Source organism: Sphingobacterium sp. UBA5670 (assembly GCF_002420705.1).
Lineage (GTDB): Bacteria > Bacteroidota > Bacteroidia > Sphingobacteriales > Sphingobacteriaceae > Sphingobacterium.
Window position 1 is genome coordinate 57,672 of sequence record NZ_DIIM01000019.1, and the last position, 91,397, is coordinate 149,068.

Below are 91,397 nucleotides of genomic sequence, written 5' to 3' on the forward strand. Positions count from 1 at the left end.
TATGGTTTGTCTCTAAAACACGAAGTTGAAGTTTTCCGTCGTCAAGTAAAATGATTTCGTTGGCTTCAACATCGTTTGGAAAGTTTTCGTATGTAATGTAGATTCTGTTTTCGTCGCCGATCAGTTCGTGTGTTGTTATTTCTACTTTTGAACCGTTTACGAGGATAGCACCACCTTCTTTCATTTTTCCGATCCTGATTTTTGGACCTTGTAAATCTGCTAAGATGGCAACATTGAATCCTGTTTCATTATTAATTGCATTTATAGTTTCGATTACCTTAAGGTGATCTGCCTGGCTGCCATGAGAGAAATTCAACCGACACACATCAACCCCTTTAGCAATCATGTTGGTCAAAACTTGTTTGTCTGCCGAGGCAGGGCCTAATGTTGCGACAATTTTAGTCCTTTTTTGAACTTTTTCCATCTGTTATTTTGTATTTTAAATGTTCTTCATTAATCACAACAAATAGCGCGCTATATTGTTGTGTTTTGTCAAAACTAAATCGAATTAATTTAGATCTAAACCGGAGTGTATTTGCTACACTAACCTACAGTTCGCTAAAATATGAGATTTTCTTTAGATTTCAATATTTTTGGTGATATTTCTTTTGCAATGACGACTTCGGGTAATTTGCTGATCCTTTTGATAATATGCTCCACGTCATCTTCGCAGATGTAGTTTTTGATGATGATAAAAAAATCAAAGTGTGGGTTTTCGGGAATTAGATAAGTTCCTTCAATGCTCTTATTGTTAATCAGGAAATATTCTGTGTCTGCATCGGGGATAAGATAATGAAAAGCAGTGAAGTGATAGCTTATTTTTTTCTTTGCATCAAAGATAATGTGATATTCAAGCTCTTCTTCGGATTTGTTTTTTTGTCGGCCATCATGGTCATATTTGCTTTCTTTTCCCCTGGAAAAATTCAGATTAGTCTCCTTATTGATGAAATGGCAGAGTCGGTAATCTTTCAAGGAACAGGTAATGGCAAGTAGGGTGAAATCCAACTCTTCGTCCATGTCCATGTCTAATCTTGCTACTAACTTATTGACCACTTTAATGCTTAAATATATGTTCGTCTGCTAACGAAGGTACTAATAATTTTAAGGTAGGAATATACTTTTTGTGTAAAATTTGAGTTAATTAGCTGAGCGTTTGGAATACAAAATATTTTTTGTTATACTTGAACTAAGTTAATATAGAGTGGGTTAGCTAGTATAAGACGCGAATAAGTTCGGTCGCCTAATATGGTGACTTTCATCTAAATATCAATTTAGGTTTGAATTTTGATGAAATTTATTTTTCTTTGCACAGATTTATTAAACAATTAAACTATAAAATCATGTCAGATATCGCTTCAAGAGTAAAAGCAATTATCGTTGAAAAATTAGGTGTTGACGAAAACGAAGTAACACCAGAAGCTTCATTCACTAATGATTTAGGTGCTGATTCACTTGACACTGTTGAGTTGATCATGGAGTTTGAAAAAGAATTCAACGTTGCTATTCCTGATGATCAAGCAGAGACTATTGGTACTGTTGGTCAAGCAATCGCTTATTTAGAAAAAAACGTTAACTAACTAATTTAATTAGGCTAATCGTAATAAATGGAGCTTAAAAGAGTAGTAGTAACAGGATTAGGCGCCCTTACACCAATTGGTAATACCGTCTCGGCTTATTGGGAGGGGTTAATAAATGGTGTAAGCGGAGCTGCTCCTATTACGCATTTTGATGCGTCAAAATTCAAGACTCAGTTTGCGTGTGAGGTAAAGGGGTTTGATCCGCATGAATTTATGGATCGTAAGGAAGCTCGTAAAGTCGATCCTTTTGTACAGTATGCAATTGCGTCAACGGATGAGGCAATTAAAGATGCTGGCTTAGATTTTGAAAAATTAGATACGAATCGTATCGGAGTAATTTGGGGTTCAGGAATCGGAGGTTTAACAACCTTTACTGAAGAAGTTGCAAATTTTGCAAAGGGAGATGGGACACCTCGTTTCAATCCTTTCTTTATTCCTAAAATGCTCGTTGATATTGCTCCAGGACATATTTCAATGCGTCATGGCCTTCGTGGTCCTAACTTTTCTGCGGTATCGGCTTGCGCGTCAGCTACCAATGCAATGATAGATGCTTTCAACTATATTCGTATGGGTAAAGCAGACGTGATTGTTACGGGTGGATCGGAGGCGACAGTCAATGAAGCCGGAATAGGAGGGTTCAACGCTATGCATGCTTTGTCAACCAGAAATGATGATCCTAAAACAGCCTCGCGTCCTTTTGATAAAGATAGAGATGGTTTTGTTTCAGGTGAAGGTTCGGGTGCTTTGATTTTGGAAAGTTTGGAACATGCTTTAGCACGTGGAGCAAAAATCTATGCAGAGATTGCTGGTGGTGGCATGAGTGCTGATGCACATCATATCACGGCATCACATCCTGAAGGTTTGGGCGCAAAATTAGCCATGACAATGGCTGTTAATGACGCGGGCTTGAATTTCTCGGACATTGATTATATCAATGTTCATGGAACTTCTACACCAGTTGGTGATATTAGTGAAACTAAAGCCATTGTTGATTTATTTGGCGACCATGCTTATAAATTGAATATCAGTTCAACAAAATCAATGACTGGACACCTTTTGGGCGCCGCAGGTGCAATTGAAGCAATTGCTTCAATACTTGCTGTTCAAAATGATATTGTCCCTCCGACAATCAATCACTTTACAGACGATCCGGAAATTGATAATAACTTGAATTTTACATTCAACAAAGCGCAAAAACGTACTGTTAATGCTGCGTTGAGCAACACATTTGGTTTCGGTGGGCATAATGCTACCGTTATTGTGAAAAAATATAAAGCTTAATGTTTGATCCTTCAAACATGGTTTGATAATATGAGCTAGCGACAGGTTCTTTAACTAGGACTTGTCGCCTTATTTTTAGAAGAGATGCCTTTTGCAAGGATATATAAATTATATTTTTCGCCAGATCGGGAATACGTTAGAAAACTAAAAAACCTGCTTGGATTTGTTCCTGGAAATGTACATCTGTACAAAATGGCGTTTAGACATAAGTCTGTCGCCGTTACCATCAAAGAGGGGGCAAAAAATAGCAACGAACGTTTAGAATTCTTGGGTGATGCCGTTTTGGGTTCGGTTGTCGCTGAACTCTTATTTAAAAAGTATCCGTATAAAGACGAGGGGTTTTTGACTGAAATGCGTTCCAAGATTGTCAGTAGAGCAAACTTAAACCAGCTTTCCCGAAAATTGGGATTTAATGAGCTTATTCAGTTTGATGCGCGAATGATCAGTTTTCCCAATAAACAGGGATCGTTATTGGGCGATGCTTTCGAAGCATTAATAGGCGCAGTTTATCTCGATAAGGGGTATGTCTTTACAAAGAGCTTTTTACTTAACAGAATCATCAAACCACACGTCGACATTCATCTCCTGGAACAGACTGAAACGAACTTCAAAAGTAGGTTGATAGAATGGTGTCAGCATACGGGCAAAGAGATCGTATTTCAACAAACAGACAATCCGGAAGGGGAGTCTTCTAAAATGTTTAGTATTGAAGCGGTCGTTGATGGTGTCGTATGTGGGCTCGGACGTGATTTCAATAAAAAGTCTGCAGAGAAATCCGCAGCCGAAAAAGCCTGTGAATTCCTTAAAATTCTGGAAGTAGAATAAAGGATTTTATTAACTTTGCCAAATATGGCAGTAGTAAAACCTTCTTTGGCAAAAGGAACGCGTGATTTTTCGCCTTCCGAAATGATCAAACGCAATTATATTTTCGATACACTGAAAACGGTATTCAGAAAATATGGCTATAATGAAATACAGACCCCTTCATTTGAAAATTTAACAACTCTTACCGGTAAATACGGCGATGAGGGTGATAAATTGATCTTTAAGATCCTTAATTCGGGTGATTATTTGGCAAAAGCGCCAGATAGTCTGCTTCAGGATAAAAATTCGAATAAACTCATTCCGCATATATCAGAGAAAGCACTAAGGTATGACCTTACTGTGCCTTTTGCACGTTATGTTGTAATGCACCAAAATGATATTGCTTTACCATTTAAGCGTTTTCAGGTACAGCCGGTTTGGCGAGCTGATAAGCCGCAAAGAGGCCGTTACCGAGAATTTTACCAATGTGATGTTGATGTGGTTGGGTCTGAAAGTTTATTGAACGAAGCGGAGTTTATTCTGATTTATCAAGAGGCCTTCGAACGTTTTGGACTGAAAGATTTTAATATCAAAATCAACAACCGGAAGATTCTTTCGGGTATTGCTGAAATTATCGGAAAGCCAGAGCTTATAATTGATATGACAGTAGCGATTGATAAATTGGATAAAATTGGTTTGGACGGTGTCAACAAAGAATTGTTGCAAAGAGGCTTTACAGAAGCGGATCTTGCTATTTTGAAACCTATTATTTTATTGGAGGGATCAAATGATGTAAAACTCGCTGCATTAAAAACAATTTTATCAACTTCAGCTGTTGGTCTAAATGGTATTGCTGAGATCGAAGAGGTATTTGATTATGTGTCTAAGTTAGGTGCAGATGAAAAATTACTGAAGCAGATCATTGATCTTGATATTACTTTGGCTCGTGGCCTTAATTATTATACGGGTTGTATTTTTGAGGTTAAGACAAATGAAGTTGCCATGGGAAGTATCGGTGGCGGAGGCCGCTACGATGACCTTACAGGTATGTTTGGTCTGAAGGGGCTGACTGGTGTTGGTGTCTCTTTTGGTGCCGACCGTATTTATGATGTCTTAGAAGAGTTAAATCTGTTCCCTGTGGGTAAAGCAGATTCTACCAAACTCCTGATTATAAATTTTGATAAGCAACTGGAAGGTTATACCCTAAGTTTATTGAATAAGCTCCGGAAGGAAAATATCGCTTCTGAACTCTATGCTTCTCCTGTAAAGTTGAAAAAGCAGATGGGATATGCGGATGGTAAAGGGATTTCTTATGTATTGTTAGTGGGGGAAGAAGAGGCATCATCGGGACAATTATCTTTAAAGGACATGGAAAGTGGTGAACAGATTAAGGTGACTGAAAGTGAGTTGATCCAAAAACTTCGATAACAAACAGTTTGTATAAAATAGATTAAGCCAAATGATTATTAAGTCCTTTGGCTTTTTTATTTCATAAGTTTTTGATTTATTTGATTGTGCCGTTCATTTATTTGTAAACAAATGCTATATACTTTAAATCAAATGTCTTAGAAGTGTCTTAAAGTGTAAATAAAATTGATTTTTGGACAAGGAAATTCGTCCAAAATTATTAGATTTGTAGTCTAGAATAGTAAGAAAATCAAAACTTTGAAATGAGTTCAACACCTATAACAAAAGAGACATATTTGGAGTGGTATAAGTCGATGTTACTTATGCGTAAGTTTGAAGAAAAAGCAGGTCAACTTTACGGACAGCAAAAGATTCGTGGTTTCTGTCACTTGTACATAGGACAAGAGGCGGTTGTTGCTGGAACGATGTCGGTTATCAAACCTGAGGATTCTTTAATCACTGCTTATCGTGATCACGCCCACGCTTTGGCTAAAGGCGTTTCTGCAAATGCTTGTATGGCTGAATTATATGGAAAGATCACTGGTTGTTCAAAAGGTAAGGGGGGGTCTATGCACTTCTTCTCCAAAGAACATAAATTCATGGGTGGCCATGGTATTGTTGGTGGTCAAATTCCTTTAGGTGCTGGTATCGCATTTGCTGAAAAATATCTTGGTACAGATAATGTAAACATCTGTTATATGGGCGATGGAGCTGTTCGTCAAGGCGCATTCAATGAGACCCTTAACATGGCGATGTTGTGGAAGCTTCCTGTTATTTTTGTATGTGAAAACAACGGTTATGCAATGGGTACTTCTGTACAACGTACAACCAACATGCAGGATATATACAAAATGGGCTTAGGTTTTGATATGCCTTCTGCTCCAGTTGACGGAATGGATGTGGTTGCTGTACACAATGCAATGGACGAAGCTGTTCAACGTGCACGTGCGGGAGAGGGACCAACATTCCTTGAAATTCGTACTTACCGTTACAAAGGACACTCGATGTCTGACCCAGCTAAATACCGTACTAAAGAAGAATTAGAAGCATATAAAGACCGCGATCCATTGTTGTCAACTAAACATGCTATTTTAGAAAACAACTATGCGGATGACGCTTGGTTTGCAGAAGTTGAGGCTGATGTGAAAAAAGTAGTTGAGGAGTCGGTGAAGTTTGCAGAGGAGTCTCCTTATCCAACTGCAGATGAATTGTACAAAGATGTATATGTACAACAAGACTATCCATTTATTTTAGATTAATACTCTTTAACTTGATAATATAATAAAGAATGGCTGAAGTAGTAAGAATGCCCAAAATGAGCGATACAATGACCGAAGGGGTCATCGCAAAGTGGCACAAAAAAGTTGGTGATAAAGTAAATTCTGGTGATTTGGTAGCTGAGATTGAAACAGATAAAGCTACAATGGACTTTGAGTCTTACCAAGAAGGAACTCTTTTATATATTGGTCCTAAAGAAGGCGAAGCAGTGGCTATTGATGCTGTTATTGCTGTTTTAGGTGAACCGGGTGAAGATTTTCAAGCATTGTTGAGTGGCGACGCTCCTGCTGCTGAAAAAGCACCAGAGAAAACTGAAGAAAAGAAAGCAGAAGAAGTTTCTGGTTCAGAATCTTCGGCTAGTACTGTAACTCCTGAAGAATTGGGATGTACAGTGATTACTATGCCGTTGTTGAGTGATACCATGAAAGAAGGTGTCATTGCACAATGGAACTTCAAAGTTGGTGATACAATCAAATCTGACGATGCTATTGCCGATGTAGAAACGGATAAAGCGACAATGGAAGTTACAGCTTATGCTGACGGTACATTGTTATATGTTGGTCTTGAAGCTGGACAAGCTGCAAAAGTTAACGACATCATCGCGATCGTCGGTCCTGCTGGAACTGACATCACACCTTTGCTAAATCAAAAATCTGCACCGGCAAAGACAGAAACTGCTGAAGCTCCTAAAGCTGATTCAGCTGCTGCTGTCACTGCCGCACCGGTAGCATCGACTTCAAGCGATGATGCTCGCGTGAAAGCATCTCCTTTGGCGCGTAAAATTGCGCAAGAAAAAGGGATCAACTTAAGTGATATCAAAGGTTCTGCTGATGGTGGTCGTATTGTGAAGAAAGACGTTGAATCATTTGTTCCTGCTGCTGCACAACCTGCGGAGACAAAAGCTGCAGCTGCTCCTGCAACAGAAGCAAAAGCGATCACTTTACCTACATTTGTTGGTGAAGAGCGTTATACTGAAAAACCAGTTAACCAAATGCGTAAAACTATTGCACGTCGTCTAGCAGAGTCATTGTTTACAGCTCCACACTTCTATTTGACTGTATCTATTGACATGGACAATGCAATGGCTGCTCGTGCTCAAATCAATGAGGTTGCTCCGGTAAAAGTTTCTTTCAATGATATCGTTGTAAAAGCTGTCGCTGTTGCTTTGAAAAAGCATCCTGCAGTAAACTCTTCATGGCAAGGTGATAAAATCCGTTTCAATGAGCATACCAACATCGGTGTTGCAATGGCTGTTGAGGATGGTTTATTAGTTCCTGTTGTACGTTTTGCAGATGGTAAATCATTATCACACATCTCTGCGGAGGTGAAGGATTTCGCTCAGAAAGCGAAAGCTAAAAAATTACAGCCTGCAGATTGGGAAGGGTCTACATTTACAGTATCTAATTTAGGTATGTTTGGAATTGACGAATTTACATCCATTATCAACTCTCCGGATGGAGCTATCCTTTCTGTAGGAGCTATTCAGGCAGTTCCTGTTGTTAAAAATGGTGCTGTAGTTCCGGGTAATGTAATGAAAGTAACATTGGGCTGTGACCACCGTGTGGTGGATGGCGCAACTGGTGCTGCATTTTTACAGACTTTAAAATCTTTGGTTGAAAACCCAGTCAGATTATTAGCATAATCCTTTAAAGGAAAATTAAAAGCCACTTTAGCAATAAAGTGGCTTTTTTTGTGTTCTTAATTCTTTGAGTTCACAACGCTAAAAAAATTGGTCCTAATAGATACAGCCGTTATTAGTTGGTTTGACCCACGTGCGTTTTGTGTTTCTTACAGGGAAACCGAAATTATCAGTAGAAAAGGTAACATATACGATGAATATCAATTATTGTGGTGAAAAATTCGTTTTTTTATACTAAAATCTTCATTTTAGCATTATTATCAGTATGCTGGTCCTTCTATTACGAGCTTTAATAATTTGATATTATTTAGGGAAAAGAAAATAGGGGGTATTTATTGATATACAATACAGAAAACACAAAAATCCGGGAGACATAGCATAGTGAAATTATTTTTTTTAAAGGGAATGGTCGCTCTTTTGATGGTATCTACAGTGGCTTGTAGTTCAAAAGAGAAAAAACAGAAGGAAGCAGCAATAGCGCAGGCAAAAGTAGATAGCACAAGACTCGTCTATAATCCAAATAATGCAGATCAGAAAATCGATGCTTTTATGAAAAATCTTCATTCGAAAGCCGCATTCAATGGAAATGTTCTTGTTGCTAAAGATGGAAAAATCTTATATCAGAACACATTCGGTTGGGCCAATTACTTAAAGCGGGATAGCCTAAAAATAGATGACAAATTTGAACTTGCTTCGGTTTCTAAACCACTTACAGCTGTCGGTATTTTAAAATTAGTGGAGGCAGGAAAGCTACGCCTTGATCAAACGATCAATGACTTCTATCCAGATTTTCCTTATCCTGGTATTACCATAAAAATGTTATTGACACATCGTTCGGGATTACCCAATTACGTTTATTTTTCGGAGGCACATTGGCCCGATCGTAAGAAAGGAATGACGAATCAGGATGTGATGAAAATGCTGACTGAATTTAAGCCCAATCGGTATGGTGCGCCTGGAGGCCGTTTCTTTTACAATAACTCGAACTTTATGGTCCTGGGGGCCATTATTGAAAAGATATCCAAACAAGATTACGCTACTTATATGAAAGATAGTGTATTCAATGTTGCAGGGATGACAAACACCGCTGCACTCTCCAAGGCAGTCTATGATAAAATCCCGACTAACGTCATTGGGCATGATAAAGTATGGCGAAGATCAGTCGTACAAAATTTTCAGGATGGGCCACTTGGCGACAAAGGAATTTATAGTACTGTGCGTGACCTCTATCGTTTTGACTTGGCGCTGAGAGATGGACGATTGTTGAAACAGTCCACATTGGATTCCGCATATCGAGGATATCCTGATGCGAAAAAAGGAATTTTTAGCTATGGCTACGGCTGGCGAACATTTGAGCATGGCAACGATCATATCGTATACCATACCGGTTGGTGGCACGGTTTTAGACATATCTATGTGAGAGATTTAAAGAGAAACATTGTTATCGTTTTACTTTCTAATATGACAAACGGAAGCTTGGTTAAGCTGGACGAGCTTTATAAAATCATGGGAATGCCAGTATTACGTAAAAATGCGTATAGTAACCATGGTGATTTTATCATTGATGAATAGTTTCCGAGCGATACTTCTTTGAAAAAAACATTGTCACCTTTGTCCTTAGTTAAAATAGGGCGAAGGTGATAAAATAAATGCCGATAATAGACGGCAAAAGATGGATATAAAGGAATAAAAAGATGAAAAAAACATTGATTTTGGGAGCTAGTGCCAATCCTTCGCGTTATTCAAATAAAGCTGCAAATATGCTACATAAGCACGGGCATGAAATTGTCAATATTGGCTTGAGCGGTGGTGAAGCAGCTGGAGCCCCAATTGAAAAGAAAGCTGAGGTATACGCCAATATTGATACCGTGACGATGTATCTCAGTGAGCCTAATCAGAAGGAATATTACGATTACATATTAGCAACTAAGCCGAAAAGAATTATATTTAATCCTGGTGCGGAGAATGCTGAATTAGAACAACTCGCTACGGAACATGGTATTAAGACAGAAAGAGCCTGTACTCTTGTCTTGTTGAGTACAGGGCAATTTTAGATTTTGGATTTCCGAAGCAATTCGACTGACAGATACTTTGTGATAAAATAATTTGTCAGCCCCACAGTATTGCTGTCGAGATTTAAACTTGACACTTTTATGTCACAATGTTCCTTCAATATGGCCATGGTATAGGAATTTATGGCCTGCTGTATTGGAATGGTGATCAATTCATTTGCTTTCGCAATTTTTCCACCCAACACGATCAATTCGGGGTTGAGTAGCTGTATTAAAGATGCAAATGCTTTTCCTAGATTCGTGCCTAGTTTTGAAATCTGATTTATTGCAAACTGATCACCTTTATTTGCCGCTTCAATAATATGTGTCGGTGTTAAATGTTGTAATTCTTCTGGCTGCAATTCATTTAATTTAGTCAGCTCACCTTTTTGAATTTCCTGTTTGGCATTGTTGACCAAAGCTATTCCAGAAGCCACGGTTTCCAGGCAGCCTCTTTTGCCACAGTAGCAAAGTTCACCGTTGTCGATAAAGGGCATATGTCCTACTTCGCCAGAGTAACCATCACGACCGAGATACACTTCCCCATTGGACACGATTCCTAAACCTATCCCCCAATCCATCAGGATAATCAGGCTATTTTTTGTATTTTTTGCCAATCCAAACTTCAATTCAGCATAAGCAGCGCCTTTGACGTCATTCAGTATAAAGACCGGCTTTTTATATATGCGTTCGAAATAATTGGTTATGGATTGATTGTCATCATGTAAAAATGTCTCGTTGGTACCCTCCTCAGCGTTGATAAGCCCAGGCATGCCAATAATAAGCCCTGTTAGATTCTCGATATCAACTGATTTATCGAGAAGATATTGATCGATAATTTGTGTGATAGCGAATAGATTTTCCGCATCGCGAGATAATTCATTATCCAGTTCAACAGTTTCAGCAATAAGATGCTGGTTGTTGTCCATTATGCTCATTGTGATGGAGAAACGTTGGAGCTCGATCGACAGCACCTGAAACAGTCCATCACATAGTTTATATAAATTGGGTTTACGTCCACCAATAGATTCTCCTTTGTCAAACTGACGGATAAAATCATCCTCCAGCAGTTCCGCAATGAGGCTATTCACTGTAGGTAAGCTTAGATAGAGGTTTTTTACAATGTCATTTACCGATACAGATCCTAATTCGGCTATTAATTTTATAATGGAGATTTTATTGAATAGATTTTTCTTTTCAGGCTTACTCTCCAATTTTTTGTTAATCAGTAAGTTTACGGCTTTAGTCATAAAACATTATATTTTGAAATAGAATCCTTAGGGCTTTAATTTAGCAAAAGTTTTGGATCATTTGGTTATTTTTCTCACTTGGCAAGCAAATGGGCTATTTAGCAAAAAGGGGATAAGATCCCTTATCCCCTCGAAATCTATAATCTTAGACTATTTGAGTTTTTTGACTCGAATGTCTTTGAAGAATACTTCCGTACCGTGTCCCAGAAATCCGATATGGCCAGACGTACGTTTAAGTCCAGGATGTTGTTTTCCATCCAGGGTTCCGTTTTTGCTTGCCTCTGCGATATCTGCATCTACAATGACCGTACCATTGAGCGTAACTTTGATGCGATTTCCTTTCACGACTATTTCTTCGGAGTTCCACTCACCAACTGGTTTCAAATAGCCTTTTTTGGCAGGGACAACACCGTAAATTGAACCGTGATATTGATATTGTTTCAGGTCTTTATAGACATCTGCTCCATCATCCAGCACTTGGATTTCCATTGCCTCATATGCGGCATCTCCTTCCAAAGGTGCCCGTATTCCTACACCATTGTTGGCGCCGGGAGTTAATTTGAAGTCGAAACGATAAATGAAGTCAGCGTATTCTTCTTTTGTATAAAGATTTCCACCAAATTTAGCATTTGGGTATACCCAGATATAACCTTCGTCATTGATGACATAAGCTTGGTTTTCTGTCCATTTATCGAGATTTGTTCCATCAAAAAGCACCTCAAAACCTTCTTTTTTCTCTTGATCGCTCAATTTAAAGATTTGTTTTCTCGGGAATTCCTTGATAAAGAGATCTCTGTAATAGACGACTGAACCATGTGCTTGTAACTCAATTTGTTCGGTAGGAAAAATTGATTGGTTTCTATCCCAGTAGTTTTCAAGAGGGACATTATCGGTTACCAACTGTCCATTTAACCAAACGGTGACTTTATCGTCAACCATTTTAATTTTAAACGTATTCCATTCGCCAGTTGCATTGTCAGCAACTTTCGATGGTTTGCTTTCATTTTTCTGGTTGTTATATAATCCGCCAGAGCCAACTTGGGCACCGACTCTTGTATTGGCAATATCCCAAATTTGTACTTGTGGAGTACCTCTCAAGTAAATACCGGCATCACCCTCTATGCCACCATAGTTCTCCAATTTCCAGTCTACCAGCATTTCAAAATCACCATATTTCTTTATGGTAGCCAGATTATCTCCTTTACCGCTGAATACGATTTCACCATTGGATACTGTCCAACCTTTGCGCATGATATCGTCAGCTTTAGCTTGTTCTGCCGCTAAAGTTTTCTCGTTCATCTTACTGCGTTTGATTGGATCTGCTACCAAACCTTTCCAACCACTTAGATCTTTACCATTGAATAGCGAAACATAGCCCTCTTTGATAGGCATTTCAGCGAGATAGCGAACAACGGCTTCCTTAAGGTATCCACTTTCACTACCCGATAATTTGCCGATCACCTGTTCAAGAACTTCTCTAACCTTTTTGCCATAGAACTTGTTGTCCATTGCAATGTTCATCGCTACATTGGCAGCAGTTCCGCCGAGTTGCGCATCATTCATTAAATCAGCGGCGAAAACTAAAGATTGGTATGTTCCGGTCGGTTGTAAGGCCGATAATGCTGCTTTTTTCTGATCCGCTGTTTTGGCAACACTGAATGCATCTTTCAATAACAACGTTTTTTGTTCCGGTGTATTCGAAGAAGAAGAAATAGATTTAATCAATCCCCTGTATACCGTATTGAAAAGATTATCGTCTTTTTCTGTTCTGGAAAGAGATACCAATTCTGGCAATGCGTTGGAGGAAGACCAACCAGCCAAAGACTCAATTGCTGCTGATCTTAGGCTTGTATTATTGTTATTAAGGTATGCAGTTACAGCTTTCAATGACTGTGCGTCACCAAGCCCAGCGAAAATAGGGAAATATTTAGCGGTATTTGGCGCTGCAGACTTCGCTATATTAGCGGTCAGTTTTTCAGTTAATCCTTTTGAATTTGCACTTGACTGAACCACATTGACAATGGCACGTTGTAATAGCGCAGCGGATTTATTGTCTGTTGTATTGTTTAATCTATTGAAGAGTTCTTCTAGGTCTGATTCTTGAGCTACATTGGGGAGTGCTTTGTTGACCGCTTCTTCGACAGCCGGATTTGCACTTTTTATTGCTAATACGGCTTTGGAGGACGCATTGTTGGAACGTTTACTTAAAACATCCAGCAATTGAATCTTTTTATCATCGTCTACCGTAGCAAGTGCATTGTTGACATCAGTAACGACATTTGCATCTTTAGATGATAGAATCAAAGCTTTTACCGAGTTGTTAAACTGTTGATCGGCGTTGAGAGCCTGGATTAAGGTATTGGTTTCTTTTCCCTGTGATAGTGTATTTAGTGCACTTAATCCAGCTAATTTAGTTACCGGAGACTGAGTTTTATTGACTAACGCCTGGATTAGTTTTAAGCTGCTTGCCGAACCATTGTGGGCTAAGTAGTTCAATACACTTTCTTGCACTTCAGGCGTGCCCTTGCTTGCTAAAGCAAGTAAGCTTTTTGCGTCGCTGCCCTTTCCGTATTTTCCGAGTAATTGTAAAGCAATGTTACGGTAAGCACCATTATCGCTCTTAACTGCTGCTAATAAGTTCTTTTGTTGTTTCGCTGGGTCAAGGGTTGTCAATAATTTAAGCGATGCAATTTGACCGTTGATTGATTTGGCTTTTTGGGATTCCTGGAAAAATTTGTTCAGAAACTTGATTGCATCTTGATCATGCTTGTTGTCGATCAGTGCTTGGGCATAGTCAATGCCAAGTCCAACTGCATCAAATTTGTCGTAGCTATAGCCGGCAGCATTTAATTTTTCCTGGAATAGCGATTCAGAAGCTGTGCCCCCGATTTTGCTCAACGCGATTAATGCAGTCCGTTGGAAGCCATCCGAATTATATTTTTGGGTTAATCCTAAAATGGCACTTTCGGCATTTTTATCTTTTAGATCTCCGAGCGCGGTAACTAAGGCAATAGTAGTTTTCTCTGTCGTTGACGCAGCCAAAGCTTTTTCTAATGCTGCTGTCGACTCAGGGGTACGAATAGATACAAGGGTTCTCGCTGCAGCATCGGCAAGATAATCGTTTGCCAAACAATTTGCGACAGCTGGTATAGCGGTATTATCTGCGCATTGACGTAATAGGCGTAGGGCAAAGACCTGATTTGTTGGTTCACTCAATTGTGCTAGGGATTTTGCCAATCCTTCAACAAAAACTCTTTTTTGTTGCTCTTTACCTGGTTGATTTACATAGAATGAATAGCTGTTTGCTGCAAATTCTATTGGCGCATTATTGCTACCTGGTGCTTTAAGTCCCTTGAGGAAAGTGACAACGTCGTCAGAAGAAAAGCCCTCCAGCTCATGCATGGCAAGCAAAAATTTTTCTTTTTCTTCGGCAGGCTGCTGCGCTAATACGTCTGCTATTTTTGTTGCAGTCGTTCTATTTTGTGGTTGCTGCGCGTAGGTTGCACTAGATATAAGAAGCAGTACGGTCAGCGAATTGAATATTCTTTTCATTAGGATATCTTTTTAAATAGACCAGGGGCCTCTCATTGGTTGGTGAATCAATCTATTTGCGGCGTCATCATTAATAAATAGCTCATTTTGCGAGTCATATTTTAATGATCTGTTTAGTCGTAATGCTGCTAATCCCATGTTGACCAAAGTACAAGAACGGTGTCCATTGATTTCATTCAGTGCAAACTTTTCTCTTGTGCGTACAGATTCCAGGAAATCGGTAATCTGCGGTGCCGGTTCAGGGTATTGTGCAAGTTTTCTTTCCAAATCTGGTATATCCGATTGAAAGCCTCTGTATAATTTACCTTTTGGACCTTCAATATAGGCTGCCTTTTCATCTTTCGCTTCACCGTCTAGAATGATCTGACAACCATCGGCATAGGTAAATGTAATTCGTCTCCATGTGCCCACGGCATCCGGATGTTGCTGCGGGGCATCAACGTCAACAGTAATAGGGCTTTCGTTGTCTTTACCTAAGAAGTACTGAACAGGATCCATATAGTGTTGTCCCATATCTCCTAGGCCGCCGCCGTCATAATCCCAATATCCTCTAAAGGTCGTATGTACACGGTGTTTATTGTAAGGCTTGTATGGCGCAGGACCTAGCCAAAAATCGTAGTCAAGTTCTGCTGGTACTTTCTCCTCTGGTAAATTTTCCTTTCCTACCCAATAGAACTTCCAATCAAAGCCTGTATGTTTGCTTATTGTGACTTTCAACGGCCAACCCAACATTCCTGTATCAACTAATTTTTTGATTTTGCTTACGGGAACATTCATTCCATAAAAATCATCCTTAAAACGAAACCAGGTATTTAGACGAAAGATATTGCCATGCTGTGCAATGGCTTCTTTCACTTTTTTACCTTCACCGATAGTACGTGTCATCGGTTTTTCACACCAGATATCTTTTCCTGCTTTTGCCGCTTCGATAGACATCAGTCCATGCCAATGTGGGGGAGTAGCAATATGCACAATATCTACTTCCGGAGATTTAATCAACTCCCTAAAGTCATGGTATTCCTTCACACCACCGCCTAAGTCTGCTTGTGCTGCCGCTAGATGGGTTTTGTCCACATCACAAATGGCTACTGTTTTAGTTCCGGCGTAGCCAAAGTGTCCACGGCCCATATTGCCGACACCAATTACACCTTTGGTTAGATGGTCGCTCGGAGCAAGATAGCCCTGTCCTCCGAGTACAAAGCGTGGTACAATAGAAAATGCCGCAGCACCGACCACGGATTTTTTTATGAAATCACGCCTTGATGAATTCTGTTCTTTCATTTTGGTTGGATTAGTTGTTTTATAATTGATCCACTATTAGGCTGTTAAAAATAACGGCATTGGATATTTAATCTTAAAAATAGATAAAAAACTGATAAATGTAAACTGATAACTAAAATTTTACGTATTGTTTATTTGTGTTTTATTAAAAAATAACAAAAGAATACTGTGGAATTCGTTTCTTTCATATATAGTGTGCAATTTTTGCCTATGCTCCGCTTTTGTGTGTGCAAATTGTTACATTTCAATTAGGTAGCCCGACCTATTGGATAGATTAAGAAAGCCTTACCGATCAAGTTTTCTCAATCGTTTTCGTAAAAGGCGCTTGATTTCAGTCGAATAATCCAGCATCTTTATGGTCGCTCTGATAGCATTAAATCCTAATGATGAATCTAAGAATACTTTTTTTTCTCATTTGCGCGGTATTCCAGTCAATTTCTGGTTCAGCACAATTCAGAATTCCCGCACTGGGTCATTCCATTTATGAAGGTGTATTTACCGGGAATGGTCTGCTGGGGACAATGACTTATTTAGCTGGTAAGAATTCAATGCGCGTTGATATTGGAAGAACTGATGTTTATGATCATCGAGCGAATTCGGAAGATAAATTGTTTGATCAAGCGCGTATGTCGTTAGGTCATTTTGAAATAGAATTTGAAAGCCCGATTGTACATGCAAAAGGAGACATCTATCTCAAAGAGGCTTTTGCCGAGGCGAAAGTCAGCACAGGCAAAGGGAGGATGAGAATTCGGACGACCACCTTATCGAATGACAACATTATCTTGCTAGAAGTATTTAAAAAAGATTTTGACGGGAATTACCATCTGGCATGGAAACCTGATGAAGCCATCAGTCCAAGGATGGGATTCAGCTATACACAGAAACCCAAAAATTATCTAGCAAACCCAAAAGGGCATTTTGGTGAAAAGGGCGAAATAAAATATTTTGACCAACCTCTTTTAGCCGGGGGAGGATATGTAACGGCTTATTATGGCAAACCCGGCAAAGAAGTGGATACCTATTTAATTACTGTAGATTATAGCCAGGGTGGAACCGCTTATGTCAATACGGCGATCAATTATGTTCAGAACTTTAATAAGCAAAAGTTAACGAAAGGATTGGCATCCCATCGTAAGTGGTGGACCAACTATTTTAAAGCATCAACCCTGGAATTGCCAGATACGGTATACCAGCAGTTTTATGATATGCAGTTGTATAAGCTTGCCAGTGCAACGAGGTCAGATAAACCTGCCATGGATTTACAGGGGCCTTGGACCAGCCCAACTCCCTGGCCAGCTTATTGGCTCAACCTTAATATGCAACTCGCTTATTCACCAGTATTCAAAGCCAACCAACTCGGTATCGCAAATTCTTTAATCCAGATGATTGACCGGAATAAAGATCAGTTAAAACAAAATGTTCCAGAGCCTTATCGTTATAATAGTTTGGCTGTAGGCCGGTCCTCGGGACCATCTTTATGGAGCCCTGTTCTTTTGGCTAAGAATGTGTCACTTGAAGGAGCTTCCGATGGTGAAAAAGAATTGGGAAATCTAATCTGGCTCTTGCATAGCTATTATCAGTATTATCGAGCGACGATGTCGCAAGATGTATATGATCGCTTGTTCCCGCTTCTAAAGAAAGCGATAAATTATCATTTGCACTTATTGGAAAAAGATCAAACTGGGAAATACCATATCGGTGTGAAAACCTATTCACCGGAGTATCCTAAGGGCTACGCTTATGATACAAATTATGATCTTTCCATTTTCAGATGGGGGCTCAAGACACTTATTGAGCTGGATCAAGAAAGAGGCGGCAGGGATAAACTTCATGCTGTCTGGAAAGACATATTGGCCAACTTGATTGATTATCCACAAGATGCCGATGGCTTTATGATTGCAAAAGACCTTCCCTATGGAGAGTCGCATCGTCATTACTCGCATCTCATGATGATTTACCCTTTTTACGATATAAACTGGGATCAGGTAAATAATCAAGCGCTTATTGAACGTTCTATTGCACATTGGCAGAGCAAAAAGCAATGGTTGCAGGGCTATTCATTTACGGGAGCTGCTTCTATGTATGCCATGATGGGGCGAGGAGATTCGGCTTTGGCTTCGCTGGATGTTTTATTACAGAAATATATTAAAGCCAATACCCTATATGCCGAAAGCGGCCCGGTGATAGAAACTCCACTGGCGGCGATGGCGAGCATTCAAGAACTGTGTATGCAATATTGGAATGGCATATTACGCGTGTTTCCTGCTATTCCGCACAAATGGGAGGATGTATCCTTTGCCAATTTTTTGGCAGATGGTGGAAATCTTGTATCGGCACAGCGGAAAAATGGAAAAACGATCGGTATCCAGATTAAAAGTCAATATGGCGGTCGCATACGTTTAAAAGCTGGTGTAAGAGCACCAGAGGTTAAGATACAGGGAAAAGGCACATTTGATATAGCGCAGGACGGAATGATTGATTTGAATCTTGATAAGGGGGCAATCGCTTTGATCGTTGCACGTTGATAACGCGAGATTAAAGAAAGTCAGACAGGACAAGCTAAATAGGGAGATTCTGTGAACCAAAGCTCCATATTCATTAATCAAAGAGCTGATTATTTATGTGAAAAATTGATGCGCTGATGCGCTGACCAAATAAAAATAAAAGAATAAAAAATAATGAAATTAAAACAACTCCCTGTGTTATTATTGGCTGTTTTGGGTACTTCGACTGTCGTTCAGGCCCAAACAGCAAAACCAAATCTATCCAAAGAGTTTATTCAGCAGCAGCTAGATGCTGCAGCGAAGCAAATAAAAGTCCTTGCGAATGAAACTCCGACAGAAAAGTTTCCAAAAACTTTTGAAAATGGCAAAGAAGTATTTTCTTCGTCGAGCTGGTGGTGTTCGGGGTTCTATCCGGGGACTTTGCTGTATTTATATGAAGGGACCAAAGACGAAGGGTTATTAAAGAAAGCAACCGAGAAATTGACGTATCTGGAAAAAGAAAAGAACAACAAGGGTACACATGATTTAGGGTTTATGTTATTCTGTAGTTTTGGAAATGCACTTCGTCTCACGGGCGATACGCAAAAGTACGAGCCGGTACTCAGTACTGGTGCGAATTCTTTGGCATCTCGCTATAGTCCCATTACCAAAACGATCCGTTCCTGGGATCACGGATCATGGCAGTATCCAGTTATAATCGATAATATGATGAACCTGGAGTTTTTGACACAGGTGTCTAAAATGACTGGAGATAAAAAATTCTATGATATTGCGGTATCTCATGCTGAAACAACTTTGAAAAACCACTTCAGAAAAGATTATAGTTCCTACCATGTGATCGATTATGATAAGAACACAGGTAAGGCCATTGGAAAAAAAACACACCAGGGTGCATTTGATGAATCAGCATGGTCAAGAGGGCAGGGATGGGCATTATATGGTTATACCATGATGTATCGTGAAACCAAGAAAAAAGAATTTTTGAAGCAGGCACAGCAAATCGCAAAGTATATCTTAAGCAATCCAAATCTGCCAGCTGATCTGGTTCCTTACTGGGATTTCGATAAGGATAAAATTGCGAAGTCAGATAAAATGTATCCGAATAAGGATCTGCGAGATGTATCTGCAGCGGCATTATATGCCTCGGCATTATTGGAGCTCTCTCAATATACAAAGGGAAGTGAGTCTGTGAAGTACTTTGATAAAGCAGAAACTCTTCTTAAAAATCTGTCGAAGGCACCTTACCTTGCTCCTTATGGGCAAAATGGAGGCTATATTTTACAACATAGTGTTGGCGCGCTACCATTGAATTCCGAAATCGATGTACCGTTGACTTATGCAGATTATTACTATGTGGAAGCCTTGGTCCGGTATCAACGCCTATTGTCTGGAGAACCTATGATCAAAGAGATCGCTAAATAAGACTATCAAAGAAAAGCGTATTCTTGGGAAATTAACTCGTTTAGATGACACAGGGATAGATAAAAAAAGAGATGCATATAGCATCTCTTTTTTTATGAGACAGGATGTCGATTAGCATTTAAATATAGCTAAGTTTCAGTGGTCTGACTTGAATTCGCTGCTTGTTCTGAAGGATTGTGTCCAAACTGTTTTTTGAATTCCCTGCTAAAGTATTTTCTGTCGGAAAATCCTACAGCATAGGCGACTTCGCTGATGTTCATGGCAGATATCAGTAATTCTTTCGCTTTGTTCAGCCGGTAAGTTTTGACATAATTATTGAGCGATAAATTAGAGATGGCCTTCAGCTTGCGATAAAGGATAGGCGCACTCATACCCATTGTTCGAGAAATAAAATTGACGTCAAAGCCGTCCGATTGAAGATTATCTTCGATTAATTGATTTAGGGATGAGATGAATTGTGCATCAAGCTCATTATCAAATGAAGCTGTTTTAACCTGAAATTCTTTGCTTCTTTTCTGACTGATTGCCATGAGATTGTGTGCAGAAAGGAAAAGCTGTTTATTGTTGAAAGGTTTTGTCAGGTAGATGTTTGCACCATGTTCCAAGGCTAAAGTTTGGGAATTGCTATCGGTTACGGCAGTCAGCAAGATGAATGGTATATGACTGGTCATCATATTTGTTTTAATGGCTTGGCATAGTTGAGCACCATCCATGTAAGGCATCATCAGATCCGAAATAATCAGATCAGGGATATATTCCAATGCTTTAGAAAGTGCCTCCTCACCATTGACAGCAGTAATAATACTGAAGCTCTCTTCAAATAGACTGACAACGGCTGCTAATAATTCGCTATTGTCCTCTACAATCAAGATGGTTTGCTTTAAGGAAATATCCAGCGTGTTTAAGTTCGTTATATTTGCTTCCTCTGTTTCTTTTGTTAATATTTCTACCGGTACAACGTCAGTTTTTTGGTTTGCTTGCTTCGGGAGACTGACAGTAAATACAGTCCATTCTCCTTTTTCATCCTTCATCGTAGAGCAGCGAATATCTCCTTCGTGCTGCTGCACAATTTGTTTGGTAAGTGCCAAACCAATACCTGTTCCGATCACGTCGTTAGCCTGTTCTTCACGATAGTATTCTTCAAATATTTTAAATTGATTGTCCGTAGCGATACCGATACCATTATCGACGATGTGAATAGCTATTGTATAATCATTTTCGATAAGATCTAGATAAACGGTGCCATGTTCCGGTGTATACTTGATCGCATTTGACAAGAGGTTAAACATGACCTTATCAAATTGTACGGTATCTATGGATTGTAGCCCTACGGCATCCAGCTGCCGGATATAGTAATTGAGGTGTTTTGCTTTGGCAAGGTCATTTAATAGGTAGAAGGTGTCTTCTATATATTCCCTGAAAGAGATGTCCGTTTTTTTCAGGACAAAGTGCTTGTCGTCGAACTTTTTAAAGTCGAGCAATTCGTTTATGACACCTAGGAGTTTGCTGGCATTCTTTTTTATCCGTTTTACTTTGTTCTGGGTAGAAGTCAGATTGGCTGTTTCGGAAATAATTTCATCCAATGGGGACGTTATCAAGGTCAGCGGCGTACGGATTTCGTGCGATATCTGTGTGAAAAATCTGATTTTCCTTTCCTGTTCTCGCTCTGAATTGATCAGCATCTCACGTTCGACAACAAATTTAATGACCAGATGTACACCCAATGTAAACAATGCTGCATAGCATAGGTAGGCCCACCAGGTTCTCCAAAAAGGAGGTTTTATATCCATAAAAATCCTTAGCGGAGTGCTGCTCCATATGCCATCGTTGTTACTGGTAAATATAGTCAAGGTATGCATACCTGTAGGAATATTGGTATATCGTATTGAAGGGGAGCTTGTTTCAATCCACTCCTTGTCAAAACCTTCGAGCTTATAGCGGTATCTATTCTTTTGCGGTTTGATAAAATTGGAACTGGAGAAATTGATGGTGACAAAGTTTTCATCGTGCCGGAGTTTGAGCTGATAGCTGTTTGGATCTGCAGTTTTCTGAATGCGTCCGTAGTTTAATGGAGCCTCTTCGAGAAAGATATTTCGGAAAAGTACGTTGGGAATGTTTTGATTGAAGGTTATTTGTCGGGTGTCTACAGAAACGACTCCGTTGAGTGTGGTGACAAACAGGGTTCCTGTTTTGCTCGCAAAAACTTTTGCTCCCAGTAGATTTTTGACCGGTAAACCGTCGTACTGATTCAGGAGGTAGCTATGTTTTGTTTCAGGATCATAGCATATGAGCCCATTTTTACTGGTACACCAAACTTGATTATTCACAAAGATGGGCCAGCCTAACGAATTGTTTGGAAAACGCGATACCTTGGTTAGTTTATCTTGCTGATCAAAGTGATATAAGTTTTCCTTTGATGTCAGCCAGATGTCCCCATTTGGATGTACATAAAATCCACCTAGGACTAATGTGTCGAGCTGTTTTATTGGGCGTATATTCGATTCATTGTTTTTTTTGCGGTAAAGTGAACCCCCTCTCAGGAAATAGATCTGTTGTTTATTATCGGCTTGTATATCGTCAATTGTAGTGGCATTCAAAGCTGCGTTGTATTGAGCCGGTTTTCCAGGCTCCACGATATAAAGCCCTTTGTTGGTCCCAAGATATATGCGATGTGCCGGATCGACGTAAATGCTGTAGATGTTATTTTTGAGATTTAGGAGGTCTTTTTCAAGATAAAAATGCTGTGCATTTCCATCTTGGGCGTCGATAATGGAATAGCCACCACCATATTGTGCCGCGTAAACTTTGTTGTCTCTAACATATAAGTCCTTAATCAGGTTTGACTGGGTCAATTTGGGTAAAGGGGAAGTAGCTCCTGTTGCCTTATCAATCCTGTTGATTCCCTCTTCCTCTGTTCCTATCCAATAGGCATTGTCTGATTCGGCGAAACTACCGGTAATATCGCTATTGAGGCGAAGACCGGAAAGCGAACGGGTTGAATAATGCTGCATGGGGATGAGATCGGGATAAATAGCATTTATCCCCCCAAAATAGGTTCCTATCCAAGTGATTTGTTGTCGATCAATAAAAATATCATAGATCGAATTTTGGCTTAGTGAGTTTTTGACGGAAGTATTGTGTTTATAGTTTAAGAATTGTGTTGATCCATTAAAGATGGAAAGTCCCTTCAATGTGCCAATGAGGAGTTCGCCATTTTTAGCAGGGACAATTTTCCGGATGTTATTGCTCAGTAGATTACTATTGGCCTCGTTTAGATTATTCCATCTTTTATCCGCGAGATTATATTGGAATATTCCGTGCAATTTTGTTCCAACCCAGAGCATATTTTGATGAAGATATAAGGCACTGAAAATACGTTCTTTTAAGGGGAGCGTAGGCAGCATCAGATTCTGGATATTGACAACCTGACTATTTTGCAGTGAAAAAGACTCTATGCCATTGTAGCTTGATATTATATAGTTGTTGGGGCTGGTTTGAATGATGGATTGCGCCCCGGGACGGTCAAGGATTTTCTTGAGATTGTAAGTACCAGCGGTCGGGATTGCCTGGTAGAGCCCTTTGTCAGTGCAAAGAAATATCTGGTCTGAAAGAAACTGGATGGCGTTAACAACAATTTTTTCCTGAAAGGGTTTTCCCTGTTTAAATACAGCTTTGCGTTTGTCGATGTCGAAAATGAATAATTGAGTTGCCGTAGCGATGAAGAGATGATTCTTTGCATTGACCGCGATCTTATTGATGTAATCAACCTTTTTAAAGACGGTATCCTGTACTAAAATATTGGTGATATGCTGAGAGTCGTAGACAAATAAGTTGGCGCCGCCACCGAACCAAAGTTTACCCTGTTTATCCTGCGCAATGGTCAATACTGCTTGTTTATCCAGTACATTATCCAGGCTCAGTGTCTCAAACTTAAGATCCTGGGCATGACAGAGTGAAATGATGGATATCAACAGTAGAAAATGTCGCGATAAAATAGGCAGTATGCTCATGGTTATGGGGTATTTGGATCAAATTTAAGATTTTACCCCCAAATATTTATGAATTTTACCCCCCTTAATTTGCTCATAGACCCATCTTTGGCTTATTAAACAACCAATTTTATTATAAAACTAATTTCCTAAAGTATGGCAAAGTTTTACAAAGTTGGACTGTCTGCTATGATGATGTTTACTGTGGGTGCGGGTATGGCACAGCAGAAAATTTCGATTACGGGGCGAATTACAGACAGTCAAGGAGCACCTTTAGCGGGTGTAACGATTCGAGAAAAAGGTGGAAGTATTTCTACTTCCACAAACGCTACTGGTACCTATTCATTGTCAGTGAGCTCCAATGCAACAATTGTCGTTTCCTATATTGGTTATCAAAACCAGGAAGTAGCTGTTAATGGACGCAGTGTCATTAATGTTACGATGGATGGAATGAGTGCTGTCATTGACGAAGTCGTCGTGGTTGGGTATGGAAAGCAAAAAAAGGAGAAATTGTTAGGATCTGTAAGTACGATTGATGCAAAGCAAATAGAGAATCGACCGGTGACGAATGTTTCTACTGCACTAAGTGGTGTTGCAGCTGGTGTACAGGTTAAACAAAGTACAGGTAGACCTGGCAGTGATGGTGCCACTATTCGCGTACGTGGGGTTGGTTCATTGAACAATTCGGAGGCACTTGTTGTGATTGACGGGATTGTGGGAACAATGGATGCTGTAAATCCAAATGATATTGAGACGATCTCAGTTCTAAAAGATGCATCTTCGGCTTCAATCTATGGTACCCGTGCCGGCAATGGTGTTATTTTGATCACGACTAAGAAAGGAAAAGCAAACCAGAAAACACAATTGAACTATTCAGGTATCCTTTCTCGAACCAAACCTATGGGTACGCCGGAGTTTGTGTCTGACTATGTACGTCACATGGAGTTAATGAATGAGGGAACGTTCAATTTAGGTAAACCGGCCAAATATGCCGAATCTACAATTGACCTTTGGCGAAAGGCTAATGCAGATCCAAATGGTATAATGGCGGCGTCTGGCTTACCAAATTATATAGCTTACCCAAATACCGACTGGACGGATTGGATTTATAATTCTGCCTGGATCCAAAGTCATAATGTTTCTGCAACTGGAGGTTCTGAATCGACAAATTATATGCTTTCGGGAAGGATGTTTGATAATCCTGGGATTATGAAAAATACAGGGGCAAAAAAATATGAATTGAGAACGAATATAAGTACCAAGATTGGGGATAGGTTGACTGTCGGTACGAATATGTTTGCGTCAACCGAAGATCGGAAAAAAGCTAGCGTTGATAATTTATATAATTTCTTAAGACAGTCTACACCAGGGGTATATCCCATGTACGATGGTCGATTTGGTGGAGCTGTAGCAGCGGAAGAGTCGGTGCAATTGAACAATCTGATGCAATATTTGTATGAGCCTCAGGGAATGGATAAAGTTTCAAATTTTAACTCAACCATTTTTGCCAATCTAAAGATCATCAAGGGCTTGACTTTCGAAACCAAGTTTAACTATCAAATGCGTTCGCGTGAACAAACAGGTAGTTCAATCCCGGTCGATAAATACAGTTTTGAGACCAATCAAATCGTTTATCCTGCGGGTGTAGCTAGTACATTAACATTATCTCAAGGGTATGAGAATCTCCGTACACTTACATTTGATAATGTACTCCGCTATGAAACAAGTATTGGCAAGCATAATATTGGTGCATTGCTAGGGCATAATGAGTTCCAAACAAAATGGTACACATTTTCTGCCTCGAAAAGAGGTGTTATCGATCCAACAATTTCCAATATCGGTACTGCAAATGAGATGAACAGCATTGACGGTAATGAATATCAGACTGGTATGCGTTCTTTCTTTGGTCGCGTAAACTATGATTTTGATGGAAAATATCTGGTTGAATTGAATTTACGCCGAGATGCTTCCTCTAAATTCGGAAAGGATAAGCAAGTTGGTTATTTCCCGTCCGTTGGTTTGGGATGGTTGCTCTCCAAAGAGTCATTTATGAAAGGGCTTGAACCTTATGTGCAAAATGTCAAACTACGTGGATCCTGGGGTAAATTAGGGAATGACCGGAACAATGGTGATCCGAACAATGAAAACTATTTTCCAGCACTTGCTTTCTTCGGTAACGCGGGTTATTCTTTTGGTGGGTCACAGGTTGGAGGCCTAGAGCTTAGCAGATTTGGAAATAGGTTATTAGCTTGGGAGGAAAGTGAGAATAAGGAAGCCGGTCTGGAATTTTCGACATTCCAAAAAAAGGCCTATGTGGAGTTGAATTACTACAACAAATTGACTTCAGGAATTCTAGTTCCGGATCAGTTGCCATTAGCTGCCGGTACAACAGCTCCTCCCATTGTCAACTCAGCCTCGATGCGCAATAGTGGGATAGAGCTAAATTTGACATGGAAAGACAAAATTGGGGAAGTCAGCTATAATATCGGCGGTAATTTTGCCTACAATAAAAACAGAATAACGAAACTTAAAGGTCAACTGAACAGGGGCTGGAATGATGTCAATGGTACAAGTGTCTATAGTACCAATATTGGACAGGTTTCCAATGCGGTGGGTACAAACCAACGAAATTTGGAAGGGCATATGTATCAAGAATATTATGTCAGACAACGTTATAAAGGAGATGGTAGCTATTATTTGGGCGGTGGCGCAGTCAATCCGAATGGAGGACCTCGTGACGGTATGATTCGTACCGAAGCTGATTATAAATGGGTACAGGATATGAAGGCCGCAGGTTATAGTTTTTCGCCTGTAAATACCTTGGGTAAAGAACAATTGTATTATGGAGATTTTCTTTATGCAGATTTAAATGGAGACAAGATATATGGCAATGAGAATGATCTAGACTTTACTGGAACATCCAATATTCCCAAATATATTTATGGTCTTAATCTTGGGTTTGCATATAAAGGTTTTGACCTAAATATGTTATGGTCCGGTGAAGGAAATTTACAATATTATTGGAACGATGAGGGGTATAGCAACAATATTGTCCGTGATGGAAATGGTATCTCAAAACGTGTAGCAGATGATCATTATTTTTATGATCCGGCAAATCCGAGTGATCCTCGTACGAATATCACTGGATCTTATGCACGCCTGAAATATAACGGTGAATCCATCAATAATGCGGCTAACGATTATTACCTCTACAAAGCAGATTTTATCAAATTGAGAAACCTACAAATAGGCTATACTTTCAATAGTAAACTGACGGAACGACTGCATGTACGTAATCTGCGTGTTTACTTCTCTGGTGAGAACCTATTGATGTTTACGAAATTCCCTGGTGCTGATCCAGAAATCGGGGCGGGCGCTAAATATCCAACGATGAAACAATATGCATTTGGGTTGAATGTTGGATTTTAATACTAAAAAGACATGAAGAAAATATTAGATATAGAGATAAAAAATGTATTTACATATTGTAAAAAATATACTTGGCGTGTATCTGCGCTTGCGATTCTCTTAGGCACACTAGGATCTTGTAAAAAGGATTTATTGGATATCACATCTAATACACAGGTGCCAGAGGATAAGATGTGGACGACAGATAATTATACCGATCTTGGGGTAAATGGTGTGTATCAGGCCTTACGCTTTGGATATGCAACTGGTGGTACAAATAATAGAGAACTCTATCAATATGACCGTCTTTCCAATACGCTGATCCCCAGAGGAGGTGACGTATTATTAAATGCAACGGCCAATACGTCGACATCGCTTTTTGCAGATGTCTGGAAAGAGCTTTATGAAAGTGTGCATCGCGCCAATGATGCGATCTATGGAATCAGTAATATTTCACCTTCGGCTCCAGAGAAAAAAGCGCGTTTGCTCGCGGAAGTGAAATTTTTACGGGCTTTTTACTATTATAGACTAAATCAACTTTATCGGGGTGTACCTATTTATGACGCACCGATCAAATTTAATGAGGCTACTAAACCTAGAAATACGGAAAAAGAAGTTTGGGACTTTATTATTAAAGATCTGACAGATTGTATAGCTGAGGCCAATCTGCCAACGAAATTCCCAGCGGGAGATAAGAATTTTGGTCGGATTTCGAAGTCTGCAGCCTATGCACTCCGTGGAAAAGTTTATATGTATCTCCAGGATTGGGATAAGGCCATTGCGGATTTTCAGGCAGTTAAGGATGCAGGACATCAACTGTTCCCTAATTACAAAGCTTTATTTACCGCAGCGAATGAGAAGTCTGATGAAATGATTTTCTCTATTCAGAACATTGCTTTGGACAATTATGGTTCAACCATGCAGTTTTACTTCGGTAGCCGTTCAGCATTTGGTTCCAATTGGGATACTTATATGGTTAGTCCTGATTTTGTAGATCTGTATGAAAATAAGGATGGCAGTAAATTTAACTGGGATGATGTAATCCCTGGTTATAGTGCCATGGCACCCGAAAAGAGAGAAATCTATTTTGTCAGAAATAATGTAGAGAAAGTTGCAAATGATAACAAGAAGCCAGCTAAATACAATGATTTGGTTTCTAAGGGGCTCGATTTCGGATTGTATTTAAATAATGGTAATGAAGAACGCTTAAAAAAGGCTTACGATAACCGGGATCCGCGTTTAAGTGCAAACGTTATTCTACCCTATTCAACTTTTGTGGGGATGAATGGTTCCGCCGATCAGACATTCACCTCCAGATGGCCGCATGTCGAGCAGTTGGGCAATGTCTTTGATTTAAGAACCGATATGGAGAGCCAATTCTTTTACATTCCACGTAAGTTTGTCTATGAAGGTGGAAAGCCACCTATTCCGAGCCGGGTCGCTGGAGATATAGATTATCCGGTGATACGATATGCAGATGTTCTTTTATTGTGGGCTGAGGCACTAAATGAAAAGGGACAAACGGCCCCAGCTGTAGATAAGGTGAATGAGGTCCGGGGCAGAGCAGGAGTTGGATTATTGAACAGTTCGGTTGCTACGACTGTGAAGGATAAAGCTGATTTGACGAGCCGTATCCGTAATGAACGTAGAAGGGAGCTTTTCGGTGAGGGTGTTATCTATTTCGATGAATTGCGATGGAAATCTTGGAAAGACCAAGTTTTTAACGGAAATGCGGGCAATAAGCAACCTTGGGGAGCAATTGTCGATAAATACACCTATCTGGGTGATCAATTGTTGACCTGGCCAATTCCTGAAGTAGAAAGACAACGAAATACAAGCTTGACGCAAAATACGGGCTGGTAGGAGAGTTGGTATAACGCTTTCACGTAAAAAAGTTGTTATCAATCGCTTATGCAATCGTTTGCTGGAGCGATTGATTTCTTTTTGCTTGCTTTTATAACGTAAAATAAAGATTTTTAATGTTTTGTGTAGCGTTAATTAGCTCACATTAATTTATAAACCATTATCGATGAAGAGAAGATTCCTATTAAAATTGTTAGGCGGAGCTGGCGTTGGTGTATTAACGGCGTCTTTACCAGTGGAAGCAAAGGCAATCAGTTTAGACGATAAAAGAAATTCTACCGAAAATGACCGGGCTTATTGGGTATCTATCTTACACAAGATGGCAGCTCCCATATTGAGCAATATCAGTAAACAGCAATGGCGTAAAAATATGCCGATGGAGGTGAGCCCGACTTTTGATAGTAGGGATCCCGGCGTTGGATACCTGGAAGCCTTTGGGCGTTTGTTGGCTGGAATGGCACCTTGGCTGGCATTAGCGGATGATGCAACTGAGGAAGGTAAATTACGCAAGCAATTACGCGACCAGGCGCTACTGGGGATAAAGTATGGTGTAGATCCAAAATCTCCGGATTATTTTACTTGGCGAGGACCTTCATCTCAGACCCTTGTGGATGCAGCGCATCTTGCACTGGCTTTTCTGAGAGCCCCAAAAGCTTTATGGGAACCATTGGACCCAACGACAAAGAGAAGAGTCGTCGAAGAGTTTAAACTGCTACGGAAGATCAAGCCCAATGAAAGTAATTGGCTGCTTTTTGCGGCAATGACAGAAACATTTCTTTACAGCATAGGAGAGGAATGTGCACGGGAAAAGATCGATTATGCGGTCAATAAATTTGATCAGGAATGGTATGTGGGGGATGGCTGGTATAGTGATGGTGTCCATTTTAGTTTTGACCACTACAATGGTTATGTGATCCATTGTATGCAGGTGGAGTCACTGCGTCATAACATTTCAGCGGGAGGAAAATACAAGGAAATGTATGAGCGAGCCTATAAACGAATGCAGCGTTATGCGCATCACCTAGAACGCATGATCTCTCCGGAAGGTCATTATGTCGTTGTTGGACGCTCCTCAACTTATAAAAATGCCGCATTCCAGCCGCTAGCAACAGTTGCCTTAGAAAATAAGCTACCCGAAGATATCTCAAAGGGACAGGTTAGGGCTGCATTGACCACGATACTTCGACATATTTATATTGACAAGACATTTGCACCCTCAGGATGGCTGCGTATGGGAGTGGTAGGTGACAAACAATCCAATCTCGCAGATTACTATACAAACGCAGGTTCGATGTATGTGGCCTCCCTGTCATTCTTGCCTTTGGGATTACCGGCAGACGATGAGTTCTGGACCTGTGCCCCGCAACCATGGACTTCCCAAAAATGCTGGAATGCTGAGCAATTTCCCAAGGACTATTATGTAAGTTATTAAACGAAAAAAGAATAAAAAAGCAAAAGATTAAGGATTGGATAAAATGAAGATACAACACTATATTACGGGAGCTTTAATGATCGGGCTAGGCATGCAGGGAATTTCCTGTTCCAGTCAGCGAAACATAGGGTCAGTGAAATTGGGGCTTGACAAAGAATTTGTCCGTACCAATTTAGAAGATGCACATAAACAAATTGCCTACCTTGCAGCATCGATCGGTGAATCGGATATGCCTACAACCTATAAAGATGGTAAATATGTAAATTGGGGTTCAAGTTGGTGGTGCTCTGGGTTTTATCCCGGTACAGTGTTATACTTATACGAGTATACCAAGGATGAAAAGCTTTTGATGGAAGCAAAAAGCAAATTAAAAGAACTCGAGAAGGAGAAGAACAACAAGGGAACACATGATTTGGGCTTTATGTTGTACTGCAGCTTTGGTAATGCATTGCGCTTGACAGGGGATTCGACATCCTATAAAGAAATTTTAAGTACTGGAGCAGCATCTTTGGCAACACGTTTCCATGAAGCACCGAAAACGATTCGATCATGGGACGGTGGAAAAAACTGGGATGGCCAGCCTTGGACTTATCCGGTAATCATCGACAATATGATGAACCTGGAGTTTCTGACGGAAGTCTCCAAAATGACAGGTGATAAGCGTTATCGTGATATTGCGGTGCAACATGCCAATACGACGATGGTAAACCACTATCGAAAAGATTATAGTTCCTACCATGTCGTGGATTACAATCCGCAAGATGGAAGTATTATTTCGAGAAAGACTGCCCAAGGTGCTTTTGACGAATCTGCATGGGCTAGGGGACAGTCTTGGGGATTGTATGGTTATACGATGATGTACCGCGAGACCGGCGACAAGAAATATTTGGAACAAGCTCGACATATTGCACAGTTTTATCTGAACCATCCCAATCTTCCAAAGGATCTGATCCCTTATTGGGATATGGACCAGAACAAACTTACTCCGGATAGTAAATATTATGGTCAGAAAGATCTTCGTGATGTATCGACAGCTTCGGTGACCGCTTCGGCTTTGTTGGAACTGGCACAATACACAACAGGAGGTGAAAGCCAGCTGTATATCTCGAAAGCTGAGCAGATGTTACGTTCATTATCGTCTAAACCGTACAAAGCAGATTTTAAAGAAGCAGGTGGCTATATCTTGAAACATAGTGTTGGTTCAATCCCCCATAAAACAGAGGTTGATGTGCCTTTAACCTATGCCGATTACTATTATGTAGAGGCATTGGTGCGGTATGATCGATTGCTCCGTGGAGAAAAGGTAATCAAGCCATAGAAACTATCAGACTTGCCTTTGAAGCATAAAGGATTTTTTGTTTTAAAGGCAAGATGATGACTCTCTTGAATACAGTAAGTTTTAGAAAGAATGTTTTATCAGGCAACAAGAGATCATGAACCAAAAACATATTACTGGTCGATTATTATATACAGCAATCTTTATTTGTATGCTTGTATGTGTAAATGTTTTATTCGCATTCGGACAGCAGACTAATCCTTTCTATGGTAAAGTTGCCAGGGTCAAATACGACAGTGGTTTTTCGATGAAAGATTATTGGGTGTGGTGCGGCTCGGTGATCAAAGATGATAAGGGAATGTATCAAATGTTTGCTTCTCGTTGGCCAAAGAAATTTCCGTTTCATCCGACATGGATGGTAGCATCGGAAATCGTTCGCGCAGAGGCAGAGAAACCCGAGGGTCCCTATCGGTTTAAAGAAGTTGTACTGCCTGCTAGAGGGGCTCAATATTGGGATGGAAGATCGACGCATAATCCAAGCATAACGAAATATGGCAATAAATATGTTCTTTTCTACATGGGATCAACGCATCCTTTTGATGATCCTTCATCAGCGGAGCAGTTAACATTAAACTCTCCGTATGCAACCGTCGGACGATCCAATAAACGTATTGGTATAGCAACAGCAGATGCAATCACTGGCCCATGGACAAGATATGATGCGCCTATACTGGATACCAAACCAAATACTTTTTATAGTTTTTTAACATCCAACCCGGCTCCTTTGATCCGGAAAGATGGCTCTGTTCTTATCGTTTTTAAAGGACGTAGCTATGGAAAGACCTATCCATTTCAGAGCGAGCAAAGGATAGGTATTGCCTATGCAAAGTCTATTTACGATAAATTTACAGTACTCAATAATGATTTGCCGTTATTTAGTAATGAAGAATATAGTGAATTTGAGGACCCATTCCTTTGGGAAGATAAACAGGGATTACATCTTTTAATGAAAGATATGTCCAGTAAGATGACAGGAGAACATCATGCTGGTGTACTTTTTCACTCCTCGGATGGGATCAAATGGAAAATGGATACGACAAAAAAGGCGTATTCACGAACATTAACATTCGAAGATGGTCAGAAGATTACCATGGGGCAGCTGGAACGGCCATTTGTTCTCTTTGAAAAAGGTAAACCTATTTGTATGTTTTTCGCAACGATGGATGGACCGGGAGGATTTGATAAAGGAAAAAAATCTTGGAATATTGCTATTCCAATCAAAGAATAACCAAAGAAAATTTTCATTGGAACAATCTCTTGTTCAGGGTTGTTCCGTTAGTAGCGATAGATAAACAATATGATCTACATCTCCCGGATGTATTAAAGGCATATTGTTCCAATTATAAATTACCAATATCATAAATCTAACAAAGAATGAGAACAACAAACAGTAAACTCAGATTCATTGCAGTCGCATTGATGAGTACACTTTCGGCAATGATGGCCTGTCATAAGGATATGCTGAAGCTGGAAAGCTCTATTGCTCAGCTGCAAAAAAAAGCGGCTACTTTTGATTCCGCAAATGAGGTCAGCCTTTTGCCTGCGGCAGATGCGTATGTTCAGGATGGGGCCAATGCCAGTACAAATTATGGTGATAATAGTTGGCTGATTGCCAAAGATGACGCCTCAGGTTATCGAAGAGATATTTATCTGCGTTTTGATCTGACCGCATTGCCCAGCAATATTACTAGTGTCCAGTCGGTACGGATTGAATTGGCTGGAGGGGTGGCTAGTGCTGCGGATACAGCAAATGCCAAGTGGCTTTACTACACAACCTTGGAAAAAGATTGGGGTGAGAAAACGATCAATTGGAATAATGCGCCAGCCACAGGGGAAAAGCTTGGAGAGATCAATGGAAAACTGAAAGTTACAAATGGAATTGTCTATTTTGATATTCCCGTCTCTGTGCTTCAAGCAGCTTTGGATTCGGACAGAAAATTGTCCATTAAGATTGTCGCACAGCGAAAAATCACCGGCTCTACTTCATTTTATTCTGACTTTCAATCTAAAGAAGCACAGGATGTGGGACTTCGACCAAAGTTGAAAATTAATTACACAGCATCAGTGTCAAACTTTTATGACAACCTAGTCATGGATAAAATTAGCTTTGACTCGATCAAGCTTGATCTCACAACATCATCTGCCGCTCAAACACTAATTAACAATCAAGTTACCGTCAAAGCAAATGATGCATTAAATGCAATTCCTACTCCGGTTGCAAAAATTTCAGATCCCGATGGCAAAAACAAAGTACAGACTGATGCAGCTAAAGTGTATTCGTTGGCCCTACAATATTTTTTGTTTCAGGAGCAGTCAAACGCGGGGCAATATGTTGATAAGGCGAAGGAATTCCTCCTTTCTTGGGCAACCATTAATGTAGCAATAAGCCAGACGCCTGATGAAAGTATATATCTTCCATTTTTTACCGGATATTCACTTATTCGTGCAAAAATTGATGCTAATAGTAGGACGACGATCGACAATTGGTTACATACAAGATATAACTTTTACAAAACTCAATCGGTCAGAACAAATAATTGGGAAACTATCCGAAACCTTCTGATGATTGATATCGCTTATATACTGAATGACGGAACGCTTATTAACCAAGCGACTTCAGATTTTAGTACTCATCATAATAAAAACTACCGCGCTGATGGCGCAAGCGTGGATTTTCTAGGGCGTGATGCATTTGCCTACCATGTTTATGATATGGAATTTATGGGACAGATTGGCCGTACCCTGTATATTAAACGGGGGCGTGCTACGGTTGACAGTTTGGTTAATCACCGTGCGACAAAATGGGTAAATTTGCGCATCAATTCCAATGACAGCCCTGTGCTTGGAGGATCTATTGCTGATGCGGTTTCGTTTATGTCGCCTTATGTAATGGACCCTGCCAATAATATTCATCTTGAGTTTGTCAATACAGAATGGGCTCCCGATAAAACTAGAGCCGATTATAATAAGCCATTTAATGCGGCAGGATCCAGTTATGCTTTTGTCCAGATGGCTGCGATTATGAAGAACGAGATGTTCGGTTTCCTGAGAAAGTTAAATCCTAGTTTCACCAGATATACTGATTTGCGTTACTATATTAATTCTTTTGGGCCATCGTTAAGTGCTTCGACTGCGGCAAATGTGACATTATATGGTGATACTCCTTTCCGTGGCTGGTATAAACAGCTTAGCGTTGGAAACTACAGCCTTACTGATTTGCAAGGATTGGGTATTGCGAATGACCAATTAAGCAGTATCAGCGTTCCAAATGGTTTTAAAGTCACACTCTATGAGAATGGAGATTTTACAGGAAATTCTGTGCTGTTAACAGGGCATGCTATTGATCTGTCAATCCTAAACTTTAACGATAAGACATCTTCGCTGGTGGTTGAACATCTTTAGTCAATTTATCTAAATGAACGCATAAAACAAAGGTTGATGTGCCTTTAACCTGTCCTGATTGCTATTATGTAGCGGCATTGGTGTGGTATGACCAAATTGCTTCGTGGAGAAAAGGTAATCAAGCAGTATCGGGAGGTTTTTTGAGTTTTCAACAAAGTTATTAACATCATGTGGAAAAAGTGAAGTATACGAGCTTAGTCATTTTATCGTATTCCCTGTTAAAAATAATTTGCTTCGTCTAGTATATAAATAAACACCTATATAATACCAATTCCTATATTAACAGGGTAATTACAGGGGAATAACTCGGGGTTAGCAGGGGGTTAACAGGGGTATTACCCCTGTTAACCCCCTGCTATATCCTTGTAATAATAGTGTTACTCCTCTGTTAATAGAGAATTTGATATTAACTTGGTAATAAGTTATATACCATTATAAACTGAGGAGAGAAACATTATGGCAATTTTACAAAATGGTCCGAACGGCCCTATTGTTGGGAAATTTGGTTCTGTGAGTGCTTATCTATTGAATGGCCAAAATATCATACGCGGTGGCAAAAGAAAACGAACGTCTCCACCCAGTGAGGCCGAACTTCTAAATAGAGAAAAACAGAAAGTTGCAGGTAAGTTTGCCTCATGGAATAAAAGAATTCTTGAGTTTGGTTATCAATCGCTAGCGGAAAAAGGAAGTCGTGTAGGAGCTTTCCAATTGGCACAGCGCCACATTTTTAAAGAGACTCTTGAACTGGATGCCGAGAATAAGCCTTTCATTAACCCTGAAAAGCTGTTGCTATTTTCAGGTCCGCTTACCCCATTAGCCAACTGTCAAGTAAGCTTGGATGGCGATCGGATTGATCTTAGCTGGACTGTAGATGATCAATATAAAAGCAGTATATATAAAATCAATCTGGGACTCATAGGATTCGATACCGAGTCGCATTTGAGAACCTCCATTGCAAAAGTAAATCAGGGCTCCTGTTCATTGCAATTTGAGGAGATAAGCAGAAAAACAGGTGATCTCCATGTTTATGTTAACATATGGGATACACTTGAAGGCGACTTTTCGAATTCCATTTATTGTGGGGTTATATAGGTGTAGATGCTGAATTCGTAATTGATTTAGGCTTTTTGTACCTTTATCCCGATGACGGATATCCAGAAAAGATTTGATCGTATACTCGCTATTTACATGCATTTACAGGCCAAGCCTGTTGTGACAGCGGCGGCATTGGCAAAACGCTATGAAGTGAGCCAACGAACAATTTACCGTGATATCCGTTCTTTAATGCAGGCCGGAATACCAATTTATGGTGAAGCTGGAAGTGGATACTCTTTAGTGGAGGGCTATAAGATGCCGCCCCTGCAGTTTACAAGGGAAGAGGCGTTGAGTTTTGTTGCAGCAGAGAAATTGGTCGAGAAATATACGGATCGGAACCTAGCTCACCATTTTGCCACCGCACTGCTGAAAATGAAAGCCATCTTAAGGGGGAATGAAAAGGAGCAAGTTGCACTGGTTGGAGACAACTTTCTCGTTCGGGGCGGACGCCATCAGTTCAATGAAAAGTTGACCCATGGTACCAATATTCTGATTGAAAGCATCGCTGCAAAAAAATGTGTTGAAATCTATTATTCCAAACCATCCGATAAAACGCCGGAAAGACGCGAGATCGAAGCCGTTGGTATTTTTGTGGAAAGTAAGTTTTGGTATATTCTTGCTTTTTGTAAGCTAAGGAATGATTATAGGCAATTCCGTCTGGACAGAATAAACAACATCAGAATACTTGCCGATGATTTTGCAAATGAGCATCCCGAACTCTCTTATTTTCTGAATAAGCGCCACGAAGTGCCTACAACGAAAGTCATTATACAGGTGGACAAGGATATGGCCCGCTACATGGAATGGGACCGCCACTATTTTGGCTTCCAAAAGGAAATCGTTGCGGATAACTACGTGGAGATGCATTTTGAAAGTATAAATATGGAGAATGGTTTTGCACGCTGGTATCTGATGTTTGCCGATAAAGGTAGGATTATTGAGCCTGAATCACTAAAAGAAGCGGTGAAGCGTTTGCTTTCGGCTGCTTTGGAGCAAGTTTAGCCGAAAACGAAGGAATTAAGGGGCCCATGCTATAGCAAAGGAAAAACCTGTTCGGCTGAAAGGAAGGATGCCGAACAAGTTAGACTGTAATTGTATTAAAAAAGTTTTGATCCACTTTAGGATAAAACTGCCGTTGCCGGTATCAGGTATTAGCCTCTTTCCCAGAAAAATGGTGGTTGGATACCCAGTAAACGTAAATAGACAAATGCCTGTCCGCGATGATGGATCTCATTGTCGATAAAATATAAAATACTGTGAATGACTGGCGATTTATATTGTCCAAATAAGTTGAATTCTTCTGCAAATCGTTCTTCCGAAATCTTATTAAATAGTTCGGTAATCTGAGGGGTTGCTTCATCCCATGCCTGAAGTAATTGTGCTTTGCTTGAGTAGCCTAAATTTTCATTGAGTTCACCACTTTTGTTGTTCACAATTTCCTGGAGTCCCGGAACAGCGATTCCTAATAGTTCCTTAGTCATGTCTGCGAAAGTTCGCATGCCTTCAACCTTATAATTGAACAATTCTTCTTCAGGGAATTTTTCAATGGTTTGTCTCGTCAAAGTTCGGTGGCCCAACCAATGTGCAAGTAGTTCGTGTTTGGAAATGATGTCTGTTTTCATAATCATTGTATGATAAGTTTTTAAAGATTTTTACATCGCATCTCGCGCTGTATGACAATTCAAAATTACAGCGGTCTGTGACAGCTGTATGGCAGTAGAAATAAAGAAATGTATTTTTATTTTTCCGCATCTGATTTAGTCGGAGCGGAGAGCTGGATAGGTATTATTCGGAAATTTGGGTTGGATGAAGAGGAGATCTAGAAAATAAAAAAATAATTCACTAATTATTTGACAGTTATAAAAATGTTTGTAACTTTGCAGTCCCTTAATGGGAATAGTATGTCTTGAGCGAAGCCCTACTGCTTCGAAGGACTTTTAATTAATTAATTTACAACATGTCAGGTATTATTGGAAAAAAAGTAGGAATGACGAGCCTGTTTAACGCTGATGGGAAAAATATTCCTTGTACAGTGATTCAGGCCGGGCCGTGCGTGGTTACGCAGATACGTACGGAAGAAAAGGATGGCTACTCGGCAATTCAACTTGGTTTCGACGAAGCTAAGGAGAAAAACACGACAGCTCCTTTGAAAGGGCACTTTGCGAAAGCAAACACAACGCCTAAGCGTAAGTTGGTAGAGTTTAAAACTTTCCCAGATGCAAAACAACTTGGTGACGTAGTTGACGTTACTCTTTTTGAAGAAGGCGAGTACGTAGATGTAGTCGGTACTTCAAAAGGTAAAGGTTTCCAAGGTGTCATGAAACGTCATGGATTTGGTGGTGTAGGTGGTGCGACTCACGGTCAGCATAACAGATTACGTGCTCCAGGTTCATTAGGTGCTTCATCATGGCCTTCACGCGTATTCAAAGGTATGCGCATGGCTGGTCGTACAGGTGGTGACAGAGTTAAAGTTCAAAACTTACAGGTGTTGAAAGTTTACGCTGAGCAAAACCTTATCGTTGTTAGTGGTTCCATTCCAGGAGCTAAAGGTTCTTATGTAATCGTAGACAAATAGTAGAGATGGAAGTTAAAGTTTTAAATTTATCAGGTAAAGAAACAGGTGCCAAGGTGCAACTTCCTGAGTCGGTATTTGGGTTAGAGCCTAACGATCATGCGATCTATTTGGATGTGAAACAATACTTAGCGAACCAACGCCAAGGAACTCACAAATCTAAACAACGTAACGAAATCGCGGGTTCTACTCGTAAATTACACAAACAAAAAGGTACTGGTGGTGCTCGTGCGGGTTCTATCAAATCTCCATTGTTTAACGGTGGTGGTCGTGTATTCGGTCCTCAACCTCGTGACTACTCGTTCAAATTGAACAAAAAATTGAAACAAGTAGCACGTAAATCAGCGTTGTCTTACAAAGCAAAAGATAATAACATTGTGGTATTGGATGAAGTAAAATTCGATGCTATCAAAACTAAAAACTATGTTGCTTTAATCAATGCGTTGAATGTAGCTGATGAGAAAACATTGTTGGTATTGCCAGCTTACGATGAAATTGTTTATAAATCAAGCAGAAACTTGAAAAAAGCAAAAGTTATTGTTGCATCTGATTTAAATACATATGATGTATTGAACGCAACAAAATTATTGTTGACTACAGATTCTGTTAAATCTTTGGAGGAAGCATTAGCTAAGTAATATGGACATTATTAAAAAACCTATCTTGACTGAGAAAGCTTCTATGTTAACGGAAAAATTAAACCGTTACGCTTTCAAAGTAGATCACAGAGCAAACAAAATCCAGATTAAAGCAGCTGTTGAGGCTATGTTTGGTGTTACAGTTCTTGCTGTAAATACTGCAGTAGTAGCTGGTAAAGCAAAAAGCCGTTACACAAAAGCAGGTTTCGTATCTGGTAGAGCTCCTAAGTATAAAAAGGCTGTCATTACTATTAAAGACGGCGAAACTATTGACTTTTACAGTACTATATAATACAAAATGGCAGTTAAAAGATTCAAACCGGTAACCCCTGGTACTCGTTTTAGAGTAGGCGCAGACTACTCTGATGTTACTACAAACGTTCCTGAAAAATCGTTAGTAGTTAAAATCAACAAGAAATCAGGCGGTCGTAATAACTCCGGTAAAATGACTATGCGTTATCTCGGTGGGGGACATAAAAAAGTATACCGATTAATTGATTTCAAACGCGATAAAAAAGATATCCCTGCAAAAGTAGCTACTATCGAGTACGATCCGAATCGTACTGCTCGTATTGCCTTGTTGCATTACGCTGATGGTGAAAAACGTTACATCCTTGCTCCAGCTGGTTTAGAAGTTGGTCAAACTGTAATTGCAGGTGATAAAGTTGCCCCAGAAGTTGGTAATACATTACCATTAGCAAACATTCCATTGGGTTCTATCATCCACAACATTGAATTAAATCCTGGTCAAGGAGGTTCAATTGCTCGTTCGGCTGGTACTTATGCTCAATTGTCTGCTCGTGATGGTAAATATGCCATCATCAAATTACCTTCGAGCGAAACACGTATGATCTTATTGACTTGTGTTGCTACAATTGGTTCTGTATCGAACCATGAGAGATCTAACCAAGTGTTAGGTAAAGCAGGTCGCAAACGTTGGTTAGGTCGTCGTCCAAGAGTTCGTGGTGTTGCGATGAACCCAGTAGATCACCCTATGGGTGGTGGTGAAGGCCGTACTTCAGGAGGTCACCCACGCTCACGTACAGGTGTATTAGCTAAAGGCTTCAAAACACGTTACAAGAAGAAAACATCGAATCGTTACATCATTGAGAGAAGGAAAAAATAATGGCTCGTTCAATTAAAAAAGGTCCTTATATCGATCACAACTTAGAAAGAAAAGTTCTTTCTATGAATGAAACTAACAAGAAGTCAGTTATCAAAACATGGTCTCGTAGATCAATGATTTCACCTGATTTTGTTGGCCATACCTTCGCAGTGCACAACGGGAATAAATTTATCCCTGTTTATGTAACAGAAAATATGGTAGGTCACAAGCTTGGTGAATTCGCGCCTACGCGTACATTCAGAGGCCACGCAGAAAAGAAAAAATAATAGGTAATGGAAGCAACAAAAAAACTTAAAAAGTCTGTCTTAATTAGACAACGCAAAGAGCAAGAGAAAGCTCAACAAGGAGGAGCTTCGGATGCCAAATTATTGAACTGCCCTACTTCGCCTCGTAAGATGCGTTTAGTGGTAGACTTAATTCGTGGTCAACGTGTTGAAAATGCTTTATACATTTTGAAACACTCAAGTAAAGAAGCTGCTGCTCGTGTAGAAAAATTATTATTATCTGCAATCAAAAACTGGGAAGCCAAAAATGAAGGTAAATCAGTGGAAGAAAGCGAACTAATTGTAAAAGAAGTATCAGTAGGTGGCGGTCGTCAATTGAAAAGATTACGTCCAGCTCCTCAAGGTCGCGGATACAGAGTTCGTAAACGTTCAAATCACGTTACGTTGGTAGTTGATAGCAAATTAAACGTTGAACAAAACTAATTTATTGAGAAATGGGACAAAAAGCAAATCCAATAGGTAGCAGATTAGGAATCATCAAAGGTTGGGATTCTAACTGGTTCGGAGGTAAAAACTATTCCGATAAATTAGTTGAAGACGAAAAAATCAGAAAATATCTTTCTGTTCGTATCGCAAAAGGTGGTGTAGCTAAAGTTGTTATCGAAAGAACTTTAAAACGTATCACTGTTACAATTCACACTGCTCGTCCAGGTATCGTTATCGGAAAAGGTGGTCAAGAAGTTGACAAGATCAAAGAAGAGTTGAAAAAACTGACTAAAAAGGATGTTCAAATCAACATTTTCGAGATCAAACGCCCTGAGTTAGATGCTAAGTTAGTAGCTGAAGGTGTCGCTAAACAATTAGAGGCACGTATTTCATTCCGTCGTGCAATGAAAACTTCAATCGCTTCTACCATGCGTATGGGTGCAGAAGGTATCAAAATCATGTGTTCTGGTCGTTTAGGTGGTGCTGAAATGGCGCGTACTGAACAATACAAAGAAGGAAGAACTCCTTTACACACATTGCGTGCTGATATCGACTACGCTTTAGCTGAAGCATTGACTACATACGGTAAAATTGGTATCAAAGTTTGGATCTGTAAAGGTGAGGTTTACGGTAAACGTGACTTATCTCCAAACATTGGTCAAGCATCTGGTGTAAAATCACGTGGCAACCACGAAGGTGGTGGCGATCGTCGCGATAACCGCAATAACAAAGGTGGTCGTGGTGGAAATAATCGTGGTGGAAACAACCGTGGTGGAAGCAACCGTGGTCCGAAAAAAGATTAATAGAGTTTATTTAGATTACAACAAAAACCTGCTGAAAAAGCAGATTTAAAAAGTATACGAACATGTTACAGCCAAAAAGAACGAAGTTCAGAAAGATGCAGAAAGGCCGCATGAAAGGTAACGCTTCTCGTGGAGCGGAGTTAGCTTTCGGTTCTTTCGGTATCAAAACAATGGAGCAAGCATGGATCACTAGTCGTCAAATCGAGGCAGCTCGTATTGCGGTTACACGTTATATGAAACGTGAAGGTCAAGTTTGGATTCGTATTTTCCCTGACAAACCTGTTACGAAAAAACCTGCAGAGGTACGTATGGGTAAAGGTAAGGGTGCTCCAGAATACTGGGTAGCAGTAGTACGCCCAGGCCGTATGTTATTTGAAGCAGAAGGTGTGCCTTTGGAAATTGCCAAAGAAGCTTTACGCCTTGCAGCTCAAAAACTTCCGGTTCAAACTAAGTTTGTGATTCGTAGAGACTACGTTGAAGCATAAAAATCTTGGTAATGTCATCATTTAAGCGTTAGGGCCGTTACCCCTAACGCTATATATAAAGCGATGATAACCCAAATAACAACTGAAAAAACATGAAAAATTCAGAAATTTTAGAATTATCTAATGAGGACTTAAAAGCTCGTCTTGTAGAAGAGAAAACAGCCCTTACAAAATTGAAATTTGCACATGCTGTTTCAGCTATTGAGAACCCTAACGTGATCAAAGCAGCACGCAGAACTATCGCTCGTATCAGTACAGAGATCAGTGCACGCAAAGCTGCAGCTAAAAATGAAACAGCCTCTGAGGCGTAAAATTTAAAGTCGAAATGGAAAGAAATTTAAGAAAAACAAGAATCGGCTTAGTAGTTAGCAACAAGATGGACAAATCTATCGTGGTATCAGTGGAACGTAAAGTGAAACACCCGATCTATGGTAAGTTCGTTAAAAAAACTACTAAATTTAAAGCTCATGACGAAACTAATACCTGCGGTATCGGCGATACGGTATTAATTATGGAAACTCGTCCGCTGAGTAAAACAAAAAACTGGAGATTAGTTGAAATTATAGAAAGAGCTAAATAACATGGTACAACAAGAATCAAGACTTAATGTAGCTGACAATAGCGGTGCTAAACAAGTTTTAGTAATCCGTGTATTGGGCGGTACGCGCAAGCGTTATGCATCAATCGGAGATAAGATTGTTGTATCGGTGAAAAGCGCTATGCCTTCAGGAAACGTGAAAAAAGGTTCCGTTTCTAAAGCAGTAGTCGTTAGAACGAAAAAGGAAATCCGTCGTAAAGATGGTTCATATATCCGTTTCGATGATAACGCCGCTGTATTATTAAATAATAATGATGAACCACGTGGTACACGTATCTTTGGCCCTGTTGCTAGAGAGTTGCGTGAGAAACAGTTCATGAAAATTGTATCATTAGCACCGGAGGTTTTATAATTATGGCACAGAAAACAAAAACAACTACGCACAAAATCAAAATTAAAAAAGGTGATTTAGTGAAAGTTATCGCTGGTAACTCTAAAGGTGTTCAAGGAAAAGTATTAACTGTTTTAGTGGATAAAAATAGAGCTATCGTTGAGGGCGCTAACATCGTAAAAAAACACACTAAACCAAGTGCAGCTAATCCTAATGGTGGTATCATTGAGAAAGAAGCTGGTATTCACATCTCTAATTTAGCTGTTATCGATCCTAAAACAGGTGCAACTACACGTGTAGGTCGTAAGTTAAATGCAGATGGTAAATTAGTTCGTTACGCTAAAAAATCAGGGGAGGAAATTAAATAATGACTTACGTACCAAGATTAAAAGTGAAATATGCGGAAGAAATCCGTAAAGCACTTCAAGAAAAATTTCAGTATAAAAGTATTATGCAGGTTCCTAAACTTGAGAAAATCGTTGTTTCACAAGGCGTAGGAGCTGCAACAGCTGACAAAAAATTAATCGATAACGCTATCGCTGAGTTGACTTTAATCACAGGTCAACAAGCTGTTGCTACAAAATCGAAAAAAGATATTTCAAACTTTAAATTACGTAAAGGTATGCCTGTAGGGGCACGTGTTACTTTACGTGACAACAATATGTTTGAATTCTTGGATCGTTTAGTAGCAGTATCGCTTCCACGTATTCGTGACTTCCGCGGTATCAACGATAAAGGTTTTGACGGACGTGGTAACTATAACTTAGGTATCACTGAACAAATCATTTTCCCTGAGATCAACATTGACAAAATCAACAAGATCCAAGGTATGGATATCACTTTCGTGACTTCTGCTCAAAATGATGTTGAAGCTTTAGAATTGTTGAAACAATTCGGTTTACCATTTAAAAATCAAAATACTAATAACAATGGCTAAAGAAGGATTAAAAGCACGCGAAGTAAAACGCGCTAAATTGGTAGCTAAATATGCGGCAAAACGTGCAGAATTAAAAGCTGCTGGCGATTACGTTGCATTAGATAAATTACCTAAAAATGCTTCTCCAGTACGTTTACACAATCGTTGTAAATTGACTGGCCGTCCTAAAGGATATATGCGTCAATTTGGTATCTCTCGTGTAACTTTCCGTGAGATGGCTTTAGATGGCAAAATCCCAGGGGTGAAAAAAGCTTCTTGGTAATTAAAAAAAAATACTTAATTTTGCCCGGGCAATTCAACTGAGGATTGCCGGGGTTTTTGCATTTTAAAATTGTTTAACAGATAGAAGGTCCCATACCAATGGTTGGGAGGGAAACCGCTGTCACAAATTTTCATATATAATGACTACAGATCCAATTGCGGATTACCTTACACGAGTAAGGAATGCCATCAAGGCCAACCACAGGGTTGTTGAAATTCCTGCATCGAACCTAAAAAAAGAGATCACTAAAGTTCTTTTTGATAAAGGTTACATTGCTAATTACAAATTCGATGAGAATGGCGTACAGGGTACGATCAAAATCGCATTGAAATATAACCCAATTAGCAAAATTCCGGCTATTCGTACGTTGACACGTGTGAGTAAACCTGGTTTAAGAAAGTATGCAAGCGTTGATACTATGCCTCGTGTTTTGAATGGTTTAGGTATTGCTATCTTGTCAACATCTAAAGGTGTAATGACAGATAAAGAAGCTAGACTTCAAAATGTTGGTGGTGAAGTTTTATGTTACGTTTATTAATCTAGGTAAAAGCACAAAGAAATGTCAAGAATTGGAAAAGCGCCTATCGCTATCCCTGCTGGGGTAACTGTTACTATTTCGGACAAAAACTTAGTTTCAGTAAAAGGTCCTAAAGGCGAATTAACACAACAAGTTGACCGTGACATCACTATTGCTCAAGAAGAAGGCAATATTGTTGTAACACGTCCAACTGATCAAAAGAAACACAAAGCATTACACGGTCTATACCGTTCCCTGTTGGCTAACATGGTTCACGGTGTGACTGAAGGTTACAAAACTACGCAAGAGTTAGTCGGTGTAGGTTACCGTGCTTCAAGTACTGGTAATGTATTAGAGTTAACTTTAGGTTTCTCTCACCAGATTGTTTTTGTATTGCCAAACGAGGTTAAAGTATCAACTACTGCTGACAAAGGTAAAAACCCTACAATCACTTTAGAGTGTGCTGACAAACAATTGATCGGTCAGATAGCGGCTAAAATCCGTGGCTTCCGTAAACCAGAACCTTACAAAGGAAAAGGTATCAAGTTTGAAGGTGAAGTATTGAGAAGAAAAGCAGGTAAATCAGCTAAAAAATAATAATCATGGCAGGACAAAAAGCATCTCGTAGAGAGAGAATCAAAAAAGGAATCAGAAAAAACCTTGCTGGAACGTCTGAACGTCCACGTTTATCGGTTTTTAGAAGTAACAAAGGTATCTATGCGCAAATCATTGATGACAATGCAGGTAAAACATTAGTTGCTGCATCTAGTTTATCGAAAGAATTTACTGCATCTGGTAACAAAGTTGAACAGTCTAAAGCTGTAGGTAAATTGGTTGCTGAGAAAGCAGTAGCAGCAGGTATTAATAAAGTAGTTTTTGACCGTAATGGGTACTTATACCATGGCCGTATCAAATCTTTGGCTGAAGGTGCTCGCGAAGGCGGTTTAGACTTTTAATCATAGAAAGAAATGGCATTAAGCAATATAAAAAGAGTAAAATCAAGCGAAATTGAATTAAAAGATCGCTTAGTAAGTATCCAACGTGTAGCAAAAGTTACTAAAGGTGGTCGTACTTTCAGCTTCTCTGCAATTGTTGTAGTAGGTGATGAAAACGGTATCGTTGGTTACGGTTTAGGTAAAGCTAAAGAGGTAACTGAGGCAATCACTAAAGGTATCGACGACGCAAAGAAAAATTTGGTTAAAGTTCCTATTATCAAAGGTACTGTGCCTCATGAGCAATATGGTAAATATTCTGGTGGTTCAGTTTTGGTTAAACCAGCTATCGCCGGTACGGGAGTTTTAGCAGGTGGTGCAATGCGTGCCGTATTGGAGTCTGCTGGTATCAAAGACGTATTGGCTAAATCATTAGGTTCTTCTAACCCACACAACGTGGTAAAAGCAACTGTAACTGCTTTAGCAAACATGCGTGATGCATATACAGTAGCACAACACCGCGGTGTCGATTTAAACAAAGTATTTAACGGTTAATTATCATGGCAAAAATCAAAATCACCCAGATAAAGAGCGTTATCGACAGAAGCGAGCGCCAAAAGAAAACTATTGAGGCATTGGGTTTGAAAAGAATCAACCACTCAGTAGAAGTTGAAGCTACTCCATCAATTATTGGAATGGTACGTAAAGTAAACCATTTAGTAGCTATCGAAACTATTTAATATTAGCATATGGAAAGGGCCTTTTGGCTCTTTCCATTACTTGTATTTATAATAATTATTTTTTAATCGCTAGTACCTGTTTAGTGAGAGCGAAGGGCTAGCACAATTTAGTTTAAAAATGAACTTAAGTAATTTAAAACCTGCAAAAGGTGCAGTAAAAAGTAGCAAACGTATTGGCCGTGGTACTGGTTCTGGTCGTGGTGGTACTTCAACGCGTGGTCACAAAGGTGCTGGTTCTCGTTCAGGTCACTCTACGAAAATCGGTTTCGAAGGTGGTCAGATGCCTTTGCAACGTCGTGTGCCTAAATTTGGTTTCAAAAACATCAACCGTGTTGAGTATAATGGTGTAAACTTAGATACTTTACAAGCGTTGATCGAGAAATACAATTTGACAGCTGTAGATTTCGACGCATTGAAAGCTCATGGTTTAGTGTCTAAAAATGACAAAGTTAAAATCTTGGGTCGCGGTGAATTGAAAGCTAAAGTTGAAGTAACAGCGCACGCGTTTACTGCTTCTGCTCAAAAAGCTATCGAAGCTGCAGGCGGTTCTATCGTTAAAATTTAATAAATGAAGAAACTAATCACAACCTTAACCAATATTTGGAAAATCGATGATTTACGTACGCGTATTCTAAATACCTTACTTTTTCTTTTGATTTACCGTATTGGATGTCACGTGGTATTACCAGGTGTAAATCCTCACGCTTTGGCTTCTGGTCAAAAAGAGGGTTTATTGGGCTTATTGGATATGTTCGCGGGGGGATCGTTCTCTCGCTCGGCTATCTTTGCTTTAGGGGTAATGCCATATATCTCGGCATCCATTGTTGTTCAATTGCTGGGCATCGCGGTTCCTTACTTCCAAAAGATGCAGAAAGAAGGGGAAAGTGGTCGTCAAAAAATGAATCAGATTACTCGCTATTTAACATTAGGGATTACTTTGCTTCAGGCTTTTGCTTATGTACGTACTCAGATCGAGCCAAGTGCTAAGACAATAGCTGACCCATTATTCACTATTCTGACTGCCATAGTTTTGACAGGCGGTACTTTATTTGTGATGTGGTTAGGGGAAAAAATTACGGATAAAGGTATCGGTAATGGTATTTCTTTGATCATCATGACTGGTATTATCGCTCAATTGCCAAGTGGTATCACTGCGGAATGGGTTTCTAGAATGGCGAAAGGTGGTGGTGGTCCAATTCCATTGTTGCTTGAATTTGTGGCTTTGTTCTTTGTTGTGATCTTTACGATCTTAATCGTACAAGGGGTTCGTAAGATTCCTGTACAATACGCAAAGAAAATCGTTGGAAACAAGCAAGTCGGTGGAGTACGTCAGTATATACCTTTAAAGGTAAATGCTGCAGGTGTAATGCCTATCATTTTTGCGCAAGCAATCATGTTTGTGCCAATGAGTTTGGGACAGTTCTTCCCAAATCTTCAGTCGGAATTTTTGACTTCGTTGAGTAACTATACTTCTGTAGCATACAACGTGACATTTGCGGTGTTAATTATCGCATTTACGTTTTTCTATACAGCGATTATGGTGAACCCACAACAGATGTCGGATGACATGAAGAAGAACGGAGGATTTGTACCAGGTATTAAACCGGGATTGGAAACTAGTAATTTTATAGACCGCGTAATATCAAATATTACATTTCCAGGTGCAATTTTCTTAGCGATCATTGCTATTCTACCTGCTATTGCAAGTTTGTTTGGTATTAATAATCAATTTGCGCACTTCTACGGTGGTACGTCATTATTGATTTTAGTAGGTGTGGTGTTGGATACTTTGCAACAGATCGAATCTCATTTATTGATGCGTCATTATGATGGATTAATGAAAACAGGTCGTATTAAAGGCCGTTCGGCTGCGTCTGTTGAGGGAATGGATCATTCGGCAATTTAATTTCTTTAGATGTCTAAAGTATTTTATAAGTCAGCAGAAGATATAGAGCAATTGCGGAAGTCAGCAGATGTGCTTTCGCAATTGCTTGGTGAAATCGCAAAAGTGATTAAACCTGGGGTAAAGACTATATCTCTTGATAAATTAGCTTATGAGTATATTCATGATAACGGCGGGACGCCTGCGTTCTTAAATTATCAAGGATTTCCATATTCTTTGTGTATATCTGTCAACGATCAAATTGTACACGGCTTTCCAAGTGATTATGAAATTAAAGATGGAGATCTTGTTTCGGTCGATGGTGGTGTCAATCTGAATGGCTTTATCAGTGATTCCGCTTATACTTTTGGTGTAGGGGAGATTTCTGAAGAGGCACAGTTATTACTGGATGTAACAAAGGAATCATTGTACAAAGGTGTTGAACAGGCGGTGGCTGGTAAACGTGTTGGGGATATTTCTTCGGCTGTGCAGGAGTATGTGAACAAATTCGGATTCGGAATTGTTCGTGAGCTGGTTGGACACGGCGTTGGTTACCACTTACATGAAAAACCGGAGGTTCCCAATTATGGAAAACGGGGTGCTGGTCCTAAATTGGAAGAAGGTTTGGTCATTTGTATCGAACCGATGATCAATGCAGGCCGCGCGGGCGTTCGTTTTTGGGACGATGGTTGGACAGTAAGTACAGTGGATGGGAAATTATCGGCGCACTTCGAACAGATGGTTGCAATCCGAAAAGGAGAACCAGATGTGTTGCTGACATTCGAACATGTAGAGAAAGTTTTGAACAAAAAGTAGTTGGTTTTCAATTATTTTTATTTATCTTTGCACTCCTGTTCGCAGGCTTTTAAATTAAATTTAATCGAGAATATATGGCTAAACAAGCCTCAATAGAACAAGACGGTATAATTAGAGAGGCACTTTCTAATGCTATGTTTAGGGTAGAGTTGGAAAATGGACATGAAATCATTGCCCATATTTCTGGTAAAATGCGTATGCACTATATCAAAATTTTACCTGGTGATAAAGTTAAATTGGAAATGTCTCCGTATGATTTGACTAAAGGAAGGATTACTTATCGCTATAAATAGCAGTAAGCCTTTGTATTAGCGCAAGCTTTTGAAAAAATAAATATCATGAAAGTAAGAGCATCAATAAAAAAACGTAGCGCGGACTGTAAGATCATCCGTCGTAAAGGTAAAGTTTTTGTAATCAACAAAAAGAACCCAAAGTTTAAACAACGTCAGGGTTAATTCATTAAAAAAATAATAGCTTAATATTATATGGCAAGGATAGCAGGTATTGATTTACCTAAAAACAAAAGAGGTGTGATCGGCCTTACCTATATTTTTGGTATCGGTCGTACAAGAGCTGAATATATCTTGGAAAAAGCTGGTATCAGCGAAGATGTGAAGGTACAAGAGTGGAATGATGATCAATTGGCAGCAATTCGTACCATCATTAACGACGAATTGAAAGTTGAAGGTGCATTACGTTCTGAAATTCAATTAAACATCAAACGTTTAATGGATATCGGTTGTTACCGTGGATTGCGTCACCGTAAACACTTACCAGTTCGTGGTCAACGTACTAAAAACAACTCACGTACTCGTAAAGGTAAACGTAAGACAGTTGCAAACAAGAAAAAAGCTACTAAATAATAAATAAGAAATGGCTAAAACTAAAAAAGCTGCAAAAAAGCGTATCGTTGTTATCGAACCTGTAGGTCAGGCTCACATTAACGCAACGTTTAACAATATCATTGTAACTTTGACAAATAATCAAGGTCAAACTATTTCTTGGTCTAGTGCTGGTAAAATGGGTTTCCGTGGTTCTAAAAAGAACACTCCATATGCTGCTGGTCAAGCTGCACAAGACTGTGGAAAAGTTGCTCACGACTTGGGTTTACGTAAAGTTGAAGTGTTTGTTAAAGGACCTGGTGCTGGTCGTGAATCAGCAATCAGAACATTGCAAACTGTAGGAATCGATGTGACTACTATTAAAGATATCACTCCACTTCCTCACAATGGTTGTCGTCCTCCAAAACGCAGAAGAGTTTAATTAATTTAAAGATAAGATTCATCGGCTATAGGCTGATAGATACTTTAATTGTAAAAGAAAATGGCTAGATATACAGGACCTAAGTCCAAAATTGCCCGTAAATTTAGAGAGCCGATCTTCGGCCCAGATAAAGCGTTAGAAAAGAAAAATTACCCTCCTGGACAACATGGAGCTTCTAAACGCAGAGGTAAACAATCTGAATATGCTATTCAGTTGTTAGAAAAACAAAAAGCAAAATACACTTACGGTGTATTGGAGCGTCAATTCGCAAACTTATTTGTTAAAGCTGCCTCTAAACAAGGTATTACAGGTGAGATCTTCTTGAAATTGTTAGAAGCTCGCTTGGATAACGTAGTTTACCGTTTAGGTATCGCTACTTCTCGTGCCGCTGCTCGCCAGTTGGTATCCCACAAACACGTTACTGTTAACGGCGAAGTTGTTAACATTCCATCATATAGCTTGCGTCCAGGTGACGTTGTAGCAGTTCGTGAACGTTCTCAAACACTTGAAGCCATCACAAATTCAGTTGCAGGTCGTACTGTAAACAAATTTTCTTGGTTAGAGTGGAATGCGAAAGAATTGACAGGTACTTTCTTAAGCTATCCAGAAAGAGCTGACATTCCTGAAAACATCAAAGAGAACTTAATCGTTGAGTTATACTCTAAATAATAAATAAAATAGAAGAATGCATAGTCCAATTTTTGGGGTATGCATCTTCTATTGTATTACAATTATTATTACAAATAAAACATTAAAAGAAAATAAATGGCAATTTTAGCATTTCAAAGACCGGATAAAGTTATCATGCAAAAATCTACGGATTTTGATGGTACGTTTGAATTTCGTCCATTGGAGCCTGGTTTTGGTGTAACCATTGGTAATGCTTTGCGCCGTATTCTATTGTCCTCTTTAGAAGGATATGCAATTACGTCGATAAGGTTTTCTGGCGTTTCGCACGAATTTTCAACGATCAAAGGTGTTGTTGAAGACGTAACTGAAATTATCTTGAACTTGAAACAAATTCGTTTCAAAAAAACAGGTGAGATTGGCGACAACGAAAAGGTATTTGTAGTAATCAATGGTCAAGAACAATTCTTAGCTGGTGATATCACAAAGTTCTCTAATAACTTTACGGTCTTAAACCCAGACATGGTAATCTGTAACATGGATAATTCAGTGACAATTGAATTGGAATTGAGTATTGCCAAAGGTCGTGGATACGTAAATGCTGATGAGAATAAAGTTGCTGATGCTCCAGTAGGTGTTATCGCAATCGATTCGATCTTTACTCCGATCAAGAATGTTAAATATACCATTGAGAATTACCGTGTAGAGCAAAAAACTGACTACGAGAAATTGTTGTTGGATATCTCTACTGATGGCTCAATTCACCCCGAAGAAGCTTTGAAAGAAGCTGCTAAGATCTTAATTCAGCACTTTATTTTATTCTCTGACGAGAATATGCTTCTTGAGTCTCAAACGAAAGAAGAAACTAAAGTTGTTGATGAAGAAATCTTACATATGCGTAAGATTTTGAAAACAGAATTAGTAGATCTTGATCTTTCAGTTCGTGCACTGAACTGTTTGAAAGCTGCGGATATTCGCACATTAGCTGAGTTAGTAACTTATGACGTAGCTGATATGTTGAAATTCAGAAACTTCGGTAAAAAATCGTTAAGTGAAATCCAAGAATTGGTTAAATCGAAAGGTTTATCATTCGGAATGAACTTGGCAAAATACAAATTAGACGAAGAATAATAATTTATTAAGCGACCGCTAGTCGTAATTCCTTTTGGCTGTCTGAGTATGTGATATTCACATTACTGACATATACAAAAACGGTACGATTAGTATAATAAAATCCAAAATGAGACACGGAAAAAAAGTAAATCACTTAGGCCGTACGGATAGCCATAGAAAAGCAATGTTGGCTAACATGGCAACGTCATTGATCAAACACAAACGTATTACAACTACTTTGGCTAAAGCTAAAGCATTACGTACGTATGTTGAGCCTTTGATTACTAAATCTAAAAACGATACGACTCACTCACGTCGTACAGTATTCGCTTACTTGAAAGATAAAGACGCAGTTTCTATCTTATTCCGCGAGATTTCTGAAAAAGTAGCTAACCGTCCAGGTGGTTATACTCGTATCATCAAAATGGAAAACCGTTTAGGTGATAACGCAGAGATGGCGTTCATCGAGTTAGTTGATTACAACGAAATCTACGGTAAAAAAGCTGAGGCTACTGAGAAAAAAGCTACTCGTCGTCGTGGTGGTGCTAAAAAAGCTGCTGCTGCTACTGCTGAAACTGAAGCTCCTGCAGAAGTGAAAGCTGAAGTAGAAGGTGAAGAAAAAGTAGACGGAGAATAGTATTCTTCTGATCTAGCATAAAAAAGTCCTCTTTTTAAGGGGACTTTTTTTATTTTATGACCATTCCTACCGTTATAACTAATATATTTGTAATGCTAAAATCTGATAGCTTTTTCTATTACTAGCTATTTCGTTTATCAATCTATAATTCATTAAGATGAAACCATTTGATGTTTATCCCATTAATCCCATTAACATAGTAAAGGCTAATGGATCAACGGTGTGGGATGCCGAAGGAAATGCTTACTTGGACTTGTATGGTGGTCATGCTGTGATATCGATCGGACACACGCACCCACATTATGTACAGCGTATAACAGAGCAATTGAACCGTATTGGGTTCTATTCTAATTCTGTTGAAATTCCAATTCAGCGTGAACTTGCCCGATTATTGGGCGAAGTTTCGGGTAAGGTTGATTACGATTTATTCCTTTGCAATTCGGGGGCGGAAGCGAACGAAAATGCATTGAAATTGGCTTCGTTTTATAACAAGCGGAAAAAGGTGATTGCATTTTCAAAAGCTTTTCACGGTAGGACTTCTTTAGCTGTAGCTGCTACGGACAATCCAACTATTGTCGCCCCGGTTAACGAAACGGAGCATGTAGTTTTTCTTCCTTTCAATGATGAGACTGCACTTAAAGAGGCTTTTAGCTCCTATGGGGAGGAGATCTCTTCAGTTATCGTTGAAAGTATCCAAGGCGTAGGCGGGATCCGCGAGGCTTCTGTGTCTTTTCTTCAATTGATTCGCTCTCTTTGTGATCAATATAATGCGGTATTTATTGCTGATGAAGTTCAATGTGGCTATGGTAGGACAGGACTGTTCTATGCGCAGGATTATTCAGGCGTTGATGCTGATATTTATACGATGGCAAAAGGTATGGGTAATGGTTTCCCTATAGGAGCAATAAGTATATCCCCCAAGTTTAAGGCTACTTACGGAAGTCTGGGAACAACTTTTGGTGGAAATCACCTCGCATGTGCGGCAGCTTTGGCTGTTTTAGAAATCATCCAGCAGGATAAGCTGATGGAGAATGCGGCAGAAGTAGGCGCATATCTTATCAATGAATTAAAGCAAATTGAGGAAATTGTTGAAGTGCGTGGGAGAGGTTTAATCATTGGTATTGAACTTCCAGAATCTTTGGCACATGTTAAGAAAGATCTCTTATTAAAGAACCGTATCTTTACAGGTGAGGCTAAACCTTTCGTGATTCGTTTGTTGCCGGCGTTGAATATTACGAAGGAACATGCTGATCAGTTTTTATCGGCCTTGAAAGAACATATCAAAGCGGTCGCAGTTGCATAAAAAATTGTAGAGCTGACATCAGATTAGCGCATAAGCTCTTTGGCTAAGCAAATCTGATTGTGCTTTTTAGTAATTTAAAGTATATATGGAGTGCGGTGCAGACATTTTATGCTGTTAAAAATGTACTCGAATAAATAAATATAGATGAAAAAGTTTTTCTCTGTTAAGGATGTTCCTAGTGTAGCGGACGTTGTTCAAGAAGCGTTAAGTTTGAAAGCTGCACCATATGACAATCAGGACCTTGGTAAACATAAAACACTGGGACTTGTATTTTTGAATCCAAGTTTGCGTACGCGTTTGAGTACACAAAAAGCGGCGATGAATTTGGGTATGAATGTCATGGTCATGAATATGGATAAAGATGGTTGGGCCCTTGAGACACAAGACGGTGTCGTGATGAATGGGACAACTGTGGAACATATTCGTGAGGCAGCAGCAGTTATGGGGGAGTATTGTGATATTTTGGGACTTCGTTCGTTTCCAAAACTGAAAGATCGTGAAGAGGACTATAGTGAAGACTTGTTCAATAAGTTCATCAAATATTGTGGTGTCCCTGTTGTTTCCTTAGAGAGTGCAACACGTCACCCGCTACAGAGCTTGACAGACATCATTACAATAACTGAGTATAAGAAGACTAAGAAACCAAAAGTTGTATTGGCTTGGGCTCCACATGTTAAGGCTTTGCCTCAGGCGGTACCTAACTCTTTTGCTGAATGGATGTGTAAAGCACAAGCGGAGGGATTGGTTGACTTTACAATCGCTCAGCCCATGGGGTATGAGTTAAGTGAGGAATTCACTGCTGGAGCAAGTATATCTAATAATTTGGAGGAAAGCTTAAAAGATGCTGATTTTGTCTATGTGAAAAACTGGTCTTCTTATCAAGAATATGGCGAAGTGTATGGTGTAGACGAAGATTGGATGATGGATAATAAAAAGCTTCGTTTGACAAACGATGCCAAAGTAATGCATTGCTTGCCGGTAAGAAGAGATTTAGAGCTATCTTCTGAAATTTTGGATGGACCAAATTCACTTGTTATTAAAGAGGCAAGCAATCGTGTATGGGCTGCTCAGGTGGTTTTGAAGCGTATGCTAGAGGATCTGGTATAATACGGTCCTATTGATTATTGAGAAACTATTTTTATTGGGAAAAGTTGCGTAATGGCTAATAGTGTATTAAATATTATTAAAATTGGCGGAAATATTATCGATGATGAACGCCAGCTAGAATCTTTTTTAGAAAAGTTCTCCGCATTGTCAGGAAAAAAAATTCTTGTACATGGTGGAGGTAAAATTGCGACCCGTTTGGCCAGTGAACTTGGTATACAAGCACAAATGGTCGAAGGTCGTCGTGTGACAGATGAAGAAATGTTACGTGTAGTAACAATGGTATACGCGGGACTGACAAATAAGACGATCGTTGCCAAACTGCAGAAGTTAAAATGTGATGCTGTCGGTTTAACAGGAGCCGATGGTGATGTCATAAAGGCTATCAAACGGCCCGTTAAGGATATTGACTACGGTTTTGTTGGCGATTTGCTGCACGATTCGGTGAATACCTTAGCGATCAAAAAGTTTTTGGAGGCAGGTTTTGTTCCGGTATTTTCGGCTATTACACATAATGGTCTTGGTCAGTTGTTAAATACAAATGCGGATACGATTGCTTCTTCTTTAGCCGTGTCTTTGTCTTCGTTGTATGAAACCTCGTTGGTATACTGTTTTGAGAAAAATGGTGTTTTACGGGATGTCACCGACGAGAATTCAGTTATTCCGACAATCAAATCGGAGGAGTTTGAACATCTCAAGGAGGCGGGTGTAGTGAACGATGGGATGATTCCTAAGCTGGAAAATGCATTTAATGCTATAAATAAAGGTGTTCAAGAGGTCTATATTGGCAATGCCAATAATTTGCATCTGTTTCAACAGGGACAATTTGGAACTTGCTTGACATTAAAATAAAAATCTAACCTAAACCCAACGATCGCTATGAAAAAGGTCACCATTATCGGAAGTGGTAATATCGGTCTTTCTTTGGCAAAAGGACTTGTAAAAAGTGAATTTGCGCATGCTGCCGATATTACATTGACGCGGAGAAATTTGAGTGCATTGGCCGAGGAAGCGAGCCAAGGTTTCTCGGTCAGTAATGATAATAAGCTCGCTGTACAGGGAGCAGATATTGTCGTATTTGCTATCTTGCCTCAGCAGCTTAAAAAGGTATTGGTTGAAGTCGCCCCAGTAATTGATAAGAAAAATCAGATTTTTGTTTCAATTGTTTCTGGAGTTTCTTGTGCAGATTTAAGAGCGGAGTTGGGCGCGGATGCTACCGTGATACGTGCTATGCCGAATACGGCAATAGCTATTGCACAGTCGATGACTTGTATTGCCAGTGACAATGGTTCCAATGAGAGTGTGAAGGAAGTTGAAAAGATGTTTGAAACAGTTGGTTCGGTGGTTGTCATTAATGAGGATCTTATGACATCGGCTACGGCATTATGTGCTTGTGGTATTGCATTTTTCTTACGTGCTATTCGCGCGGCTTCGCAGGGTGGTGTTGAAATCGGATTTCACGCGCACGACGCCCTTAAAATGGCTGTTCAAACTGCAAAAGGGGCCGCTGATTTGCTATTGCACACCAATGCCCATCCAGAAGGTGAAATCGATAAGGTAACATCTCCAAAGGGCTGTACAATTGCGGGATTGAACGAAATGGAACATAACGGTTTTAGTTCTGCATTTATCAAAGGAATTAAACTGTCTGCGGATAAAGCCGGAGGATTATATCATGAAGGATAGGGACAACTTATTTGAAGATGCGCTGACCTTATTAAAACAATTAATTGGACTATCATCTTTAAGTAAAGAGGAAGAACTTACTGCAGATTTAATTGAAGGTTTCTTTCAGGAGCGGGATATTCAAACACATCGAAAGGGCAATAATATCTGGGTATATAACGCTCAATATGATATTGCTAAGCCAACAATACTGCTCAATTCTCATCACGATACGGTAAAGCCAAATACGGGTTATACGAGAGATCCTTTAGCGGCAACTGTAGAGGAAGGGAAATTGTATGGATTGGGGAGCAATGATGCAGGTGGCTGTCTGGTATCGCTGATCGCTTCATTTTTGTATTTTTATCAGCAGAAGGATCTAAAATATAATTTCTGTCTTGTTGCCAGTGCTGAAGAAGAGATTTCAGGTAAGAATGGCGTAGAATCTGTTTTGGATGCTATTGGTCCAATCGATTTTGCTATTGTGGGAGAGCCTACTTTGTTGGATCTGGCTATTGCAGAAAAAGGACTGATGGTGTTGGACTGCACTGCTATCGGAACAGCTGGACACGCGGCGCGTAACGAAGGAGACAATGCGATCTACAAAGCGATCAAGGATATTGAATGGTTTCAAAGTTATGCATTTGAGAATACGTCGCCAACGTTAGGCCCCATTAAAATGTCCGTAACAGTAATCCAGGCGGGATCACAGCATAATGTTGTACCGGCTACTTGTAACTTTGTTGTTGATGTGCGAACCACAGACGCTTATTCCAACGAAGAGACGCTGGATATCATCAAGTCTCATGTGAATTCGGAGGTTGTAGCGCGATCGACGCGTCTGAAGTCTTCTTCTATTCCTGAATCACACCCAATTGTCAAGGCTGGTATTGAGCTGGGACGTAAAGTATATGGCTCACCAACGATGAGCGATCAGGCTCTTATTCCGGTGCCTTCTCTGAAACTGGGACCCGGTGATAGCGCTCGGTCGCATATGGCAGATGAGTTTATTTATATCGATGAAATTAGGGCTGGGATTGATCTCTATATTGAAATGTTAGAAAAGATAGTATAAAAAAAGCTTCCATTTTTATGGAAGCTTTTTTTATACTAGACTAAGCTGATTTGACGTTTGATACTCTCTTCGAGGGAGATGATCGTCTCGGTACGTTGAATCCCTGGTACAGATTGAATATCTTCATTCAATACTTTTCTGAGGTGAACCGTATCTCTACAGATTATTTTTGCGAAAATACTGTATTGGCCAGTACAATAATGTAATTCGACCACTTCTTTGATTTCTTTCAATTTATCTACCGCATCTGCATATTGTGAACCTTTTTCAAGATAGATACCCAAAAAGGCGGTGATATCAAACCCGACTTTTTGAGGATTGATAATTAGATTTGACCCTCTAATGATACCTAGTTCTTCCATCTTCTTCATTCTAACGTGAATTGTACCGCCTGATACGATTAGCTTTTTTGCTATTTCGGTATAAGGAATAGAGGCATCGTTCATTAGAATAGACAAGATTTGGATATCCAAATTGTCTAGATCATAGTTTGCATATTGATTTTCCATTAACAATGGTTTTTGTGTTCATTAATTGGTCGTTGCATCAAAATCGGACCAATAGCTAAAATAATTAAATTTATTTCAAAATTACTAAGAATTTTCGGTTTATAGATGTAAATTTAATAAAAAATACTTATTCATATTGATAATGTTATATGTTTTTGATTGAAAGTGCTTATAATTGTTTTAGCGCTGATTTTATTGCAGGTTAAGTGATTGTTTTCATGGTTGATATAAAGATTATGATAAATTATTTTAGTATCACCTTCTTACTGACAAAAAAACAGTCAGTATATTTCAAAATCTGGTGAGTACGTATGAAAGGATTGAAAGGATATAAAAAGTAGTTGATTTTGTGATGCTTACGCACATAAAAAATCTAAATACGGAATAGCGATGGAAGAAGTTCAAGATGTAAAGATTTCGAAAAAGAAACCGATTTTTGAAGTAGGGGAGGGACTTCATAAATATCTTAAAATGTATCAACGTGATGAAAAGTTGCCGATTGGATACAAGGATCTGCTGAATTTTACGGAGACGGTACCCGTCATGGATAAATTTGGTAACGACACCTTTTGGGAAACACCTTTGTATCCGCAATACCTTATGGACCAATTATATGACGGTTTGAAGGTGATTTATGCTAAGCTGAAAGCATCGGGCAATACTCGGATCGTACAACATAAATATATCGATCGCGTAGAATACTGTGGTTTCGGCAATACCAAACCCTTTCGCATTCGTATTGTTAACCGGTTAAATGATGTTTACGATTATTTTTACATCAAACAGGCCGATGCTTCGCGCATATACGGATTGGAATTGGAAGAAATATTGTCACCCAATCAGGTGAATTATATGGTAGATCACGATACGTTGGTTGAAGAACATATTGTTGGGATCCCCGGAGATACTTTTTCAAAAACACGAATGTTCTCACCGGATTACAATCTAACCCGTATTTCCAAAGAATTTGTCAAGTTTAACGAACGATGTATTATTACGCTACTGGGTGATATGCGAGCCTACAATTTTGTTATGCAGATCACACCAGATTTTGACGATTTTCAGTTTAGAATTAGAGCTATAGATTTTGATCAGCAGTTTTATGAGGGAAATCCGAAAGTCTATATGCCACAATTTTTCAAAGAAAATCTTCCTTATGTGAAATTGGCGATGGAACATTTAAATGAGAAAACTGTACTGCAATACCAGCAGGAAGAACGTTCTTCCATTGTGCACAGAGTGCGGAGCGAAAGACACCGGATCGCTGATCTGCGGGACGCTTCACAAACACAGGTACTCTCGACCTTGGAAAATATCAAACAGTTACGGGGAGGCTATGCTGAATTTTATCAAAATAATTCTTACCTCAAATGTAAAACGATGACCGATATTGTGGAGTTGAATGTGAAGAATGTGATTCGTCAGGTTCAAATGTAATTACTTGATCCGGTCTTTATTGTCTTTGATGAAGGCTGACCATCCCGAGTAGGACTTGCTGCTACCAGATGCTGCATTCTTCTGAAAGGAATGACATACGGCAATTGCTAAACCGTCGGTGGCATCCAGAAATTGAGGTGTTTCCTCAAATTTTAATAGATTTTTTAACATCGCAGATACCTGTTCTTTTGTGGCATTTCCATTTCCTGTAACGGATTGTTTTATTTTTCTTGGAGAATATTCAAAGATCGGAATATCCTGAGCGAGTGCCGCAGCCATGGCAACTCCTTGAGCGCGACCCAATTTGAGCATGACCTGTATATTTTTACCATAAAATGGTGACTCGAGGGCGACGCAGTCGGGATTATATTCTTGCATTAAAGCAGAAGTCTTCTTAAAAATGCGCTGTAGTTTTAGTGCATGGTCATCTAAATGTCCCATTTTGATGACCCCCATTGAAATTAGAGATAGGGTATTGCCAACTTCCTTGATGATGCCATATCCGAGTATAACGGTGCCGGGGTCAATACCTAAAATTATTCTTTCTTTCGCCTTTTCCTTCTGCATATACAATATTACAAATTTTGCGTTTTATTCGCGGATTGCATTCGACAAAACTTAATCATTTGGCTAAAATTTAGTAACATTGCTCTCTAATTATCAAAAGTTGACTGGAAGACAAAAAAAATACATCAGTCTTTTATTGAAGGTACTGGTTTTTGCCCTTGCGACCTGGTATATTGTCGTGAAGGTATCTGATAGAAGCAATATTGAGAAGTTTAAAACCCTAATTGCAGGATTAGAACAACATTCGGTGGTGTGGACTCTGATTTTGATTGTGGTTTTAATGCTTGTCAATTGGTTGCTTGAAGTTGTCAAATGGCGATATCTTGCCTCTAAATTGGAGCGTATTTCGTTTTGGCAGTCATTCCAATCGGTTTTTTGTGGACTTACCTGGGCTATTTTTACACCCAATCGGATTGGAGAGTATGGTGGACGGGTACTGTTTTTGCAACCTCAAAATAGGGCAAAAGGAGCTGTCGCGATGGGCGTTGGATTATTTGCACAGCTTGTGCTAACGAGCGTTGCGGGCTCATTAAGTATTGCTTGGTTTATTTGTAAGTTTCTTTCTACGCCTTTAACCGTACAATTTGGCGTATGGCTGCTTGCCATTATTTATGCCGCGGGATTTGTTATCTTATATTTCAACGTAAAATGGATTGATGCATTGGTCGGTAAAATAAAGTTCCTTGCACGGATTAAACCTTTCTTTGAGGTATTGGAACACTATTCAACACGTGAGCTCTGTATTGTTCTTTTAAATTCTTTGGCGCGATTTATCATTTTCACTTCCCAGTATATCATCTTGATGAAACTGACTTTACCCGAGCTACCGCTTTTATCCATGATTCTGATGATTTTCATCCTGTTTTTTGTTCAGGCGGCCCTACCTACATTGGATATTTTTGATTTCAGTGTTAGAAGTTTTGTCGCAAGCAATCTATATAGCTATATTACCACACAAGAAATTGCTGTTATGGCGATTGTTTCCTGTATTTGGTTCGTTAATTTAATTCTTCCAGCTATATTTGGTTCTATTTTTGTTTTTAAGATTAATTTTTTCGGTGATACAAATTCTTAACTATTTATTGATCATTTTTGCTTGCGTATACGCAATTCTAGTTTTATGGATGCGTAGAGGCTGGGGCTTGATCCCAGTGCCCAACAATCTTGCACTTCCAACAAAATCCATATCTGTGATTATTGCCGCACGCAATGAAGAACTCAATATTAGACGTACCATTGAATCTATCATAGGACAGCATTATCCGACAGCTCTCCTGGAGCTTATTATAATTGACGACCATTCAGACGACAATACGTCGTTGATTGTAAAAGAGTATGCGGAGCAAGGTGTTAAACTTATTCAATTGAATGAAAATGGCCGTTTGAACTCATACAAGAAGTTGGCGATTTCAAGGGCTATAGAATGCTGTCAAGGTGAAATTATCATTACTACCGATGCAGACTGTCGAATGGGACCAAATTGGTTAGCAACGGTTATCGGTACATTTGAAAAGGAAGATGCTTATCTACAGTCTTCTCCAGTGCTGTATTCAGAAGAAAAGAGTTTCTTTGAACGGCTGCAGACCTTGGAATTCTTGTATTTGATAGGTCTGGGTGCAGCTGGCATTGGCAACAAAAAGCCGACCACCTGTAATGGTGCGAATTTGGCCTATCGAAAAGATATTTTTAAACAAATGGGTGGGTTTAAGGGAATTGATGAACTTGCCTCCGGTGATGATGAACTTTTTCTACACAAAGTTGCCGAGCAATATCCCGAAAGAATCACGTTCTGCAAGTCAAAAGAGGCTGTTGTTTATACGGATGCCAAACCAGATCTGAAGTCATTCATTAGCCAGCGCAGACGCTGGGCTTCGAAAAGTACCAAATATAAAAATAAGGGTGTCATCGCATTGGGGATTTCCATTTGGTTTTTCAATTTATTGATTTTGGTCGCTTCTGTTCTTGCGGTCTGTGGCGTGAAATTCGTCGCTTGGGTGGCACTTTTTGCATTGCTATTAAAGATGACTGTTGAATTTCTTTTTATTCAACCTTTGACCACATTTGCGCATAGAAAGGAGCTTTTACTGTACCTTCCGCTACTGAGCTTCGCCCATGTTGTTTATCTGGCCTATATCGGCATATTGGGTAATGTTGGGAAATATGACTGGAAGGGAAGGCAAGTGAAATAGATCGTTGCTATTTTTCAACCTTTAGTTTTATCGTTTCTTCCGCCAGTTGTACGATTTCCTCAATACTTTTCCCTTCAGTATCCAATGGATTTAACACTTCCCAAGTCATATGAAGGAATGGCGTCAGTGGATACATGCCATATTGTACCATTTCATAGGATCCCCTGATGGCGATAGGGACAACGAGTGCGTTTGGATTTTTCTTTAGTAATGTAGCAATTCCACCCACATGGAAAGCTTTCATTTTCCCCGTTTTTGATCGCGTTCCTTCCGGAAAAATAAACGCCGACCAGTTTTTGGTTTTCATATTGTTGGCAAGTTTCAGTATCTCCGCAATAGATTGTTTGGGATCATTGCGATCTATATTTGCTGCCCCACCATGTTTCAGGTTAAAAGAGATGCTAGGTATACCGCTGGCAAGTTCTATTTTAGATATAAACTTTCCATGAAACCTGCGTAAGAAATAGATCATTGGAGGAATATCAAAAGTGCTTTGGTGATTGGCAACAAACACAATAGGCTGTCCGGTTGGAATATTTTTATTGTCGATAAACGTCACTCGGTTAAATAACGTATAATAGCAGGCAACCAGACATGCGTTTAGCATATCGACACTTTTTTTGTGTGCATTATATCCACCAAGTGTTAAACATAACCATTGTATAGGGTGAAAGATAATCAAAGATAAACCAAAACAAAACCAAAATATTATAGATAGGAAATAGCCTAAAAACTTCTTCATAAACGTTATTTAATGATACAAATATATCATTAAGCAATGGTTTTTGAAAAATATTGATTTTATAATGTTTTGTTTTAACATTATTAATGTTATCTTTAATAATATTAATATACATCTTGTTAAATGAAAAAAATACCAATTGATTGTCCCTGCTGTGAAGCGAAGTTAAAAGTTTCTAAGTTGGTGTGCGACTCGTGTGAGACAGAGGTTGTCGGTAAATTTTCATTGCCTTTGCTAATGCAGCTTACTGTCGACGAACAAGAATTTGTCCTGAATTTTTTGATGCACTCAGGAAGTTTAAAAGAAATGGCAAATCAGATGGGCAAATCCTATCCGACGGTCCGTAATATTCTCGATGATCTGATTCACAAATTGAAATCCCTTGCTCATACAAACAATGCTGTTGGAGAGAGAAGTTTTTAGTCCTCTGTGGAATCGAAGAATTGATAATCGAATAATTATATCAAGATGAAAAGTAATACGCTTTATACCGAAAGCCAATCTTTTTTTAGCTGGTGGCTCTGTCTGATCCTTTTAACTGTCAGTGTGGCTAGTCTTTCTGTGCACTGGCATGATCTCTTGCGGTTGAATTTTGTTCCATTATTTCAATTGCCGAGCTTCTGGATCAATTTAGTATTGTGGGGACTCTTCGCTGTATTGAGGTTAAAAACTACGATTGATGAAGACTGGGTTGAAGTCCATTTTTTTCCTTTCAATTTCTATCGAAAAAGAGTGCAGTGGTCCGATATACAATCTATTGAGGTGCGGAAATATAATCCGATAAGTGAGTTTGGTGGATGGGGTTTGCGGAGAGGGGTGAGAGGACGGGCTTTTTCAGCTCGGGGCAACATAGGTCTACAACTTACATTGAGAAATGGTAAGGTATTGCTTATAGGAACCCAAAATCCGGTAGAGATCGAACAGCTGAACTTATCACAATTCTTAAACAAATGAAAGTTAAACAGATTTTTCAGAATCCATTTGCCGAATTTACGGAGTGGGAATTATTCTTTGCGGGTGTTTTCGGATTCTTGTTATCAAGCTATATTATTTATTTATCGGGTCAGCAGTTCAATGGATTTATGCATTTCTATCAACCAGAAATGACGGTTTCTCTATGGGCTGTATTACGTGTTCATGCCTATATGGTTTTGGCTCCTTTTGTACTTCTCTACGGTATTGGGATGTTACTAAATAGAAAGACTAGGATCATTGATGTCATGAATGTCGTTTTGATTATACCATTTCCGCTTTATCTTGTATTATTTTTAGGGAAACTTCTAAACCAGGACACATTTACGGATCAAGTCTTAAAGGCAGTGCAAAGCGGCGATCATACATTGGCTGGAGTTGATAAAACGGAGATGTTCTTGTTTGGCATGTTGGGGATTATCAGTTTATTATTGCTCTTTTATCAGTTCTATTTATTGGTCAAGGGCATGAATGTAGCAGTTAATAATAAGAAGACTGGAATCAATATACTATTTGTGGCATTATATTTTATACTGGATCTATGTATACAGTTTAATTTCTAGTAAAGAACGACAATGAGAAAAATTTTATACCTATTTATCATTTGTTTCCATTTTTCATGTTCCCATGCACAGACATTTGATGGTTCATGGAAGGGTGAGGTTGAGGTTTCAGGGCAGAAGCTGCTGCTCGTGTTCAATATTCAAAAAGATAGCGCAGGGAAATGGAATGGAACCTTTGAGAGTCCGATGCAAACCGCACAGAAATTTGCAATAAATCAAATACGCATCGAGCAAGATTCTATTTGGATGGATGTTAAAAATATAGGTCTTGTCTACGCGGGCTTTTTGGATCGGGATAAAGATGTGATGAAAGGGGTGATGAAACAAGGGCCTTTTGAATCTGCTATGATTTTGGTACGAAGCGAGAACGAACAGAGCGGGCTTTCTCGTAAACAGGATGTATTTCCTCCGTATAGCTATACGGAAGAGGAAGTGCAGTTCAAAAATAGTGCAGGCAATGCGCTGCTTACAGGATCCCTGACTTATCCCAAAAGTGGGGGGCCGTTTCCTGCGGTGGTATTAGTCAATGGCAGTGGGCAGCAAAATAGGGATTCGGAGGTGTTCGGGCACAGGCCTTTTAAGGTACTTGCAGATCATCTTACCAAAAATGGCTTTGCCGTATTGCGCTATGATGATCGGGGGGTAGGAGGCTCTAAAGGAGAAGTTAATTTAGCAACAACGATTGACTTTGCCTCTGACGCTAATGCCGCAGTCGATTTTTTAAGTAAGAAAACGAATATTAATGGAGAGAAAATAGGGATAATCGGTCATAGTGAGGGTGCTTTAATTGCTGAAATAGTGGCCTCAGAAAGTAATAAAGTAAAATATATAGCGCTTCTATCTGGACCCGTGATTAAAGGTGATTCCCTGCTGATCTTACAAAGTTACGCTCTAGGAAAAGTCGGAGGTTTATCTGAAAAGGCTTTGGATGTAAATAAAGTAAATAATCGAAAATTGTATAATATTCTATTGGAAGACGAGTCACCAAAAGTATTGGCCGCATCGCTGGAAGAGGAACTTATTCATCAAAATAATGGGAAACCGCTGACTCCTGATATGAAGATTAAACTTAGTCCGATGATGAGCCCTTGGTTTAGGACGTTTCTTCGCATCGATCCGGCTTATTATCTGAAGCAGGTTAAAGTACCGGTTTTTGCTTCTTTTGGAGGAAAGGATGTACAGGTTCCTGCCAATGAAAATATCTATTGTCTGCAGCGTTTGCACTTGAACACCACCGATGTCACAATTAAGGATTATCCCAATCTGAATCATCTTTTTCAAAATGCGCAAACTGGAAAAATTGAAGAATATTTTGAAAACTCAGAAAGCTTTAATGAACAATTGATGGATGACCTTACGAAATGGCTTAAACTGAAGACAAATTGATTGAATGAACTAAAGGCCGCGAATTTTAATATTTCTTTGCGGATCAAATAGACTTAAAAAGATCAGCCCCATTTAATATCCTATTAAATGGGGCTGACTGTATTAGATCAAAAGATCTTTTGGAAGTGTGCTGTTCCAATTAGGGTGTTGTATTGGCTACGGGAAGTATTTTACCATTGAAATAGTGCTGTCCGTTTTGAGCGAAATCAGCAATATAACGTCCCATTTCAAAGGCTAATGTACCCGCTTCGACACCAGGGAATGCAGCTTCAAACATTTCAGTCTGGGAAGATCCCAAAGCCAGACAGTTGACTTTGATTCCTTTTTCTTTAAACTCTTCGGCCAAACATTCCGTCAGGATCGCTAATGCTCCTTTACTGGTTGAATAAGCCGCAAGTCCCGGAAATTTCATGGAGCCCTGGAAGCCACCCATGCTACTAATATTGACTATATGTGACCCCTCTTGCATCATTGGGACAACATGTTGTATCATATTGACGTGTCCCATAACGTTGGTCTGTAGCATTTCGGCAAAATCTTTTCCATCTGTTTCCATAAAAGGTTTATTGATGAGTGCTCCTGCGTTGTTGATTAAAATATCGACCTTATCAAATTTTGATTGGATGAACGGAACCAGCGTGGCATAGTCATCGTAGACAATATCAAATTGGGCAGGATATAACGTGCCGCCATCATAATTGAGCTGGCGGGCAATTTCATGGAGTTTTCTCAGTTTGTCCGCTGATCTAGCCAGTGCAATTACTTTGTTGTCCTTTTTAGAGGTCAAATCCAATACAGCTTCAAATCCAACACCACTGCTTGCCCCTGTAATAATAATATTTGCCATTTTTATTCTTCTAATTTTTGACTTTGTTCGACTTCTTCTGCAGAAGGTAATTTGTCTTCACCAATTGCCTTCGGATGAAAGATAAAATAAATTCCTGAAAGAGCCACGAGTGCAGAAATAATATAGAATAACAACGTGATTAAAACTGCATTGTGTGAGTCCACTTGAAATATTCCAGCTCCCCATAGAATCACAAGTTCACGCATCCCCAATCCCCCAACGGAAAAAGGAATGATCGAAACCAGCGAAGAAGCAAGGAATAAAAAGAGATAAGGAGAAAATTTACCGCTAAATCCTAGTGCATAGAGTATTAGTATTGCAGCAACGACTTGCATAGACTGTACTCCGATGGCTTTTAAGTGCGCCTTTAGAAATGTAGCCTTATATTCCCCGAAGAATTTGGTAACGATAAAATAGTAGAGGATACTCCCGACGATAAATAGAATAATGGTCAGATAGTTTGGAATCCCCAGTTGTGGCATATAAGTAATTAGTGCCCCTATAATCAAGCATAGTGCCCAGAGTCCACTCAATCTATCCAAAAATAGGGCCGTAAATAATTTTCTCCCTTTAATATTGAACCTTTTTCGGAGGAAGAATATCTTATAACCATCTCCGCCGACACCACCAGGTAGAATGAGGTTATAAAATAGGCCAAGTTGGTACAATTTTAAATTGTATTTTTCGGTAACATCCAATCCAATAGCCTTTAAAAATGTTAATAAACGCGAAGAGGAGATAAGAATGGAGATGCTGTAAGCCACTAAAGCAAGGAATAGATAGAGTGGATTGGAATTGATGACAGCTTCTTTCAGATCTTTTAGAGATACCTTGCTGAATACCCAATATAAGGCCCCCACTGTAACAATAATCTTTGCTATATTTTTGGCTATTTTGAGCCCCTTTTTTTTATCCATAGAAATTATACGTCCAATCTTGTCTGGCTGTAATTAGCGGTTTGGAGAATCCAAAGTTAGAAACTTTGTCGAATTGTGCAATTGTGCTTAGGCGATCGTTGGGTAAATTCTTGAATACAATAATATCAAATATAAAATACCAAAAATAGTAGCAAGAGAAAATAGCCAATTTAGGTCAATTCTGTTATATTTGTGCTTGAGCACAGCAATCATTAATCCAATGATAAAGCAAAACAGCAGAATAGGGGCTACAAGTGCAATCTTATTGGTAAAGGCAAGACTGATTTGGTTCAATTTACCTTTAGCTTCCTGTCCTAAAAAAAGCGGATAAGAAGCAAAGGCCAATAAAATGATAAATAACCTTAACAGTGTTTTTGCGATTATTTTGCTTATGGTATGATTTTTGGCTGTAATCTTCATGATTTGTGGATTAATTTACCCCAAAAATACAATTTGAAATTAAAATTTATACATATGAATCGATTCGTTTTATCATTAGCAACTGTTTTTGCTACGGTGACCTTATTTTCTTGTGGAGCACAAAAGCAAGGTACATCAACTGGAAATCCTTCTTCCAATACGAGTGCAGCTTCAGGGCCTAGCGCTTCAGACTGGAAATCTGCTGTAAAAGGAACGTGGACACTGAATACAATCGATAGAGAAAATTTACCTTCTTCATTCACGATTAAAAGTGTATTTGAAGAAGCTCCTGCTGAATGTTTTGTCGGTAGTACATGGAATTTTATTGGAAACGGGAAAGGATCAATTACATTTAATGCTCAGGGTACTTTATGTGCACCGGGAGCATCACGTGAGATCTTTTGGTCTATTTACAATCCTGGAAAAGGTTTAGGAGAACCTCAATTCCAATTTAAAAAGATTTACGCAGGTGATAAAGCGAAGAACGTAACAACGGGTTATCGCTTGGATTTATCTTATTCGGATGGCAATAAATTGGTTATGCGTATGCCACTGACTGTTGCTAATGGCGAAGCTTATTTAGTACTTAATTTTACGCGTTCAAACTAAACGCAAGCAATAAAAGCAGAATAACAGAAAGCTATAGGAATTCCTATAGCTTTTTTTGTTTAAAATTTAATACTTTTACACTCCCAATTCATGATGATTTATTTACATTGTAGGCAGGGGAGCCTTCGAATGCGATGAGAAGCAAATGAAGCGTTAATAATCGCGTGCGCTGATAAACTAAATTGTAAAAATCATGATGGGATAAATACCTAACGATTTCGTCAGGTATCGCTTAATCTAAAGAGAAACATGGCTGAACAAAACACGAAAACTGCTTTAATCACAGGCATTACAGGACAAGATGGTGCCTATCTAGCAGAATTCCTATTGAAGAAAGGTTACAAAGTACACGGCTTAAAACGCAGGAGTTCTTTATTTAATACAGATCGTATTGACCATCTTTATCAAGATCCTCATCTTGACAATAGAAATTTTACTTTGCATTTTGGTGATTTGACAGATTCAACCAATTTGATTCGTATTATACAAGAAACACAGCCTGACGAGATTTATAATCTTGCAGCCCAATCCCATGTAAAAGTTAGTTTTGATACACCCGAATATACAGCAAATGCAGATGGTATCGGGACACTACGGATTTTAGAAGCTGTTAGATTATTGGGAATGATTGAAAAAACCCGTATTTATCAAGCTTCAACTTCCGAATTGTATGGATTGGTGCAAGCGGTTCCACAGAGTGAAACCACGCCATTTTATCCAAGAAGTCCCTACGCAGTCGCAAAAATGTACGGTTACTGGATTACGGTAAATTACCGCGAAGCGTATAAGATGTATGCCTGTAACGGTATCTTATTTAATCATGAGAGCCCTGTGCGGGGAGAGACTTTCGTGACGCGTAAAATAACCCGGGCAGTCGCAAAGATCGCCCTTGGACTGCAAGATAAATTATATCTTGGTAATCTGTCCGCACAACGTGACTGGGGGCACGCCAAAGATTATGTGGAGGCTATGTGGCTGATTCTACAGCAAGAGACACCCGAAGATTTTGTGATCGCTACTGGGGTGACCACAACCGTGAGAGATTTTGTTCGTATGGCTTTTGCTGAATTGGGTATTGAGATTGAATTCAGTGGGAAAGGTGAACAAGAAAAGGGAGTAATCATTGATATCGACGAGGAGCGCTTATCAGAGTTAAATATTGATAAGTCCTTGATTAAGTTCGGCCAGACTGTTGTTAAAGTTGATCCTGCTTACTATAGACCTACGGAAGTTGATTTACTAATTGGTGATCCCACCAAAGCGAACACAAAACTTGGATGGACACCAAAATATGATCTCCAAATGTTGGTAACAGATATGGTACAATCCGATCTTCATTTGATGAGAAAGGAAGAATACTTGAAACGAGGTGGATTTGAGACCTTGAATTATTTTGAATAAACCATAATTGGTAATAAAAAATAAAACTGGAATAATTTTTGTTTAAACATTTATTGGTATAAATTTATACCTATGATGACAGTATATTATGATGAATTCAGAAGTTGTTTCAAGTAAGCAAGAAGAAGAAAAGAAGAAAGATTCCTCAAAGATCTACTTCTTTATCATTGCTATAGCCGCATTGCTTGCAACGAACATATATTTTTATGTTAAGTTTAAGACCAACGGTGAAAAGGTCTATACGCTTACAGTAGAAAAGGAAAATCTTCAGGTACAGATCGACCGCATAGAAGCTGAATTGGATAAGATTGATGTAGAAAATGTTCAGTTGACGCCAGAGATGACCGTGCAGAAAGATGATTCCAGAGCAGAGATTGCGGAGCTTCGTAAAAAGCTTGAAAATAAAAGTATTACTCCAAAAGATATTGATGAAGCGCAACATAAGATCAATCAGCTTAAAAAGCAGGTAGATACTTATCGTGTCAATGTACAACGTCTAATTCAGGAAAACCAAATTTTATCGAAGCAAAACTCCAATTTAAACGAATCAGTCGTTGAAAAGGAAAAACAAATCACTTCTTTGGTTACCTCAAATTCAGAGCTGAAAGAGAAAGTGGCGACTGCTTCAGCACTAAAAGTGTCAAGTATTAGTATCAATGGGCTTGAAGTTAAAAAGAATGGAAAGGAATTTGTTGAAGAGCGTGCAAAAAAAATCGATAGGTTAAAGATTAATTTTACAATCGCAGATAACCCCTTAGCTAAAAGTGGTGAACGTGATATATTTGTCCGAATTATCGATCCCCAAGGAAACCTGGTTGTACAGGGAGATAATATCTTCTTTGTACACGGCGAAAAATTGCAATATACCTTTAAGCACAACATCTTATTTACCAATAAAGGCGAAGATTATATCGTATACTGGGCTGCAGAAGACGGATTTTCTAAAGGTGCCTATACCGTATTGTTATATGAAGATAATGCAATCATGGGACGATCTACCATTGTATTGCGTTAAAACAGATAAACAGCTAAATAAAAAGCTCTCTGAAGAAATTCAAAGAGCTTTTTTATTTACGTACGATATCCTGTAGTTATCCGTCAATGAACAGAATGATCATCAAAGGATGGATTTTGAGCGATAGGTTGTTATTGGACCGACAAGCTCGTGGTATTGCATAGTTATTCTATAATGATGCTGACTATGATTTTGCTGCTATTAAGACTCTATCTGTTGCAAGGGAAGCAGTATATGAAATGTTGTTCCTTCACCCTCAACTGTCTCGAAATAGATCTGCCCATTGCTCGCTTCGATTGTTTTCTTGACCAGAACCAGCCCTAAACCATTTCCCGAACTTTTTGTGGTGAAATTAATCTGAAATATCTTATCCTGCATTTCTTTGGGAATGCCATAGCCATTATCTTTGATATCTATCTTGACAAATTTGTCCGAGTAGCGCTCAATGGAGATTTCTATCTTCATATTTTTTCGGCCATAACCACCTTCAATTGCATTTTTGATCAAATTGTTGAAGGTTCTCAATAGCTCATTACCATCAGCTTTGACAATAAGTGTCTTATGATCAGCATTGTTAATGAGACGAATACTTACATTTGGTGTATTGTTGTACAAGGAAATGGACTTTGTTACTTTCTCTATAATATTGATGTTTTCCATAACCGTATTTGGAAATTTGGCAAAATGCGAAAATTCCGATGCGATATGTGTCAATGCATCGATTTGCTCAATGAATGAGGTAGAGAATTTATTGAAACGATCCGGAAATTTAGGGTCATCGTCTTTGTACGACCTTCGGAGTTGCTGAATACCTAATTTCATTGGTGTTAGGGGATTTTTGATCTCATGTGCGATCTGTTGTGCCATCTCACGCCAGGTAGACTCGCGCTCCGTATCTTTGATCTTGTTCGCATAGTCCTCCAGTTTGATGATCATGAGATTGTATTCTTTGATCAATGTGCCTATTTCATCATTTCGTTGCCAAAAGAGTGGCTCATTGGGCTGTCCCAGACGTAGCTGTGAAATCTTTTTACTGATGATGCTTAATGGATTGGTGACACTATTGGCGACGAAGGTCGCATAAAAACCAAAACCGATGATGATTAGCGAATAGATATTCACAATCGTATTTAAAAGAAGATTTTTATTGATATTTTCTTCTTTCTGGAGCGAGAAATTCGGAATTCCAATATACGCCAACGTATTATAATTTTTGTCCCTGATCGTCGCATAACTGGTCTCAAATTGGAAAGTACCTATCCGCTCGTCTTCAATTGTCTCTGATTTTTTTAATATGGAAAGATTCTTTAACGCTGCTGGATTAATGAAAGTCGAGAAAAGCTCCAGATCGTAAATTCTGCGCTGAGAGCTATAAAGCAATCTGCCTGATTTAGAATAGAGGTTGAAGTCTTTGGAGATCGTTTCAGAGAGTGTTTTGAGCATACTGATGAGCTGCGTCTCATTGGAAGTTTCATCCGTATAGGTCAGCATATTTTCCATCCGCTTGCCAAGTTCAATAATAAAACGTTCCTTATTGGCTTTATTGTTATTGTAAAGTTGTTTATTGATGCTGATATAGGAAATCACGGCCGATATAAGAATAGCCAGGATAACGGAGGAGATAATTGATGTCTGAATACGTGTAGAGTACTGTATTTTATTGACTATTTTGTAAAATTGGTATTTTAAATTACGGAAAGTAAGTTTGGTATTTTTGAGAAAGATATAGAATGATTTTATGAAATGAAAAAACATAAAAATCATGAAAAATACCAGGAACAGAAATGAAGTCGTCGCGAGGTAATCCCAGAAGGAAGGTTTCTCTTTGCTAATCACGTATGTCGAGAATTTATTGGCGACATAAGCCATATGCAGATAAGCATCCCGGTCCAGTACCTCGATATATTCACCCGGAGCCCCCTTGAGTCCCCTTAGATTATTCTCGTAGGTATATTTCCCAAATTGTGTAATCAGGGAGCCTCCTTTATAGAGGGCTATTGAATAATCCCCTTTATTATAATACTGCGAATTGTTGATCCGCATATCCGTGAGGATTTCAGGATAAGGGACAGTATAGCTAAAGTCTTTATTGGACAGATTGATAATGACATTAACAATTCTATTTTGATCAATAGCCACGGGAATAATGGAAAAATATTCATGAGTTCCCAATTCAGCACTGGCACGATAAAAGTTTTGGGTTACTTTTATCGATTTATTGATGACCTTTTCTCTGTATTCATTGATCCTATTCTGGCTAGCTGGATTGAGCGGAATATTGTTTTGATCATAATAATACGCTTTGAACTCATATTTGGAGAGATAACCACTAAAGTACTTTTTCTTGATAAAATCGTTGATTCCTTCCGTATTGGTATATGGAAGGCTTATATTGAATAGATGCTTTAGCTCTTTATCGTTGGCGATGCTGCTTTCGATATCAGAGAAAAGGGAAACAGCGTTAACATCATCTTCTGATTGCAGATTGCTCAACAAGATCTTCATGTCGATCAGATTCCGCTCCTGGTAGAAGCGCGCATGCGTGATCGCACTGATAATCGCCCAGAGTATCAAGACGGCGATATAATTTGTTAGTATATGGCGGTCAAAATACTTCTCGCCAAAAGATTTAATCAGGATGATTAGTGCGAGTAGCAAGTTGACCAGACTGTTTTTCTCGATATAGAAGGAAATGATCAGAATGACAAAAATGACACAAGCCAATTGAATGTTGAGGAGCTGTGTCGGTTTTAACTCCAGTTTTTTAAGAAAAAATAGGACGAGATCGATATAGATACTCAAGGCTAAAATACCGAGTCCAACAATACCGAGATCTACCCAGCTTAGGAAACGCAAATCGACCAGTTTTGTGAAATCAAAATAGATATTGTTGGAATGGGTAATCAATGTCCCCGCAATATCATACAAGAGGCCAAAAGATAGGTAGATGCTTAATATAAATCCGATGGCGATTGGAATCCTAAAGAGCCGGATGTTTTTTATTTTGTCAAAATTCAGCTCTTTACGAATTGAATAGATAAAGAGAATGAGCCACAGTACCAATATGGTGGTCGACATCACGGACCATATATTGGGAAAGAAGCGATTATAAGCATAATTACGCGAGTCGAAAATCGAAAATGTTGCGTTTTCGGAAAGCAAGTTCCATTTAAGATCGGCAAATTTGACAAGACTAAATACCGATAAAAGTAGGAGGGCGGACCACCAGGCTCGACCAGTCTTGGCCATATGAAGACAAAGGCTATTAAAGAAAATCAATAAAGCAATCCAAGCCAGCAGCCAGCAGAAGAATTGCAAAATCGTATAGGCATTTTCATGTTCTCCATCTTTTAGCTTAACCGAGAATAGGTAAGATCCTTCATTGCTATAGATATTTTTAATAGTGACTGTATCGGTATAGGAGGCAATATCAATATTTCTGGAGTCAAAGAAGTTTCGCTTCAATGAACTATTTAAGTAAGGATTATTGTTGTTTGTATATCCTTTTACAAGGATATAAGCAAGTATACTGATATTGCCGATCGTCTTCTTACGTACGACATAGGAGCGGTTATCATCTTGAATAAAATTGGATTTCTCTAAAAAACCCTGATCTGTGATAGGGACAAAAAGATGTGTGCTCCACATTTTCGGCTGATGGTCCTTAAAGAGGAATAGATACACCTTTTCATTGTTTTTAAACTTTTCGAATGCTTGATAGACGGCTATGGGATACTGATCGTAATTTTTAAATGTTTTGAGAAGTAGTGAATCATTAAAGATACGATCAACTTTTTTCTCTTGTTGGGCGATATAATCATTGAGCGATTTTGTGTCAATGTCTAGTATTTCCTTATTGGTAACAGATTCTTTAATGGTAATAGCTGTTCCTATAAAGCATAAAGTCAGAATGAGTAGGAGTAATCGAATTTTTATACCAGAATTCACGTTCGTCAATTTACATTATTGTAAATATAAAAAAAAGTCCTTGCTTTCTTAGGGCAAGGACTTTTATATTATTTTCCTGAATAGCCTATTTTAATCGGCTAGAAAGAATCTTCAATCGGTTTCTTTAGCTGTTGATGCTAGTGAAAGCACGAAGGATTTTAATTGCTTATTAAGCGTGTGGTTCTTCTTGTCTGAAGATTTTGGCAGTCAAGTACTCACGATTTAAGCGAGCAATGTTTGTTAATTTGATGCCTACAGGACATTCAGCTTCACAAGCACCAGTGTTGGTACAGTTACCGAAACCTTCCGCATCCATTTGATCTACCATCGCTTGTGCACGTTCATAACGCTCAGTTTGACCTTGAGGTAACAAGGCAAATTGAGATACCTTTGCAGATACGAATAACATGGCCGAAGCATTTTTACAAGCTGCGACGCAAGCACCGCAACCGATACATGTTGCTGATTCGAAAGCTTCGTCAGCAATACGTTTTGGAATCGGAATAACGTTTGCATCAGGAACACCACCTGTATTGATATTTACATATCCACCTGCTTGTTGAATACGGTCAAATGAAGTACGGTCAACCGCAAGGTCTTTCAATACTGGGAATGCAGCAGCTCTCCAAGGTTCAATTACGATAGTTTGTCCGTCGTGGAAGCTACGCATGTGCAATTGACAAGTTGTTGTACCTTCTTTAGGACCGTGAGGGCGACCATTGATTACTAATGAACACATCCCACAGATACCTTCACGACAGTCGTGGTCGAAATATACAGGGTCTTCACCTTTACGTGTCAATTCCTCATTCACAATATCAAGCATCTCTAAGAAAGACATATCATCAGCGATGTCGTTTGCCTGATAAGTTACAAATTGACCTTTATCTTTATCATTTTTTTGACGCCAAACTTTCAGCGTTAAATTCATATGTTGTGCCATGATAATTTTCCTTCTTATTTATAACTTCTTTGTGTTAACTGAACGTTCTCGAATACCAAGTCTTCCTTGTGTAATTCCTCAGGAACATTGTCTCCTTTGTATTCCCAAGCAGATACATAAGCGAATTCCTCGTCATTACGTTTTGCTTCACCTTCTTCGGTTTGACTTTCCAAACGGAAGTGACCACCACAAGACTCAGCGCGTTGCAATGCATCAACAACCATTAACTCACCCAATTCTAAGAAGTCAGCTACGCGGCCAGCTTTTTCTAAAGAAAGATTTAATTCTTCGTTCTCTCCTAGAACTCTAACATTTGTCCAAAATTCTTTTTTCAATTCTTGGATCAAACCTTGTGCTTTTTGTAGTCCTTCAGCTGTACGAGCCATACCACAATATTCCCACATGATAAGACCTAGTTTCTTGTGGATGTCATCGACAGTTTGTGTACCGTTTAAAGCCAACAATTTGTTGATTTTCTCCTCAACTTCCTTACGTGTAGATTCGAAAGCAGGGTGGCTGTGATCTACTGGTGCGAATGAACCTAATTTAGCTAAGTAATCACCCACAGTGTAAGGAATTACGAAATAACCATCAGCAAGACCTTGCATCAACGCCGAAGCACCTAAGCGGTTTGCACCGTGGTCAGAGAAGTTACATTCCCCTAAAGCATACAGACCAGGGATTGTTGTCATCAAGTTATAATCAACCCAAACACCACCCATTGTATAGTGAACAGCTGGGTAGATACGCATTGGCTGTTTGTAAGGATTCTCGTCAGTGATTTGGTAGTACATGTCAAATAAGTTACCATATTTAGCACGTACAGCATCTTCGCCTAAACGGCCAATAGCTTCTTTGAAATCCAAGAATACAGCGAAACCAGTCTTACCAACACCACGACCATCATCAACAGCTTCTTTTGCATTACGGGATGCCACGTCACGAGGTACCAAGTTACCGAATGAAGGATATTTACGCTCCAAGAAGTAATCTCTGTCGTCTTCTTTGATATCGTTGGCTTTGATCTCACCTTTACGTAATCTTTCAGCCATCTCTTGAGTTTTAGGAACCCATACACGACCGTCATTACGTAAAGACTCGGACATCAATGTCAATTTAGATTGGTGATCTCCTGTTACCGGGATACAAGTTGGGTGAATTTGTGTGTAACAAGGATTAGCGAAGTAAGCACCACGTTTGTGAGCTCTCCATGCTGCTGTCACATTACAACCCATTGCATTTGTAGACAAGAAGAATACGTTACCGTAACCACCTGTACACATCAATACAGCGTGCGCAGCATGTGTTTCGACTTTACCTGAAACTAAGTCACGAGTTACGATACCTTTTGCATGACCGTCGATCATAACAAGGTCTAACATCTCATGACGAGTATAAGATTTTACTTTTCCTTTTTTAATCTGGCGGTTTAATGCTGAATAAGCACCCAACAACAATTGTTGTCCAGTTTGACCACGGGCATAAAACGTACGGCTTACCTGTGCACCACCGAAAGAACGGTTGTCTAATAAACCTCCGTATTCACGTGCAAATGGAACACCTTGAGCAACACATTGGTCGATGATGTTTACAGATACTTCAGCCAAACGATAAACGTTTGCTTCGCGTGAACGGTAGTCACCACCTTTGATGGTGTCATAAAATAAGCGGAAAACAGAGTCACCATCATTTTGGTAGCTCTTTGCTGCATTAATACCACCTTGTGCTGCAATAGAGTGTGCACGACGAGGTGAATCTTGATAACAGAATGTAATTACATTATATCCTAATTCAGCTAAAGATGCTGCTGCAGATGCACCAGCAAGACCTGTACCAACAACAATAACGGTAAATTTACGTTTGTTAGCAGGGTTAACCAACTTAAGATTAAATTTATGATTTGACCACTTTTGGGCTAATGGGCCCGCTGGTACTTTTGAATCTAACATATCTCTTAATTTTATATTGATCGATAAAACCTAAGCTTTATCTTAAAAGATTCCGAATTATTTAAAGAAGAAAAACAACGGCATTATTGCAAAGCCAATTGGAATTAATACCCCAAATACCCAAACACCGATTGCTCTGATGATTCCAATATATCTTCTGTGGTTAAAACCTAGAGTTTGGAATGCAGATTGGAAACCATGAATTAAGTGGAACGCCAAAGCTGCCATAGCAATCACATACAAAGCTACCAATGCAACATTTTTGAATGCAAAGTCAACTTGTTTGTACAAATCTCTCGCTTTCAAGATTTGAACATTGTTTTCTACCGTTTCTTGGTAGTCGTGGAATTCAGAAGCTTGAAGTTCGCGCGCTGTGGTTTGTCCAGTTGCCAAATCAGTACGGTATTCGATGTACGGCACTTCATCATTGTGAAACTTCCACCAAAAATTAGACATGTGCGTAGCTAAGAATACTAAAATGACAGTACCTAAAATACCCATGTTGCGTGAATTCCACTTGCTGTTTGCTTGACCATCATATTTGGCATAACCAATAGGACGAGCGGCCTTGTTTTTCATCGACAATGTAATAGCGTAGATGACGTGAACAATTACCGAAGCATACAATAAGTAAGAAACAACTTTGATTGGTGTAAAGTGAGTCATAAAATAGGCGTACTTGTTGAACGCTAGACCCGCATCATCTTTAAATAATTGCAAGTTACCAACCAAGTGAACAACTAGGAATAAACATAGGAAGATTCCTGTTAAGCTCATGATTAGCTTCTTCCCAATCGAAGAACTGAAAACTGGCTTTGATTTACTCATTATCCTTGTAATTTAATTTTAATTAGGCAAATCTACTATTTGCTATTAAATATGATACCATTTTGACAAGAAAAAGCAACAATTTAGAACGGTTCTAAAGTTTATTGAAATAAAAAGTCCGTTTTGAATAAAAACGGACTTTCTAACGGTATATGAACAGTGGTTAAAGTACTATAGAATACTGAATAATCTATACCCTAAACCGATACTCCACATGTTGATTTTTGGATTTGCCTGACTCTCGTTGTTGACTTTGTTTAGGCCCATTTCGTATCTTACATCGACACGTAAGCTTGAAATGTCAGCACCTACACCGAAGGCCCATGAAGTGCCGCTTTTTTTGTAGTTATTTGGGTTCAATTGGTCGATGACCTTATCTTGCTTGTCATCTACTTTAAATGAAAATATTGGACCTGTTTGGATCCGTGCTCCAATAGGACCTAAGCCAAAGCGTTTACCTAATAATACAGGAACATCAACTGTTGTAAACTTAACATCTGTCGATTCACCATTCTCTGCTTTCACAGTCGTGTTTTTACCTGTTAAATAAACCTCCGGCTGAATATGGAATCCCAATACGCCAACACGACCATAAAGACCCGCTTGGTAGCCAGCTTTTGTGTCTGAATTGAAATATTTGCCATCGCTTTTAAGCTTAGAGAAGTTTAACCCTCCTTTTACACCCACCTCAAATCCAGGCAGAAGCTGCGCCTGTGCAGTTGCTACGCTACCACAAATCAAAAGTAATGCTGGTAAAATCTTTTTCATAATCTTTTATTTATGTATATATTGTATCTTTAAACAAACTTTTACAGTTCAGTAAAGATATACAAATTTTATACCTAAATCTTAGTTATGCTGAAAATTAACGAAGAACAATGGCAAGTAGCCAAGGAAAAACTCCGTCGCAAGTACAACCATTTAAGTGACGAAGATTTAGCTTTTCAAGCAGGAGAAGAAGATAAATTGATCAGTAGATTATCATTACGTCTAGGACGGAAACCTTCATATATTTTATTTACAATAGGTAAAGAGATTCAGGATATCAGTAGCAATAGATTATGAGTAATACCATTAGCTGGGGCGATTTTGAGAAAGTGGATTTAAGGGTAGCAACAATTCTGGATGTCCAGGATTTTCCAAAAGCTAAAAAACCGGCCTATCAGTTGAAACTCGATTTTGGCGATGAAATAGGGATATTGCAAAGCAGTGCCCAGATTACAGTACACTACAGCAAAGAAGAACTGATCGGAAAGCAAGTGGTGGCAGTCGTGAATTTCCCTAAAAAACAGATTGCCAATTTTTTCTCAGAATGTCTAGTAACAGGTTTCCCAGATGAAAATGGGGATATTGTTTTGACCTCTGTTGATAAAAAATTACCAAATGGATCTAAACTTAGCTAAGTTTGTGTCATGACATTTATAGATTTTGAAGGAACACAACTGATCGATAGTGACGAATCATTTATGCGGATGGCATTGAATGAAGCGAAAATTGCTTATGCGGAAGGAGAGGTGCCGATTGGGGCTGTTATCGTACATCGCGGGCGTGTCATAGGGAAGGGGCATAATCTAACACAACGATTAAATGATGTGACCGCGCATGCCGAAATGCAAGCTTTTACAGCTGCTGCAAATTATCTCGGCGGCAAATACCTTGATGAATGTACACTATATGTTACTATAGAACCTTGTATTATGTGTGCCGGAGCAGCATATTGGACACATATCGGGAAAATAGTCTATGGGGCAAAAGATGAAAAGCGGGGCTACTCTCATTTTCATGATAAAATATTGCACCCAAAAACCGTTATTACCCATGGTGTTCTGCGGGAAGAATGTGCAGATTTGGTAAAATCATTTTTTCGTCAAAAACGGTAATGAAATAACGAATTTATTGTAACACATAAAAACATAACCGTGTATATTGTGTTATATTTGTATGTATAAACGAAGTAATAAACATTTAAATTAAAATAGATATGGCATTTGAATTAGAAGCGTTACCATACGCAGCCGACGCATTGGAACCACATATTGACAAAACTACAATGGAAATCCACCATGACAGACACCATCAGGCATATGTGGATAACTTAAATAAAGCGATCGCAGGAACAGACGCAGAGAATCTATCTTTATTAGATATCATCAAAAACGTAAGTAAATATTCAGCAGCAGTACGTAACAATGGTGGTGGTCACTATAACCACTCTTTGTTTTGGAAAGTTTTAGGTCCAAATGCTGGTGGCGCTCCAACAGGTGAATTAGCGGATGCAATTAATGCTACTTTTGGTTCATTTGATGAGTTGAAAAAACAACTTCAGGCAGCAGGTGCAACTCGCTTTGGATCAGGATGGGCTTGGTTAATCGTTGGTGCTGACGGTAAATTAGCCGTAACTTCTACACCAAACCAAGACAATCCATTGATGGATGTCGCTGAAGTAAAAGGAACTCCTATCTTAGGTATCGACGTGTGGGAGCATGCATATTATTTGAAGTTCCAAAACAAGCGTCCAGCATATTTAGAAGAAATTTTTAATGTTATCAATTGGGATGCCGTAGCACAAAACTATGCTGCTGCAAAATAATTGATCATTTGATAGCAAATCAGAAAAGCGACAATTTATTTATTGTCGCTTTTTTTTTGAAAGTGTCTGATGTTATTAGCCAGTAAGAACATTCAGTTCGATTTCATTACTATTGGTATCTGCAAAATCATGAAAGTTTTGTTTCAGTGAACTCAGGCATTTTTTGTATTTCTTGCATTAACCGGGCGTCTGGTTGAAATCAAGAATGGTTAGCCGGACAAGCAAATTGACAATTAAATACATGAAAAATCTATATATAATTATAGTGGCAATTCTTGTCTTTACTTCCTGTCAGGGAAAGGAAAAGCAAGTAAAGAAAACAGACTTCTCAAAATTGCCGGCAAAAAATACAGCGAAGCAGGATACAGCAACATTTGCTGCAGGCTGTTTTTGGTGTACCGAAGCTCAGTTTAAAGAACTGAAAGGTGTTGTAAATGTTGTCTCAGGATATACTGGAGGATGGGTCAAAAATCCGACCTATGCCCAAGTTTGTACTGGAAGTACAGGGCATGCCGAAGCGACTAATATTATTTTTGATCCCAATGTGATCAGTTACGATAAGCTATTGGAAGCTTTTTTCGTAGCACATGACCCTACCGAACTCAATCGACAAGGAAACGATGTTGGTACGCAATATCGTTCAGCTATTTTTGTGCACAATAAAGAACAGCTTGACAAGACACAGTATTATCTTTCGGCTTTAGAAAAAGAGAAGGTTTACAATAAACCTATTGTAACCGAAGTAGTTACGGCGACGGTATTTTATCCAGCAGAAGACTATCATCAGGATTATTATCGGTTAAATGGAAAAGAACCTTACTGTCAATTAGTCATTAAACCAAAATTGGAAAAATTTAAACGTATCTTTTCCAAGGTGCTCAAAGAGGGACAGTAACTTTGGGTATTCGTAAAATTTGAGGTAATTTTACTTCTATTAGCGCTATTTAGTATCCTGCTAATAAGTCGAAACCATGGTTTCTCATGCCTGATAATGGGATGAATAAACGTGATCGCTTCATGATACATAAATAGCATTTTTGGATGAATAATAAATAATTGTAATATGTCTAAAGGATTTTTTACAGTTCCAGTTCCTACCAATGAACCGGTGTACACTTACGCTGTCGGAACGAAAGAACGCAAATTGTTGAAAGCAGCAATTGATGAGGCACGTTCAAAACAGATCGATATCCCAATGTATATTGGCGGTAAAGAAATCACTACTTCTAAAAAAGTAACAATAGCTCCTCCACATGACCATCAACATATTTTAGGTCAATACAACCAAGGTGATAAATCTCACGTAACAGATGCAATCAATGCCGCTTTAGCTGCAAAAAAAGATTGGGAAAATCTTACATGGGAAGATCGTGCGGCGATATTCTTAAAAGCTGCTGAATTGATTTCTGGAAAATACCGTTATGAGCTGAATGCTGCGACTATGTTGGGCCAATCTAAAAACCCCTATCAGGCAGAAATTGACTCAGCATGTGAGATTACAGACTTTTTGCGCTTTAATGTGCAGTACATGACTGAAATCTATAAGCAACAACCTCCTATTTCTGGAAAAGGTGTTTGGAACCGTGTGGAGCAACGCCCTCTGGAGGGTTTCGTATTCGCATTGACTCCATTCAATTTTACAGCTATTGCAGGTAATTTACCTTCATGTGTTGCCATGATGGGTAATGTTGTGGTATGGAAACCATCCAACACACAAATCTACTCAGCAAATGTATTGATGAAAATCTTCCGTGAAGCTGGACTTCCGGATGGTGTTATCAACTTGGTCTATGTTTCTGGTCCTGATGCAGGTGATGTGATTTTCCAACACCCTGATTTTGCGGGTATCCACTTCACAGGTTCAACAGGCGTATTCCAGGACATCTGGAAAACGATCGGTAACAATATTCACCGTTATAAAACCTACCCACGTATCGTTGGTGAAACCGGTGGTAAGGATTTCATCGTTGTTCATCCTTCCGCAGATTTGAAAGCGGCTAATACTGCATTGGTACGTGGTGCCTTTGAATACCAAGGCCAAAAATGTTCTGCAGCATCGCGCGCCTATATTCCTAAATCATTGTGGCCAGCATTGAAAGAATCTATGACCAACGATGTGAAATCATTTACGATCGGTGGAACAGAAGATTTTACAAACTTTATCAATGCTGTTATTGATGAGAAATCATTTGATAAGTTGGCGAAATACATCGATAGAGCCAAAGAATCTAGCGATGCGGAAATTGTAGTCGGTGGTACTTACGATAAATCTAAGGGCTATTTCATTCATCCAACAATCATTGAAGCATCAAAGCCTGATTACGAAACAATGGTGGAAGAGTTGTTCGGACCAGTATTGACCATCTATGTTTACGAGGATGCTAAGTTTGAAGAAACATTAGATATCGTTGACAGAACTTCGATTTACGCGCTGACAGGTTCAATTATTGCACAAGACCGTTATGCTATTAATTTAGCGACAGATAAACTGAGACATGCTGCGGGTAACTTCTATGTGAACGATAAGTGTACCGGTGCTGTTGTAGGTCAGCAGCCATTTGGTGGTGCTAGAGGTTCTGGTACCAATGACAAAGCAGGCTCAATGATCAACTTGCTTCGTTGGGTGTCTCCACGTACAATCAAAGAGACATTTAATCCAGATACAGATTATAGATATCCTTTCTTGGAAAAAGGAGAATAAGGGAGCGTATGTAGCTACCTTGTGAAATATATGAAAGGGCGCTTGTAAAGCGCCCTTTTCTATTTTTTAAATAGCCCCAATTCTGTTCCATCGTCTCTGGTCATCCGTATGGCCAATGATTTATTGGTACCAGTTACATCAATGATCGTTCTTTTGCCGGCTTTTGGACCGCCACCTATAAATACAGGGTAATTGTGGTCTTTATCTGCGGGGTAGTATCCGTATTGGTGTGTGTGACCAGAAATCATGACATCAATTTTATATTTTTGAAATAAGGGATGAAAACACGCTCTGTTATCCAAGGTGCCGTGCCAGTCATCCGAATGGAAAATTGGTATATGGCTAATCACAACAGTATGTTGGGCTGCCTTTCTTTCTTTAGACTGCAGGACTTTCTCCAGCCATTTGGCCTGTTCTTTTCGATAGTTATCGTAATCGACTGTTCCGGCATATACCTCATGGCTGTCAGGCTTGTCTTCGCCACTATCCAGCATGATCCAAAAAATAGGCCCTCTTTTAAAAGCTTGATAATATTTATTGTCCGGATAACCAAAATATCGTTTGAAATTGCGAGCGAAAGATCCCCTTGTTTCGTGATTCCCTCGGTTCATAATGAATGGTTTACTAGTCGCAAAAAACTCAATTGGCTTTAGTAGCTTCTCTGTAATATCTTGCTGATTGGTAACATAATGAAAGGAGTCTCCATTCATCACAAAGAAATCGTAAGGCGAAATATCCTGATTTGGGATAAGGTCGCGGTAGCTGCTTTTTTCTTCATGGACATCGTTGTATACGAGACAACGAATCTGCTCCTGATTGTTTTTGGCTAATTTAGCCTCGAAAATGGGAGTTTCTATTTCCTGACCATACACAATTTTATAAGGATCGAACTTTTGAATTTCTTTCGCCTTGATGCGGTAACGAAAGGATCGGGGAGCGTCCTCAATAGCAAAGTGAAAAAAGTCGGTATTTGCATTGATCATCCCATCTTCGGATTGGTAGATTTTTTTCTGGACATTTCCCGTGTTATCGAGAATTTCGAGCCAAGCAAAAGCCTCTTTGCTCAAAATTGTAAAAATACTGACGCCTGTTTCCGTTTGATTTTGCAAATAGGCAGGTACGACAAAACTGAACTCGCCCTCCGTATTATCTGCAGTTTTCTCTTTTGCGGTGCTTATATTGGGCAGTGTGATCCCAGCCAGTGCCAGGGCTTCCAAAAATCTTCTTCTATTAAAATTCATAATAATTGGTTCAATAAATTATTTGATATCGACTTCTACATATAAGGGTCTATGATCACTAGCGTATTTTTCGTCCAGAATTCGATGATTGGCGAATTTTGCATTAGCCGTTTTATTGATCATAATATAATCGATTTCGGTATTGGGTTTGTCTTGGGGAAAAGTGAATCCATTGGCAATATTACTTTTTGTGAATACTTTGCCAAGTTCGGTAATTGCGGGATCTTTGGGTTCAGAGTTTAAATCGCCAACAAGGATAACGGGTAATTTTTCATTCTTGAAACGATTGGTGATAAATTTTGCCTGTTCAATTTTGTTTCTATCCCTGAGATCAAGGTGCGTATTGGCAAATAGAAGTTTCTTTTTATGAATCGTCACTTCGATCACAGCTAAACTGCGTCTTTCACTCTCCACTGGAGACGGTAAAAAATGTTTCTCTATGCGTTCAATTGGCTGCTTAGATAAAATTGCAGTGCCATATTCGCCTTTCTCAAGGTCTATTCCTTTGGAAAATATATAGTGCATGCCTGTTAGTTCAGCAAGCTTTTTAGCTTGGTTTTCAAAATATGAACGACCAAGATTGACATCAATTTCTTGAAGCCCAACGAGGTCCGCCTTTGAATTTTTGATAATCGTCGCAATAGTGTCAAGATTGATAACAGATTCTTTTTCATCAGGTGGATTCCCATGATGAATATTAAAAGAGAGTACTCGTATCGTTTGTGCATGGAGATGAAATACTGATCCTAGCAGTATCAAAAGAAATGGAATGAGTTTGCGATTCATTGTTATTAAGTTTAGCATTTGGATGTCAGGCGGTTTTAGTTCGCCGTGCTAAAAATAATAAAATCTATTAGTACAAATTGAAAACTTTGGACATGTAACAAAATAATCATTTAAGCTTCGTCTAGTTTGAACTTCATCGCAAAAAAAATAGCCATCTTATACAAGATGGCTACCTACATTATACTAATTTTTACAGCAACTAGTCTTCGTTCTCCTCGATTTGAAGCAGTGGATCTTCTCCTGTTACTTCTGCGCGGATTTTTGCCTCAAGTTCATCCATTAAATCTGGATTGTCGAATAATAAGGCTTTAACGGCATCTCTACCTTGTCCTAATTTCGTTTCGCCATAGCTAAACCAAGAACCTGCTTTTTTGATGATGCCATATTCAACACCTAAATCGATGATTTCGCCTACTTTAGAAATACCTTCACCGAAGATAATATCAAATTCCGCGATACGGAATGGAGGTGCTACTTTATTTTTTACAATTTTCACTTTGACACGGTTTCCCGATACTTCGTCAGAGTCTTTGATTTGTGATGTACGGCGGATATCTAAACGTACGGAAGCATAGAATTTTAATGCATTACCACCTGTTGTTGTTTCTGGGTTACCGAACATGACACCAATTTTTTCACGCAATTGGTTGATGAAAATACAACAGCAGTTTGTTTTTGCAATTGTACCTGTTAACTTACGTAAAGCCTGAGACATCAAACGAGCCTGAAGACCCATTTTAGAATCACCCATTTCGCCTTCGATTTCACCTTTTGGTACTAAAGCTGCAACAGAGTCAATAACGATGACGTCGATTGCACCTGAACGGATAAGGTTATCTGCAATTTCTAGGCCCTGCTCTCCATTATCTGGTTGAGAAATCAATAAGTTTTCTACATCCACACCTAACTTTTGAGCATAATATTTATCAAAAGCATGCTCAGCATCAATGATCGCTGCAATACCACCTTTTTTCTGTGCTTCGGCAACAATGTGTGTTGCTAAAGTAGTTTTACCTGAAGATTCAGGTCCATAGATTTCAATGATACGGCCTTTTGGCACACCGCCAATTCCTAAAGCAATATCCAAACCTAAAGATCCTGTAGAAATCGCCTCGATTGGCTCAACAGCAGTATCTCCTAACTTCATGATTGAACCTTTTCCAAAGTTCTTTTCCAATTTATCTAACGTCAGCTGTAAAGCTTTTAGTTTATCTGTGTTGCTCATATTTTTAGTATATATTTCTCAAAATTAAAAATAAAAAATCATAAACCAACTATTCTTCACTAAAAAAATTAGTTTTTTGTTTCAAGGATCTCTGAAACACTTTTTATATGGTGATTTTTCTCGAAGTATTTGCACATATAGGTGATAGGGCATTTCTCACAAAGGGGTTTTCGGGCCAGGCATATATAACGCCCGTGTAAGATAAGCCAGTGATGGGCAATGGCAATGGTATCTTTGGGCAGATTTTTTACCAGCTGTTTTTCTACTGCCAATGGCGTCGTTGCACGATAGGTTAGCCCAAGACGGTTTGCAACTCGAAAAACATGTGTATCTACAGCCATTGCAGGATTATGATAAACTACAGAAGAGATCACGTTAGCAGTTTTTCGACCTACTCCGGGAAGTTTCACAAGCTCCTCAATTTTTTCCGGTACAATGTTGTCAAATTTTTCTATCAGCATCTGGGCCATTCCAACAAGGTGTTTGGCTTTATTGTTCGGATAGCTTACGGATCGTATATAGCTAAACACCTCGTCCACGCTGGAAGCGGCTAAACTATGAGCATCGGGGTAGCGTGCAAACAATTTGGGCGTGACTTGGTTGATCCTTTTATCGGTGCATTGGGCGGATAAAATTACAGCGACCAGTAATTCAAACGGATTACTATAGTTGAGTTCTGTCTGTGCGTCAGGACTATTTTTGGAGAAATAGTCTACAAAAGCCTTGTATCGTTCTTGTTTTAACATTGATTCAAAACTAGCCAAAATTTCCATCAAAAAAGAAATTTTGAAGTACAGTGAAAGGAGTTGCTTTCCGTAACTGCGACAATTTAAACGGAGTGATGAAAGATGTCAATAGCCGGTACATCGTGAATAATGGGATTTAGATCGCAAAGCCTATGCGAGATAATAACCATTTCAGGTTCCAGCTGAACAGCGGGTAAATTGGGTTTAACGAAATAAGGCCTAATCGCTAGACTAGGCCTTTCTTTTTTCCATTTGTTTGGAATATGCCAAGATATTCTCAATACTTCTTTTGCTTGGATTAAGCAACATTTTTGGTAATTGAAGTTTCAATTCATTTTCTATGTCCTCGTCTGTCATTACCTTTTCGTTTTGGGTTAGCAAATTTTGAACTTCATTTTCTGATTGGGTAAAGTTTTCTACCATAAGCATCCTGTGTTTTGTCTCTGTAAGTTAATTAATTAAACGGACAAAAGATAGTTTTGGTATAAAAAACGAGAAAATATTTATTTTTTCTTTTTGTTGGTATATTCTTCTGCTTTTATGATGGCATTATAAGCATTGACAATCCCCCCGGTGACAGAAATGTCTGCTAACCGTACGGTTTTTGTGCTATCTTCACCGATTTTCACCTGCACAAGCTGATCTGGCTTTTCCACCGATTCCATAATAATCTGTTTGGTTTCAACAGCACTTAAATTTGGATAATAGGAACGGATCATTGCAGCTAGACCAGCAACAACAGGTGCGGCCATACTTGTGCCTTGTTCTTCTTTGTACTTGGAGTCCGGTACTGTGGAGTTGATATGGACGCCAGGAGCGAAAACATCAACCGTTTTTTTGCCATAATTGGAAAAATCGGCCAGCAGCTCATTGTCCAGATGAAGGCCCGTTGCGCCTACCGTGATCCAGGCCTGAGCAACCCCAGTCGTATCACCCTTTGCGTCCGTATAATATTTCATCGGAAAATTAGGCTCTATATCGTTATCTTCACTGTCATTTCCTGCAGCATGGATCATCAATACATCTTTTGATTCCGCATATTTGATCGCATCATCTACCGTTTGTTTGTTATAGGCATAACCTTTTCCAAAGCTCATGTTAAGCACTTTGGCTCCGTTGTCAGCGGCATAACGAATTGCATTTGCCACATCCTTATCGCGCTCATCACCATCAGGGACGAGTCTAACGGTAAGTATCTTAACACTGTCTGCCACACCATTGATACCTATATTATTATTGCGTTTTGCACCTATAATTCCGGCTACATGGCTACCATGCAAAGCATCCGGACCCTTTACATCAGCATTGCCATAGTGCCGCTCTGAAGCATCCTCGTAGTTGTCTCCAACGATAGGACGTGAATCGTAGTCTTTATTTAGATGATAGTCAACTTGGTTGTTGAAATATTTCGCACCTTCGGTAATATCATTGAAAAATTTAATAAAGCCACCGTTTTGGATCTCATCCTTTGCGTAGCCAAGTGCAATGCGTTGTGTGTTTGTCGTAGCTTTGAAATTGTCTATATCTTCTTGGGTGATGTCTTCGGGTTTCTTGCCGATTTCACGAACGACAGCATCTATATTGCGCTTGAGCGCATCATAGGAAAACTGTCCCATCTTAGCTTCTTCCAGTTTGTTTTTATATTCAATGACCATCTTTTGATAGCTAGTGAACGCTTTCCGGGCTTTTTCGTTGAGCTCAGTAGCAGGGGTAATATTTGCAAACTTTTTGTCCAATATCCGAAGCTGCCGCGTCAGTTCCAGGTTGTCGAACTGTACGTCCTTGCCGTTAGCGTTTCCAATAAAATTCCAGCCGTATTTATCATTGATATAGCCATTACCATCATTATCTATACCATTTGCAAGACTATCTTTCGCATTGATCCAGACGACGTCTTTTAGGTCCTCGTGATAAACATCAACGCCACCATCCAATACTCCCACAATGACAGGAGTGGATTTTCTGCCTTTCAATAAAGTCTTATATGTTTTTTCCGTGCTGATGCCCATTACCCCATCCGTTTTATAATCCAAGTTAAACCAGTTTGCCGGAATGGTATCGGATTGCGCGAAAGAGATAAGCGGCAATGAGCCCAAAGCGATTAGATATAGTGATTTCTTTAAATTCATATGTAAATAGTTATTCACTTGTGTTTATTT

The 91,397-nt window shown here is 39.2% G+C and carries 92 protein-coding genes (1 of these 92 only partly in view); 68 read left to right on the forward strand and 24 right to left on the reverse strand.

The window, feature by feature from the left end; translation table 11 throughout:
• Together pyk and B3C94_RS16230 are read right to left on the reverse strand one after the other, a co-directional pair.
• On the reverse strand, nt 1–424 hold the 5' portion of the coding sequence (pyk, locus tag B3C94_RS16225) for a pyruvate kinase (protein WP_293905502.1). Its footprint begins 1,004 nt before the window's first position; 424 of the gene's 1,428 nt are visible here — the first part of the coding sequence; the start codon lies at nt 422–424; its stop codon lies off the left edge, out of view.
• A 134-nt stretch (nt 425–558) separates the two neighbouring features.
• Nucleotides 559–1,053, reverse strand: coding sequence for an IPExxxVDY family protein (locus B3C94_RS16230; protein WP_293905504.1), 495 nt, complete (start codon nt 1,051–1,053; stop codon nt 559–561).
• 287 nt (nt 1,054–1,340) lie between these two features.
• On the opposite strand from B3C94_RS16230, the gene B3C94_RS16235 reads away from it, so the two are divergent.
• The 8 genes from B3C94_RS16235 to B3C94_RS16270 all read left to right on the forward strand — a co-directional run bounded on the left by B3C94_RS16235 (nt 1,341) and on the right by B3C94_RS16270 (nt 10,040).
• Entirely contained in the window at nt 1,341–1,577 is a 237-nt protein-coding gene (locus B3C94_RS16235; RefSeq protein ID WP_028070665.1) for an acyl carrier protein, read from the forward strand.
• A gap of 27 nt (nt 1,578–1,604) precedes the next feature.
• Nucleotides 1,605–2,858 (forward strand): beta-ketoacyl-ACP synthase II, encoded by a 1,254-nt coding sequence (gene fabF / locus B3C94_RS16240; RefSeq protein ID WP_293905506.1) that lies wholly within the window; start codon nt 1,605–1,607, stop codon nt 2,856–2,858.
• Between the two features lie 84 nt (nt 2,859–2,942).
• Nucleotides 2,943–3,683 (forward strand): ribonuclease III, encoded by a 741-nt coding sequence (rnc, locus tag B3C94_RS16245; RefSeq protein WP_293905508.1) that lies wholly within the window; start codon nt 2,943–2,945, stop codon nt 3,681–3,683.
• A gap of 24 nt (nt 3,684–3,707) precedes the next feature.
• Nucleotides 3,708–5,090 carry a histidine--tRNA ligase gene (gene hisS, locus B3C94_RS16250; RefSeq protein WP_293905510.1) on the forward strand — a complete coding sequence of 461 codons (1,383 nt, stop codon included), beginning with the start codon at nt 3,708–3,710 and terminating at the stop codon, nt 5,088–5,090.
• A 242-nt stretch (nt 5,091–5,332) separates the two neighbouring features.
• Entirely contained in the window at nt 5,333–6,328 is a 996-nt protein-coding gene (gene pdhA / locus B3C94_RS16255) for a pyruvate dehydrogenase (acetyl-transferring) E1 component subunit alpha (protein WP_046674850.1), read from the forward strand.
• A 29-nt stretch (nt 6,329–6,357) separates the two neighbouring features.
• Nucleotides 6,358–7,989 (forward strand): pyruvate dehydrogenase complex dihydrolipoamide acetyltransferase, encoded by a 1,632-nt coding sequence (locus B3C94_RS16260; RefSeq protein ID WP_293905513.1) that lies wholly within the window; start codon nt 6,358–6,360, stop codon nt 7,987–7,989.
• A gap of 378 nt (nt 7,990–8,367) precedes the next feature.
• Nucleotides 8,368–9,558 carry a serine hydrolase domain-containing protein gene (locus B3C94_RS16265; protein ID WP_293905515.1) on the forward strand — a complete coding sequence of 397 codons (1,191 nt, stop codon included), beginning with the start codon at nt 8,368–8,370 and terminating at the stop codon, nt 9,556–9,558.
• Nucleotides 9,559–9,680: 122 nt separating this feature from the next.
• The gene (locus B3C94_RS16270; protein ID WP_293905517.1) at nt 9,681–10,040 is read left to right on the forward strand and encodes a CoA-binding protein; all 360 of its coding nucleotides are present in this window, start codon (nt 9,681–9,683) and stop codon (nt 10,038–10,040) included.
• Here B3C94_RS16270 and B3C94_RS16275 read toward each other — a convergent pair.
• The 3 genes from B3C94_RS16275 to B3C94_RS16285 form a co-directional block, all read right to left on the reverse strand.
• Complete coding sequence (locus tag B3C94_RS16275; RefSeq protein ID WP_293905519.1) at nt 10,037–11,287, reverse strand: ROK family transcriptional regulator; 1,251 nt, start codon at nt 11,285–11,287, stop codon at nt 10,037–10,039. The genes B3C94_RS16270 and B3C94_RS16275 overlap by 4 nt on opposite strands.
• Nucleotides 11,288–11,437: 150 nt before the next feature.
• On the reverse strand, nt 11,438–14,839 hold the full coding sequence (locus B3C94_RS16280; protein ID WP_293905522.1) for a family 16 glycoside hydrolase: 3,402 nt from the start codon (nt 14,837–14,839) through the stop codon (nt 11,438–11,440).
• A gap of 12 nt (nt 14,840–14,851) precedes the next feature.
• On the reverse strand, nt 14,852–16,120 hold the full coding sequence (locus B3C94_RS16285; RefSeq protein WP_088160080.1) for a Gfo/Idh/MocA family oxidoreductase: 1,269 nt from the start codon (nt 16,118–16,120) through the stop codon (nt 14,852–14,854).
• Nucleotides 16,121–16,503: 383 nt separating this feature from the next.
• Here B3C94_RS16285 and B3C94_RS16290 point away from each other — a divergent pair, with 383 nt between their 5' ends.
• Nucleotides 16,504–18,645, forward strand: a complete 2,142-nt coding sequence (locus B3C94_RS16290; protein ID WP_293905531.1) for a glycosyl hydrolase family 95 catalytic domain-containing protein — start codon at nt 16,504–16,506, stop codon at nt 18,643–18,645.
• Nucleotides 18,646–18,798: 153 nt separating this feature from the next.
• Entirely contained in the window at nt 18,799–20,046 is a 1,248-nt protein-coding gene (locus B3C94_RS16295; protein WP_293905534.1) for a glycoside hydrolase family 88 protein, read from the forward strand.
• A gap of 128 nt (nt 20,047–20,174) precedes the next feature.
• Here the strand turns inward: B3C94_RS16295 and B3C94_RS16300 are convergent, their stop codons facing one another.
• On the reverse strand, nt 20,175–24,056 hold the full coding sequence (locus B3C94_RS16300; RefSeq protein ID WP_293905536.1) for a hybrid sensor histidine kinase/response regulator transcription factor: 3,882 nt from the start codon (nt 24,054–24,056) through the stop codon (nt 20,175–20,177).
• Nucleotides 24,057–24,191: 135 nt separating this feature from the next.
• Here B3C94_RS16300 and B3C94_RS16305 point away from each other — a divergent pair, with 135 nt between their 5' ends.
• The 8 genes from B3C94_RS16305 (at nt 24,192) to B3C94_RS16340 (ending at nt 37,573) form a co-directional block, all read left to right on the forward strand.
• On the forward strand, nt 24,192–27,464 hold the full coding sequence (locus tag B3C94_RS16305) for a SusC/RagA family TonB-linked outer membrane protein (protein WP_293905538.1): 3,273 nt from the start codon (nt 24,192–24,194) through the stop codon (nt 27,462–27,464).
• A 12-nt stretch (nt 27,465–27,476) separates the two neighbouring features.
• The gene (locus B3C94_RS16310; RefSeq protein ID WP_293905541.1) at nt 27,477–29,306 is read left to right on the forward strand and encodes a RagB/SusD family nutrient uptake outer membrane protein; all 1,830 of its coding nucleotides are present in this window, start codon (nt 27,477–27,479) and stop codon (nt 29,304–29,306) included.
• A 166-nt stretch (nt 29,307–29,472) separates the two neighbouring features.
• Nucleotides 29,473–30,738, forward strand: coding sequence for a DUF2264 domain-containing protein (locus B3C94_RS16315; RefSeq protein WP_293905543.1), 1,266 nt, complete (start codon nt 29,473–29,475; stop codon nt 30,736–30,738).
• A gap of 43 nt (nt 30,739–30,781) precedes the next feature.
• The gene (locus B3C94_RS16320) at nt 30,782–32,056 is read left to right on the forward strand and encodes a glycoside hydrolase family 88 protein (RefSeq protein WP_293905545.1); all 1,275 of its coding nucleotides are present in this window, start codon (nt 30,782–30,784) and stop codon (nt 32,054–32,056) included.
• Between the two features lie 115 nt (nt 32,057–32,171).
• On the forward strand, nt 32,172–33,302 hold the full coding sequence (locus B3C94_RS16325) for a glycoside hydrolase family protein (RefSeq protein ID WP_293905547.1): 1,131 nt from the start codon (nt 32,172–32,174) through the stop codon (nt 33,300–33,302).
• A 146-nt stretch (nt 33,303–33,448) separates the two neighbouring features.
• On the forward strand, nt 33,449–35,476 hold the full coding sequence (locus B3C94_RS16330; RefSeq protein WP_293905549.1) for a DUF7594 domain-containing protein: 2,028 nt from the start codon (nt 33,449–33,451) through the stop codon (nt 35,474–35,476).
• Between the two features lie 456 nt (nt 35,477–35,932).
• Nucleotides 35,933–36,568 (forward strand): hypothetical protein, encoded by a 636-nt coding sequence (locus tag B3C94_RS16335; protein ID WP_293905551.1) that lies wholly within the window; start codon nt 35,933–35,935, stop codon nt 36,566–36,568.
• 51 nt (nt 36,569–36,619) lie between these two features.
• On the forward strand, nt 36,620–37,573 hold the full coding sequence (locus tag B3C94_RS16340; RefSeq protein ID WP_293905553.1) for a helix-turn-helix transcriptional regulator: 954 nt from the start codon (nt 36,620–36,622) through the stop codon (nt 37,571–37,573).
• A 149-nt stretch (nt 37,574–37,722) separates the two neighbouring features.
• On the opposite strand, the gene B3C94_RS16345 is transcribed toward B3C94_RS16340, so the two are convergent.
• Nucleotides 37,723–38,193: a DinB family protein gene (locus tag B3C94_RS16345; RefSeq protein ID WP_293905555.1), complete on the reverse strand. Its 471-nt coding sequence runs from the start codon at nt 38,191–38,193 to the stop codon at nt 37,723–37,725.
• A gap of 335 nt (nt 38,194–38,528) precedes the next feature.
• On the opposite strand from B3C94_RS16345, the gene rplC reads away from it, so the two are divergent.
• The 34 genes from rplC to B3C94_RS16515 all read left to right on the forward strand — a co-directional run bounded on the left by rplC (nt 38,529) and on the right by B3C94_RS16515 (nt 58,707).
• Entirely contained in the window at nt 38,529–39,146 is a 618-nt protein-coding gene (gene rplC / locus B3C94_RS16350) for a 50S ribosomal protein L3 (protein WP_046674864.1), read from the forward strand.
• Between the two features lie 5 nt (nt 39,147–39,151).
• Nucleotides 39,152–39,781, forward strand: a complete 630-nt coding sequence (gene rplD, locus B3C94_RS16355; protein ID WP_075990873.1) for a 50S ribosomal protein L4 — start codon at nt 39,152–39,154, stop codon at nt 39,779–39,781.
• A gap of 1 nt (nt 39,782) precedes the next feature.
• Nucleotides 39,783–40,073, forward strand: coding sequence for a 50S ribosomal protein L23 (gene rplW, locus B3C94_RS16360; protein WP_293905559.1), 291 nt, complete (start codon nt 39,783–39,785; stop codon nt 40,071–40,073).
• Nucleotides 40,074–40,079: 6 nt separating this feature from the next.
• On the forward strand, nt 40,080–40,907 hold the full coding sequence (rplB, locus tag B3C94_RS16365) for a 50S ribosomal protein L2 (protein WP_293905562.1): 828 nt from the start codon (nt 40,080–40,082) through the stop codon (nt 40,905–40,907).
• Nucleotides 40,907–41,173, forward strand: coding sequence for a 30S ribosomal protein S19 (gene rpsS, locus B3C94_RS16370; protein ID WP_002997495.1), 267 nt, complete (start codon nt 40,907–40,909; stop codon nt 41,171–41,173). Before rplB ends, rpsS begins: the two co-directional genes overlap by 1 nt.
• Before the next feature lie 6 nt (nt 41,174–41,179).
• Nucleotides 41,180–41,614: a 50S ribosomal protein L22 gene (rplV, locus tag B3C94_RS16375; RefSeq protein WP_077438121.1), complete on the forward strand. Its 435-nt coding sequence runs from the start codon at nt 41,180–41,182 to the stop codon at nt 41,612–41,614.
• Between the two features lie 11 nt (nt 41,615–41,625).
• On the forward strand, nt 41,626–42,420 hold the full coding sequence (rpsC, locus tag B3C94_RS16380; RefSeq protein WP_293905566.1) for a 30S ribosomal protein S3: 795 nt from the start codon (nt 41,626–41,628) through the stop codon (nt 42,418–42,420).
• Between the two features lie 62 nt (nt 42,421–42,482).
• Nucleotides 42,483–42,905, forward strand: a complete 423-nt coding sequence (gene rplP, locus B3C94_RS16385; RefSeq protein WP_046674870.1) for a 50S ribosomal protein L16 — start codon at nt 42,483–42,485, stop codon at nt 42,903–42,905.
• 92 nt (nt 42,906–42,997) lie between these two features.
• Entirely contained in the window at nt 42,998–43,216 is a 219-nt protein-coding gene (gene rpmC, locus B3C94_RS16390; RefSeq protein ID WP_153844935.1) for a 50S ribosomal protein L29, read from the forward strand.
• A gap of 14 nt (nt 43,217–43,230) precedes the next feature.
• A complete protein-coding gene (gene rpsQ, locus B3C94_RS16395) occupies nt 43,231–43,485 on the forward strand; it encodes a 30S ribosomal protein S17 (protein ID WP_046674872.1) in 255 nt (84 codons plus the stop codon).
• Between the two features lies 1 nt (nt 43,486).
• Complete coding sequence (gene rplN / locus B3C94_RS16400) at nt 43,487–43,855, forward strand: 50S ribosomal protein L14 (protein WP_046674873.1); 369 nt, start codon at nt 43,487–43,489, stop codon at nt 43,853–43,855.
• Nucleotides 43,856–43,857: 2 nt separating this feature from the next.
• Nucleotides 43,858–44,202, forward strand: a complete 345-nt coding sequence (rplX, locus tag B3C94_RS16405; protein ID WP_070570406.1) for a 50S ribosomal protein L24 — start codon at nt 43,858–43,860, stop codon at nt 44,200–44,202.
• Complete coding sequence (gene rplE / locus B3C94_RS16410; RefSeq protein ID WP_046674875.1) at nt 44,202–44,771, forward strand: 50S ribosomal protein L5; 570 nt, start codon at nt 44,202–44,204, stop codon at nt 44,769–44,771. The genes rplX and rplE overlap by 1 nt, the downstream gene beginning before the upstream one ends.
• Complete coding sequence (gene rpsN / locus B3C94_RS16415) at nt 44,764–45,033, forward strand: 30S ribosomal protein S14 (RefSeq protein WP_028071569.1); 270 nt, start codon at nt 44,764–44,766, stop codon at nt 45,031–45,033. Before rplE ends, rpsN begins: the two co-directional genes overlap by 8 nt.
• A gap of 136 nt (nt 45,034–45,169) precedes the next feature.
• Nucleotides 45,170–45,571: a 30S ribosomal protein S8 gene (rpsH, locus tag B3C94_RS16420; protein ID WP_223584601.1), complete on the forward strand. Its 402-nt coding sequence runs from the start codon at nt 45,170–45,172 to the stop codon at nt 45,569–45,571.
• Nucleotides 45,572–45,592: 21 nt separating this feature from the next.
• On the forward strand, nt 45,593–46,147 hold the full coding sequence (rplF, locus tag B3C94_RS16425) for a 50S ribosomal protein L6 (RefSeq protein WP_293905570.1): 555 nt from the start codon (nt 45,593–45,595) through the stop codon (nt 46,145–46,147).
• Complete coding sequence (gene rplR / locus B3C94_RS16430) at nt 46,144–46,506, forward strand: 50S ribosomal protein L18 (protein ID WP_409456343.1); 363 nt, start codon at nt 46,144–46,146, stop codon at nt 46,504–46,506. The genes rplF and rplR overlap by 4 nt, the downstream gene beginning before the upstream one ends.
• A 27-nt stretch (nt 46,507–46,533) precedes the next feature.
• A complete protein-coding gene (gene rpsE / locus B3C94_RS16435; RefSeq protein WP_312338078.1) occupies nt 46,534–47,037 on the forward strand; it encodes a 30S ribosomal protein S5 in 504 nt (167 codons plus the stop codon).
• 5 nt (nt 47,038–47,042) lie between these two features.
• Nucleotides 47,043–47,222: a 50S ribosomal protein L30 gene (gene rpmD / locus B3C94_RS16440; RefSeq protein WP_046674880.1), complete on the forward strand. Its 180-nt coding sequence runs from the start codon at nt 47,043–47,045 to the stop codon at nt 47,220–47,222.
• A 118-nt stretch (nt 47,223–47,340) separates the two neighbouring features.
• Nucleotides 47,341–47,787 carry a 50S ribosomal protein L15 gene (gene rplO / locus B3C94_RS16445; RefSeq protein ID WP_046674881.1) on the forward strand — a complete coding sequence of 149 codons (447 nt, stop codon included), beginning with the start codon at nt 47,341–47,343 and terminating at the stop codon, nt 47,785–47,787.
• A gap of 3 nt (nt 47,788–47,790) precedes the next feature.
• Complete coding sequence (secY, locus tag B3C94_RS16450) at nt 47,791–49,128, forward strand: preprotein translocase subunit SecY (protein ID WP_046674882.1); 1,338 nt, start codon at nt 47,791–47,793, stop codon at nt 49,126–49,128.
• Between the two features lie 9 nt (nt 49,129–49,137).
• Nucleotides 49,138–49,920, forward strand: coding sequence for a type I methionyl aminopeptidase (gene map, locus B3C94_RS16455; protein WP_120333131.1), 783 nt, complete (start codon nt 49,138–49,140; stop codon nt 49,918–49,920).
• A 74-nt stretch (nt 49,921–49,994) separates the two neighbouring features.
• On the forward strand, nt 49,995–50,213 hold the full coding sequence (infA, locus tag B3C94_RS16460) for a translation initiation factor IF-1 (protein ID WP_002997456.1): 219 nt from the start codon (nt 49,995–49,997) through the stop codon (nt 50,211–50,213).
• A 45-nt stretch (nt 50,214–50,258) separates the two neighbouring features.
• On the forward strand, nt 50,259–50,375 hold the full coding sequence (ykgO, locus tag B3C94_RS16465) for a type B 50S ribosomal protein L36 (RefSeq protein ID WP_013665024.1): 117 nt from the start codon (nt 50,259–50,261) through the stop codon (nt 50,373–50,375).
• Nucleotides 50,376–50,405: 30 nt separating this feature from the next.
• Nucleotides 50,406–50,783, forward strand: coding sequence for a 30S ribosomal protein S13 (gene rpsM / locus B3C94_RS16470; protein WP_112373918.1), 378 nt, complete (start codon nt 50,406–50,408; stop codon nt 50,781–50,783).
• Between the two features lie 10 nt (nt 50,784–50,793).
• Complete coding sequence (rpsK, locus tag B3C94_RS16475) at nt 50,794–51,183, forward strand: 30S ribosomal protein S11 (protein WP_046674885.1); 390 nt, start codon at nt 50,794–50,796, stop codon at nt 51,181–51,183.
• A 60-nt stretch (nt 51,184–51,243) separates the two neighbouring features.
• Entirely contained in the window at nt 51,244–51,852 is a 609-nt protein-coding gene (gene rpsD / locus B3C94_RS16480; protein ID WP_293905585.1) for a 30S ribosomal protein S4, read from the forward strand.
• A gap of 96 nt (nt 51,853–51,948) precedes the next feature.
• Nucleotides 51,949–52,941, forward strand: a complete 993-nt coding sequence (locus B3C94_RS16485; RefSeq protein WP_293905587.1) for a DNA-directed RNA polymerase subunit alpha — start codon at nt 51,949–51,951, stop codon at nt 52,939–52,941.
• 109 nt (nt 52,942–53,050) lie between these two features.
• Nucleotides 53,051–53,560, forward strand: coding sequence for a 50S ribosomal protein L17 (rplQ, locus tag B3C94_RS16490; protein WP_293905589.1), 510 nt, complete (start codon nt 53,051–53,053; stop codon nt 53,558–53,560).
• A gap of 157 nt (nt 53,561–53,717) precedes the next feature.
• Nucleotides 53,718–54,863, forward strand: a complete 1,146-nt coding sequence (locus B3C94_RS16495; RefSeq protein WP_293905591.1) for an aspartate aminotransferase family protein — start codon at nt 53,718–53,720, stop codon at nt 54,861–54,863.
• 144 nt (nt 54,864–55,007) lie between these two features.
• Nucleotides 55,008–55,970, forward strand: a complete 963-nt coding sequence (locus B3C94_RS16500; RefSeq protein WP_293905593.1) for an acetylornithine carbamoyltransferase — start codon at nt 55,008–55,010, stop codon at nt 55,968–55,970.
• A gap of 51 nt (nt 55,971–56,021) precedes the next feature.
• Complete coding sequence (gene argB, locus B3C94_RS16505) at nt 56,022–56,819, forward strand: acetylglutamate kinase (protein ID WP_293905595.1); 798 nt, start codon at nt 56,022–56,024, stop codon at nt 56,817–56,819.
• A gap of 27 nt (nt 56,820–56,846) precedes the next feature.
• A complete protein-coding gene (gene proC, locus B3C94_RS16510; RefSeq protein WP_293905597.1) occupies nt 56,847–57,653 on the forward strand; it encodes a pyrroline-5-carboxylate reductase in 807 nt (268 codons plus the stop codon).
• Nucleotides 57,643–58,707, forward strand: a complete 1,065-nt coding sequence (locus tag B3C94_RS16515; RefSeq protein WP_293905599.1) for a M20 family metallo-hydrolase — start codon at nt 57,643–57,645, stop codon at nt 58,705–58,707. Before proC ends, B3C94_RS16515 begins: the two co-directional genes overlap by 11 nt.
• Nucleotides 58,708–58,742: 35 nt before the next feature.
• Here B3C94_RS16515 and B3C94_RS16520 read toward each other — a convergent pair whose 3' ends face one another.
• Complete coding sequence (locus B3C94_RS16520; protein ID WP_046674894.1) at nt 58,743–59,216, reverse strand: Lrp/AsnC ligand binding domain-containing protein; 474 nt, start codon at nt 59,214–59,216, stop codon at nt 58,743–58,745.
• A 390-nt stretch (nt 59,217–59,606) separates the two neighbouring features.
• Here B3C94_RS16520 and B3C94_RS16525 point away from each other — a divergent pair, with 390 nt between their 5' ends.
• Nucleotides 59,607–60,653: a hypothetical protein gene (locus B3C94_RS16525; RefSeq protein ID WP_293905601.1), complete on the forward strand. Its 1,047-nt coding sequence runs from the start codon at nt 59,607–59,609 to the stop codon at nt 60,651–60,653.
• On the opposite strand, the gene ruvC is transcribed toward B3C94_RS16525, so the two are convergent.
• The gene (ruvC, locus tag B3C94_RS16530) at nt 60,654–61,220 is read right to left on the reverse strand and encodes a crossover junction endodeoxyribonuclease RuvC (protein ID WP_293905603.1); all 567 of its coding nucleotides are present in this window, start codon (nt 61,218–61,220) and stop codon (nt 60,654–60,656) included.
• Between the two features lie 100 nt (nt 61,221–61,320).
• Between ruvC and B3C94_RS16535 the strand changes: the two genes are divergently transcribed.
• Both B3C94_RS16535 and B3C94_RS16540 read left to right on the forward strand, forming a co-directional pair.
• Nucleotides 61,321–62,295: a lysylphosphatidylglycerol synthase domain-containing protein gene (locus B3C94_RS16535; protein WP_293905605.1), complete on the forward strand. Its 975-nt coding sequence runs from the start codon at nt 61,321–61,323 to the stop codon at nt 62,293–62,295.
• On the forward strand, nt 62,279–63,409 hold the full coding sequence (locus tag B3C94_RS16540) for a glycosyltransferase (RefSeq protein ID WP_293905608.1): 1,131 nt from the start codon (nt 62,279–62,281) through the stop codon (nt 63,407–63,409). Before B3C94_RS16535 ends, B3C94_RS16540 begins: the two co-directional genes overlap by 17 nt.
• A gap of 7 nt (nt 63,410–63,416) precedes the next feature.
• On the opposite strand, the gene B3C94_RS16545 is transcribed toward B3C94_RS16540, so the two are convergent.
• Nucleotides 63,417–64,151, reverse strand: coding sequence for a lysophospholipid acyltransferase family protein (locus tag B3C94_RS16545; protein ID WP_293905610.1), 735 nt, complete (start codon nt 64,149–64,151; stop codon nt 63,417–63,419).
• 123 nt (nt 64,152–64,274) lie between these two features.
• Here B3C94_RS16545 and B3C94_RS16550 point away from each other — a divergent pair, with 123 nt between their 5' ends.
• The 4 genes from B3C94_RS16550 to B3C94_RS16565 are packed head-to-tail and all read left to right on the forward strand — an operon-like array spanning nt 64,275 to nt 67,072.
• A complete protein-coding gene (locus tag B3C94_RS16550; protein WP_293905612.1) occupies nt 64,275–64,574 on the forward strand; it encodes a DUF2089 family protein in 300 nt (99 codons plus the stop codon).
• Nucleotides 64,575–64,619: 45 nt separating this feature from the next.
• Nucleotides 64,620–65,105 carry a hypothetical protein gene (locus tag B3C94_RS16555; protein WP_293905613.1) on the forward strand — a complete coding sequence of 162 codons (486 nt, stop codon included), beginning with the start codon at nt 64,620–64,622 and terminating at the stop codon, nt 65,103–65,105.
• Nucleotides 65,102–65,686: a YIP1 family protein gene (locus B3C94_RS16560; protein ID WP_293905614.1), complete on the forward strand. Its 585-nt coding sequence runs from the start codon at nt 65,102–65,104 to the stop codon at nt 65,684–65,686. The genes B3C94_RS16555 and B3C94_RS16560 overlap by 4 nt, the downstream gene beginning before the upstream one ends.
• 12 nt (nt 65,687–65,698) lie before the next feature.
• A complete protein-coding gene (locus tag B3C94_RS16565; RefSeq protein ID WP_293905616.1) occupies nt 65,699–67,072 on the forward strand; it encodes an alpha/beta hydrolase family protein in 1,374 nt (457 codons plus the stop codon).
• A gap of 139 nt (nt 67,073–67,211) precedes the next feature.
• Here the strand turns inward: B3C94_RS16565 and B3C94_RS16570 are convergent, their stop codons facing one another.
• From B3C94_RS16570 to B3C94_RS16580, 3 genes are all read right to left on the reverse strand, one after another.
• A complete protein-coding gene (locus tag B3C94_RS16570; RefSeq protein ID WP_293905618.1) occupies nt 67,212–67,919 on the reverse strand; it encodes an SDR family NAD(P)-dependent oxidoreductase in 708 nt (235 codons plus the stop codon).
• A gap of 2 nt (nt 67,920–67,921) precedes the next feature.
• Nucleotides 67,922–68,836, reverse strand: a complete 915-nt coding sequence (locus B3C94_RS16575; RefSeq protein ID WP_293905620.1) for a lysylphosphatidylglycerol synthase transmembrane domain-containing protein — start codon at nt 68,834–68,836, stop codon at nt 67,922–67,924.
• 87 nt (nt 68,837–68,923) lie between these two features.
• Entirely contained in the window at nt 68,924–69,256 is a 333-nt protein-coding gene (locus tag B3C94_RS16580; RefSeq protein WP_293905622.1) for a hypothetical protein, read from the reverse strand.
• 54 nt (nt 69,257–69,310) lie between these two features.
• Here B3C94_RS16580 and B3C94_RS16585 point away from each other — a divergent pair, with 54 nt between their 5' ends.
• The 3 genes from B3C94_RS16585 to B3C94_RS16595 all read left to right on the forward strand — a co-directional run bounded on the left by B3C94_RS16585 (nt 69,311) and on the right by B3C94_RS16595 (nt 72,281).
• Complete coding sequence (locus tag B3C94_RS16585) at nt 69,311–69,865, forward strand: lipocalin family protein (RefSeq protein WP_293905624.1); 555 nt, start codon at nt 69,311–69,313, stop codon at nt 69,863–69,865.
• A 249-nt stretch (nt 69,866–70,114) separates the two neighbouring features.
• Nucleotides 70,115–71,266, forward strand: a complete 1,152-nt coding sequence (gmd, locus tag B3C94_RS16590) for a GDP-mannose 4,6-dehydratase (RefSeq protein WP_293905626.1) — start codon at nt 70,115–70,117, stop codon at nt 71,264–71,266.
• Between the two features lie 88 nt (nt 71,267–71,354).
• Complete coding sequence (locus B3C94_RS16595) at nt 71,355–72,281, forward strand: hypothetical protein (RefSeq protein WP_293905628.1); 927 nt, start codon at nt 71,355–71,357, stop codon at nt 72,279–72,281.
• A gap of 201 nt (nt 72,282–72,482) precedes the next feature.
• On the opposite strand, the gene B3C94_RS16600 is transcribed toward B3C94_RS16595, so the two are convergent.
• The 5 genes from B3C94_RS16600 to B3C94_RS16620 form a co-directional block, all read right to left on the reverse strand.
• Nucleotides 72,483–76,229 carry a HAMP domain-containing sensor histidine kinase gene (locus B3C94_RS16600; RefSeq protein WP_293905630.1) on the reverse strand — a complete coding sequence of 1,249 codons (3,747 nt, stop codon included), beginning with the start codon at nt 76,227–76,229 and terminating at the stop codon, nt 72,483–72,485.
• Between the two features lie 169 nt (nt 76,230–76,398).
• A complete protein-coding gene (locus B3C94_RS16605) occupies nt 76,399–77,172 on the reverse strand; it encodes a succinate dehydrogenase/fumarate reductase iron-sulfur subunit (RefSeq protein WP_293905632.1) in 774 nt (257 codons plus the stop codon).
• 14 nt (nt 77,173–77,186) lie between these two features.
• Entirely contained in the window at nt 77,187–79,121 is a 1,935-nt protein-coding gene (locus B3C94_RS16610) for a fumarate reductase/succinate dehydrogenase flavoprotein subunit (RefSeq protein ID WP_293905634.1), read from the reverse strand.
• A gap of 57 nt (nt 79,122–79,178) precedes the next feature.
• Nucleotides 79,179–79,949, reverse strand: coding sequence for a succinate dehydrogenase cytochrome b subunit (locus B3C94_RS16615; RefSeq protein ID WP_046674909.1), 771 nt, complete (start codon nt 79,947–79,949; stop codon nt 79,179–79,181).
• Between the two features lie 171 nt (nt 79,950–80,120).
• Complete coding sequence (locus B3C94_RS16620) at nt 80,121–80,717, reverse strand: porin family protein (RefSeq protein ID WP_075990895.1); 597 nt, start codon at nt 80,715–80,717, stop codon at nt 80,121–80,123.
• An 87-nt stretch (nt 80,718–80,804) separates the two neighbouring features.
• Here B3C94_RS16620 and B3C94_RS16625 point away from each other — a divergent pair, with 87 nt between their 5' ends.
• The 6 genes from B3C94_RS16625 to pruA all read left to right on the forward strand — a co-directional run bounded on the left by B3C94_RS16625 (nt 80,805) and on the right by pruA (nt 85,240).
• Nucleotides 80,805–81,014: a hypothetical protein gene (locus B3C94_RS16625; protein WP_293905638.1), complete on the forward strand. Its 210-nt coding sequence runs from the start codon at nt 80,805–80,807 to the stop codon at nt 81,012–81,014.
• Nucleotides 81,011–81,352 carry a tRNA-binding protein gene (locus B3C94_RS16630; RefSeq protein ID WP_293905640.1) on the forward strand — a complete coding sequence of 114 codons (342 nt, stop codon included), beginning with the start codon at nt 81,011–81,013 and terminating at the stop codon, nt 81,350–81,352. The genes B3C94_RS16625 and B3C94_RS16630 overlap by 4 nt, the downstream gene beginning before the upstream one ends.
• A 9-nt stretch (nt 81,353–81,361) precedes the next feature.
• Nucleotides 81,362–81,829 carry a nucleoside deaminase gene (locus B3C94_RS16635; protein WP_293905642.1) on the forward strand — a complete coding sequence of 156 codons (468 nt, stop codon included), beginning with the start codon at nt 81,362–81,364 and terminating at the stop codon, nt 81,827–81,829.
• Nucleotides 81,830–81,930: 101 nt separating this feature from the next.
• On the forward strand, nt 81,931–82,539 hold the full coding sequence (locus B3C94_RS16640; protein WP_293905644.1) for a superoxide dismutase: 609 nt from the start codon (nt 81,931–81,933) through the stop codon (nt 82,537–82,539).
• Between the two features lie 241 nt (nt 82,540–82,780).
• A complete protein-coding gene (msrA, locus tag B3C94_RS16645) occupies nt 82,781–83,434 on the forward strand; it encodes a peptide-methionine (S)-S-oxide reductase MsrA (protein WP_293905646.1) in 654 nt (217 codons plus the stop codon).
• A gap of 168 nt (nt 83,435–83,602) precedes the next feature.
• Nucleotides 83,603–85,240, forward strand: coding sequence for an L-glutamate gamma-semialdehyde dehydrogenase (pruA, locus tag B3C94_RS16650; RefSeq protein ID WP_293905648.1), 1,638 nt, complete (start codon nt 83,603–83,605; stop codon nt 85,238–85,240).
• 59 nt (nt 85,241–85,299) lie between these two features.
• On the opposite strand, the gene B3C94_RS16655 is transcribed toward pruA, so the two are convergent.
• The 6 genes from B3C94_RS16655 to B3C94_RS16680 form a co-directional block, all read right to left on the reverse strand.
• Entirely contained in the window at nt 85,300–86,481 is a 1,182-nt protein-coding gene (locus tag B3C94_RS16655) for a metallophosphoesterase family protein (protein ID WP_293905650.1), read from the reverse strand.
• A gap of 18 nt (nt 86,482–86,499) precedes the next feature.
• The gene (locus tag B3C94_RS16660) at nt 86,500–87,267 is read right to left on the reverse strand and encodes an endonuclease/exonuclease/phosphatase family protein (protein ID WP_293905653.1); all 768 of its coding nucleotides are present in this window, start codon (nt 87,265–87,267) and stop codon (nt 86,500–86,502) included.
• 199 nt (nt 87,268–87,466) lie between these two features.
• Nucleotides 87,467–88,492: a recombinase RecA gene (gene recA, locus B3C94_RS16665; protein ID WP_293905656.1), complete on the reverse strand. Its 1,026-nt coding sequence runs from the start codon at nt 88,490–88,492 to the stop codon at nt 87,467–87,469.
• 68 nt (nt 88,493–88,560) lie between these two features.
• Nucleotides 88,561–89,238, reverse strand: coding sequence for an endonuclease III (nth, locus tag B3C94_RS16670; RefSeq protein WP_293905659.1), 678 nt, complete (start codon nt 89,236–89,238; stop codon nt 88,561–88,563).
• A gap of 231 nt (nt 89,239–89,469) precedes the next feature.
• Entirely contained in the window at nt 89,470–89,661 is a 192-nt protein-coding gene (locus tag B3C94_RS16675; RefSeq protein WP_293905661.1) for a hypothetical protein, read from the reverse strand.
• A gap of 80 nt (nt 89,662–89,741) precedes the next feature.
• Nucleotides 89,742–91,367, reverse strand: a complete 1,626-nt coding sequence (locus tag B3C94_RS16680; protein ID WP_293905663.1) for a S8 family serine peptidase — start codon at nt 91,365–91,367, stop codon at nt 89,742–89,744.
• Nucleotides 91,368–91,397 lie beyond the last annotated feature (30 nt).

Bases quoted from the DNA above. Each gene is read 5' to 3' on its own strand.
- B3C94_RS16550 (WP_293905612.1), top strand. From the start codon at position 64,275: ATGAAAAAAATACCAATTGATTGTCCCTGCTGTGAAGCGAAGTTAAAA.
- B3C94_RS16345 (WP_293905555.1), bottom strand. From the start codon at position 38,193: ATGAAAACAGACATCATTTCCAAACACGAACTACTTGCACATTGGTTG.
- B3C94_RS16595 (WP_293905628.1), top strand. From the start codon at position 71,355: ATGATGAATTCAGAAGTTGTTTCAAGTAAGCAAGAAGAAGAAAAGAAG.
- B3C94_RS16635 (WP_293905642.1), top strand. From the start codon at position 81,362: ATGACATTTATAGATTTTGAAGGAACACAACTGATCGATAGTGACGAA.
- B3C94_RS16275 (WP_293905519.1), bottom strand. From the start codon at position 11,287: ATGACTAAAGCCGTAAACTTACTGATTAACAAAAAATTGGAGAGTAAG.
- rplQ (WP_293905589.1), top strand. From the start codon at position 53,051: ATGAGACACGGAAAAAAAGTAAATCACTTAGGCCGTACGGATAGCCAT.
- map (WP_120333131.1), top strand. From the start codon at position 49,138: ATGTCTAAAGTATTTTATAAGTCAGCAGAAGATATAGAGCAATTGCGG.
- fabF (WP_293905506.1), top strand. From the start codon at position 1,605: ATGGAGCTTAAAAGAGTAGTAGTAACAGGATTAGGCGCCCTTACACCA.
- B3C94_RS16235 (WP_028070665.1), top strand. From the start codon at position 1,341: ATGTCAGATATCGCTTCAAGAGTAAAAGCAATTATCGTTGAAAAATTA.
- rpsD (WP_293905585.1), top strand. From the start codon at position 51,244: ATGGCTAGATATACAGGACCTAAGTCCAAAATTGCCCGTAAATTTAGA.
- B3C94_RS16270 (WP_293905517.1), top strand. From the start codon at position 9,681: ATGAAAAAAACATTGATTTTGGGAGCTAGTGCCAATCCTTCGCGTTAT.
- rpsK (WP_046674885.1), top strand. From the start codon at position 50,794: ATGGCTAAAACTAAAAAAGCTGCAAAAAAGCGTATCGTTGTTATCGAA.
- B3C94_RS16310 (WP_293905541.1), top strand. From the start codon at position 27,477: ATGAAGAAAATATTAGATATAGAGATAAAAAATGTATTTACATATTGT.
- B3C94_RS16500 (WP_293905593.1), top strand. From the start codon at position 55,008: ATGAAAAAGTTTTTCTCTGTTAAGGATGTTCCTAGTGTAGCGGACGTT.
- B3C94_RS16525 (WP_293905601.1), top strand. From the start codon at position 59,607: ATGGAAGAAGTTCAAGATGTAAAGATTTCGAAAAAGAAACCGATTTTT.
- rpsC (WP_293905566.1), top strand. From the start codon at position 41,626: ATGGGACAAAAAGCAAATCCAATAGGTAGCAGATTAGGAATCATCAAA.
- recA (WP_293905656.1), bottom strand. From the start codon at position 88,492: ATGAGCAACACAGATAAACTAAAAGCTTTACAGCTGACGTTAGATAAA.
- rplW (WP_293905559.1), top strand. From the start codon at position 39,783: ATGGACATTATTAAAAAACCTATCTTGACTGAGAAAGCTTCTATGTTA.
- ruvC (WP_293905603.1), bottom strand. From the start codon at position 61,220: ATGCAGAAGGAAAAGGCGAAAGAAAGAATAATTTTAGGTATTGACCCC.
- rpsS (WP_002997495.1), top strand. From the start codon at position 40,907: ATGGCTCGTTCAATTAAAAAAGGTCCTTATATCGATCACAACTTAGAA.
- rpmD (WP_046674880.1), top strand. From the start codon at position 47,043: ATGGCAAAAATCAAAATCACCCAGATAAAGAGCGTTATCGACAGAAGC.
- rplE (WP_046674875.1), top strand. From the start codon at position 44,202: ATGACTTACGTACCAAGATTAAAAGTGAAATATGCGGAAGAAATCCGT.
- rpsQ (WP_046674872.1), top strand. From the start codon at position 43,231: ATGGAAAGAAATTTAAGAAAAACAAGAATCGGCTTAGTAGTTAGCAAC.
- B3C94_RS16320 (WP_293905545.1), top strand. From the start codon at position 30,782: ATGAAGATACAACACTATATTACGGGAGCTTTAATGATCGGGCTAGGC.
- B3C94_RS16315 (WP_293905543.1), top strand. From the start codon at position 29,473: ATGAAGAGAAGATTCCTATTAAAATTGTTAGGCGGAGCTGGCGTTGGT.
- B3C94_RS16485 (WP_293905587.1), top strand. From the start codon at position 51,949: ATGGCAATTTTAGCATTTCAAAGACCGGATAAAGTTATCATGCAAAAA.
- rplC (WP_046674864.1), top strand. From the start codon at position 38,529: ATGTCAGGTATTATTGGAAAAAAAGTAGGAATGACGAGCCTGTTTAAC.
- B3C94_RS16560 (WP_293905614.1), top strand. From the start codon at position 65,102: ATGAAAGTTAAACAGATTTTTCAGAATCCATTTGCCGAATTTACGGAG.
- rplN (WP_046674873.1), top strand. From the start codon at position 43,487: ATGGTACAACAAGAATCAAGACTTAATGTAGCTGACAATAGCGGTGCT.
- msrA (WP_293905646.1), top strand. From the start codon at position 82,781: ATGAAAAATCTATATATAATTATAGTGGCAATTCTTGTCTTTACTTCC.
- rnc (WP_293905508.1), top strand. From the start codon at position 2,943: ATGCCTTTTGCAAGGATATATAAATTATATTTTTCGCCAGATCGGGAA.
- B3C94_RS16295 (WP_293905534.1), top strand. From the start codon at position 18,799: ATGAAATTAAAACAACTCCCTGTGTTATTATTGGCTGTTTTGGGTACT.
- rplD (WP_075990873.1), top strand. From the start codon at position 39,152: ATGGAAGTTAAAGTTTTAAATTTATCAGGTAAAGAAACAGGTGCCAAG.
- argB (WP_293905595.1), top strand. From the start codon at position 56,022: ATGGCTAATAGTGTATTAAATATTATTAAAATTGGCGGAAATATTATC.
- B3C94_RS16615 (WP_046674909.1), bottom strand. From the start codon at position 79,949: ATGAGTAAATCAAAGCCAGTTTTCAGTTCTTCGATTGGGAAGAAGCTA.
- rplF (WP_293905570.1), top strand. From the start codon at position 45,593: ATGTCAAGAATTGGAAAAGCGCCTATCGCTATCCCTGCTGGGGTAACT.
- B3C94_RS16680 (WP_293905663.1), bottom strand. From the start codon at position 91,367: ATGAATTTAAAGAAATCACTATATCTAATCGCTTTGGGCTCATTGCCG.
- rplO (WP_046674881.1), top strand. From the start codon at position 47,341: ATGAACTTAAGTAATTTAAAACCTGCAAAAGGTGCAGTAAAAAGTAGC.
- rpsM (WP_112373918.1), top strand. From the start codon at position 50,406: ATGGCAAGGATAGCAGGTATTGATTTACCTAAAAACAAAAGAGGTGTG.
- B3C94_RS16545 (WP_293905610.1), bottom strand. From the start codon at position 64,151: ATGAAGAAGTTTTTAGGCTATTTCCTATCTATAATATTTTGGTTTTGT.
- ykgO (WP_013665024.1), top strand. From the start codon at position 50,259: ATGAAAGTAAGAGCATCAATAAAAAAACGTAGCGCGGACTGTAAGATC.
- rplB (WP_293905562.1), top strand. From the start codon at position 40,080: ATGGCAGTTAAAAGATTCAAACCGGTAACCCCTGGTACTCGTTTTAGA.
- rplP (WP_046674870.1), top strand. From the start codon at position 42,483: ATGTTACAGCCAAAAAGAACGAAGTTCAGAAAGATGCAGAAAGGCCGC.
- B3C94_RS16325 (WP_293905547.1), top strand. From the start codon at position 32,172: ATGAACCAAAAACATATTACTGGTCGATTATTATATACAGCAATCTTT.
- B3C94_RS16610 (WP_293905634.1), bottom strand. From the start codon at position 79,121: ATGTTAGATTCAAAAGTACCAGCGGGCCCATTAGCCCAAAAGTGGTCA.
- rpsN (WP_028071569.1), top strand. From the start codon at position 44,764: ATGGCTAAAGAAGGATTAAAAGCACGCGAAGTAAAACGCGCTAAATTG.
- B3C94_RS16570 (WP_293905618.1), bottom strand. From the start codon at position 67,919: ATGGCAAATATTATTATTACAGGGGCAAGCAGTGGTGTTGGATTTGAA.
- B3C94_RS16565 (WP_293905616.1), top strand. From the start codon at position 65,699: ATGAGAAAAATTTTATACCTATTTATCATTTGTTTCCATTTTTCATGT.
- B3C94_RS16625 (WP_293905638.1), top strand. From the start codon at position 80,805: ATGCTGAAAATTAACGAAGAACAATGGCAAGTAGCCAAGGAAAAACTC.
- B3C94_RS16555 (WP_293905613.1), top strand. From the start codon at position 64,620: ATGAAAAGTAATACGCTTTATACCGAAAGCCAATCTTTTTTTAGCTGG.
- infA (WP_002997456.1), top strand. From the start codon at position 49,995: ATGGCTAAACAAGCCTCAATAGAACAAGACGGTATAATTAGAGAGGCA.
- pdhA (WP_046674850.1), top strand. From the start codon at position 5,333: ATGAGTTCAACACCTATAACAAAAGAGACATATTTGGAGTGGTATAAG.
- B3C94_RS16285 (WP_088160080.1), bottom strand. From the start codon at position 16,120: ATGAAAGAACAGAATTCATCAAGGCGTGATTTCATAAAAAAATCCGTG.
- B3C94_RS16660 (WP_293905653.1), bottom strand. From the start codon at position 87,267: ATGAATCGCAAACTCATTCCATTTCTTTTGATACTGCTAGGATCAGTA.
- B3C94_RS16605 (WP_293905632.1), bottom strand. From the start codon at position 77,172: ATGGCACAACATATGAATTTAACGCTGAAAGTTTGGCGTCAAAAAAAT.
- rplX (WP_070570406.1), top strand. From the start codon at position 43,858: ATGGCACAGAAAACAAAAACAACTACGCACAAAATCAAAATTAAAAAA.
- B3C94_RS16620 (WP_075990895.1), bottom strand. From the start codon at position 80,717: ATGAAAAAGATTTTACCAGCATTACTTTTGATTTGTGGTAGCGTAGCA.
- pruA (WP_293905648.1), top strand. From the start codon at position 83,603: ATGTCTAAAGGATTTTTTACAGTTCCAGTTCCTACCAATGAACCGGTG.
- B3C94_RS16515 (WP_293905599.1), top strand. From the start codon at position 57,643: ATGAAGGATAGGGACAACTTATTTGAAGATGCGCTGACCTTATTAAAA.
- hisS (WP_293905510.1), top strand. From the start codon at position 3,708: ATGGCAGTAGTAAAACCTTCTTTGGCAAAAGGAACGCGTGATTTTTCG.
- B3C94_RS16675 (WP_293905661.1), bottom strand. From the start codon at position 89,661: ATGGTAGAAAACTTTACCCAATCAGAAAATGAAGTTCAAAATTTGCTA.
- B3C94_RS16520 (WP_046674894.1), bottom strand. From the start codon at position 59,216: ATGGAAAATCAATATGCAAACTATGATCTAGACAATTTGGATATCCAA.
- rpmC (WP_153844935.1), top strand. From the start codon at position 42,998: ATGAAAAATTCAGAAATTTTAGAATTATCTAATGAGGACTTAAAAGCT.
- B3C94_RS16585 (WP_293905624.1), top strand. From the start codon at position 69,311: ATGAATCGATTCGTTTTATCATTAGCAACTGTTTTTGCTACGGTGACC.
- nth (WP_293905659.1), bottom strand. From the start codon at position 89,238: ATGTTAAAACAAGAACGATACAAGGCTTTTGTAGACTATTTCTCCAAA.
- B3C94_RS16495 (WP_293905591.1), top strand. From the start codon at position 53,718: ATGAAACCATTTGATGTTTATCCCATTAATCCCATTAACATAGTAAAG.
- B3C94_RS16655 (WP_293905650.1), bottom strand. From the start codon at position 86,481: ATGAATTTTAATAGAAGAAGATTTTTGGAAGCCCTGGCACTGGCTGGG.
- proC (WP_293905597.1), top strand. From the start codon at position 56,847: ATGAAAAAGGTCACCATTATCGGAAGTGGTAATATCGGTCTTTCTTTG.
- B3C94_RS16305 (WP_293905538.1), top strand. From the start codon at position 24,192: ATGGCAAAGTTTTACAAAGTTGGACTGTCTGCTATGATGATGTTTACT.
- B3C94_RS16630 (WP_293905640.1), top strand. From the start codon at position 81,011: ATGAGTAATACCATTAGCTGGGGCGATTTTGAGAAAGTGGATTTAAGG.
- B3C94_RS16330 (WP_293905549.1), top strand. From the start codon at position 33,449: ATGAGAACAACAAACAGTAAACTCAGATTCATTGCAGTCGCATTGATG.
- B3C94_RS16280 (WP_293905522.1), bottom strand. From the start codon at position 14,839: ATGAAAAGAATATTCAATTCGCTGACCGTACTGCTTCTTATATCTAGT.
- B3C94_RS16260 (WP_293905513.1), top strand. From the start codon at position 6,358: ATGGCTGAAGTAGTAAGAATGCCCAAAATGAGCGATACAATGACCGAA.
- B3C94_RS16580 (WP_293905622.1), bottom strand. From the start codon at position 69,256: ATGAAGATTACAGCCAAAAATCATACCATAAGCAAAATAATCGCAAAA.
- gmd (WP_293905626.1), top strand. From the start codon at position 70,115: ATGGCTGAACAAAACACGAAAACTGCTTTAATCACAGGCATTACAGGA.
- B3C94_RS16335 (WP_293905551.1), top strand. From the start codon at position 35,933: ATGGCAATTTTACAAAATGGTCCGAACGGCCCTATTGTTGGGAAATTT.
- B3C94_RS16575 (WP_293905620.1), bottom strand. From the start codon at position 68,836: ATGGATAAAAAAAAGGGGCTCAAAATAGCCAAAAATATAGCAAAGATT.
- B3C94_RS16290 (WP_293905531.1), top strand. From the start codon at position 16,504: ATGATGAATCTAAGAATACTTTTTTTTCTCATTTGCGCGGTATTCCAG.
- secY (WP_046674882.1), top strand. From the start codon at position 47,791: ATGAAGAAACTAATCACAACCTTAACCAATATTTGGAAAATCGATGAT.
- rplV (WP_077438121.1), top strand. From the start codon at position 41,180: ATGGAAGCAACAAAAAAACTTAAAAAGTCTGTCTTAATTAGACAACGC.
- B3C94_RS16300 (WP_293905536.1), bottom strand. From the start codon at position 24,056: ATGAGCATACTGCCTATTTTATCGCGACATTTTCTACTGTTGATATCC.
- B3C94_RS16640 (WP_293905644.1), top strand. From the start codon at position 81,931: ATGGCATTTGAATTAGAAGCGTTACCATACGCAGCCGACGCATTGGAA.
- B3C94_RS16340 (WP_293905553.1), top strand. From the start codon at position 36,620: ATGACGGATATCCAGAAAAGATTTGATCGTATACTCGCTATTTACATG.